Genomic DNA, 115,343 nt, shown 5'->3' on the forward strand with positions numbered 1-115,343 from the left:
TGCTGATTCCGGATCCCAACACCATCCGCATTATTCCCTGGGCAAAAGACCCGGTGGCGCAGGTGATTCATGATTGCTTTCATTTTGACGGCACGCCGGTAGAGCTATCACCCCGCTATGTGCTGCGCCGCGTGCTCAAGCTCTACGAAGACCGTGGCTGGAAGCCGGTGGTTGCACCTGAAATGGAGTTTTATCTGGTCGATATCAACCGTGATCCTGATCTGCCCTTGCAACCCCCCTTAGGCCGCACCGGCCGCCCGGAAACCGGCCGCAAAGCCTATTCTGTAGACGCGGTGAATGAATATGACGACCTGTTCGAAGATGTTTACGACTATTGCGATGCACAAGGCCTGCAGATAGACACGCTGATTCACGAAATTGGCGCTTGCCAGATGGAAATCAACTTCTTGCACGGCGATGCGCTGGAGCTGGCCGATCAGGTGTTTCTGTTTAAACGTACCGTCAGGGAAGCAGCCATCCGCCACAATATGTACGCCACTTTCATGGCCAAACCCATGGAGAACGAGCCGGGCTCAGCCATGCATATTCATATGAGCGTAGTGGATGAAGTCAGCGGCCAGAATGTGTTTTCTAATGTGGACGGCACGCCCAGCGAGGTGTTTTATCAATCAGTAGCGGGCATGCAAAAATACTTCCCTCAAGTGATTGCGCTGTTCGCCCCCTTTGTAAACAGCTACCGCCGCCTGACCCGCTACTACGCAGCGCCCATCAATGTGCAATGGGGCTTTGATAACCGCACCTGCGGCATACGCGTGCCGCACTCCGACCCCGTGGCCCGCCGCATCGAAAACCGCCTGCCCGGCGTGGATTGCAACCCCTACCTGGCCCTGGCCGCCACACTGGCCTGCGCCTGGCTGGGCATAGAAGAGCAGCTTACCCCCAGCGAGCCCCTCACCGGCGACGCCTACACCCTGCCCTTCGCTTTCCCCAGAGGGCTGGATGCCGCCACCCAAATCCTAAGCGACTGCAAACCCATAGCCGCCGTCCTGGGCGAGCCCTTTATCAAAGCCTATTGCGCAGTAAAAGAAGCCGAATACGTGGAATACGCAAGAGTCATCAGCCCATGGGAAAGAAAACATTTACTGCTGCATGTTTGATGGCTGGTTGGACCGTGAAAACCCAAACCTTTAACCACGGAGGGCACAGAGAACACGGAGAACACGGAGAACACGGAGAACACGGAGAACACGGAGAACACGGAGTTTCACGGAGGAAAAGCTTTTAGAGTTGAGCCGAGTCTTAGGTTATTAATTGTTTCAAACACTGAAAAATAAATTTATATCACGACTCACAGCAAGGGGCTTTTACCCTCCCCTGAAAACACGCCGAGCGAGGAACAAGCGGGGCGGGGTAGTCGTCAATTCGTGTTTGAGCGAAGCGAGTTGAATTGACGCCGCCTCGATTGTCCACAGCGAGGGGCCTTCGTGTTTTAGGGGTCGCCTTCTTTGGCTTCGTTTCTTGGCGACACAAGAAAGGAAGGTCCAGCGGGACGCCCGCACCAAAATACAACGTGCCGAAGGCACTTAATAGAAATACAGTTTTTGACTTGGCTTGCTTAAACGGCGGGTTACACCCGCCCTACAATGCACTCACGTGGGTACAGACCCCGCAACAAGGAGACACCCAATGAATCCGAATCCCATCAGCCCGGGCCACTCCAGCCCTGGCCGCAGCACGGCACAATACCAGGCGCTGGATGCGGCCCACCATATCCACCCCTTCTCGGATACCGCCGCGCTCAATGCCCATGGCTCGCGGGTGATTACCCATGCCGATGGGATTTATTTATATGATTCTGAAGGGCATAAAATTTTTGATGCCATGAGCGGGCTTTGGTGCGTCAATATCGGCTATGGCAGGCAGGAGCTGGCCGAAGCGGCTTACCAGCAAATGCTGCAACTGCCCTTTTACAATACTTTTTTTAAAACTACCCACCCGCCGGTGATCGAGCTGTCCAGCCTGCTGGCACAAGTGGCCCCCGAAGGCTTTAATCACGTTTTTTATACTAATTCCGGCTCCGAAGGAAACGACACCATTATTCGCATGGTGCGTCATTACTGGGCCCTGCTTGGCCAGCCGCAAAAGAAAACCATCATCGCCCGCGAAAACGGCTATCACGGCTCCACAATAGGCGGGGCCAGCCTCGGCGGCATGCACTATATGCACGAGCAAGGCGATTTACCGATTCCCGGCATTGCCCATATCGAGCAGCCCTACTGGTACGCCAATGGCGGTGAGCTTAGCCCCGGGGAATACGGACTAAAAGCTGCAAGGGCGCTGGAGCAAAAGATTCTGGAGCTGGGCGTGGAAAACGTCGCGGCTTTTATTGGCGAGCCGGTGCAAGGCGCAGGCGGAATTATTATTCCGCCCTCCACCTACTGGCCGGAAATCCAGCGCATTTGCGATCAGTACGGCATTTTGCTGATCGCTGACGAAGTGATCTGCGGTTTTGGCCGCACCGGCTCATGGTTTGGCAGCCAGCACTACGGCATACGCCCGCATCTGATGACCATCGCCAAAGGTTTAAGCTCTGGCTATATCCCGATTGGCGGTGTGTTAGTCCACGATACCGTGGCCAAAGTGCTGACAGAAGGGGGCGATTTTAACCACGGTTTTACCTATTCCGGCCACCCGGTCGCCTGCGCCGTGGCCGCCACCAATATCCGTATTTTGCAGAACGAACGCATTATCGAACGCATGAATGAAGACGTCGCCCCCTACGCCGCCCGGCTCTGGCACGATGCATTTGATGATCACCCGCTGGTGGACGATGTACGCAGCCTGGGCTTTTTCTTTGCCCTCACACTCGTGGAAGACAAAGCCAGCCGCAAGCGTTTCGAACACGGCAGCAGCATGGCCCTGCGCTGCCGCGATATCTGTCTGAAAAACCAGCTGGTCATGCGCGCCACCGGCGACAGCATGATCGCCGCCCCGCCACTGGTCATGACCCGCGCCCAAGCGGAAGAATTTGTCCGGCTGGCCAGGCAGTGTATTGATGAATATGCGCGGGAGCTGGGAATAACCCAAGGTCTGTAGACACAGAGATGTATTTCCCCTTTTGCAATGGGGAAGCCAAAATTTTTGCTCCTTTGTAACCCTCTTGCTCAGCAGGTGAATACATGGACTGGAATGATCGCCGCCTTGCCGCTACCCCACGCGGCGTAGGCATCAGCACGCAAGTTTTTATCGCCAAAGCTAAGAATGCCGAAGTTTGGGATATAGACGGGCGGCGCTATATCGACTTTGCCGCTGGCATTGCCGTACTCAATACCGGCCATTTGCATCCCAAGGTGAAGACGGCGGTCAGTGCCCAGCTGGAAGCGTTTTCGCATAGTTGCTATCAGGTCATGCCTTATACCGGCTATGTGGCGCTGGCAGAAAAACTCAATCAGCTCGCCCCCATCAGCGGCCCGTGTAAAAGCTTTTTCCTCACTACGGGGGCGGAAGCCGTAGAAAATGCCATCAAGATTGCGCGCGTGGCCACGGGCCGGGCCGGGGTAATTGCCTTTTCTGGCGGCTTTCATGGCCGCACACTCATGGGCATGGCACTCACTGGCAAAGTGGCCCCGTATAAAATCGGCTTTGGCCCCTTCCCCGCCGATGTTTACCACGCGCCTTTTCCCTGTGGCGATATCAGCAGCAGCGGGGCACTGGCCTGTTTAAAAGCGCTGTTTAAAAGCAGCGTTGACCCAAAACGCATCGCCGCGATGATCATCGAACCCGAGCAGGGCGAAGGCGGCTTTTACCCTGTACCGCGCGAATTTATGCAGGGCTTGCGGCAAATTTGCGATGAGCACGGCATTGTGCTGATCGCAGATGAAATTCAAACCGGCTTTGCCCGCACCGGCAAACTCTTTGCCATGGCGCATTTTAACGTTGAGCCAGATTTAATCACCGTGGCCAAATCCCTGGCAGGCGGCTTTCCGCTTTCCGGCGTAATTGGCCGGGCTGAGCTCATGGATGCCGCAGCCCCCGGCGGGCTTGGCGGCACTTACGGCGGCAGCCCGATCGGCATTGCCGCTGCGCTGGCGGTGCTGGAAGTTATCGAAGAAGAACAGCTCTGCACCCGTGCCAATATCATCGGCAGCAAAATCAAAGCCCGTTTGGAAGGATTAAAAGCCGGCACCCCTCAAATCCACGACATCCGCGGCCTTGGAGCCATGGTGGCGGTAGAATTCACCGAAAACGGCCAGCCATCCCCCGAATTCACTACAAAAGTAAAAACACAAGCGCAAAACTTAGGCTTGATCCTGCTCAGCTGCGGCATGTACGGTAACGTCATCCGCTTCCTCTGCCCGCTCACTATCGAAGACAGCGTGCTGGATGAAGCTTTAGGAATGCTGGAGCAGGCGATTAAGAGCGCTTAAAAAGGTCTGAAAACCCAAATCTTTAAGCACAGAGGCCACAGAGAACACGGAGAAACCGCAAAACTTGTTAACAGCGCGACTCGTTGCACGGGGCTTAAGAGTCCCCTTGAAGCACGCCGAAACGAGGAACAAGCGGGGCAGGGTTTCGGCGAGGATGTTTGAGCGAAGCGAGTCCCGCAGCAGCAGCCTCGATTGTCCGCAGTGAGGGGCCTTCGTGCTGGTCGGGGTCGCCTTCTTTGCTTACTTTCTTGGCGAAGCAAGAAAGTGAGTCCCACGCGGGGGATTCCCGCACCTAAACACCGTGCCGAAGTCACAAAATAGATATTTTTTTCTTAGTAAACACAGCGCAGTGCCATGGCGGGTTACGGCCAAAATATAGCAGCGCCCAAATGGGCATCGAGAGCGGCCTAACCCACCCTACAGTTACATTTGTTTATTTCAACTGGTGTGGATACTTTTACCCGCAAGGGCTACCGCTCTAAAAAACCCATCACGCGCTGGCACAGTGCCCAACAAAAATAAGGAAACCCCATGCTCCACCTCAACAACCCCGCCCTGTTAAAACAAGCCTGCTATATCAACGGCCAGTGGCAGGATGCCGCAGAAAAAATCGCAGTCACTAACCCCGCCACCGGGGAAATCATCGGGCATATTCCCAAAATGGGCACGGCCGAAACGGCCCAGGCCATTGCCGCCGCCAAGCTCGCCATGCCCGCATGGCAAAAGAAAACAGCCAAAGAGCGCAGCGCGATTTTGCGCCGCTGGTTTGAGCTGATGCTGGCCAATCAGGAAGACCTGGCGCAAATCTTAAGCGCTGAGCAGGGCAAACCTCTGGCCGAAGCGCGTGGCGAGATTGCCTATGGAGCCAGCTTTATCGAGTGGTTTAGCGAAGAAGCCAAACGCGTTTACGGCGATGTGATTGCCGCGCCACAAGCCGACAAACGCATGCTGGTGATCAAACAAGCCATTGGCGTGGTAGCCGCCATTACGCCCTGGAATTTCCCCAATGCCATGATCACCCGCAAAGCTGGCCCAGCGCTGGCGGCAGGCTGCGCCATGGTGCTTAAACCCGCCACACAAACGCCTTTTTCCGCGCTGGCACTGGCCGTATTGGCCGCAGAGGCAGGCATTCCCGCTGGCGTATTGAATGTGATTACCGGCACAGCCAGCCAGATTGGTGGCGAGCTAACGCGAAATCCCGATGTGGCCAAGCTCAGCTTCACCGGCTCCACCGATATCGGCAAATTGCTGATGCGCGAATGCGCCGATACAGTAAAAAAAGTCTCGCTGGAATTGGGCGGCAATGCGCCCTTTGTAGTGTTTGACGACGCCGATCTGGACGCCGCTATAGAAGGCGCCATGATCTCCAAATTTCGCAACGCCGGGCAAACCTGCGTCTGCGCCAACCGCATCTATGTACAAGAAGGCGTTTTTGATGCCTTTGCCGCCAAACTCAGCACAGCAGTAAGCCAGCTCAAAGTCGGCGTTGGCACGGAAGAAGGCGTGACCCAAGGCCCGCTGATTGATGAAAAAGCGGTGCAAAAAGTGGAGGAACATATCCAGGATGCGCTGGAGAATGGCGCAACACTGGCGCTGGGTGGCAAGCGCCACGCGCTGGGGCATAGCTTTTTTGAGCCGACCATCTTACTGAATGTCAGCGCCAAAATGAAAGTAGCCCGCGAAGAAACCTTCGGCCCGCTCGCGCCGCTATTTAGATTCAGCAGTGAAGCAGAGCTGATCCGGCTGGCCAACGACACCGAATTTGGCCTTGCCAGCTATTTTTACAGCCGCGACATCGGCCGAATCTGGCGCGTGGCCGAGGCACTGGAATACGGCATGGTGGGCATCAACACCGGCATGATCTCCAACGAGCTTGCCCCCTTTGGCGGCGTAAAACAATCGGGCCTCGGCCGGGAAGGCTCTAAATACGGGATTGATGATTATATTGCTATCAAATACCTGTGCATGGGCGGGATTGATCGCTGATTAATCTTTTGATGTGCATTTTTTCACAGGGCGGGTGCAACCCAACATTTGGCGCAAAAGAATATTGGGTTACGCGATAAAGCAGCTGACCCAAGCGGCGAATTCACCTTAAATTGATAAGTTTGAGGTGAAACCCGCCTTTTTCCGCAGCCTTTCATGCCAAACCCCACCGGGTTTCACCCGCCATACGAAAATTCAATGTTTGTGCACGCAGTAAACCCGCAGAAATTACGTCCCACCCCTCATTCTGTGCATCATTTCCCCTCTAAAGCGTAATTTATTCTCTTCGAATATCCTGGCAATTCTGTGACACTTAAAACACTGTCACCCAAATAAAGTGAAGCAAATGAATTGGATTGAAATTCTGCAAGCCCAGGCAATCAGCTATGCGCCTAAATTATTTTCTGCACTGATTACACTTTTTATAGGCTGGAAGCTGATCGGTATTGCTACGCAATTGCTCGATAAAATGCTGACTCGCAGCAATGTTGAAGCCACACTCAGGCACTTTTTAGGCAGCCTTGCTAATGTGGCATTAAAAGCGCTGTTATTAATTAGTGCTGCTTCAATGATTGGCATTGAAACCACTTCTTTTATTGCTATTTTAGGTGCTGCCAGTTTAGCCATTGGTTTGGCACTGCAAGGCAGCCTGGGCAATTTTGCAGGTGGCGTGCTGATTTTAATGTTTAAGCCATTTAAAGCAGGCGACTATATCGAGGCGCAAGGCCAGGGGGGCACGGTAGAAGGCATTCAGATTTTTACTACCCGTTTACGTACTGGCGATAATAAATTAATTGTGGTGCCTAATGGCCCATTAGCCAATGGCAATCTCATCAATTACTCTGCCCTGCCCACCCGCCGTGTTGATTTTGTATTTGGTATTGGTTATGACGATGATATCGATTACGCACGAAAAGTTATTTTATCTGTATTAAATAAAGATAGCCGCATTCACCATGACCCGGCCCCTATGGTGGTCGTTTCATCACTGGCAGAAAGCTCGGTTAATTTTACAGTACGTGTTTGGACCAATAGCGAACATTACTGGCCGGTCTTTTTTGATACCACAGAAAATATCAAAAAAGCCTTTGATGTGGCAAAGATTTCTATTCCCTTTCCGCAGCGCACTGTGCACCATATTCAGCATAATGAAACGGCTAAGCCTTTATCAAAAGCCCAGCCTGAGCATGTAAATTAACAAGATTCCCCGGCAAGGCTGGCCATTAATTCCCGTGAGTAATACGGTAAAAAGGGATAACAGCGCTGGGGAATGTTTGCCTGAACATTTATAATCTTCAGGGTCTGGTTTACCCACCCTGAAGGTTTATCCATGCCACATCTGAATATTGAATACAGCAAGAACCTGAGTACATTCAACCCACGCCTAGCTCTGCAACAATTAAACAATGCCCTGATTGAATCAGGCCACTTTGCAGAAGGTGATATTCAAAGCCGGGCGATGGGCTTTGATGATTTTTTGATTGGCAATGTGGATGAGGGCCGCGCCTTTATTCATATAAAACTGCAAATTTTGAGCGGCCGCTCACCCGAAGTTAAAAAAGCGCTTTCAGAAGCCCTGCTGCAGGCGCTGAAAACAGACACACCGCAAAACATAAAGCTGCTGATCCGTACCGAGATTATCGATATCGATCGCCCTTCTTATTGCATGCTGAATATCGGAAGCTAACCCGCTTTTAAAGCATGCAGCTTAAATTGTGAAATTAATCCTTTCATTTTAAGCGCCAGCTCATTCAGGCGTGCGGTGGTATCCACCGCGCGCTGAGTGGCCTCAACATTTTCACCCGACATCGCCACAATCTGCTCTATACCACGCGAAATCACATCACTGCCTTTATTTTGCTCCTGCATAGCCGTAGCAATATCGATCACGGATTCAATCACATCACCAGAGCCCGTGCTGCTTTGCTGCACCACTAAGGCCACCGCTTTGGCCTGCTCATTGCCATTTTTAACCCGCTGAACTCCTCTTTCCATACTTTCAATCGCATCCCGGGTACCTTGTAAAATGCCATTGATCACACTGCCAATTTCCTGAGTGGCCTGCGTGGTTCTGTGCGCCAGAGTACGCACCTCATCGGCCACCACGGCAAAACCCCGGCCCTGCTCACCCGCCCTTGCCGCCTCGATTGCGGCATTTAAAGCCAGCAGATTGGTTTGATCGGCAATTTCTTTAATCACATTCACAATCGAATTAATCTGATCAGACCGCTCGCCCAGGCCATGAATAATGCCGGATGTTTCAGAAACAGATTTTTCAACTTCTTCCATCCCGGCCAGCACACCTGCAATCATTTTTGCACCATCATTAGACAGCCCGGCCGATTCTGCAGTCAGGCTGTGCGCGCGCTGTGCACTGCTATTCACTTGCTCAATACTCACCACCATCTGGCCAATTGATTCGGCAATCGCCCCTGCCGAGGCGTTCTGATTTTCTGATGCGGTTCGGATTAAGCCAGACTGAGCTGCCAGCTCCTGCCCGTAGCAAATCACCTCTTCTGCGCTATCACTGACCTGGCGGATAATATTTTCTAAATGACTTTGCATCGCCCTGAGCGACAACAATAACTGCCCCATTTCATCTTTACGCGAAGTCTCAATATCATGGCAAAAATCGCCATGGGCAATGTTTCTGGCAATTGAGATAGCCTCGCTTAATACCGCCGAAATTTGCCTGGTTACCAGAGTAGAAACCAGTGTCATAGCAATAATCACCAGCACCAGAAACACCAGCATATGCAATTGAGACTTTTCAAAGACCTCTTCAGAGCCTTTTGACTGCTCAGCAGACTGCTTTTCAATTAAATCTGATAAGGCTGCCATTTCTTTTTCTAATACATCAAATTGCTGCTGAAAAACAGGTAAGTCTTTTTCCATTTTTTCTGGTGCATTTTTTGCGCTGGTAAACAGCTGAGTGGCTAATGCAATATATGCATCAACAACAGGCTTTACCGTGGCTATCTTATTTTTGATAAGTTCACCCTGCGCCAGTTTCTCATTGCTGGCAAACAACTCTTTAAAGTGCTTGCCATGCTCTGCTAAATCTTTTTCAGCAGAATCAACTTCTTTCATATCATTATTTTTAATAGCCAATATCGCAGATAAAACATCTCCGCGTATTGCATCATGCATCATGTCTGCTTCCATCTGATTACGCATAATGGAAAGGCCACCGAGTAAATCATCCACACTGTCACGTGATGAATTTTGGCCATTCAAACCAATAAATCCCATGATCAGGACCGCAGCAACACCTGAGAGCCCCATCAAAAACAATCTGAATTTTAATGACATTGCCGTATCCTCTGTCTGCGCATCAAACACATAAAAGATAGAACATTGGCAACAATTTGGTATTTTTATTTACTTACAAGCAATAAACTTACAAAAAAGCCCCACACAAAGGCGAAGCTTTTAATAATGAGTCAGCGACTACTTATTTTAACCATAATTTGAATATGGTTAATTGCTCAAAGAATTTCATCCCTGCTGCAAAGTAATTCGAGTTATTTCCGATGGCGCAAATAGGCGTTTAGGCGGCCCCCAATACCCTGTACCCCGGCTGGTATATACCCACACATTACCCAATAAATTCAATCCGGCGGTAAAGGGCTGCTGAAAGCGCACAAAAAAGTTCCACGGGAAAAACTGCCCGCCATGGGTGTGGCCGGATAATTGCAGATGCAGGCCTAAATCCTGTGCCTTAAATGCGCTGCGCGGCTGATGCGCAAGCAGCAATTTAAACGGCGAATCGGGCGATCCGGCCAGGGCTGCCTGTGCATCGCTTTGATGATCCGGATAAAAATGCCCGGCGCTGTAATCTGTCACCCCCGCCACCACCAGCTGATGACCGGCGTGTGAGAGTAAAACATGCTCATTAAGCAGCACTTGCAGGCCTAAACGACGCAGCTCGGCAATCCATGGCAGCGCGCCAGAATAATACTCATGATTACCCGTTACAAAAAACGTGCCGTGTGTGGATTTTAATCGCTCAAGCGGCGCGGTATGCGCGGATAAGTCAGCCACATTGCCATCGACCAGATCGCCTGTTACCGCCACCAGATCTGCACCAAGGCTGTTTACCTTATCCACAATGGCATCCAGATAAGGCTGCTTAATCGTTGGGCCAACATGAATATCGCTGATTTGGGCGATGGTAAAGCCCACTAATTCTGCAGGCAGATTCGCCACTGGCACGGCCACATCCACAATCGATGCGCTGCGCCGTGCATTGATCAGGCCCAGCAATGTAAACAGCACAGCGCCAGCCAGCACGCCAACAGCGCTTTGAAGCTGCCAGCTGCTATACGCCGCATCGCTCAATAAATAAGCAAGAGGCAGCAAGGAAACATCGCGCAACAAGCAAAGCGCAAACACCGATGAAGATAAACCCATCACCGTTAAACCCAGCCACGCAAGGCGGTCAGCCCATGGCGGCTGGCTGATAAATCTGGCCGCCAGGCCCAAAGGCAGCAACAGACTGGAAACCACAAGCGCAAGCCAGCCCAGCAACAGGCCCGGTCCCTGCAAACCCAAAGCAGGGAACAAACGCATGCCCAGGTAACTATGTGCCAGTAAAATAATGCTGAACATGACAAGCAGCGTTGAACGGGGCGGCGTGGTGTGTTTCAAGTGGGTTTTCCTATGAAGGTAAAAATACGCGCCCAGGCTAAGGGTTTCGCAGGAGCCGCTTTAACCGCCCCTGCGCTGTGCACTTAAATAGACAGGATTAAATTTCGCCCACCAGCGTATGGCCTTGCCAGGACGCAGAGAGGGTAAAACATCCCGCCCGAAATTTAATCCTTAGCCTGCGCATCCCGCATATTGCGGCCAAGCGGATTGGGCTGATTACGTTTTTTAGCCAGCTCGATCTGTTTTTGCCGCTCGCGCGCGCCGTTTCTGGTTTTTTCGCTCAGCGAATTCCAGCAGTGCGGGCAACTGATTCCGGCCACGTAATGCGGTGACTGGCGCTCTTCTGCCGAAACCGGCTGGCGGCAGGCGTGGCAGAGGTCGAAATCGCCTTCGCTTAAATCGTGGCGAACGGTCACGCGGTTATCAAATACAAAACAATCGCCTTCCCATTTGCTCTCTTCCTGCTTCACTGTTTCCAGGTATTTAAGAATGCCGCCTTTAAGGTGGAAGACTTCTTCAAAGCCCTCGCCCAGCATATAGCTGGAGGCTTTTTCGCAGCGGATGCCGCCGGTGCAAAACATAGCCACTTTCTTGTGTTTTGCAGGGTCGAAATGCTGCTTAATATAATCAGGGAATTCACGGAAGCTGGCCGTTTTTGGATCAATGGCCCCCTCAAACGTGCCGATGGCCACTTCATAATCGTTGCGCGTATCAATCAGCAGCACTTCAGGATCGCTGATCAGTGCATTCCAGTCTTCAGGCTCTACATAGGTGCCCACAGCCTGATTAGGATCCACACCCGGCACGCCCAGGGTGACGATTTCTTTCTTTAATTTAACCTTGCTGCGGTAAAACGGCTGCTCATCACAATAAGATTCTTTGTGATCCAGATCGATAAAGCGTGCGTCGCTTTTTAACCATGCCAATAAGCCATCAATACCGGCGCGGGAGCCAGCTACCGTGCCATTAATGCCTTCAAAAGCCAGCAGCAAAGTGCCTTTTACTTCGTTATCCAGCATGGATTGCAACAGCGGCTCTTTGAGCGCTTCAAAATCGGCCAGCGTTACAAACTTGTACAGGGCAGCCACAACAATGGCCTGAGCGTTATTTTGAGTCATTTTTTATATATCTCCAGGTGGTCATCCACGCAAAGGATGGACCGGATAAATGCGGGCAAAAACCAGCGAGGCCGCAGTTTACCTGAAGCAAAAATGAATAACAGCCCGCCAGTCTGCCGGCTTGTTTTCTATATATGGCCTAAACACAAAATATCAATCCTGCCTTGCTTTAAGCACAGGGTAAGGGCTAGTTTTAATGGGGTGTCTGCTCCCAAAATGCAGAGAATTGATGGCAATAATAGGCAGGCGATAGCGGGCAGCAAATACCAGGGGGTTAAAATGGCAATACCCACCATGAAAAAAATATTTATAAGCAGAGCCATTTTATTTCTGGGCTTTATAGCTGCTTTGTATGTGATTATTTTTTATAATAAAACAAATTCAGATCAGCTTTATTTGGCACAGCGTCAAGAGCACGCTGCCTTATGGATTGTAAATCAATTACATGCAGGCCATGATATTGCGGCGCAAGCACACAGCCAGATTATTTTTAATGAAATAAAAAATGAAGAAGATGTATTTAACGAAAGAACATTGCTTCTTGCCGCCGGATTTAACACCAAAGAGCAATCTTTACTGAAAGAGATCCTAAACGCCTCCCATCAGCCTTCACAAAAAACACAATTAATTAATCAATTATCTGAATCACTGGTAAAAAAGCATGCTGAAATCATTCAGCCAAAACACCAGCAACAGCAAAAATTCTTTTATATTATTTCAATTTTCACCCTGATATTGTGCATTATATGCGCCTTATTTATTTCCCAAACCTATATGGGCATTATCCATAGAATAGGCTGTGGCCCCGGCGAGGCAAGACGTCTGATCATGGAAGTTGTGGCAGGCAATTTACGCGGGGAATTTTCTGCTAATCATAAAAACAGCCTGCTTTATGCACTGCACAGCATGATTGAAAAATTGCATGAGGTATTGGCCGAAATATCCGAAGCATCACATTTACTGGCCAAAACATCACATTTAATCAGCACATCAGCAAAAAACCTCACCTACAACGCCATGGAGCAAGCCACCAGTATTGAAGAAACCAGTGCCTATTTAGAGCAGCTGACCGCCACCGTGGCGCAAAACAATGAAAATACCCGCATTACCGAAGATATCTCCGCGCATTCATCCATGAATGCCATAGAAGGTGGCGAAGCCGTTAAAAAAACAGTATTGGCCATGCGCGAAATTGCCAAAAAAATCAGCATAATTGATGATATTGCCTATCAGACTAATCTGTTAGCCCTGAACGCCGCCATTGAAGCAGCCCGCGCTGGCGAGCAAGGCAAGGGCTTTGCGGTGGTGGCTGCAGAAGTACGAAAACTGGCCGAGCGCAGCCAGACCGCCGCACAGGAAATCAGCATTCTGGCCAGCAACAGCGTAGAGCAGGCCGAGCGCGCAGGTGAATTACTGAACGAAATTGTGCCTTCCATTAAAAAAACAGCCGATTTAGTGCAGGAAATTGCCGCCGCATCGCGCGAGCAATTTATTGGCATTGAGCAAATTAATCAATCCGCCACTAAATTAAGCAATGTCACCCAGGCCACCGCCATTGCCGCAGAAGATTTATCCAATACATCGGATGAATTATCCATGCACGCGCAAAAGCTGGAAGACGTGATTGGTTTTTTCCAGATGAAATCTTAAACCGTACAGGGTGCCATTTTAACTGCAGCCCTGTCCATCAGCGGCACCGCCAGAATAGCCAGCACAGCACAGGCAAACCAAACACTATGCCCGCCAAAATGGCTGTATATCTGGCTGCTGAATACCGGTGAAATCAGCATACTGACACTCCAGCACACCCCGTAAAGCCCAAAATAATGGCCGCTTTTACGCCCCTCGGCACGCAGCATCACCAGCACGCTCATTGTGGGCATAAACAAGATTTCACCTATGGTCCAAATCGCGGTAGAAAGGCAAACATAGGCAAAGCCCCACTGCACCCCAAAAGGCAGCATACCCAGCCCAATCGCCAGCAAAACAGCACCAAGCGCAAGCTGGCCGCGCTCGCCCCAGTGCTCTGTGGCGCGGGTTAATGGAATCTGTAAAGCCACCACCAGCAGGCCATTAATCGTAAACTGCCAGCCTAAAGCCCCGGCACCCAGCTGATAAAAATCCAGCAGATAATTGCCCAGCATGCTGTTAACCGTTTCGTAAGCCAGCCCCAGCATCACCCCCACCAGCAAAAAAACCATAAAGGGCCAATCCGAATAAGGCGAGGCCAGCCCCTGCTCTGACCCGGCTGGCGCACTGCCCGCCAGCGGCACAGCACTCCAGCGCCGCAAAGCCCAGCGCAACCAGCCAGCCGCCCCAAAAGACATGCTTGCACTCACCACAAACACCCAGCGGTAATCCCAATGCGCCAATACACCGCCCAACACACCCGCAATCGCCACTGCCAAATTAACCGCCACCCGATTCAAAGCCTGTGCCCGTGGCCGCTCTGGCAGGCTGCAGTTTTCCATAATCAGGCGCTGGTTAAGAGGCCGCGCTCCCCCGTCACACACTCCGGATAAAAACAACAACAGCGCCAGCAACCATGGCGACTCAAGTAATGTAAGGCTAAGCAAGAGTACACCACTGGCAAACATCAGCCGCACAGCCAGTTTGCCTGTGGGCATATGATCACTCAGCACACCAATCGCGTAAGACCCCAGCAATAAACCCGCCCCGCTGCACGCCAGCAACCAGCCGATAGTATCAATCGAAAACCCCAGCACCTCACGCAGATACAAAGCCATAAACAGCTTCACCATCACGCCAAGGCGATTAACAAACAGCGCCCCCGCCAGGCCCCAGGCCATTTGTGGCAAATCAGACAGCTTATTTTTAAATGTATTCAGCGATGTGAGCAGCATCAGGCATCCCCATAAAGAAGCCTGAAACTCTACAGATATGCCCTGAGTATAAACAGACGCAATTTAATAAAAGTAAGGGGATACAGTTGGAATGGCCCCTTTATATGCTCAGGGCAAGTAAGCGAAACCGGAAAGAAGCAAGAGCAAAATATTTAAAAAGTATTTTGAATTTAACAGTTTCATGAAATAGATTTAACAATGCAACTGAACAAAATATTACTTTAATATTCTTTAAAGCTTACAAGCAGGCTAAATTTAAAGGAGTAAGAAATGGAAGCATACCTTGGCACTATTCTGGCATTTGGCTGTGATTATCCGCCTCCAGACTGGGCCCAATGCATGGGACAAACCTTACAAGTATCACAAAACAATGCCTTATTTGCCGTTCTCGGCAACCATTATGGAGGCACTGCTGCGCAAACCTTTATGCTGCCCAATCTTGCAGGACGCATGCCCATCGGTGTTGGCCCGGCACAGCCGAGCGTCCCCTTGCCAGCGTATAGCGTTGGTAATACCGGGGGCCACCAGGCTGTTACCCTGCTTGTAAATAATCTGCCTGCCCATAGCCATGCCATGCAAAGCCTGAGTGTTAATTTTCAAGCCGCAGGCACAGCCACCAGCCCGCTGAGCAGTCCCTCTGCCACTAACTCATTCATTGGTGCTTCTGGTGCAGGTACCGGGCTGGCCACCATCTGGTCAACCACGTTAAGTAATCCGATCAATGTCGGTGGGCTGAGTGCCAGCGGCAGCACCTCACCAACAGGGAGCGGCCAGGCCATTAATGTGGTGAATCCTTATCTTGCCCTGAATTTCTGTATTGCCATCAGCGGGTTATTCCCGGTAAGGCAATAATTTGGCCTTGAATACGCAGCCACATGATGGAGAACACTATGCTGGGAAACGTTTGTGCAGAGGATTTTCTACCGCTGCTGGGTAAAGTTTGTTATTTCCAGACAGAGCAGCTGGCGCCGGTAGCAATGCGGGTAGATGCCGTAACCATGCGCCCCGAAACAAAGTTACCCAGCTACTTAAACGTCAAACGCCTGCCATTTATGGTTGAGCTCAGCTCAGACGGCGCTGGCAATATTATTGATGCTACCGGCACCCTGGCGCTGCCTGCCGAAGAGCCCGCTGCATACAAACAGCTGCATTCTGTATGGATAGGCCGGGTAGCCCCGCTGGGGCGGGACACTTCCCTTGCCTATTTTCAACTGCTGTTCAACTGATTACACCCTTGCCCTGGCCGGGGAATGCTGCGGATACCATACCAGCTTATCTGCCATCACCCCCGGCTCTTCCACTACAAAACCCAGCTGCTGGTAAAGCAGCCTTGCCTGAGGGTTGTTATGCCAGACAACCACCGCAAGCGGCGTTTTGACTTGAACAGAAGCCTGCTGCAATCCCAGCAGCACACCCCGCCCATAGCCAAGCCCGCGCACCTCGGGCAGCAAGGCCAGAAAAATAATCCGCACCTCGTTGTGGCCAAAATCAGTCATCACCACACCCACTGCTGAGCGCGTTTTTTCCACAATGAAATGCATCGCCCCCGGGAAATGATCCCCCGTGCCTATCTGCAAAACCTGATACTGCTGCTCTGCCACCGAATTAATCAAATCAGCATCACCATCAATACACTGCAAATCCGGGCGGGCACTGCGATACAGGCTGGCAATAAAAGCCGAATCACTATCGCGCGCAGGCCGCAAAGACAAACCATCAGGCAAAGCATTAAACATAACAACCCTCTTTTTATTGAAAACAAACTGAATCTGAAAACCCTGCCCTTGCAAAACATAACGTGGCCGCAGTTGATACCAGCCAGCACATGCATTATTTATAAACCAAAGACAAGATATAGAAAGCAATTTGAAAGCAAAAAAGAAACAAGCCAATACAACGGACTGCAGCCCACGTTTAAATACAAAAAAAAATGATTATCTGCCAATGTGCAGCGCAAACCCCTGCTGATCCGGAGCGATATCTGCTTTTAGGGTTAGTGCGGGAATATCATAATCACCTGCATTTTGCGGGCGAAACGGGATGGGGGCCGTGATCCAAAGATCATCAAGGCGCTGACCCAGCGCTTCACAAGCACGGGCAAACTTTGCCTCATCAATCCGGCTGGTCTGATAAAGCACAAACGGGGGCAAAACATCAAAGCCGGGGTAATGCAAAATGCCATGCTGAATGGGGAACAACAGATCATCAATCGGCCCATTAATCCCGCGCGGGCTGTAGTGAGACTCCCATCCTCCGGCGGTGACCATCAGCATTGCCCGCTTTCCTGCCAGCGTACCTTCCCCATATCGATCGCCCCAGCGGACATCAGAATGCTCGCCAACACCATAAGCAAAACCATAGGCATAAACGCGCTCTGCCCAGCCCTTAAGAATGGCTGGCATAGAAAACCACCACAGGGGGAACTGCAAAATCAGCGCATCCGCCCACAATAATTTAGCCTGCTCCAGTGCAATATCTGCACTCTGAGTACCGCTCTCAAAGGCATGATCCAGCGCCGGATCAAAACGTATGCCCTGCCTGGCCATGCAATCGCTGGCATCCAGCGTGGCCTTCCACTGCATGGCATACAGGTCTGAAACCTGGACAAAGTGCCCTAAGCCCTCAAGGTGTTTGATAACAAAATTCTTAAGCGAGCCATTCAAGGATTGCGGCTCAGGATGGGCATAAACAAGCAGGATATTCATAGCGATGCTTTCAAGATTTAGGAATGCACAGCTTAGGTTTTTGTCAGGTATATTAAAAATGAATTCCCAAAATACCAGGTATTAGCATGAATAATCTCCGCAGGCTGGATCTCAACTTATTGCTGACGCTGGATGTGTTACTTGCCGAACACAATGTAACGCGAGCGGCGCAGCGGCTGAACCTGTCCCAGCCATCGGTCAGCGTGCATTTAGCCAAGTTAAGAGAGATATTTGCAGACCCGCTTTTGCTGCCCGGCCCAAGGGGAATGCGGCCAACCGCAAGAGCAGAAGAATTACGCGAGCCTTTGCGGCAAGCACTCAATGCCCTGGAACACGCGGTAGCCCCGGCCAGCCCGTTTAATCCGGCCGAGGCCAAGCACACATGGCGCATTGCCGCTGCCGACTACAGCGAAGCCAGCATCCTGCTGCCCGCCCTGCCCGGCTTACGCACCGCCGCGCCCAATACCCGGCTTGCCGTTCTGAACCTGGCCCCCGCACGTATTGCCAGGCAAGCAGAACAGGGGGAAATTGATCTGGCCTTCCACACCAGTGCCGGATCACCACAGGGATTGCGCCGCCGGGTACTGTTCTCGGAGCGCTATGTACTGGTCAGCCGGGCAGACCACCCCAGCCTGAAACAAAAGCCAACGCTGGCCCAGTTTTGCGAGCTGGATCACGCCATTGTTTCTGCAGACGGAGGAGGATTTTATGGGGTAACCGATGAGGCGCTACAAGACCTGCAGCGCAAAGTAGTGCTCTCTGTGCCGCACTTTCTGTTTTTAAAATCAGTATTAGAAAACACCAACCTCGTAGCCATGCTGCCTGCACGTTTAGTCAAAGGCAGTAAAACACTGCAAGTGCTGGAGCCACCACTTGATCTGCCCAACTTCGAAATGGCCATGCTCTGGCACGAACGCACCCATCGCGACCCGGCCCACCAATGGCTGCGTGAATACATTGCAAATTCAATTGAGGCGGATCAGAGGATTGGGTAACAGCAAGCTATTCGCGAAGCGGGTGAAAAACCCAAGACCTGAATCCATTTTTGTCTGCAGGCAATGAATACAGCGCTGTCTTGCAGATTAGAATCAACACAGCCTTTAACCAACATTCGCAGAGACCACAATGCAGCAAAATATCTTTCACGAAAGCAGCCCGCCAGCCACCGGCGAGCGTTTCGAGCCTTTGCACACCCAGCCCGGCCTGCTGATCGAGCGCATCATCAGCTCCCCCCGCATCGCCCACAGCGAATACATCCAGCCACAGGACGAATGGGTGCTGCTGCTTCAGGGCGAAGCCAGGCTGGATGCAGCCGGTAAAACCGTGGCCCTGCACAGCGGCGACTACCTGTTCATCCCTGCCCAAACCCCACACACCGTGCTGGAAGTGAGCGATGGGGCGGTTTGGTTGGCGGTGCATATTGGGGAGGGGGTGGGAATCCAGCCAGCAGATCAAGCTTGAGAAGCTTTTTAAGTGCCTTCGGCACGTTGATTTAGGTGCGGGTGCCCCCGCAGGGGCCTTCCTTTCTTGAACGGCCAAGAAAGGAAGCGAAAGAAGGCCGCCCCACGAAGCACGAAATCCCCTCGCTGCGGACAATCGAGGCGGCGTCAATTCAACTCGCTTCGCTCAAACACGAATTGACGACTACCCCACCCCGCTTGTTCCTCGCTCGGCGTGCTTCAAGGGGACTCTAAAGCCCCATGCAAAGAGCGCGTTTATAGTATTCCAAGCTGATTGCTGATTGCTGATTTCAAAAACTTAATTTTAATCTTCAGAAATTAAAACCAATCAAATACTTGTTAATGAAAATAAAAGCATTAACGACATAGTTTTTAAATCTATATGGCGTAATACCTTGCTTTAACTAATTCCCCGCTGCACACAAAGAAAGAATATCCATGCTGCGCTAGGTGCATAGGGCTTAAGAATCCCCTTGAAGCACGCCGAAGCGAGGAACAAGCGGGCGGGGTTTCGGCGAGGACTGTTTGAGCGAGCCTGCGAGCGAGTTCCGCAGCCGCCGCTCGATTGTCCGCAGATGAGGGGCCTTCGTGCTTCCGGGGTCGCCTTCTTTGCTTACTTTCTTGGCGAAGCAAGAAAGTAAGTCCCCAGCGGGGGACACCCGCACCTAAATCAAGGTGCCGAAGGCACTAAAAGTGAAGTAATCCCTGGCAAATAAATTGGGAATGTTTTATCTACCCAACGCGTCTCGACCAATGCAAATGTTGGGCTGATAAAGCTTTAGCCCAACCTACCGCGCTGTTTTAGCGAAGCGAGTTCCGCAGCCGCCGCTCGATTGTCCGCAGATGAGGGGCCTTCGTGCTTCGTGGGGTCGCCTTCTTTGCTTACTTTCTTGGCGAAGCAAGAAAGTGAGTCCCAGCGGGGATCCCGCACCAAAATCAACGTGCCGGAGGCACTGAAATGGCTTTAAGCCTTACCCTCAATGGCCCCACTTAAAACGCTATACATCATTTGATTAAGCAAATGACGGCAAGGAAAAAATTAGAACAAAGGAGCAAATGAGGATTGAGAGTATTAAAAAAAGTGATCCTAATATAAACGTTGCAGAATAGTTTCAACCCCAAAGTTCAATCAATGGATTTGTGTGTAATGGCATTTATTAAATAACCATCAACATATTGGGTAATTTGTTATGCTTTCACATTAGGAGCGATTATATGACCTTGTAATGATCGTCCAAATGGGGAGGATCAAACAGTAAAAGGAGATTCTTATGGGAGCTGATCAATGTATGTGGGGCTTTTGCTTTGTCCAGCTAAATAGAAATGGGCTGAAATTTTTTGGCTTCTCAGAATTTCTCGCGGGCCTCGCTCTCATGATGCTGGTTTGGACAATCGCCGACGTTCGCTACCGATTCCGAGTCCGGACTGCCCCCATTTCACTGCAAGGCATTACTTTCTCAGTTGTCGCCACTATTGGTGTACTCACGTTGCTTACGGACCTCTGGCGTGCTGAGCAGTGGCTAGTACCAAAGGGGAACCTCCTGACGCCTGCGTCGTGGCAAGCAGTCCTAGGCGGATTGTTCCTACTAACCTTCCTCACATGGACATGGTTCGCATTCATCCGACCTCCCATATACGGTAGGTATAATGCCGAGCGCTTCGCACAGACCTTGTATCGATTTATCCTCAAAGGCTCTCCGGCAGAGCTCGCCGTCATCGCTGACGAACTTGCCTACTCGGCTAGAGCCCTAGTCCACTACGCCACGGACAGAGGCAGACTAAAGAACTATCGGCTTGAGCAGGAAAACGAAAAGAAGCCGCCCCCGAAGGTGAAGGGATACGCCAACGATCTGCTTCTGCTCATTGCCGATAAAAGGTTGTGCCGTGCAATCGTCGAGTCGTCGCCAAGCACGGCGCTAGCCATTTTCCAAGCAATGGCCGACATGAATAAGCACGGCATTCAGGTAGAGACCTTCGCCAAGAACATAGTGAACGAGGCACTGGCAAACAAGGACTCGTTCCTCTACCACGAGGCTGAGGGCTATGAGTCGGGTCTAATCGGTTATCACAAGCCTCTCAGCCAAGCGATGTTCACTCACTATCAAATGGTCGAGACGATCGGGACCCTCCTTGACCCCGATATATACGGTAAGAGGGAATGGGATGCTGAACAGTGGAAGGCTTACTGCAGGGTGGTGTTGATGACTTTACGTAGCTACGTCAAAGAGGGGCAAGGAGGCCATTCGTTCGTGCTGTATCGCGCCAAGGGCTACATCGAAAACGCTGCCTCAGACCTCTACACATTAAACGAACTTACTAGCATTTGGGACAGCGACTCGTCCCGCCGTCTTGACGTCGTCGTCGAGTTCGTAAAGGACGCTGTCAAGATTCTTGACGAGAAAGGAGTTCACGACCAAGTTCGTATTCGCGTTAGAGAGAAACACGGCCACCCACGCGAGACCTTCTACGATCACATTGCCAGCATGATTTTCGAAGTCATCTTCCACGCTTCGGCGGTCAGATCGCCACAGCGGGGATGCTGGTCGATCCAGCACAACTCAGTGTGGGGCGAACTATTCAACTTCAATTGTCTCGATGGCCCTGCCGGCAAGGTGGTGAAGTTCAAGGTACGACGACTCCTGTACGACGAAATTACCTACATGAAGCGCTTCCCTAACTTCAAAGGAGCAAAGATTCTAGGCTTTTGCCTGAACGTGATGGGACTCACTATTAGGCAGGACGACAACGATAAGGACAGCCGAGCTCTTCAAAGAGCCGTGCTGGCTTGGACGAGGAAAAACTTTGTTTGGCTGCACGGCTACAACCCGCGCGTTGCAGAGGCGTGTCTGGTGGACGGCATAACCTTCGACTCAGCGAACCGGCAATTGGTGCGCACGTCTCCAGCCGAAGGACTCAGACGCGAACCAAGCTACACCTACTTCGAACTTGACCCAGCTCCGCTAGATTCTGAAGATGACGCATCCGTGTGACAAGTGCAAGTTAAAGGAAGAGGTGTTAATTCACTCTATGGATTACAGCCATGATGACTCATTGAACGGCAGATCACCTCACCATTGCAGTCTTAACCAAGTCGCCAGCTAAATTAATGACTGCAATGGTCAAGTCTCCGTTAGAATCCTATAGTAACTATTACAAATCCTACTATGTTTTTCTGTATAAATAGGGAAACTGCTCAACAAAAAAAGCCCCTTCCGGGGCTTTTTTAGCTTCAAACTGAAATCCCAAAAATCTAGAAAAAAGGGAAATATCCAGAAGTTAATGGGATCCTACACCATTGTAGGATCCCATTTCGATTGGAATACAGAGCTAGCAGAATTAAGGTCAATCTAGACGAAAATGGGACGGGTCAGAAATCTCTGTACCATTCTCATAGATTATCCTCTCCCAGGCTTTTTTCCGCTTTCGCGTCGTACCTCGAAGCTTGGCTGATTCATCTTCTGAAACAACGGCGTAGCGCTCCAAAAACCGCATCAAGACATCTGATTTAATATATACAGCCTGCCGACAAGACTCAGTACTATCCCCGCGTAAAGGATAGATATTCGTATCCGCCAACATATGCATTATTTTGCGGGGGGAGCGACCAATCCGATCTGCGATTTCAGTTCCAAAAATATGTGTCTGAAGAAAACGATCGATATCTTTCTTCTTCACTCGCGAGCCGACATGCATAAGTGTACCAAGCTTAACCGACGGAATGAAGCCGTTCTGTGTCAACCAGTAGGCAACCTGCTGTTTCACGCACAATAGTTCAGCCAGCTCAGGAATAGTAACCCAGTTGGCCCGACCATTATCCAGTGAGGTATGCCAACGCTTCAGATCCGCTCGATCAAACACCCAGCATGCAATTCCTGAAGTACCGCCCCAAACAGACAAAATATGAATTACTCCCGTCCGTATGGCTTCGATAAGGGAAACCACTTCATCTGCATTCCACTGCCAGAACTTCAGAACATGCCAGAGTGTAATGTGAGAGTCTTCAATCACCTGAATATGCGGCAATTCCTCGCCAAGATCGACCAAGTAATAAACTTCTTGCCGCGAGATGCACCATGGCAAGAAAAGCTGATCATTGACCCGCCTCGCTGATGGGAAAAGTAGCTTGAGGATTCGCCGCAACCGCACCTTGGGTAACCCAAGAACTTCCATCGCCTTAGTCATAGTAATTTCCCCTGCAAGCTTGTCTTCCAACTGAGTAAAATGGTCTTTGCGCACCATCAGTCTCCGCCGACCTGCTGCAGTAATCATTTCCTGCCCCTCTAGCTCTCCGTGCTGAATCAAAAAACGTAAACGAGCCCGAGAAATACCCAACTGATCCTGCGCAGCCTTGCCCGAGATCCATTGCATATCAGCCAATAGACTGGAGGCCAAACGACGGTTACGATGATTGGCTCCATTTGGCCAATGCTCGGCCATCCAAGCTTCGAATGCTTCCCGAACTGGTAAAAACACACTGGATCGAATCGCCCCCTTATATATATAGTCGTAAGCTTGGTCGAAAATCCCACGCAGCGTGGCTGATTCAGACTTAGCATCCTTGAGAAGCAAGGTAAACGCTTGATCAAATCCGGTTGGCCACTCAAACAGAATTTGCGCAGCCAATGTCGTGATCGGCCATGAAATTTCCAGCAAACCGGCATTACGAATTTTCAATGGTTTGGGGCCAGCCTGCGGATCTAGATAAGCACCGAGATATCGAACCAACACTTGCAATTGCAAGGGGCCTAGCCCAGCGAATGGATATGCACATGGATAGTCTGGTAATGGCTTACCTAACAAACCTTGCTCAATCACCATAGAGAGCCTCTTTACAAACCAAGGAGCCTCTTCCGCTTTTTCCTCCCGAAGATCCGAACCACATTTGCAGCGAACTAGCGAGTCTCGGTGCCAGTCCAAATGCTCACCGCATGTTGAACATTGATCAACCAGCCAAACGCCGTGATGTGGGCAGGCATCAAAAAAGAACACCTCCCAACTGGCCTGCCAAACCGGTTCGGCAATGAGGCATAACGGACAAAATCGGGCATAGCGCTGATTCCAAATTGCCGACTGCTCTGAACGCAATGTATGCATTCGAGCCATATACGCATGCAGCTCCGGAAAAAGCACCTCCTTTGGTAACAACTGATGTTGCAATAGCACTTCGGGTTGCAGCGTTATACCCATTTCGATCAAATCGCGTGGACGCATAAAATTGGTTTCAGCCAATCGGAACATGTATCCAGTTGGACCCTCGGTGGTTGTAGGGCAAGGACGAATCAATAGGTCAGGTGTAGCCATAACAAGTTCATTCATCATGCGCCCCCCTTACCAAGACTCAGGCCCAGCTTGTTAGCCACGGGAGAACCGACGATTTCCTGCCTGACATGCAGATGAAACAATTCCCCCGGCCGGTCAAGCGGACGCAGCGGCGACTCTTCATGAAAGGGGTTAAGCCGATCTGGCACATCCAGCCACACTCGGTTGCGGAAACCGGCAGCATAGACATCAAGGTCCAGCGTATCTACTTTGGCTAGGTTGGCCGCAGAGACTGCGCCTTCAAGGATTTTGATCACATAATCCAGCAAGCCATAGCTGCCGACCAAAAAACGCCGTGCCAGATTTGTTTCGTGCAAAGGGGTTGCAGGTGGAATCGGCAAGCACGCTTCAAACGCTCGTAAAATCCCTCTAAACTCCCGAAAATCGGCCTCATCCTCAAACGAAAAGGGCTCAATGCGTATCCGCTGCGAGAACCGCCGAGCCAGTTGCTCATTGCTGTCGATAACATATTCGCTTGCACGCAAACCACACGCGACCATGCCCGTTCGGTTTTCCTCCAGCAGATTTTTCAGCCAATCCGTTACATCTCGAAATGCCGTCGCATTCGGGGCGTAGAATAAGTGCTGAAACTCATCAAGCAACAACAGTTCAACACCACAGCGCTTGAAAAATGCACGGATCCGGGTGGTTTTTTCCGGAGCTGTGCCTCGGTGTGACCTTTGGTCTCCCATAGCCTCAAGAATACTGCCAGCTAGGCTGCGTACAGTTGGCGCTGATGGCACAGTTGCCTGCAATACCGGAATCCGAGTGCTATGCGTCTCAAAGTAACGTGGAAATTGTGCCGTATAGGCATCTAATATTGTGCTCTTGCCAACGCCTGACATCCCACACAACGTAATTCCCGCACCAGGGCTACCGTTGCGCTGCCGCTGATGTAGTTCAGCAATCTGAAAAATACTGCTCTTAAATCTGTGATGCACTATAGGAATAGAATTTAAGCGAAAACCTAATGACCTCCGGGGGTCTCGTCCTTCATCAGGAGCAAAGCTTGCAATGATGTCAATCGGGTCCATGATCAGATGCCCCCTTTTTTAGTTGAAGTAAACACGGGAAGGTCATCATCCAGCCCTGCAGGCATGTCCTCTGGTGGCCGTGCTGGACGTGGTTTATGTGGTTTACGTGCTTCCTCCAGTGGGTTCTTGCCTGCGAGAACGGCTTCACTGTCATGTTGCACGGTTTGAGCTGCTTTTTTACGACGCACCATTTTCTTGTGCTGAATGGATTCACGAATCAGATCTTCGACCTCTTTCTTCGCGTCCAGTAACTGATCTGCCGTGCAGTTTTCACCCAGCTTGCTCCGCGTATGCTCCCGAATCTGTCGATGCTGTTCGCGATTCAGTCCGTTGGCATACCCAGCTAGCTTGGCGGGAACGCGCAGGTATTCCTTGCGATCTGGATCCAGAACATGGATGTATCCCACATCATCTTCGTGGAATTTCAGGTCAAGTTTGATATTCTTGCCCGTTCTACGCCGGATTTCCTGTAATTGCAGACTGTTGTACTGCAAACCGTCCAGTTCGATGCCGTAATGAAACAAGGTTCGTTTGGCCGCGATCCCAACAATGACATCCAATTGCTGCGGATTAAGAGGAAGTTCAATCAATCGTTTTTGCGCGGATTCAATCCAAACATCCAGAGGACGTCGACCATTCAAGCCGCGATGTGGCGTCACGTTGTATACATCCACAATCCACTTGGTCAGAATATGTACTAACGCATTAAAGTCGATAGCAGCTTCTTTTTCGGATTGATAGTCACCGCGCTCATCCGGATTGGAAAACACCGTGCCGGGCATGCGATGCAGTAACCCAGAATTTTGAGTCCGCAAAAAACGCTCAATCGACCCTTTTTTATCGCCACTTTTAATAGGGCAAAACAGAGTATTTATTCCCAATTCCTTGCCTGCAACTTCAACAGCGATGCTTTGTAAATCAGGACCATTATCAACAGCAATCAGCTCTGGAATTCCAAATGCAGGCCATGGCTGCTTGATATCCGGAAAGCGTTTCAGGACGACATCCTTAGGCAGAATCGCCCGTTTCAAACACTGCAGAACGCTATTAGCGCTCGGATCCCGGAACGAAACATAGAAACCCACGATCAACCGAGAGTAACGATCAATGGCCATCGTTAAATAAGGCCGGCCATTGGCAATGCCCAATACGAGATCCACCACGAGAACATCAATCGGGGTATGGTCGATCTCGAAACGTTGCAGAATCGCGTTTGTTTCTACCGTACCGATGGCTGCACGGTATTTCATGCGGGCAAATTCAGCGCCTTCGCGCTTTAAATCAACTAAATCTTGTTCCAGTGCTTCTAACCACCGATAAATCGTTGTCCTGCCCGGACATTTAATTTGACTGTTTTCCGGCAAGCCATTATTGATGGCCTTAACCTGCCTCTGCATTGCCTCGACGACCGCCAGCTTTGGCAATTTCTGGTCAGTCAAATACACTGCAGCGATCACTTGTTCAAAAATCAGGAACCCAGGCTTATGCTGATGCGCGGACGATGGCTTAGAATATGGGATCAGCTTGAGAATAGATTTGGTCGCCCTAAACCGCCCCCACCATACAGCGACAGAAGATGCGCACGGTGGCTTAGCATCACCAATCAATTTAGATGCTTGAACAATCAGTTCCGACCAGACGTTGGCGTTGTACGGCGTTTTCTCTGGATCCACGATTTTCAGATAATGAAATCGGCGTTTTGCAATCGCTTGCTGTTCCGGCGGATAAGTCGACAAATCACGAGGCGTAACGACATAAATGGCGTTCCCCAATTCTGCCAGCGAAGCTTCATCAATTTGCCATTCTTGGCTCTGCCAACGCGACAGCAATTCGGCGTACTGCAAATTCAGGATTTCACCATCCTCAGCGATGAGCTGAATTTTTCCACTGGGCAACCGCCGTTCAATTAACCAAAGTTTGTTGTTTGGATCACGAAATCCGAGGCCGCGTTTAGAGGTAAATCGTTTCATCACGGCCTCCTTCGGGCAGGCCGATGCTGCTGAACCCATCCAGTGGTAATTCCAGATTGCAACTCAACCGACCAGTTGCAATCATGCGATACAAAGCACCCAAATTCCAGAACTGTTGCACCGCTGAAAGTGGTAGTTTTGTTTGCCCTTGAAATGCCATGCGCAGATCAAAATCGGTGGGTTGCTCATGCCAGGGGTGTGCATGCGCATAAGCCAACAATTGCAAATTACTAAATAGTGGCTCTCGGCGAATCTCGACCTCAGTCACAATCCGGTAGGGAGACTGGATTGACTGAAAATGGAGGGCTATCGCTTCGTATTTTTTCCGGATACTCGGCCGGGCTAATTGATCAAAGGGTTTAACCTCGATATAGCGAATGGTGCCATCCAGTAAAACAACCTTCAGGTCAGGAATGTATTCCCGAAACTGCTCGCCATCGAAGTATTCAATCACCTCAGGCTGCTCTTGGTAAGCCGCCACGCCGGGTGACAGCTCCAATAACAACAGGGCATCTTTTTCCAGCAAAGATTCCCAATGGACGGTATCTCCCATTTTTGAAGATGCGAAATAGCCGCGGAAACGTCGTCCGCGACGTGTGACTACTTTACGTACACGCATATCGTCTGCTCCCAATTACGCAAGCAATACTTCTCCCTGCGTAACCACGCATAATTAAATTAATTTGAAAATTTGGGACGAACTACTCCGCCGTTCAGCGTTTTGCTGTCCGTTTTTTCGGTTTACCGGGGATAAATGGCTTGACCACCCTGTGGCGGCAGACGATACTTGGCTTGTCTAGGGCGCTTGCATCATGCAACTGCTATAAGGGGGCAAGCCAGTGGCTTGCCTTTTTTATGTCATAGAAAAATCTCCTGCTTTCATCTGATTAGCCTCTCTCGGCCAACTAATTAAAAAAATAGCCCCCTCAAGTAGGTGCATATCACGTTTCTTAAACTCCCGGTTGCAACACCACCTAGCGATGATTCTCCAACTTTGAATCTAATGAATGTGGCATAAGTCCCTCAGAACGTAGATTCCAAAGCCATTTAGCAACCTCAAGCGTTAATGCATACCTACCCCGTCGTCCAGGCATCGTAAAAACCCTCACCTCAATTTTCCCATTTCGAATTGCCTTATCGAATCCTGCCCAAGTCTTGAAACCAAGTGCACGCCAGAGCACCGCATCACTCAGCAAGGGGCCATAGCCATCAAGCAGGCTATGATGCAATTCTTCAAATGATCCAAATGAAGCATCCATAGTTAGATGAGTTCCGATAAAAAACGATCAGGACTACGAGTAATAGCAAAATTAATGGTATTGTGAAAGAGGATATAAAATTGCCATTTTCACAATACCAATTGCGATGAAATGGGGAATTTCATGACACCAATAAAAAATCAACTCCGAGGACGCCCCTGCGCAACACCTGTGGAGCGCTTACGAGCAAGGTTCTGGTACTACTCAGTCAAGGCACGCACCTCACTCAGCGACTATCAATTAGATTTATTTTTCTTAGAAAAATTGGGGCGGCGACCAGAAGATCCTCAAAAACGAACTCGCATCTTTGAAACCATACGATTGAATGGAACACTTCCATCCAATGGAAAGCATCCCAAGCGAGATTTCGATCTGATTAAGCTAGTAGATGAAGAAGATGCCTTCGCAGGCACTGCAGAGATTTTTCATTCCCCGTACTGGCAATTACTCACTAGGGATGACGCAGATATTGCGGTTTACAACCAAATCGCTCAAAAAATGCTAAAGCGTTTAGGACTTACAAGACTGGATTCTGATGGCGAGTTTGGCTTTCACTGCCAAGCATATACTGATGTTAAAAAAAGTGGCTTAACCATATCTGTAGATGAAACGAATAGCCCATTTGCCCTCTACGAGAAGATATTAAATACAGTCATTAAAGAAAGCCCAACCTCGCTAGATCAGTTGGCGGCCTTAGGAGCTCTATTTCGGGAGGCTTATCTAGCATGCGCATTAGAAATTGCACTAATCATCAAGCATCTTTATTGCGACCTTCTAGATGAATATGTTCAACAAAAATGGCTCATGCCTATTGCAAATCCCTTGCAGGAGCTAGGCGAGGGATATTTGATTTTTCCTCATAGTTACAACTATATGTATAAGGCTACAGTTCCGCAGCCCTATGATGATGAGCCCCTCGCTGTAGTCGAACGAATTATTTGGTATGAAAAAGAGGCAAAAGAAGTCAGCAACCTTGGGGCTGAATTACGGGCCGCCAGGAAACGTTGAACCACCTTGCTTTTGTTGGTAGATTGATAAACGCCACATCAAAGTCTTGGCAATGATGCTCATATCCAAAGGAGTGGCTCAGGGATTTCTTGCATTGATTCAACAAAGCCATCGTACAGCTCGAGACTAAAAGCTTGCATACTGCCACTTAGGCGCTCGTCTCTACATCGTAATAAGCGAAATACCTTACAAAATGCAACCATGTTCATAATCACACCATACAATATTTGAAAGCAATATCGGCAATCACAAAGCTTCATGTAATATAAAAGACTTCCTGTAAGTCCTTGGTTTCTTATGACTGTTGATCTCCTTGCTTCTTTTGCCGCGGCCTTTAATCAGGATCAACGCCTTATCAGCCTGCAACTTGGCGACGGGGCGGCGTGGGTTGAGCAGCTGTTGCCGCAGCAGGTCAGCGGCAGCGAGGGGATGAATCAGGCTTATCGCTATCAGATTGATTGCTTGTCGCCCGACGGCAGCTTAGAGCTTAAATCCTTACTGGGCCTGCCCATTGTTTTATCTGTGGCCGATGCCAATGGCAGCGAGATTGAGCGCTGTGGCGTGATATCCCAAGCGCAGTTGCTGGGATCTGATGGGGGCTTTGCAAAGTACGCGCTAACGGTAGAGCCACCGTTTGCCTTACTCCGCTATCGGCGCACTTCCCGCGTGTTCCAGGATTTATCCGTGCCGGATATCGTGAAGCAGGTACTGGCCGAGCATCAGGCTAAAAACCCTGTGTTTGCATCGGTGCAAACGCTGGATTTCAAATTATCCGGCACGCACGGCCCGCGCTCTTATTGCCTGCAATACCGCGAGTCTGATTACGATTTTTTAGTACGGCTGATGCAAGAGGAAGGCTTAGCGTGGCGCTTTGCTCATCAGCCGGGTGACAATCCCCAGGTGCAGCTTGTCGTCTTTGACGATGCCTTTGCCGTACCCGAGGCGCAAGATAGCCAGGTGCGCTTTCACCGCGCCGATGCCACCGAAGAAAGCGATGCCCTTACCGAGTGGAACAGCCAGCGTCAGGTGGGCAGCAGCTCGGTATCGCTTGCCAGCTTTAATTACAAAGCCGCCAACACCAGCCACACCGCCGATCAGAGCGCGGTAGACCAGGGCGATGGCGGGCAGCAAATTCAATCCAGCTTTGAAGATTACGATGCCCAGACGCACTATTACGCCAGCGATGCCGAAGGCCTAAGCCACTACGCCAATTTGCGTCAGCAGGCCTTAGACGGGCAAAAGAAATCATTTACTGGCTCTGGCACTTTGCGCAGCCTGCAAGCCGGGCAATGGTTCAGATTAGAAGACCATCCCGCTCACGAATGGGATGCGGCCGAGCAGCGCGAATTCGCCATTACCGAGCTAAAATTCACTGCGCAGAATAATCTGCCGGCGGATCTGACCCAGCAACTACTGCAAGTTTCCCCCAGCCTGCTGGCCGCAGGCGCAGCAGATGCCAAGCCCTACCAGGCCGATTTCACCGCCCAAAGACGCGGCCAGCCGATTACCCCCGCCTTTGCCCATGAGCCACTGAGCAAACCCAAAAGCTTTGGCGTACAAACCGCCACCGTGGTTGGCCCCGCCGGATCGGAGGTGCATACCGACGAGCAAGGCCGGATTAAGGTGCAATTCCACTGGCAGCGTGCCGCAGAGCATCCGGAGTTTGGTGCAAACCTGGATGACAAATCATCCTGCTGGATACGTGTCTCCATGCCAAGTGCCGGTGCAGGCTTTGGTCACCAGTTTATTCCGCGCATCGGCCAGGAAGTTTTAGTCGACTTTATCGAAGGCGATATCGACCGCCCCATCGTCACCGCCGTGGTCTATAACGGCAGCCACCCGGTGCCGACATTCAGCGGCGCAGGCGCTTTACCCGCCAACAAAACACTATCCGGCATCAAGACCAAAGAACATGAAGGCGGCCAATACGGCGAGCTGCTGTTTGACGACACCAAAGGCGAAGTCCGCACCAAATTATCCAGCGAGCACGGTAAAACCCAGCTCAACCTTGGCTATCTGATCCACCCGCGCACAGATGGCAAAGGCGAGCCTCGCGGCGAAGGCTTTGAGCTGCGCACCGATAAACAAGGTGCCATTCGCGCCAGCGGCTTACTCATCAGCACCGAAGCCAAAGGCGGCGCCAGCGGCAAACAGCTAGACCGCAGCCCAGCCCAAAGCCAGCTGGAATCAGCCCTGGAAACCGCCAAAAACCTCGGCGAGTACGCCACCAAACAACTCGCCGACACCATCGAAACCGGCGACGATGAACAAACCATCAAGCCCGACAACAGCCCCGGCGACAAAGCCAGCCACGGCCATCTTTACCACCACGTGCACGCCAGCAAAAGCTTTGAAGCGGGCAGCAACACCGATAAAGACGGCAAAACTAAATCTAAAGAGCAGGCAGGCCAGCAAAAAATCATCCTGCTGCACGGCGAGGATGGCGTAGCCATCACCACCCCGCAAAGCCAGACCATTAGCGCAGGCAGCAACCTGGACCAGGTCGCCCAAAGAGACACCAACCAAAGCACCGGCCGCCGCTGGATTCATAACGTCGGCCAGCACATCAGCCTGTTTACCGGCGGCATTAAAGACAAAATCACCATGAAGCTGATCGCCGCCAAAGGCCAGCTGCAAATGCAGGCGCAAAGCGACGACATCGAAATCACCGCCGACAAAAACGCCAGATTCACCGCCATCAAAGGTAAGGGCCTCTTCAACGCCAAGCAAGAAATCCTGCTGACCGCAGGCGGCGCTTATATCCGCATCAAAGACGGAAAAATAGAGCTTCATGCACCGGGGAAAGTCAGTATTAAAGGTGGGAGCCATGATTGGAGCGGGCCTGCGAAGCTAAGCGTAGAACTCCCTGATTTACCTAAGAACGGGAAGTTCCAAGAGTTCTTTATTCTTAAAAATGCAAAGGGCAAGGTATTGCCAAATCATCCTTACCAAATGGCCTTGCCTGACGGAGGCGTGATCAAAAGCAAAACCGATGACAAGGGCGAAACCCAAGTCGCTCACTCGGAGCAAACTGACCCAGTACAAGCTAAAGCGCTGCCTAAAAAAGATGAATTGGACCTGTTGCAAGCTCGATATTGGGACGGCACAACGGCACATCAATTGGATTTTATTGATCTAACAAAAGCCGAAGATTCCGCAGACAATCAGGAGGAAATTTAAATGGCTAACCCTCCCAAAAAAAGCTCACAAACACCTGCCAGTGGCCGTAAAACCACGACCAAAACGCCTGCACAGGCGGGCACAACGCTGCCTGTGATGAATCCTATGGATTTGTGGTATCTCTGCCAGAAAGCAGGCTTTGCTCAGCGCTTCCCTCTGATGGCCAAAAATGGCACTCCCCGCTATCAGCGCCAGGTTTCTAAGTGGGTGTCTTTAGATTGTAAGTTTAATAAATGGAAGTGGCCTTACTACGGAGAGGTCGGCTTTGATATGGGGGCACCGGGTGGCCCTAAGCCGATTATGAGTAATGATGAGCCACATCGCCCATCAACTATGCCGATGAATTTTTATGAAATTTCTCATAAGCGTGCAGTGCTGGATATGGGGGTAGAGCTGTCTCTATTTGATGCAGTGCTTACGAAAAAAATGCTGGAAGATAACCTGTCCCCGGCTGATTTTCGTCAGATTAATATGCTGATCAACGTGGAAACTGCTGGGGTATTTGGCCTGAATAAACAAGGCAGAGTTAAGCTACCAGGCTTGTTACGCATTCCTGATGTGATCCGCTTTAAAGATTACAAAAGCCTGAGCGGTTCGGCGCTGTTTACCCCCGCAAACATTGCTTTTGTGATTGAAATGAAGTTTGGGAATGATCAACTGTGGCGCGATCAAAAAGACGATTACATAAAAATTGCTGGGGGGGTTAGAGATAAAGACAAACTTCGCTTACTCGAAACAAAACTATGCAAAATAGGTAAGCGCAAACGTCGTGCTTGGCTAACGGAAGCAAGACTGAGTGAGCCAGTGTTTCGTGATGTAGAAAATAAAGTAGATTCCCCTCTCCCGCTGCGCCAAGCGCTGGCTCCTGGCGCTTTGCTTTTGGGGGAAGTTCAGCAAGAGCTGGAGCAAGTGCGCCGCAAATTAGTCCCCGCTCAAATACCCGCAGGCACGCCGGTCTTACGTGCTTACGACCCCGCTCAAGCCGCAGCTGCAGAGCGGCAAAGAGAGCACACAAGACAAAGCCTGGAAATTACACTGGCGGCTCCTTTGGCAGGTGCAGCAGCTGGGGCAGCATGGTTTGGTGTCGCCGCGATGGCAGAAACTGCCACACTGGGCGATGGCATCGTTTTACTGGCAAGAGGGAGTAAAACCTTAATTCGCTTCCCAGCCAAACCCATTATTGCCAGCACTTTAGCCGCCAACGCTGCCATTTATGAGGCAGCGGCCAGCCCATTAAATACGCAGAATAAAGATATTTCGATGAATGTATTTTTCATCCCAGAATAAACAGGGGTAGATATGAGCTTTTTTGATGAATGGGAAGAGGCTAGCTGGCACTTTACCTATGTAGACGAAGACGAGCCAGATAAGACAACTTTACAAGGCGGCTTAGTGGCCGTGTTTTACATGGTCGGTGCTTATCTTCCTGCCCGCCGCCAAGCGATTGCCCAAGTGATGCAGGAATTTCACCTGCATTATGGTCAGCATCTTCAATGGGGTTATTGGGGTGACAGGCAGGACAGAATCCGCGCTTATTCCGCCAGCGATTATGCCAACGGCAGTGAATGGGTAAGAACCTTGCCTATGACTCATCCTGTTGAATTTACTTGGTCGTCTGGCGCTGGCTATGAGTTCGTCGGCAGCTATGCTATAGAAGCTTACTCAATGGCAGGCTGGAAAGAAAAAAATTACAAAGGAATTTCGTACCTTAATATCTATTTACCTATAGAGGAACTGCAAGGCAACGGCCTTATTATATTTGAGCAGCGCTTACGCGAATGGGCTAGCTTGCTACAACCTTTGCACGGCTATGCTGGACTAGGCTTCCAGCAGTGCAATGAATATCATCGCTATGAAAATTTAGAGCTAGAACACGCCGAGCAATTTAGATGTTTTGATGTTGGCAGCTGCCTTAGCCATGACGAATTACGTGAAGGCTTTAAAAGTATTAATTGGTACACGATTTTATCGGATAGTTATTTACCTCAATTGGGCGGCAAAGATGTGCTAGCTTCAGCGTTAGAACAAGAGGAGCTTAGCTTATTGAATTACTCTGGTGGCATCATGGTCAAAACGGGTGAATACCCGGAGCTGGGATGGGTAGAAAAAGGCCCGCTACCCGCCAGCTATATCGCTGCCAACCGCATCCTAAAACCTGCCCGTGTAGCTGAGCTATCCAATTTGCATTATGGCTCGATTGCGGGTGAGGCTCGCTTTACGCCTGACCTTACAGATCAATGGCTCAAGCGCTTTGATATTCCAGATGAGCCAGTAGCCTATGCAGTTGTTGTGCCTTTTCCTCAAAACAACGTGGCTATGCAGCGCTGCGAAGCCAACCAACCTTGCCCGCAATCAGGCTACTGGTATACCCCTGCCAAGCAAAACAGCCGTGCTTCGTTTAAACAGGGTGGATTAATGCCGGATTTTCCTGACTCTGGTTATGGTGCGACAATCTGGTATTGGGATGCAGATCAGAATTAATCATTTATAATTTCTTTAAAAAGATATTGATAAAAACAATAGACCGTATACCTTCGGTCTATTGTTTTTTTATGCCGTGCAATCAGATTTCAATGCCACCGCTGATAGTTTTGAAAGCATAATTTCATCTTAATAATTGAGATAACATGACTACTAGTTCAGATTTTGTGTTTTCTATTAGATTAGAAAGCCTGCCCGCGTGGTTCGTTCCAATCGGAGCACCTGCTTGCTGCAGAAAAGGGCATCGCTGGGAGTCGTAAGACAGCACTATATTGCGTAGAAGTCTTTGCCTAGGGTGCCATACTTTGTAAAGAGGAGGCAAAAGCATGTGTGGGACGCTGCCTAGTGTATTTTCTTTATTTGAGTCATCGCAGGTTGCGGAGTTTTACTCAACTGATCCAACTAAATTCTTCAATCATCGGCACAATGCTTGCCAATTTCGCCACCTTCAAGCGAGGGTTAATGCGTGGGGTATCTTACATGTTTAGGAATACAAAATCCGAATGCAGTAGGAAATTTTAATATCGCCCTAACACCTTGCAAAAATTTTACACCGCTAAGACCAACAATTGGCGCTTCGATGCAATAATTCCTCCAGATTTATTATCTGCAACACTTACAATTTCAGACACTAAACCAGTAATTACATCTTCTGCACTTCGACTAAAGCAGACTTTGCGGCGACAAAGAAACTCGAGACGATATAGCCCAAGACTCGCTTGACTAGTGGCCCTCCCTTGGCTTAAATGGCTTGTTGCTTGGGAGGATAACGTGATTTCTAAAGGTCAGATTGTTGATAGACGGTTTCTAGTTACGGACATCTGCAGCGAAGCAGGAGGCATGGGGTCGATCTTACATGTTATTGATCAGACCGACGCCACCGGCAAGCCCAAAGTACTGAAATACTGCAAGGACACTTCGACGGCATCGCTCCAGCGATTTAAGCGAGAAGTGCGCCTAATGCACAGCTTCAGCGGCAGTGATCACGTCGTGACGGTGCACCACTTCAACGTAGAGCACGAGCCCCCATATTTCGTAATGGACTTTTACAAGCAGGGTGATTTGTTCAATATGGCCACGCAAATTCAGTCGGATATTGCTTGCCAAGAGTGGGTTTTCCTCGCCATGTTGGACTGCATTGAAGTACTACATAATAACGGTGTTTTTCACCGCGACATCAAGCCACAAAACTTCCTGTTCAATGGGGAAAAGCTCGTTGTCTCGGACTTCGGCTTGAGCTCTCAAGTCGATTCACTGACTCAGTTCACAAGGTCCGCTGAATATGGGGGCACCCTGAGCTACTTGCCACCGGAATTCCTCAACGGCGGGTTTAAGCATCCCGATGCGCTAGGCGACATCTTCATGCTGGGAAAGTCGTTCTACACGCTGCTGACGGGCATGGATCCCATCCTTCTGCACCTTGAACACTCGCAAATTCCGCGGCAACTGCGACCAATCATAGATCGAAGCTGTCGGCCGCTGAAGGATCAACGATACCAATCTATCGATGCGCTGCGAGTGAGCTTGCGGCATGCCTACGACGCGATCAATGGCCGCGAGACGGGCCGGCCAACGACTTTTGGTCTGTGGACCACGATTGAAACGCATTATTCCAGCACCAATAACTTCTCTGACTCCATTGTGAAAGAGTTCATCGATGAGCTGCAGACCTTAGATGAGGAAGACGCAAAGCTGATTGGATTCAAGCTGTCGTATGAGATTTTTGGATTTGTTGCCAATGAGTTGTCGGAAGACTATCTAGCCGCATTACTCAAGAGCTATCGTGTGATGGTGGAGAGCGGCGACTACAGTTGGGCTTATGCCGAGACAATTGCCCGAAACATGGTGCTCGTCTTCTACACCCCGCACGCAGACCTCGCCAATCGAACAGAGGCTTTGCGTATTGCTATTATTGGTGCAGTCAATATGAACCGCTTTGCTGCCATGGACACGTGCATGTCGATGGTGACTTCGATAGACGACGATGAACTGGCCACGCATGTTCATGACTTGATCATCGAGTATGCCGATACGTTCATTGCTAGCAGTGACCAAGGAAAATGCAAGTCTATCGCCATCAAGAACGTTCTGTACAAGGTGAATCCGCCAGAGTAGATGGATAATCCCCTCACAACAAAACCAATTCGACCGTTCCTGATCTGTGTCGCCAGCAAGGTATAAGTTCCGCCCCTTTCTGCAAGTGGCGCGCTAAGTTTTGCGGCATGGACGCCTCGATGACGCAGATGAAAAAGCTGGGGGACGTAGGTGCTCACTTTGATTTACATTGTAAATGGCTGCCATGCCATTTTCTCTTCACACGAAAAATATACTTCTAAATCAACTGTAAGGACAAATGATGCACCTTTTGACGTGGAAACGTAGCACTACCCGTCAATTTTTGTGTGGGTAGGGCGATGGTACAATGGACTTGCCTTGAGCTTTTGATCCAGCGAGTTGGTTTACTACCTATTCATGCCTGCATGGAGCGTTTCTGCAGCGGATGGTACAGCAGCAGCGTGGATTTGATTAATCACTTATTGGGCATGGCAAATGTCATGTTCACAGATCATCTATCGATACTTGATCATTCCTTTACGCTGTTTAAGTCAGGAGTTTGAAATGGAATGCCCTAATCAAAATTGTTATTGGGTAAGAGCAGGACAATTGCTGGCGGGGGAATATCCACGTGATCAAGACCTCAAAACATCCCAACTAAAATTGCAGAAATATCTAAATGCTGGCGTAAGTTTTTTTGTGGATTTAACGCAAGAGGGAGAGCTTGCTCGCTATGATGATTTGCTGCCAGAGCTAGCCTTAAATGGCCTGCCTGTTGGATACATGCGCTTCGCGATTCCAGATAAATCAGTTCCTAGAAACAAACTGTTGATGCGGGCCATTCTGGATTCGATTCATCATGCAATCGGGCAGGGACATTGTGTTTATGTTCATTGCTGGGGTGGAGTTGGGCGAACAGGTACCGTGGTGGGTTGTTACTTAGTTGAAGGTGGGATGGCAGAGCAAGACGCGCTCATTCATTTACAGCAACTATGGTCGTCCGTGGATAAAATACATCGCCATCCCGTTTCTCCTGAAACACAAGAGCAACGGCAATGGGTCTTAGATTGGGCTAGCAATCAGGGGATGGATAAGGGCAAGAGCTAATCACCGCGGGTTTGATCCATAAAGCACGTGATTTCTTGTAAATCAGCATGCAAAACTTTCCAGGTTTCCGGGGTAAACAGCGCCCAATAGTTTCCACCCCGGTTGTGTAACCATCCGGTATTTCGCCGGAGAAACCTGGGGTGTTATCCATGGACATCATTGCCGAAATCCGGCGTCGCCATCTCATTAGTCACGAAAGTATCAGTTCCATTGACCGTGACCTTAAACTCTCCCGTCCTACGGCACGCAAGTACCTTAAAACCACCGCATCTCCCTCCTACCAGCGTGCCCGGCAACCCCAGCCCAAACTTAGCCGGTTTCAATCCATCCTTGAGCAATGGCTGGAAACTGAACAGCACCTGCCCAAAGCGCAGCGCAGAACCGCTCAACGACTCTTTGAAGGCTTGCACAAGCCGAGGGCTATGCCAGGGCCTATGACAGCATTCAGTGTTTCGTGAAACAGTGGAAGTCCATCGCCGCCGCACCCGGCAGCAAGCAGGCCTTTGTTCCCTTAGTCTTTGCGCTGGGCGAGGTGAGTCAGTTCGACTGGAGCCATGAACAGGTCGAAATCAATGGCGTCTTTCAAACCATTAAAGTGGCGCATTTCCGCCTGACCTACAGCCGGCAGTGCTTTGTGGTGGCCTATCCTAGGGAAACCCAGGAAATGGTCTTTGATGCGCATAACCGGGCCTTTGCCTTCTTCGGTGGCGAGCCATTGCGGATGGTGTATGACAATCTGAAGGCGGTTGTCGATGCGATTATGGCTGGCAAAGAGCGGCAATTCAACCGGCGGTTTATGGTGCTGGCCAACCATTACCTGTTTGAGCCAGTGGCCTGCACACCCGCATCAGGCAGGGAGAAGGTGCAGGTTGAAAATCAGGTGGGCAATATCCGCGAATGGCTGTTTACGCCGCTGGCCCGGTTTGCCAGCTTTGCGGCACTGAATGCCTGGGTAAGCCAGCGCTGCCGGGAATTGGGCGCACGCCAGCATCCGGTATACGAGGGCTCTATCGCCAGCCATTGGGAGTCCGAACACACTGCTTTGCGCCCAATGTCGGCGGTGTTTTATGGTTATGTCGAAGTCATGTTACGTGTTTCCAGCACTTGCCTGGTGTGTGTGGACCGAAATCGCTATAGCGCTCCCGCCATTTATGCGGGCAAAGAAGCCTGACTGGATCATTTGATTGCAGCCGAAACGGCCAATCGGGAAGTGCGCAGTTTGCGCTATCAGCTCAAGGCAGCCCGCTTCCCGATCCACCGGAATTTGATGGGCTTTGACTGGGCAGAAAGCCCCTTGGGCCCACCCCAGCTGGCACCGCTGCGTTTATGGAGCATGCGCACAACCTGATTCTGGTTGGCGGCACCGGCACGGGCAAAACCCACCTCGCCACAGCATTGGGTGTTGCTGCGATTCACAAGGGCAAACGGGTGAGATTCTTCAATGCCGTGGATCTGGTGAATTTGCTGGAGAAAGAAAAGGCGATAGGCAAAAGCGGCCATCTGGCAAGGCAGCTCAGCCAGATCGATGCGCTGATTCTGGACGAACCAGGCTATCTGCCCTTTCCTGTTTCAGGTGGCGCTTTACTGTTTCATTTACTCAGCCAGCTGTATGAAAAAACGAGCCTGATCATCACGATCAACCTGTCATTTGGCGAATGGGTCACGATATTTGGTGACGCCAAAATGACGACAGCGCTGCTGGACCGAATCACACATCACTGTGAATTTCTGGAAACGGGTAATGATTCGTTCAGGTTTGAACAGCGTAAAAAGGGGCAGAAAACGGGCTGACAAACTGGAAACTTTTGGACGCTGACGAGTGGAAAATATTAGATGCTGATTGACAATCATAGCCATCAATAATAGCTTACGCACACATCATTTTGATAACCATAGACATAACAAAAGAAACAATATAAAGTGCTTAAATAGGGCTTTCAGAGGCTGAAATGAACCATTCCGAGCAACTTACTACTTTGACACAAACCCAGCGAGATCGACTTGCATTTATCGAGTTACGCCTATGGTTTATCGGCGACATACGACGCCAGGATATCGTTGATCGGTTTGGAGTGAAGTCAGCGGCAGCATCAAGAGATCTGGCGCTTTACAAAGAGTTAACCCCCTTCAATATCGAGTACGACGCGAAGGCGAAAGCCTATGTGTATCAGCCCAGCTTCGTGGCTATTTTTGAGCATGCAACACAACGCGTAATGTCCTGGCTAACAGAAGGGTTTGGCGACGGATCTGCAGTCGCCCGACCTATTCTCTGGGCATTTGAAACACCAGCCCACCTCGGTCAACCGCACCTAGATGTACTAGCAGCAATAACTCGGGCCATCTGTGCCCAGCGTCCGATCCAAATTAAATACCACTCGATGAGCAATGGTGAAACGGAACGGGTGATTGTGCCATTTGCATTAGTCGATACTGGCCTGCGTTGGCACGCCAGGGCATTTGACCGCAAGTCCGGCGAGTTTCGCGACTTCGTCGTCACCCGCATTGAAGCGCCGACCTTGGTCGATGAAGTACCCAATGCCAACGAGCGCCCAGATAACGACATCCAGTGGACTCGGATCGTGGAACTGGATTTGGTGCCGCATCCGCGTCTCGCCCGCCCCGAAATAATCAAGATGGATTACGGAATGACTGATGGCTCGATACGGATGCGTGTTCGCGCGGCGGTGGCTGGTTACATGCTGCAGCGATGGAGCGTGGATTGCTCGCGCGATCATCGCCTTAAAGAAGAACAGTACCGTCTTTGGCTCAGTGATCCGTTGGCCCTGTACGGGGTCGAGAACGCTAAGCTTGCCCCAGGCTATCAAGCCCCGAGCAGTACAAAGAAACGATAGGAAAAAAGAAACCCAATGGCCAAGACACTTGAAGCCCACGACAAATTGATTCGGGAAATCTTCGAAGGAAGCTACCAGTTCGAGATACCTGACTACCAGCGCCCCTATGCATGGACGACCGAGCAGGCCACCGAATTGTTCGATGATCTGTATTCGGCAATGCTGGATGCGCGCACCTCAGGAGCCAGCAGTCAATATTTTCTCGGCAGCATCGTTTTAATCAAGGAAGATCGAGATCCAAAATCGTTTGTAGTTGATGGTCAGCAGCGACTATCTACACTTACAATTTTGCTTGCGGTATTGCGAGTTTTGATGCCCAACTCAGCATCTTTCCTCACCAAATACCTCTACAAGGAAGGAAATCCAGAGTGGGGTGAACTCAACGAGTATCGCCTGAAGGCGCGCGAGGAAGATGCCGATTTTTTCCGCACCTACATCCAAGAGCAAGAGGGGTTGGAACGACTCATTTCTAACACCGATAAGCTGGAAGACAGCCGTCTACGTTACCGCGAAAACGCTACGCTACTACTCAACAAGGCCAAAGCGTTGCGGCCTGACGATCTGAACTCTTTGTGGAAGTTCCTCGCCAATGACTGCTCGTTGGTTGTCATCTCCACGCCTGACCTTGAAGCGGCCTACCGCATCTTCTCAGTACTCAACAATCGTGGGCTTGACCTCGCACCAATCGACATCATCAAGGCACAGGTGCTGGGACTGATCCGCACGACTGCAGGCGAGTCCAAGAGCCGTACCTACGCCAAGGAATGGAGCCGCATTGAAAGCGCATTGGGCCGAGACGCCTTCGGCGATTTGTTTGGACACATCCGTAGCATCTATGCGAAGAAGAAGCAGAAGTTCATTCTGGTCAAGGAGTTCCAAGAGCACATCACCGAGTACAATACCCCTATTGACCTAATCGACACGGTAATCAAACCCTACGCCGAAGTTTGGGATTTTGTGCGCGACGCCGACTTCGAGGCGACCGAGCACGCGGATACAATTAACGAGCACCTATCCTGGCTCAACCGCGTCGACTTCAAAGATTGGGTTCCACCGGCGCTGGTTTATTTCAAACGATTCCGACAAAAGCCCAAACTGCTCGCGGATTTTTTCGCATCATTGGAACGTCTTACCTATTTCCTCTTGGTTACCAAAGTCGGTATCAACGAACGGATCGAAACCTATGCCGCTCTCACTAAGGAAATCGAGCCGATAGCCTTCGATGGCGATCTCGCGGCATTGAATACTTTGGCCCTGACGGAGAAACAAAAACGTGAGTTCGTGGCGGCGCTAGATGGGGATATCTACCGCAATCTGCCCAAAGCCCGCATGGCACTGGTCTTACGACTCAAATCTTTGGTACGCGCCCCTGGCGTACAGCTCCAAGATGCCTTGTCTCTGGAACACGTTCTACCGCAAACGCCGCCCGATGGGTCGGAATGGCTCCAATGGTTCCCTAATGAAGATGAACGAGAAGGCTGGACTCACCGCTTGGCCAATTTAGTTCCATTGGATAGAAGTAAGAACTCGTCTGCCAGCAACTACAACTTTGCCAAGAAGAAAGACGCTTATTTCAAAGGCAAAGGCCAGGCATCCCCCTTCGTGCTGACGCAGGAAGTCCGATCAGAAAATGAGTGGACCCCCTTGCTTCTGGCAGAGAGACAGAAACACCTTGTGGGCAAACTCAAAGATCATTGGAAACTCGCCGTAGTCACTGATAATGCTAGCGCTGCAGCGGCGAATTAAGGAAAGTATTAATGCGCAAGAAGCAACAACAAGACCAAAGCCAGATCAAGTGGATTTCCGACTTCATTTGGAACATTGCCGATGGCCGTCTGCGGGATGTCTACGTGCGCGGCAAGTACCGCGACGTGATCCTACCCTTCACCGTGCTACGGCGGCTCGATGCCGTGCTCGAGACTACCAAGGACGCGGTACTGGAGCGCAAAAGGCTTCTCGATGCTCACAATGTAGCCGCGCAAGACGGAGCGCTTCGTGATGCTGCTAAGCAGGCCTTCTACAACGTCTCTGAATTCACCTTGGTCAAACTAAAAGCCAGCGCGGCAGGCCAGCGGCTGCGCGATGACTTCATTGCGTATCTGGATGGCTTCTCGCCCAACGTGCAGGAAATCCTCACCAATTTCAACTTCCGCAACCAGATTCAGAAGCTGGTGGATTCGCATGTCCTTGGCTACCTAATCGAAGACTTTCTCGACCCTGAGGTCAATCTCGCACCGCATTCGATCAAGGATGCTGACGGCAGGGTCAAGCTACCAGAACTCGACAACCACGGCATGGGTACGGTGTTCGAGGAGTTGATTCGCCGCTTCAACGAAGAAAACAACGAAGAGGCTGGCGAGCACTTCACCCCGCGCGATGTGGTGCATCTCATGGCCAAGCTGCTGTTCCTGCCGGTGGCTGACCGGATCGAGTCCAGCACCTATTCGCTCTATGACGGCAGTTGCGGCACTGGCGGCATGCTCACCGTGGCCGAGGAATCACTGCACGAACTAGCCCAGCAGCAGGGCAAAGAAGTGTCCATCCACCTGTTCGGGCAAGAGATCAGTGATGAAACCTACGCCATCTGCAAGGCCGACTTGCTCTTGAAGGGCGAAGGCGAAGAGGCAGAGAACATCGTCGGCGGCGCAGACAAATCCACCCTGTCCGCTGACCAGTTCCGTAGCCGTGAATTCGACTTCATGATCTCCAACCCGCCCTACGGCAAGAGTTGGAAAACCGATCTGGAGAGAATGGGCGGCAAGAAGGAATTCAACGACCCGCGCTTCATCGTCAGCCACGAGGGCAACAACGAGTTCAAGCTCATCACCCGCTCCAGCGACGGGCAGCTTATGTTCCTCGTGAACAAGCTGCAAAAAATGAAGCACAACACGCCACTGGGCAGCCGCATCGCGCTGGTACATAACGGCTCGGCACTGTTCACCGGCGATGCTGGCCAGGGAGAAAGCAACATCCGCCGCTGGGTGCTGGAGAACGACTGGCTCGAAGCCATCATCGCCCTGCCGCTCAACATCTTCTACAACACTGGCATCGCCACCTACATCTGGGTACTGGCTAACAAGAAGGCCGAAGCGCGGCGTGGCAAAGTGCAGTTGATTGATGCATCGCAGTGGTTCCAACCGCTGCGACGAAATCTTGGCAAGAAAAATTGCGAACTAGCCGATGCAGATATTGTCCGTATTTTGGACATCTACCTTGGCAAAGAGCTGGAGTCAGCACAGTCTAAATGGTTTGAAACTCAGGACTTTGGCTACTGGAAAATCACTGTCGAGCGCCCACTGCGCCTGAAAAGTCAACTATCCGACGAACGTATCGAACCCCTACGTTTTGCCACTGGCGATGAGGAGCTGCGCGCCGAGATCTACGCCGCCCACGGCGAGGCGCTCTATACCGAGTTTGCCAAACGCAAACCGGCCATCGAGGCATGGCTGAAAGGCGAAGATGAAAACGATGACGACGACAACGAAGACAGCGACAGTGGCGATGATGGCGAAATCCCTGCCGCCCGTAAGGCCGTGCCCGCCAAGCGCCGCAAGAAACTGCTCGATGCATCGACATGGCAGCGTGATAAGAGCTTAATGGAGGTGGCACAACGGGCGCAAAAGGCACTAGGCAGCGCCGTATTTGACGATCACAATGAATTCCGAACCCACTTCGATGCGGCCTTGAAGTCACAGGGTAACAAACTCAGTGCACCCGAGAAAAAGGTCATCTACAAGGCCGTTAGTTGGCGCGACGAAGCCGCGCCGCCAGTCCTAGCTAAACGCACCAAATTGAAATCGAGCGATTTCTTCGAGCCTGGTTTCGACGGTGCGTACCTAGAAACCGTGGGAAAAGATCGCTTCATGGTCGAGTACGAACCCGACAGTGAGCTGCGCGACACCGAGCAGGTACCGTTGAAGGAAGCAGGTGGCATCGACGTGTTCTTCGCACGCGAAGTGCTACCGCACGCAGCGGATGCCTGGATTGCGATGGATAAGACCCAGATTGGCTACGAGATTTCGTTTGCCCGCTACTTCTACAAACCGACCCCGCTGCGCACACTGGATCAGATCCGTACCGACATCCTGAGACTGGAAGAGCAGACCGAGGGCTTGCTGCACAAAATCGTGGGAGCGCAATGATGGCTACAGCAAGCGCTTATCCGGGCTACCGCGCAGCACGAATGCGTTGGCTGCCACCCGTGCCCGAGTATTGGAACGAGCAACGCGCCAAGACCTTTTTCCGCGAAGTGGACGAGCGCTCGAAAACCGGTCAGGAAGAACTGCTGTCGGTGTCACACCTCACGGGTGTTACACCGCGCAGCCAGAAGAAAGTTACCATGTTCAAGGCTGCGAGCTATGTTGGTTCCAAGCTGTGCCAACCCGGTGACATCGTCATCAACACGCTGTGGGCATGGATGGCAGCGCTCGGTGCGAGCAGGCACGTGGGCATCGTCAGCCCCGCTTATGGCGTGTACCGCCCGCACAGTGCTGATAGCTTCAATCCGGCGTATCTTGACTACCTCCTGCGCACCCGAGCCTACGTGGCCGAGTACATCGGGCGCTCGACTGGCATCCGATCCTCTCGGTTGCGCCTGTATCCGAACCAGTTTCTCGACATTGCGCTGATCCAGCCCCCGCGCCCCGAGCAAGACCAGATCGTCGCCTACCTGCGCGCGCAGGACGCGCACATTGCCCGCCTCATCAAAACCAAGCGCGACCTCATCGCGCTGCTAACCGAGCAGAAGCTGCGCATCATCGACCACGCAGTCACCCGCGGCCTTGATTCATCAGTGACGCTGAAGCCGTCCGGCATCGAATGGCTGGACGAGATTCCTGAGCATTGGGAGGTGCAGCGGCTAAAAAACGTCGCGAATGTGGTATTGGGCAAGATGCTAACCACCGAAGCCAAAGACGCTGACGGAGAGTTCAAGCCCTATCTGCGATCCACGAATGTGCAATGGATTAAACCCGATGTGCGTGACGTTAAAGAAATGTGGATTGCCAAGTCTGAAATGGCACAGCTTCGCGTTCGCAAGGGCGATCTTCTAGTCAGCGAAGGCGGCGAAGTCGGCCGCGCATGCATGTGGAGCGATGAACTTCCGGAGTGTTACATCCAGAATTCAGTGCATCGGGTGGCGGTCAAGCCGACGATGCTGTCCGATTTCCTTTTTCATCAGTTTTTCGTTTACGGCAAGCGTGGACGTTTCAATGCCATCGTGAACCGGGTCAGCATCGCGCATTTGACACGTGAAAAGCTCGTGACTATTCCCTTCACAGTTCCACCAGTCCCCGAGCAGAAAGCCATTTGTCGCTGGATCGCCGACGAATGCCAGCCGCTCGACGAAGCGATCCAGCGCGCCAAAGACGAGATCGACCTCATCCGCGAATATCGCGACCGCCTGATCGCCGATGTGGTCACAGGTCAAGTGGACGTGCGCGGCTGGCAGCCCAGCCCAGAGGACGTGGTGGACGACGCGGTGCTAGCCGCGCTGGGCGATGAAAACGAAGATGTGACCGAAGAGGAGGATGGCGATGGCAAAGACTGACACCAGCGAGCGCTGGTTCGAGGCGCGCGTGGTACGCGGCTTGACCGGTGTGCCGCAGCCCGAGTACAGCCATGCGCTGGCTCCCACCGACTTCGCCGCCACCCACAACGGCTACGTGCAGGGCAAGCCCACCGACTACAACCGCGATATTGCGCTGGATGTCGTGCAACTGCTCGCCTTCTTGCAGGCTACCCAGCCCAAGGCGGTGGACACGCTGGAACTGGCGGCGGACGGCATCAAGCGCACCCAGTTCCTGCACCGGCTGCAGGGCGAGATCACCAAGCGCGGCGTGGTGGACGTGCTGCGCAAGGGCGTGAGCCACGGGCCGATACACGTCGATCTCTACAAGCTGCTGCCCACACCAGGCAATGCCGCCGCAGCGGATGCCTTCGGCAAGAACATCTTCAGCGTCACCCGGCAGGTGCGCTACAGCAACGATTCCGGCAACGAGCTGGACTTGGCTATCTTCATCAACGGTCTGCCGGTACTGACGTTCGAGTTGAAGAATTCGCTGACCAAGCAGACCCTGGCCGACGCCATCGTCCAGTACCAAACCACGCGCAGCCCACAGGAGCTGCTGTTCCAGTTGGGCCGTTGCGTGGCTCACATCGCAGTCGATGACGCGGAGGCCGCGTTCTGCACTGAGTTGAAGGGCAAGGCCTCTTGGTTCCTGCCGTTCAACCAGGGCTGGAACAGTGGCGCAGGCAACCCGCCCAACCCGGATGGTCTGAAGACCGATTACCTGTGGAAGCAGGTGCTGACCCGCGAGTCGCTGGCCAACATCATCGAGAGCTACGCGCAGGTGGTGGAGGAGGAAGAAGCAGACGCCAGCGGCAAGAAACGCAAGAAGCGCAAGCAGATCTTCCCGCGCTTCCATCAGTTGCGCACGGTGCGTGCGCTGCTACGCCGTGCCCATACCGATGGGGTGGGCAAACGCTATCTGATCCAGCATTCGGCAGGTAGCGGCAAGAGCAACACGATTGCCTGGCTGGCGCACCAATTGGTGGAGCTGCGCCGCAAGGACGATCCGATGACTGCGCAGTTTGACTCCATCATCGTCATCACCGACCGGCGCGCGCTGGACACGCAGATTGCCCGCACCATCAAGGGATATGACCATGTGGCGGCAATCTTCGGCCACTCCGACAACGCACAGGAACTGCGAGGCTTCTTGCAGAAGGGCAAGAAGATCATCGTGACCACGGTGCAGAAGTTCCCGTTCATCCTTGATGAGCTGGGCGACCTCTCCGGCAAGAGCTTTGCGCTGTTGATCGACGAAGCGCATTCCAGCCAAGGCGGCAAGACCACGGCGCGGATGCATGAAGCCCTCGGCGGCAAAGCCGCCGCTCCGGATGCCAGCGGCAAGGTGGCCGAGGAAGAGTTCGAGGAGGACAGCACGCAGGATGCGGTCAATGCGGAAATCGAGAAGCGCATTGCCTCCCGCAAGCTGCTGGTCAACGCCAGCTACTTTGCGTTCACCGCCACACCCAAGAACAAGACACTGGAGTTGTTCGGCGAGAAGACGCTGGTCGGTGACAAGGTGCTGTTCCGTTCGCCCGAGGAGCTGACCTACACCACGAAGCAGGCGATCCAAGAGAAGTTCATCCTCGACGTGGTGGAGAACTACACCCCTTACGACAGCTTCTACCAAGTGGCGAAGACGGTGGCGGACGACCCGGAATTCGACAAGGTGAAGGCGCTGAAGAAGATTCGCCACTACGTCGAATCACACGACAAGGCCATCCGCCGCAAGGCGGAGATCATGGTGGATCACTTCACCGCGCAGGTGGCGGGCAAGCAGAAGATTGGCGGCAAGGCGCGGGCGATGATCGTGTGCAGCGGCATTGCGCGGGCCATTGACTACTGGCGCGAGGTGTCGGACTACCTCACGCAGACCAAAAGCCCTTACAAGGCCATCGTGGCGTACTCGGGCGACTTCGAGATTGGCGGCCAGAAGAAGACCGAGGCCGATCTCAACGGGTTTCCGAGCAAGGACATTCCGGCCAATCTCAAGCAAGACCCATATCGTTTCTTGATTGTTGCGAACAAGTTCGTCACCGGCTTCGATGAGCCCTTGCTGCATTCGATGTACGTGGACAAGCCGCTGGCTGGTGTGCTGGCGGTGCAGACCCTGTCACGCTTGAACCGCGCGCACCCGCAAAAGCACGACACATTCGTGCTCGACTTCGCCGACAACGCCGAAGCAGTGAAGACAGCATTCCAGGACTACTACCGCGCCACCATTCAAACCGGCGAAACCGATGCCAACAAGCTGCACGACCTGAAGGCCGAACTCGACGGGCTGCAGGTGTATAGCTGGCAACAGGTGGAGGACTTGGTTGCGTTGTACTTGAGCGGAGCAGATCGAGACAGGCTAGACCCCATTCTTGATGCCTGCGTAGAGGAGTACACGGACAAGCTCGGCGAAGACGATCAGGTCAAGTTCAAGGGAAAAGCCAAAGCCTTCGTGCGCAGCTACGGTTTCCTCGCAGCAATCCTGAGTTACGGTCACCCAACGTGGGAGAAGCTGTCGATCTTCCTGAACTTCCTCATTCCCAAACTACCCGCACCAATAGAGGAAGATTTCTCCAAGGGAGTGCTGGAGACCATCGACATGGACAGCTACCGAGTGGAAGCCAAAGCGGCAATGAAGATTGCAATGGAAGATGCCGACTCCACGGTCGATCCCGTACCACCGGGGGGCGGTGGAGGCAAAGGCGAACCTGAAATTGACCGACTTTCAAACATTGTTAAAACCTTCAACGACCTGTTCGGGAATATTCCGTGGAAAGATGAAGACAAGATTCGAAAAGTGATTACTGTAGATATTCCTGCGCGGGTTGCCCAAGACAAAGCCTATCAAAATGCCCAAGCAAACTCTGATAAGCAAAATGCCAAGCTGGAGCATGACAAGGCATTGAACCGTGTTGTACTTGAATTACTGTCCGATCACACTGAATTGTTCAAGCAATTCAGCGACAATACCAACTTCAAACGATGGCTGACGGACACAGTGTTCGATGCAACGTATCAACCAGGGTCAGTTCTGCCAAAAAAGCAACCGCAGGGGCGCGCTTCGGCGTAAGTAAAAACTAAATGATAGATAAATTCATACCGAAAACCAGCAATGCTGACCACTTGAAAATTGCTACATTACGCCAATTCCAAGTAATACAAATTAATACTGGGGCATAAGGGGTCATTAACCGGCTCGATCGAAACTTATAGCGCCTTACAGGTACGTTGGGCGTTCTTATTTGTGTAGCTGCATTTGTACTCATGCAGCTCATAGGACCCTATACAATGCTAGGCCAGATATCTGAATTTCTTACCCAAAACCCTAAATCAAAAGCAAGGACTATTGCGTCTAGGTTAGCAGTAGATAAGAGCGAATTAAATCGTCTATTGCACGACAACAAGGATAAGTTCGAACAAGATGAAGAATTCAGATGGTCGATCATAAATTCGAGTTGTTCTATCGAATTTGGTGGTGCTACGTGGCTTACTGCCGAGCATTTTGAAAATGCGTTTTCTGACAACTCCCCATTGGACACTTCGCACACTTCTGTGATTTTCATCCTGAAAGATGGATGCAAGCCTATGTTAGATTTTATTGGGCGTTTGCTGGCATTTTGCAATCAACTCGTATCTGCAGGGAAAAAAGTCACACTCGATTTCGAGGGGCCAAAATCCGCTCTTTCATACCTTGATCGAATCGGATTCTTTGATGTATTGAATGAAAATATTGAGGTCTTACCGAAGCGCCCCAGCGGTAACCGGTCGAAGGCTTACAAAGGAAATAATGACGGCGTTATTGAATTCAGAATGATTGACCCAATTGCGCCAGATGCTGAAATACCGAAATTACTGCAGCATAGCTTTGTTTCCTGTGGAGGGCAGAGCCGCTCTCAATCCATGTTCACTGTTCTTGCTGAGCTTTATGGTAATGTCATTGAACATTCTCAAACAACTCTGCCTGGCTTTGCTGGCTTGCAATTTTATCCTAAGGCGAAAAAAATTCAGACAGTAATTTCAGACAATGGGCTTGGGATTGTTGGTACTTTGTCACAAGTAGTTCCACAAAAATATCCCCATGTAGCGCTTTTGATGGCTGCCGCAGAGCATCCAGGAGTTGCTTTACTAACTGAAATCTTTAAGGTGGGAGCACTTAGTCAGGTTAACTCTGATGGCCGAGGACTGGGTCTCAAGCTCTCAGGTCAAATTGCAGAAAAATTTAGTGCACGAATCTCTATTCGACAAAGCAACTTTGAACTTATGGTTAACTATGATCGCCATGGAGTCAATTTTGATCACCATCTTAATTTGCCATATTTGGCGGGAACACACATCTGTTTCGAATTTAAACTTGACGCCAGCTGCGATAGCCGCTTAAATTAACACCATGAACCAGAATACTCTTATCGTGAAGTTGATAGACTTCACTACTAGCGCTAGTCCCTATGGGAACATTGAGGGGAAGAGCGTCTACCATAAGCTCCTCAATTATGTTGAAGCTCATCCACGAGCATTGGTTTTGGGAGTTTCTCTAGATGGCATCGAAGCTACTGATGCATCGTTCCCTCGAGAAAGTGTTGTATCTCTAGCTAAGTTCCTTCGGGGTGAGCGTGGTATTTACTTAGTTGACCTACTGGACCGCGACCTAATCGACAACTGGACATACGCAGCTCGTGCTAAGGATCAACCAATTGTTATCTGGAATGATGATAGTTTTGAGGTGATTGGTCCGGAGCAAAACCCTTCGACCCGTAGCCTTGTTGAGTACGTACTTACAAAGCGTTCTGTGGTTACCTCTCAAGTCGCTGCAGACCTTGGTATCTCTGTTCAAAATGCCAGCACGCGCTTGAAGAATCTTGTCCAGGCTGGCTATCTCTTACGCGTCGAAGAAGTCGCCGATACCGGCGGCATCGAATTCAAGTACTGCGCCATCAAATAATCTGCTTAAACTGGTTGCTTTAACGAGAACTTAGGTTTAGACTTACACCTAAGTTCTCGGAACTCATACTGGGATCGATGTTAAACAGCTTAATTTAATCAGATTCGGAGAGTTTTACAATGAATCAATATCTACACGATTCCAGCTGCTCAGGGCAGCCCCTTCATGGTTCTTACGAAATTCTAGTGGGTGATCAGTCGCTGCAATTCGCGTCCAAGATCGTCGATGATCCGGTCGTTACTGGTAGTCAAATCCTGATCTCAGCAGGAGCATCCCCCGCAAGCGAGTTTCTGGTGTTTCAAGTTTTTTCTGATGGCGCTCTTGAAGTGCTGCGCCCAGAGGAGGCTGTAGATCTGCGCAATGTCGGGGTTGAAAAATTCATCGTATTTCAAAGTGATCGCTCATTTCGCATTTTCCTGAATGAACGAGCTATAGATTGGGGCGCTACGCGTATCTCTGGAGCAACAATCAAGAAGCTTGCTGGAGTGCAAATCGATAGTTTCGAAGTTTGGTTTGATGCTGCGGGAGGTCACGACCGTCAGATAGATGATAAAGAACTGGTTGATCTTACGACCCCTGGAGCCGAGCGCTTTATCACACGCAAAATCAGCATCACAATCAAGGTGAATTCTCGCCGCCGAGAAGTTGACCATCGCATATTGACTTACTGGGATGTGGTCAAATTAGCATACCCGGATGCGGTTCCCAGCGATCAGGTCATATACTCGATTGACTACGGTTCTGGCCCGCACCAAAACCCCAATGGCTCCATGGTAGAAGGTCAAACGGTCATTGTTAAAGAAGGGATGAAATTCTATGTCACGCCAACTGATAAGTCGTAATCCGGAACTGCAGCGCCTCATCGATGAGGGCTTTGACATCGAAATTCGATCCGGTTATCTGCTGATCCACTCGGTACCATATGTCACGTCAAGCAAGCAGGTAGCTTGTGGAGTAATTGTTTCTGAGCTGAGTATGGCCACTTCAGACATGCTTGACCGGCCCAGCACCCATCAGGTCCACTTCATCGGCGAACATCCGTGCAAAGCTGATGGCTCGGATCTCGTTCAGATACGCTGCCAAAGTGGAGAGTTCAAATTGGCGGAAGGCATCACCGCTCAGCACTGGTTCTCCAACAAGCCAAAGTGCGGCTATTACGAGAGCTACTACGAGAAAATTACGAGCTATGTGCGAGTAATTTCAAATCAAGCTAAAGCAGTAGATCCCAAAGCAGATGCGCGCACCTTTCGAGCACGTGAACCAATTGAAGAAGAGTCTGTATTCCTATATCAGGATACTGCATCAAGTCGAGCTGGTATCCAGCGGCTAGCGGCAAGATTCAATCAGCAGCGAATTGCGATTGTTGGTTTAGGAGGGACTGGCAGCTACATACTTGACCTGGTTGCAAAGACACATGTTTGTGAGATTCACCTTTTCGATGGTGATGTACTACGACCTCACAATGCATTCAGATTTCCTGGTGCAATATCTAGAGAAGTGCTCGATCGTGAAGTCACAAAGGTCGAATACCTCAGTGAACACTATGCGAACATGCGCCGTGGCGTCGTGCCACACAATGTAATGATCCACGAAGAGAACGTTAAGTTGCTTATTGAGTTCGACTACGTATTCTTGTCTGTTGACCGAGGCGAGGTACGGCAACTCATCCTGCATGCACTAGCTGACACTGATGTGAATATCATAGATGTTGGAATTGGATTAAACCTGACTGATGATCAAGAGTCTCTCTGGGGAACTTGTCGCGTGACGGCCAGTACGCCTTCAACTCGTGAAATTGCGCTCACTCGAATCCCCAAAGTTGATCGTGATGAAGAGTTGTACGCATCAAACATTCAGGTAGCAGACTTCAATTGCCTGAATGCTTCACTAGCTGTTACAAAATGGAAGCGCATGAGTAGTTTCTATCTCGATGATCATGTTGAACATGAAACTACTTTCAATGTGAACTTAAACCAACTTAGCAAGTGTACGCATTAATGAAAGCTGTACACTTTACGCATACTTTAGTCGATGAAATTCCAGAAGAACTGCAGACTGGAATCCTTTATGTGTCAAGGGATAGGGATGTGGCTGGGCACCTTTGTGCCTGTGGGTGCGGGAAAGAGGTAATCACTCCTCTATCCCCAACCGACTGGTCACTAACGTTAACCAGGCAAGGAGCCACTTTGGATCCTTCAATCGGAAACTGGGCCTTCCCCTGCAAATCTCATTACTTCATTTCAAGTGGCAACGTGATTTGGGCAAAAGACATGTCCAATAAAACAATTGCCAAAGGCCGCCAGCTTAGTCGAATGCAAAAGCAGAGCTATTACGATAATTTGAACAACCCAGCCTCGGCGATCAAGGATGTCGAACATAAAGCTCAGCCACCTAAGCAGCAACAGGGCTATCTTCAGAGGTTAGCTACTTGGTGGAAGAACTTCCTATCGCGATGAGACATGATCAAAAATGGATACTGTCCCCAATAAAAGTAGCCTAAAAAAAACCTACTATGGCTTTTGCAAATCCTACAGCAATTTTCGAGTATAAATAGGACAAAGGCTCAATAAAAAAGCCCCTTCCGGGGCTTTTTTAGCTTCAAACTGTGATCCCATAAATCTAGAAAAGTGGGAAATATCTAGAAGTTAATGGGATCCTACAACCATCAAATATCCACATTCCGCGCAATCAGCGCGTTCTGTTCGATAAATTGACGACGTGGCTCTACCTGATCACCCATCAGGGTGGTAAATACCGCATCCGCGCCCAGCGCGTCTTCCACGTTTACTTTGAGCAGGCGGCGCACGGTGACGTCCATGGTGGTTTCCCAGAGCTGTTCCGGGTTCATTTCGCCCAGCCCTTTATAGCGCTGGATGGCGATATTGCGGCGGATCAGGCCAAGCAGCCATTCGATGGCGTCTTTAAAGTTGCTCACGGCTTGCACTTGCTCGCCGCGTTTTACTTTAGCGCCGTCACCCAACAGGCCGTTCAGCATGTCGGCAGTTTTGCGCATTTGCGCGTAATCGCCAGACAGCAGGAAGGCTTCGTCCAGGTATTGCAGAGTCGATACGCCATGCTGGCGGCGCGATGCGGTGATCACAAAGCTTTCTTCTGAGCGGGTAAAGCTGAAGGTGTAGCGCGGGCTGTTTGGCGTGGCCACTTTTTCCATGGCGCTGGTCAGCAGATCCACGCTTTGCTGTGCTTCGGCTTCGTTGCTTAATGCCAGCGCAGGCATGCCAATCATGGCCTGCAGAATGGCGGCATCAATAAAGCGGCTGTGGCGGTCTACCACGGCTTCGGAGGCAAAGTACTGGCGGGCCATTTTTTCCAGCGCGTCGCCTGCAATGGCTTCTGCTTCTGCGCTTGGTAAGAGCGATGCACCATTTAAGGCCTGGCGCAGCAGGTATTGTTTAAGCTCGGCTTCGTCTTTCAGGTAAGTTTCGCTCTTGCCGTGTTTAATTTTAAACAGTGGTGGCTGGGCGATATAGATATAGCCGCGTTCCACCAGCTCTGGCAGCTGGCGGTAGAAGAAGGTGAGCAGCAGCGTACGGATGTGCGAGCCATCCACGTCCGCATCGGTCATGATAATGATGCGGTGGTAGCGCAGTTTTTCGATATTGAAATCGTCCTGCCCAATACCACAGCCCAGCGCAGTAATCAGCGTGCCAACTTCCTGGCTGGAGATCATTTTGTCAAAACGCGCACGTTCTACGTTCAGAATTTTACCTTTCAAGGGCAAAATCGCCTGAAACTTGCGATCACGGCCTTGCTTGGCCGAGCCACCCGCAGAATCACCCTCGACCAGATAAATTTCTGATTTGGACGGGTCTTTTTCCTGGCAGTCGGCCAGCTTGCCCGGCAGGCCCAGGCCATCGAGCACGCCTTTACGGCGGGTTAGTTCACGCGCACGGCGGGCGGCATCGCGGGCGCGGGCGGCATCCACAATCTTGCTGCAGATAATTTTGGCGTCATTGGGGTTTTCTAACAGAAAGTCGGCCAGTGCCTGGCTGATCACTTCGCTGACCACCGGGCCAATTTCGCTGGAAACCAGCTTGTCTTTGGTCTGGCTGCTGAATTTTGGATCAGGCATTTTTACTGATAACACGCAGGTCAGGCCTTCGCGCATATCGTCGCCGGAGGTTTCTACTTTGGCTTTTTTGGCGTGCTCGTTTTGCTCAATATATTGATTGAGGGTACGGGTCATCACCTGGCGCAGCGCCGTCATATGGCTGCCGCCATCCCTTTGCGGAATATTATTGGTAAAGCATTGCACGGATTCCTGATAGGAATCGTTCCATTGCATCGCCACTTCCACCATCATGCCGTCTTTCTCGCCATAGGCATGGAAGATATGCGGGTGCAGTACCGATTTATTGCGGTTCATGTATTCAACAAAGCCGCTTACACCGCCTACGTAGGCAAAGTTTTCTTCCTTGCCATGGCTGCGGTCCAGCAGTTGAATTTTTACGCCGTTATTCAGGAAGGAAAGCTCGCGAATCCGCTTGGCCAGAATCTCGAAGTGGTATTCAACCAGACCGAATGTTTCGGTCGAGGCCAGAAAGTGCACTTCGGTACCACGGCGCTCGGTGTCGCCAATGATTTTAAGCGGCGAAACTGCTTCGCCCTGGCGAAACTCCATGCTGTGCGCTTTGCCATTGCGGCGAATGGTCAGCTTTAGCCAGTCTGAAAGCGCATTCACCACCGACACACCCACACCGTGCAAGCCGCCAGAAACTTTGTAGCTGTTCTGGTCAAACTTACCGCCGGCGTGCAGCTCGGTCATAACGATTTCGGCGGCAGAGCGCTTGAATTCGTCGTCTTCTTTGATATCGGTTGGAATACCACGGCCATTGTCTTCTACGCTGATGGAGTTATCGGCGTGGATAATCACTTTAATCGTGTCGCAATGCCCGGCCAGCGCCTCGTCAATGGCGTTATCCAGCACTTCGAACACCATATGGTGCAGGCCGCTGCCGTCCTGTGTATCACCGATATACATGCCCGGACGTTTCCGAACGGCTTCAAGACCTTTCAGAATTCTAATGCTATCGGCGCCATATTCTTGTTGCTCAGACATTGCTAATTCCTTAAATCAACATACGAGCCTGGCCCATTTTTGGCCAGGCTAAATTTTTATAAAGATGTGCGCAGCATGTTCAAGCCCAAAAGCCTGATTCAAAGCCAATCAAAATCATAAAAACCGTGCGAATTATTCTTCGCAATAAAAATAAATCTAACATCTTACAAATGCAAAAGGCCGGGGCAACCCCGACCTTAGCCGTAAACTTAGCGTGGCTAAATACGCATTGGCATCACGATGTATTTGAAGTGCTCGTTATCCGGGATAGTTACCAGTACCGAAGAGGTCACATCGCCAAACGAGAAGTGCAGCGTTTCAACCGATGTATTGGTTAATACGTCCAGCAGATACTGGATGTTAAAGCCGATATCCAGCGGCGCGCCGCTGTAATCTACTTCTACTTCTTCCTGTGCTTCTTCCTGCTCATTGTTGTTACACATGATTTTAAGCAGGCCGTCGGTCAGCACTAAGCGTACACCACGGAATTTTTCGTTTGATAAAATCGCAGCACGCTGCATAGAGGCCAGCAACATCTGGCGCTCAATCAGCAGGCCTTTATCATTATTTTGCGGAATCACGCGGTTGTAATCGGGGAATTTACCGTCCACCACCTTGCTGTGAATCACAATATTGCCAAAGGCAAAACGCACCTGATTGCTGGCGATATCGATGGTGACTTCGTCATCCGAATCGGCCAGTAATTTATATAATTCCAGGATGGTTTTACGCGGCAGGATCACTTCGTTTTTAGCGAAATCACCCAGAATTTCTGCCGATGCAAAAGCCAGACGGTGGCCATCAGTGGCAACCAGTTTGAGCAAATTGCCTTCAGTAACCATGAATAAACCGTTTAAGTAATAACGGATATCCTGGTGTGCCATCGTAAATTGCGTACGGCCCAGCAAGGCTTTTAACTGGCCCTGGGGCATGCGTACTGTGGCGCGCAGATTGGTATCTACCGCCAGTTGCGGGAAATCAGCGGCGGGCAGCGTTTGCAGATTAAAGCGGCTTTTACCTGCTTTAATCGTCAGACGGCCGTCGGCCTCTTCCATGCTCACAACGGTTTTATCCGCAATAGCACGCAAGATATCAGACAGCTTTTTAGCCGCGACTGTAATGGCGAAATCGTCGCCAGAGAAGCCTTCGGCCTGACGGCTACTGATCTGAATTTCAAGATCGGTGCCGGTAAAGGACAGGGCGTCGCCATCCTTCTTGATCAACACGTTCGAGAGAATGGGCAGGGTATGCCTGCGCTCAACAATACCGGTGACCGTGGCCAGCGGCTTCAGGAGCGCATCGCGTTCGGCTTGCAAGAGTTGCATGGCGCCTCGTTCCGAAAAATGGGTTTAACCGCAGGATTCTAACCGATTTACAGCATGTGTAGGGAATGAATGGCGCTTCGCCACGCTAAATAAGCTAAGCAACCTTCAAACTTACAAAACCAGCCGGTGTTTTATACAAAATGCATAGTACATTTTAAAGCCACACGGCCGGCAAACGGGCAAACCAGCCGCGAATTTGAGCGCCTGATTTACCCACAAAAAATTAACTACGCAGCATTTGCAACAATACACCGTACTGATGGGCGATTTCGCTATCGCTGCCGCGCATTTCTTCGATGGTGCGGCAGGCATGCAGGACTGTAGTGTGGTCCCGCCCGCCAAACGCTTCACCAATCGCAGGCAAGGACATTTGTGTCAGCTCTTTTGTCAGCGCCATGGCAATCTGCCTTGGCCGTGCAATATCACGGGTGCGTTTTTTAGAATGCATATCTGCAATCTTGATTTTATAAAAATCCGCCACCGTTTTCTGAATATTTTCTACCGATACCTGACGGCTGCCAGACGCCAAAATATCTTTCAGGGCTTCTTTTGCAGCATCCAGTGTAATCGGCTGATTGGTAAAGCGTGAATAAGCCAATACCCGTTTCAATGCGCCTTCTAACTCCCGCACATTTGAGCGGATATGTTTGGCCACAAAAAACGCCACATTGGCATCAAGCTTGAAATTTTCACGCTCGGCTTTTTTCATCAGAATGGCCACGCGCATTTCCAGCTCTGGCGGCTCAATCGCTACTGTCAGCCCCCATGAAAAGCGCGAAGTCAGGCGCTCTTGCAGGCCGTCGATTTCTTTTGGATAGCGATCCGATGTGATAATAATTTGCTTGTGCGCTTCAACCAGGGCGTTAAAAGCATAGAAGAATTCTTCCTGCGTTTTATCTTTGCCCACAAAAAACTGAATATCATCAATCAGCAGCAAATCCAGCGAATGATAGTAGCGTTTAAACTCGTCAAACGCCTTGTGCTGGTAAGCGCGCACCACATCCTGCACGTATTTTTCGGCGTGAATATAGCGGATCTTGGCACCAGGATTACGCTGATGCACATAATTACCAATCGATTGAATCAAGTGAGTTTTACCCAGGCCTACGCCGCCATACACAAACAGCGGGTTGTAGCTTACGCCAGGGTTTTCAGCCACCTGAATCGCTGCGGCGCGTGCCAGCTGATTGGCCTTACCGGTAACCAGCGTTTCAAAGGTAAAATTTGGGTTTAAGCGTGTTGTTTCGTGATTGGCCGCAGACACACTAATCACGGCTTTGGCAGGTGCAGGCTTGCCTTCGGCAGCACCGGCATTGCTGGCCTGAGGCGCAGCAGCAGGCCTTTGCATGGAGCCAACACGCAGGGCAATCACCGGCGCATCGCCACTTGCAAAGCTGGCAGCAGCTTCTTCAATCATCCCAAGATAACGATCACGGATAAATTGTAAGAAAATCTGATTAGGTACGATCAGGTTTAAGCCTTCATCGGTCATTTCAACCGTAAGGGGTTTAATCCAGATACGAAACTGGTCCGCGCCCAAACGACGCTCCAACTCAGTAAGGCAGTGGGGCCAGCAATTTTCCAGCACAGACATAGGGGTATCCTGTCCGTCGTGATTCGCAAACACGCAAATATACCTCGTTAAAAAAGAGGCCCACGACGAAAGCGGTGATGTTATTCAAGGAGAACGAGGAGCGATTGTACCGCTTCATCCCATACTTATCCACAGCCCTATTATGCAGCGGATCAATAAAAGGTATTGACAAGACAGCCCAGTAGCTATGTAATCAACGGTTTACTTCGGTTTTGTTTGGCAGGGATCCAATATTATGAAACGTACATTCCAACCTTCAGTTATCAAACGCAAACGCACTCACGGTTTTCGTGCACGTATGAAAACCCGTGGTGGCGTAGCTGTTGTTAATGCTCGCCGCGCAAAGGGCCGCAAGGTTTTGACCGCTTAATTGCGGGCAAAAACCTTGAAGCTAAACTTTGTTGGGACACACCCAAGCTGGTTTTGCGCGCAATATGCGCCTGCTAAAAGCGGATGAATTTTCATCCGTTTTTAGTTTGCGCTGTTCTTCTTCCAATGAGTTTTTTCAAGTACTTGGCAGGCCCAATGGGCTGGATCACGCCAGACTTGGTTTAGTTGTTGGTAAAAAAACAGACAAACGGGCCGTAGGCCGCAACTACATCAAACGCACAGTGCGGGAAACATTTCGCCTGAACGCAAATAAAGTATCCGGCATCGATCTGGTGGTACGTGCACGCCGGCCATTTGGAAGAAAAGAAGGCGCCGCAGCCCGTGAAGCACTTATTTCACTGCTCGGCAAGATTCACAAATGTCGAAAATAATCGTCGCGCTACTGCAACTTTACCGGTTTACAATAAGCCCGCTCCTTGGAGCGCGTTGTCGCTTTACGCCAAGCTGCTCCCAATACGGTATTGAAGCCGTCACACGCTACGGCGTAGTGAAAGGGAGCTGGCTGACTACTCGCCGGCTGTGCCGTTGCCACCCTTGGGGTGGCTGTGGCTATGATCCGGTACCATAAATCTGCATACCCTTTCGAGCCAAGATGGATACCAAAAGACTCATCCTCTTTATCGCGTTGTCATTCGGCATTCTGTTCTTCTGGCAGAAGTGGATGGAAGAGCGTTACCCACAAATAAAAACGCCTGCAACCACTGCAAGCGCAACGAATGGTGCCTCGCCACAAGCCCAAACCACGCCCGGCCAAGCCCCGCAAGATGCAGGCAGACTGCAACGCGGCCAGCGCATCACGGTTAAGACCGACCTCTTTAATGCAGAAATCGACACAAACGGCGCTGATTTACGCCGCGTAGAATTGCTTAAACATGGCATGGTCGATAATGCTAAGAAGCCATTTGCCCTGCTGCAGGACGAAGGCGAACACGTCTATGTGGCACAAACCGGCCTGATCGGTGAAGGCCTGCCAACGCATAAAAGCATTTTTACCAGCGCACAAGCCGCTTACCAACTGGCTGAAGGCCAGAAGGAAGTTTCTGTTCGCCTGGAAGCCGCTGGCCCGGATGGTGTAAAAATCGCCAAGATCTACACATTTAAACGCGACAGCTATCTGATTGATGTGAAGTACGAGCTGGTTAACGGCTCCGCTAAACCATTAACCACATCGGCTTACTACCGTTTGCTGCGCGATGGCAAAACACCTGAAGGCAGCGGCGGCCATATGGGCGCAACTACCTTTACCGGCCCGGCTGTTTACACCGACAAGAAGAAATTCCAAAAGGTTGAATTCAGCAAGCTGGACAAGGGTGAAGCTACCTACGAGCAGGCAGCCAAAGACGGCTGGGTTGCCATGCTGCAGCACTACTTTGCCAGTGCCTGGATCGTTTCCCCTACTGGCTTGCCAGCAGTGGGCGGCACAAATGGCGTTCGCTATGAGCTGAAAAAACTGCCGGATGGCCTCTACTCTGCCGGTGTGATTGTTGATTTACCAACAATTGCCGCCAATGCAAAGTATGAAACCAGCGTTCCGTTGTTTGTTGGCCCGGAAGAAACCCGCGTACTGAACACCGTATCCGAAGGTTTTGATCTGATTAAAGATTATGGCATTTTCACCATTTTCTCTAAGCCCATCTTTGCTGTGCTGGATTTTATCCACAAGATGGTTGGCAACTGGGGCTGGTCGATTATTCTCCTGACCATGCTGATCAAAGCCATGTTCTTCCCTCTGGCTGCCGCGAGCTACCGCTCTATGGCTAAAATGCGCAAGCTTGCACCGCGCATGGAACAGCTGAAAGCGAAGCATGGCGATGACAAGATGAAGTTCCAGCAAGCCGTGATGGAAATGTATAAAACCGAGAAAGTAAACCCGCTGGGTGGTTGTCTGCCTATGCTGGTACAAATTCCGGTGTTTATTGCACTCTACTGGGCACTGCTGGCATCGGTTGAATTACGTCAGGCACCATGGATTTTCTGGATTACTGACTTATCGGTGAAAGATCCTTACTACGTACTGCCAGTGCTGATGACGATCTCGATGTATATCCAAACATCGCTGTCGCCACCACCACCGGATCCGATGCAAGCTAAGATGATGAAGATTATGCCGCTGATGTTTAGTGTGTTCTTCTTCTTCTTCCCGGCAGGCCTCGTTGTGTACTGGGTAGTGAATAACGTGATTTCTATTGCCCAGCAATGGTATATCACGCGCCAGATTGAAAAAGCAGATGACGACAAACCTGTTAAGCTAGCCAAAGCTTAATCAGTCTCTGCCAGATAACGCCGCCCTCGGGCGGCGTTTTTCATTTCAGAGCTATCGGGTGTTTGTGATGACTACACAGCAAATTCATACCGAAATTGAGCAGTTTTTTAATGCGTATTGCCTTGCTTACAATCAGCAGGACAGCCAGAGTGTTGCCAGACTGTTTGCCAGGCCTTCAGGTATTGCACAGCAAGGAAAATACACTCATTTTTCCAGCCCGGATGCCACAGCTAAGAATATGCACGAACTTTGCCAGTGGTATGCAGAGCAAGGCTTCTTACAAGCAAGCTTCAAAATTAATCACCTGTTTTTGCAAGGCAGCCAACATGCCATCGCAGATATAGACTGGCAAATAGAGCGCAAGCAGCAAGCGCCGTGGCTGTTCCATACCACGTATAATCTGATTAAAACATCGCAAGGCTGGCTTATTCTGCTTTGCACCGCTTACGAAGAAAGTTTCACTTAATCCCCATACCGAGTACGCCATGCTTTACACCCCCGACACCATCGCCGCCATTGCCACTGCCCCCGGTCGGGGTGGCGTGGGCGTTATTCGTATTTCTGGCCGCAATCTGGGCGATATCACAGAAAAGCTCATTGGCAAGCCCTTAAAGCCCCGTTACGCCCACTTTGCCCGCTTTAAAGCCGAAGATGGCACGGTGCTGGATGAAGGCATTGCACTGTATTTCCCAGGGCCCAATTCATTTACTGGCGAAGAAGTGCTGGAGCTGCAAGGCCATGGCGGGCCTGTGGTGATGCAGATGCTGCTGGCACGCTGCCTGGAGCTGGGCGCGCGCTTTGCCGAAGCGGGTGAATTCAGCAAACGCGCATTTCTTAATGGAAAAATGGATTTGGCTCAGGCCGAAGCCGTTGCCGATCTGATCGACGCCCAATCCGCCGCAGCCGCCAAATCAGCGCTTAAATCGCTGGATGGCGCATTCTCGCGAGAGATTCATGTGCTGGTCGACGAGCTGATCACCCTGCGCATGCTGGTAGAAGCCACACTCGATTTTCCCGAAGAAGATATCGACTTCCTTGAGGCCGCCAATGCACATGGCAAATTACTGGAGCTGCAAAGCCAGCTGCAACGGGTACTTGGCACTGCCACACAGGGCAAATTGCTGCGTGAGGGCATGCATGTGGTGCTTATCGGCCAGCCCAATGTAGGCAAAAGCAGCCTGATGAACGCCCTGGCCGGGGAAGAAATCGCCATCGTCACCGATATTGCCGGCACCACCCGCGACACCGTGCGCGAGCTGATTCAGCTCGATGGCGTGCCCGCGCATATTATCGATACCGCAGGCCTGCGCGACACCACCGATACTGTTGAGAAAATCGGCATTGAGCGCACTTGGGCCGCCATTGCCAAGGCCGAGCTGGCCCTGCTGCTGATCGACAGCCGCATTGGCATTACCTTGGATGACCAGGCCATTCTGGATAAACTCCCGCCCAATCTGCCCGTACTGCGTGTTTTTAATAAAATTGATCTGACTGGCGATGTGCCGGGTATTGTGGCCGACAATGAAATCCACGTTTCTGCCAAAGCAGGCATAGGGCTAGATGAGCTGCGCAGCAAGCTACTTACCTTAGTAGGCTGGCACGGCCATGATGACAGCGTATTTATCGCCAGAGAACGCCACCTGAACGCCATCCGCCGCGCCCAAAGCCATCTGGTCACAGCAGAATGTGCCTATCTGCAAATCGAAATCTTTGCAGAAGAATTACGCCTGGCACAAAACGCGCTTAGCGAAATTACCGGGCAGTTTACTTCTGATGATTTACTCGGCGTGATTTTCAGCCGTTTTTGCATCGGCAAATAACGCCGCAAACTCATTAAAAAACCCGCTTAAATGCGGGTTTTTGTTTTGAGCAAGAAGAAGCACACCGCCCCTTTCTGCCTTATATGAATCAACTTTCCCCTCACAAAACAGATGCAAAAAATCCACTGACCTGCCTATAACTTAGCAATGTGGCATCTTGCTGACAGCTTGGCTAAAGTAAGTGCCTGTGCAATCCAAGCGTATTATGATCAGGATATTATGCTTTTGATTGGCTATATCACGGTTTGATATTGCATAAATACATGATTTAACTGACGACCCCCCAGGCAGCAGCGTAGAATTTCCTTTCAATTTACTTTCATACATACCGTACTAAAAGGAGTCCACCGTGAGCACTACTGACGAAGCAGCCGTTAAGCGACTTTTAGAACTGATTAATCTGGATGACAGTGCCGCTGTAGAAGCGCAATGGGCGGCATTTGAAGAAGAGCTGGATGCACAAAGCGATGACGAATCTGATGATGAAGTGGAGCTGATCTGGATCATCAAAGACGTAATCGACTGGGAATCGGGCTTTTTTGTAGATTGGAAAGACACCGAATCCTTTATTGCCAGCGTAGAAGCACTGGCAGAGCGCGTTGATGTCAGTATCGACTGGGGCGTGGACGACCCGGACGATGATGAGTTTTTAGATAACACCAGCGTGCCGGACCTGATGGAAGCCGCATTCGAGCAACTGCGCACCCATGGCTATACGCTTTGGAACTGGGCAACCGACAGCGATTGCTACGGCGGCTGGATAGCTAAAAGCGCAGATGATGAAGAAATGCTGAGCCTTGCTGATGCGCTGGGCGTGGAATTTAGAACGGGTGATATGCCGTTTTAGGCTGCAGGGGACAATCCCGGCACAAGCTAGTTTTGCAGGGCGGGAGAAACCCGCGAGCAACGCTAAAAAGTACGTGAGATTCACCCCATATGCGCTAAGCAAAATCAAAAAGATCTTTTGAGTGCCTTCGGCACGTTGATTTTGGTGCGGGCGTCCCGCGGGACCTTCCTTTTTTGTGTGGCCAAGAAAGGAGGCGAAGCCACAACCCCAATAGCACGAAGGCCCCTGCGCTGCGGACAATCGAGCCGGCGGCGGGCGGGATTGGCTCGCTGCCTCGCTCCCTGGCCGAAACCCCGCCCCGCTTGTTCCTCGCTACGGCGTGTTTCAAGGGGACTTTAAAGCCCTATGCAGAGAGCGTGGTTATTATTTTTTTTGCTGAGCTCTAATGAAAAAACATATTGCTTAGCGTGCATGGGGTTGCACCAACCCTACAAAAAACATTTCGCTTAAGTTGATAAGATTGAGGCTTCCCCGCCACTTAAACCAACAAAGCCCCAGCCAAAGCAAACCCGGACCGGTAAGCGCCTTCTGCTTTGCCGCCTGCCAGCCAATCCCCTGCTAAGGCCAGGCCATCATCACTGAGGGCGTAGGGCTTTTCTGCTGCAGGTATAGCGCTGCTGGAATAGCGCCAGCGGTAGGCGCTCATTTGCAGCAGTTTGAAGACGGGTAAATTATCCACCGGCATATCGTGAAATAAATCGCCAAAAGCGCGGGTTAACAGGGCACAGGCTTTATCTGGCGTTAAGGCTAAGTGCTCGCGCGACCATTCTGGCGAGGCATGCGCCACCCAGTTTTCTTCGCTGCCACGGCCAGGTTTGCTGGTATTCCTGGCCAGCCAGGTAAACGGGCCTTGGTTAATAAACAAGCCATCAAAGGGCAGATCGATGGGTCTTGCCGAATGAATCAGCAGCGCCCAGCATGGCTCCATCGGGCAAGATGCAGCAACAGCGGCCAAAGCGTGGCCTGCCGGAAGCAGCGGTGCCAGCTGATCAGCGGGCATGGTCAGCACCAATTTGCCAGCTTGCCAGCTTTCCTCGCCTGCCAGCACTTGCCAGCTGCCATCCAGATTGCGGATGCCGTCGATATCAATCTCAAATAAAACTTCGATGCCTTCAACCAGCTGGTGCAATGGTGCGTCCATGCCTGGCACACCTACCCAGCGTTGTTGTGGGCCTGGCTGGCTGAAATACTGGCCATCCCATGCCAGAATTTTGCCTGCCCATTCACCCACACAGCCCGCCTGCTGCCACTTTGCAAGCTGTGCTGCAAAATCACTGTCACTGGCGGTAAAGTATTGCGCGCCGTGATCCCACACGCCTTTTGCCGTACTGCGGCAAGCCATACGCCCGCCTAAACCCGGCGCTTTTTCTAAAACTAAAACCTTCTTGCCTGCGTCCTGCAAGCGCCGCGCACAGCTTAAACCTGCCATGCCTGCGCCAAGAATAAGTACATCGTATTGGGAAGACATGTTTTCTCTCTTCAATCATTAAATAAATCTGCTGCCAGATCTTACCAGCCCGCTACCCGGCTCTGCTGACGTTTATTTCACCACTCAGCTCAGGCGAACAACAAAGAGCCTGCTTGCCGCTTATAAAGGACGGCCTGCTCTGCATTGCCGCCACTCTGTTCAGCACACCGTACATTTAATACACAAGAAGCAGGTGATGCTTGCTTTTCAGCTTACCAATTCCTAGATAAACTCTTGCGTAATATCTAAGTATTAAAATACGCGAACATACTTCGTTACTGCATCACCTCAAGCTTTCGAGATTACTCCATATGACGCTGTTTAAATTATTGGGCGACTTTGTCCGCCGCCATTGGCGTGCCTATATTTTGGCGGCGCTTATGCTGTTTGCTGTAGCCGTGCTGACGGTATGGATTCCACGTAAAGTGGGAGAGCTTATTGATGGCTTAGTTAATAAATCGCTGACGCCTGATTTATTGCTCTGGCAATTGGCAGGGCTGATTGCCATGGGTCTGACGATTTACTTTCTGCGTGTAGGCTGGCGCTTGCAGCTGTTTACCGCAGCCTATCGGCTGGGGATTGAGCTCAGGGTGCAGCTTTACCAAAAGCTGGCCGCCCAGGGCCCGGCTTTTTATCATCGCCAGCGCACCGGCGATTTAATGGCACGCGGCACCAATGATATTGATGCCGTAGAAATGGCCGCGGGTGAAGCCATGCTGGCCGGTTTTGATGGCTCGATGACACTGATCCTGGTGCTGGCCATGATGACGCTGGGTATAGACTGGCGGCTTGCTGCTGTTGCACTGCTGCCCTTCCCTTTGATGGCCTTTGGCTTTTGGCGGCTGTCACGTCAGGTGCACCAGGCTTCTACCGACTCGCTGCAACGCTTTTCAGCGCTGAACGATCATGTGCAGGAAACGCTGGCGGGCGTGCGCACGCTTCGTGCTTTGGGCTTAGAAGGCCGTAACAGCAAGGTGCTGTCTGGTCTTGCCGAAAACGCGGCCAAAGCCAGCCTGGATGCACAGCGCTGGGAGGCCGCATTTGAGCCAGTGGTGGGTATGACGCTGACTGCCGCCAACTTATTGACGATCTCCTTAGGCGGCTATCTGGTCTGGCACAATCAGCTGACCATTGGTGAGCTGACCAGCTTCAGCATGTATCTGGGCCAGCTGATCTGGCCGATGTTTGCAGCGGGCTGGGTACTTTCCTTGCTGGAGCGCGGTAAAGCTGCGTGGGAGCGGCTTGATCCGCTATTGAGCCAGCCACTGACCGTGGACGATCACGGCACGGTTGAAACCGCACCAAGTGGCTTACTCAATTTTGACGCGATTGAATTTACTTACCCTGAGCAAAACACTGCTGCACTGGCAGGCATTTCACTCAGCCTTGCAGCCGGACAAACGCTGGCTCTGGTTGGCCCGACCGGTGCGGGTAAATCAACACTGCTGCGTATGCTGCTGCGCCAATACCACCCGGAAAATGGCTCAGTACGCTGGAATGGCGTGAATGTTGAAGACTACAAATTGCAGCAGCTGCGCTCGGCCATGAGCTGGGTACCTCAGGAATCGTTTTTATTCTCGGCATCGGTCGCAGAAAATATTGCCCTGATTAAGCCAGACGCCACGCAAGCCGAGATTGAGCATGTCGCTAAGCTGGCGGCGGTGCACGACGATATTCTGCGCCTGCCGCAGGGCTATGAAACGCCGGTTGGTGAAAAAGGCGTATCGCTCTCTGGCGGACAACGCCAGCGCGTCGCCATTGCCCGTGCCCTATTGTCTGACGCACCACTGCTGCTGCTTGATGACGCGCTGTCGGCAGTGGATACGCAAACTGAAACGCAAATTCTGGAGCACTTGCGGGATGCCAAGCAGGGCCGCAGCATGATTATCGTCAGCCACCGCCTCTCTGCCGTGGTCGACGCCAACCATATCGCGGTACTGAAACACGGCAGGGTGGCAGAAAGCGGCACGCATCAGGAGCTGGTCGAAAAAGACGGCTGGTACGCCAGCCAATGGCGCTACCAGCAGCTGGAAGCAAGCCTGGAAGAGTGATTTTCACTTACACACAATGTTTAAAACCCTAAGTTCTGCAGACACAAAGCTAAGAGAGAACACAGAGCGCACTGAGAAAACCTTTAAAACGAGAACTTCGCAGAGCGGGTGAAACCCTCGACAATGAGTGAGAAATACGCTGCCTTCACCCGTCCTACAGCTTTTTACAGTTTTTCTCTGCTTTCCCGGAGTTCTCGCCTTTGTCTTTCTCCGTGTTATCTGTGTCTACAGACTTAAGGTTCGTTTTAACCAAAAAGGTTGATGTATGAGCGAACGTAAGCAAGCTATTTCGCTGCTTAATAAGGCGGCACTGCCGGAGCGCCGCCATTTATGGCTGGGTTTATTCTGGCTGATCAGTGCTGCGTTGCTGGAGGCCGCCGGGCCACTCCTTGGCAAGGCGTTTATTGATCAGCATCTCTTGCCGCGCGTTTTAAACTGGCCAGAAATTTTTATGCTTTTGGGTGGCGGGCTGGCCTGCGGCTGGGCGGCGTCTTTGATCCGCTATATGCAATTACTGCGGCTTGCCGGCGTGGCGATGCGCTCGGTTAAACGCCTGCGTGAACAGGTTTACAGCCATGTGTTAGCCCTGCCAATGGCGTATTTTGATAAAGCCATCACGGGCCAGCTGGTCAGCCGCGTGACCAACGATACCGAATCAGTTAAAGCGCTGTACGTACAAGTGCTGTTTGTGATGCTGGACAGCCTGATCGTGGTGCTTGGCACGCTGTCGGCCATGGCCTGGCTGAACTGGCGCCTCATGCTGATGGTGCTGATCCTGATTCCGGCGGTGGTTTTAATTGTGTGGCTGTATCAGCGCTGGAGCGCGCCATCGGTCACCAAAGCACGTCAGCTGCGCAGCGATATCAATGCCCAGATGGCCGAATCCATTGCCGGGATGAGCGTGGTGCAGGCAACAAACTCTGAGCAACGCTTTGCCGGCCGCTTTCAAAGCACCAACAACAGCCTGTACGCCGCACGGATGGCAGAATTGCGCGCCAATGCCTGGCTGCTGCGCCCTGCGCTCGACTTTTTAAATGTGGCGCTGCTGGCTACCGTCATCTGGGTATTTGGCAAGCAAAGCTTCAGCGGTCTGGAAATCGGTGTGCTCTACGCCTTTGTCAGCTATATCGCCCGCGTGGTAGAGCCGCTGATCCAGATCACCATGCAGTTCAGCCAAATCCAGCAAGCCGTGGTTTCGGCGGCACGGGTTAATGTGTTACTGGGTGAAAAGCAAGCCATCAATGGCGATGGCCAAGGGCAGGTCAGCCAGGGCGCCGTGCACTTTAAAGACGTGGCTTTTGGCTATGATGCCAGGCTGCCAGTGCTGCACGATCTGTCGCTGACGATTCCGGCGGGCTCTTTCTACGGCATTGTGGGCCATACCGGCAGCGGTAAATCAACGCTGCTTTCCCTGCTGCTGCGCTTTTACACGCCGCAAGCTGGGCAGATCGAAATTGATGGCTTCCCCTTGCTGGAAATTGGCGATGCCGCATTCAGAAGCGGTGTTGGCCTGGTACCACAAGACCCGTTTCTGCTGGCATCCAGCGCGCGCGACAATATCGATATGGGCCGTAAACTCAGCCAGGAAGAAATCGAAACCGCCGCCAAAGCAGCCAATGTGCATGAGCTGATTTTAAGCTTAGAAAACGGCTACGACACCGACATGGGCGAAAGCGGCACGCGGCTCTCTACAGGCCAGAAACAGCTGATCGCCATCGCCCGCGCACTGGCAGGCAAGCCGCGCATCCTGCTGCTGGATGAGGCCACCTCGCATATCGACAGCGAAACCGAGCAAATCGTCCAGCAAGCGCTCAGCCGCCTGCACGGTAAAGTCACCATGATCTCGATCGCCCACCGCCTGTCTACCATCCGCGACGCCGATCAGATCATCGTACTTAACCACGGCCATATCGCAGAAAAAGGTAATCACGACGAGCTGATGCAAATCGAACGCGGCATTTATCAGCGGCTTTATCTGTTGCAGCAGCTGGATGCGGGCGTTTAAAAAAACCAAAGCTCTGCAGACACAGAAAACACAGAGGTAAAAAGCAGCACACTGAAAAACCCTTAAGAGATTAAGGTGTGTGCTCTCCGTGATCTCGTTTAGCTCTGTGTCTGCAGAACTTCGCTTTTAAAGGTTTAACCATGTACACCCCTGCTGCTTTTGCCATCAAAGACACCGAAATCCTGCATCAGTTTATCCGGGATTACGGCTTTGCCACATTGGTTAGTCAAGTGGATGGCAAGGCCTTTGCCAGCCATTTACCACTTACTTTAATTGCAGAAGAACAAAAGCTGGTAGGCCATATCGCGCGGGCTAATCCACATTGGCAAGCGTGGCAAAACGACGCTCAAGTGCTGGGGATTTTTCAGGTGCCGCACGGCTATATCTCACACCGCTACTACCCCAGCGGGCCACAAGTGCCAACATGGAACTACAGCGCCGTGCATGTGCAAGGCAGTATTAAACTACTGGACAACCCCGCCCCGGCCTTAGCTGCCCTGCTCGCCCAATACGAGGGCGAGCCTTACGCACGGCCAGACATCATGCCCGCCGAGTTTATCCAGCGCTTGCAGGCGGCTATCGTGGGCTTTGAAATCAAAATTGAATCACTAATTGGTAAATTCAAACTAACACAAGACGACCCCCGCGCCGAGCAGAGCCGCATTATTGAGGCCTTAGCCCAAGGCTCGCCTGCCGATCAGGAGCTTGCAACTTTTATGCAAAAGCACAAACCCACGTTTTGAAACCCGGAGTTTCACAGAAAAATAGATTCCTTAAAGTTTTCTCTGTGTGCTTCGTTTTCTCATTTAGCTCTGGATCTGCAGAACTTCGCTTTTCAAAATGTGCAGGGTGAGCGCCTTTTGGCAAGGAACTGGCCAGCTTTTATGCAAAAGTGGCCAATAATCGGGCAAAATAGCGGCCTGTTGCTCCACTTTAGCCTTAAGGATTTTGCGATGACCGGCCTTACCACGACCAATTTGACCAGCCTGACTAAGATTTACTCGGGCAAAGTACGCGATCTTTACGCGATTGATGATGCGCGCATGCTAATGATCGCAACCGACCGCCTTTCTGCATTTGACGTGATTCTGGCCGAGCCGATTCCTGAAAAAGGCAAAATCCTGACCGCTATTTCCAACTTTTGGTTTGATAAGCTAAAAGATGTGGTGCCCAGCCATTTCACCGGCGAGCGTGCCGAAGACGTGGTCAGCGCAGCTGATTTGCCACAAGTTGAAGGCCGTGCCGTGGTAGTCAAACGCCTGAAGCCGGTTGCCGTAGAAGCCATTGTGCGTGGCTATATCGCAGGCTCCGGCTGGAAAGAATATCAACAAAACGGCACCATCTGTGGCATGCCTTTGCCTGCAGGTTTGCGCGAAGCAGATCAATTACCAGAGCCAATTTTCACCCCGTCCACCAAGGCAGAATTGGGCGACCACGATGAAAACATCAGCTACGCACGCTGCGAAGAAGTGATTGGCGCGGAGCTTGCCGCCAAGGTGCGCGATACCGCCATTGCACTCTATAAAGCTGCCAGCGTTTACGCAGCCACCCGCGGCATTATCATTGCCGATACTAAATTTGAATTTGGTCTGGATACCGATGGCACGCTCTGCCTGATGGATGAAGCACTGACACCGGATTCCAGCCGCTTCTGGCCTGCCGATCAATACGTGCCAGGCAGCAACCCACCGAGCTACGATAAGCAATTTGTGCGTGACTGGCTGGAAACCACCGGCTGGGATAAAACCCCGCCAGCGCCAGCGCTGCCTTTAGAAGTAGCGGAAAAAACCGCAGCTAAATATCGTGAAGCACTGGATAAGCTGACTAAGTAATCCATGCATCAATCAGGGCGGTAGATTCTTTTTGCAGAAGCCACCGCCCTTTTTCCTGGCTGAACAAAAAATACATTGACCACGCTGGCCCCTCCTGCAATCCCCCCGTCTTCTGCTAGGCTTAAGCACTCATCAGCCTGGTATTCAACGGCCATGTTCAAGTTCTTACAACAGCTTTTTTCGAAACCAGCACCACCGGCTCCCCCTGTGAACCCCGCACATCAGGGACCAGCGATTACTTTGCAGCTGCAGCACGTTAATATTATTGATAACAGCGGCAAGATCGTGGGCAGCCTGCTGCGCAGGCGGGCACAAAATAAAGAAAGCCTTGCACAGATTCTGCTTGAAGAAGGAGAACTCATCCGCCACGCCGTGCGGCTTGGCACAACGATGAGCAAAAAACGCCTGCGCCTCTTAGAAATCTCTGCCGGCAGCCTGCTGCAACCCGAGCTGGCTCAGCTGGCAGCTCAAGGCAATATGCTGCTGCTGAACACCAATACAGCCCTGCCGGACCGTGGACTTGCCGCCTTACAAAAGCTGCAGAAAGCAGGCATTGGCCTCGCCCTTCAGCTGCCCGCAACCTGGTCATCCGAAATCATCGCCCAGGCGCAATGGCTGGCTTTTTCTGTGAATGGCAAGCTGGCCCCGGATATCGAAAGACTGGCAAGGCGCATTCATGTGCAAGGCTTAGAAAAACCCATGCTGATGCTTGATCTGGCATGGCACGATGAATTTCAGCTTTGCCAGCAGCTGAATATTGCCTATGCAGCAGGCAGACTGTTTCATCAGAGCACCTGGCAAGAGGGGCCTGTCGAAGCAGGTTTTTTAAGAATTATGGATTTACTGAATTTGCTGCGGCAAGACGCCAGTAATAGCGAAATTGCAGTCTCGCTTAAAACCGATCCGCTGCTCTCATTCAGGGTGCTGGCGCAGGCAAATTCTGCAGCAGAAGCACGCAATAAAAAAATCGACACGCTGGACCAGGCCCTGGTAACCATAGGCAGAGAGCGTTTATACCGCTGGTTATCTTTGCTGCTGTTTTCTTTACCTGGCCAGGAAAAACCCAACCCAGGCTTGCTGGAATACGCCTTATTACGTGCCGAGCTGACCGAGCGTCTTGGCAGCCAGCGCTGGCCTCAGGAAAAAGATCACCTGTATTTGCTGGGCCTGTTTTCTGTGCTTGAGCAGCTGATCCACCGGCCTCTTTCACAGATTGTCGGGCTGCTTAAGCTGCCGGAGGCCGTCTGCGCGGCTTTGCTGCACGGCACGGGGCCCTACGCGCCATTTTTAAACCTCGCCATTGCCAGCGAATCTGCACAGTGCCCGGATGCCAGGCTGCTGGTTGCATGCGGCATCAATGCAAATCACTATTTCAAAGTGTATTACGAGGCACTGCTGAGTGTAGAGGCCGCCAGCGAAGAGGCTTAAAACAAGCGCTCTGCAAATAATGCAGGCTCAAACACCTTGCGCCACTCCACTTGCTGAGCGGGCACAAGCTGATCTGGCTCTCTGGCACAAAGCGCAGATAATGCCCCCCAGAATGGATCTTGCTCAGGCAGCAACTGCGCTAACTCTCCTGGCAGACAAAACATCGGCTTATCGGCCAGATTGCTTGCCATACTGGCCGCTATATCAGGCGTGCTGGCTTTGATAAACAAAGGCACTTCCGCACGTGTTCGCCATTGCTGCGGCGTTAATTTATAGGCAAAGCGAAATTTATCGTTGCGATCGCCTTTACTGCGGAAGAAGTGATCGTCAAACACGCCTTTACGATAAAACGCCGCGGTTAAAGAAGGCTTATGATCGCCAATTAATGCAATTACCAGCGGGCGTTTGCGCTTTTTAGCCTGCGCCTCAAGCTGTTTTACAAATTTTTCCAAGTGTTTGACTGCGGCATCCAGGCGCTGATTGTAATCGCCCAAACCACCGTCATAATCCCTGTCTGTGTAGTTGCCGTGTGTCATCACTGTCACTAAAGACAGCATGGTTTTGCTCTTAGCCGGGCCTTCCGCATAGGCTTTGAGCGCCGCGTCGTATAAAAGATCGTCCGTTGGCCAGGTTCTGGTTTTCCAAGACATTTCTTCTACAAAGCGTGTAGAGCTAAAACCAAAGCTGGGGTAAACATCGCGCCGCTTCCAGAAATTACCATGAAAATTATGCATACCAATCGTTCGGTAGCCCGCATCTTTGTAGCGGGAAACCAGCGTTGCTGCATCCTCACGATAGCTGCTGGCATAATTCTGATAATCAATACCCGGCAATACTGCTGACGATAAACCAGTAAGCATTTCAAACTCGGCCTCTGCCGTACCGCCGCCGTAAACGGGGCTGAGCATCATGCTGGCGCTAAAGCCCTTTTGCTTTAAACGCGCGATCGGTGTGATAAAGCGCTCATCATTCAGGCTGGTAAAACACGCCTCGCACAAAATCAGCGCCACATCCGGCTCAATGGCCTCCTGAGTTTTAAGCGAGCCCAGCTTATAAAAAGAATGCGGCCCGGCGGCGGGCAGCTTTACACTTTCAGCCGTTTGGTAAAGGTGGACTAAGAGGCCGTTCTGACGGGTATTCTGGATAAAATTATATGAAAGATAACTGGCATTAAAATGCTCGGCCAAAAGACTGCTTGTGGTTTTATTAAGCACACCATGATCAAATATACGCGTTAATAAAAGCCCGGGTAAAAGTAAGGCCAGAACCAGCCGCCACCATGCAAAACGAGGCCTTTTCCAGATACCCAAACCCACTGCACACGCCACCAGCAGTGTAAAAGCAATCATTTCCCAGTTTAAATAACTGGCTAAAGACACACCCTGTGACACTTCAAACAAATCACGGGCCAGCAGCGGCTCGCCCGTTTGACCTTCTTTCAGCCAGCTGGCCTGGCATAACAGCCCCTCTAAACTGACCGCAGCTACCGCAGCAGCCCAGCGGTTTAACAAAAGCGCCAGAAATGCAAACAACAGACCAGAAAACAAGAGCCGCTGAGTGTTCCAATTCTGATCCACAAAAAACCGGCCAAGCAGCAACAGAAGCACAGGGCCCAGAATATAGGCCAATTGCTTAGCAATTTTTTTAAATGAAGCTGTATTTACAGAAGACGACATCAGCATAAACCGGCGAGTGCACACATAATCCAAAAGGGCGGCAAATCTATCATAAAATCAACACATTAACGTAATAAAATCATAATGAAGCAAAATATTTACAGACAAGCCCCAGCAGCAAAGCAATCACTCTGCATTCCTCTGTAATAAAAACCGACCTCATTCACTTGGCATTTGTACCATGCACTCCGCCCCCATTGCCGTTATCCTCGGCCAGTGGCACACATCTAAAGGACAACTATGTATCAGGGAGAGCGCTTCAACAGCTGGAGCCACCTTATCGGGGCAGCACTCGCAATCAGCGGGCTGATTGTGCTGCTCACCTTTGCGGGCATGACGGGCGACCCGTGGAAAATCGTCAGCGTAGCCGTCTATGGCAGCACACTGGTGCTGCTATATGTGATTTCTACCCTTTACCATTCGCTCAAAGGCCAGGCTAAGGCAGTTTTTCAGCGGCTGGATCACTGCGCCATTTACCTGCTGATTGCAGGCAGCTACACGCCCTTTGCCCTCGTCACCCTGCGCGGCCCGCTGGGCTGGACCATCTTTGGCGTGAACTGGGCTCTGGCCATCTTTGGCATCGTGCAGGAAAACATCCTGGGTAAACGCACCCGCGCCTTATCACTGGGGATTTATGTCGTGATGGGCTGGCTGATTATCTTTGCCATCAAGCCCTTAATGGCAGCCCTCCCCGCTGCGGGCATGACCTGGCTGGCAGCGGGTGGCGTGGTTTATACACTGGGGATTGTGTTTTACGTACTCGACACCCGTATCCCGCATGGACATGGCATCTGGCATCTGTTCGTGCTGGGTGGCAGCCTCTGCCAATTTATCAGCATCTTGTTTTATGTGATTTAGAGTTTGGGGTGAAAGCCCTAAGATCTGCAGACACAGAGAAAACCACTCGAATCATCGCAGGGCGGATGCAACCCGCCTGTGTTATATCGCAAAGATCAGCGGGTTGCGCCGCCCTGCGTGGCTATTACAACAAACTCCACAGCATCTTGCCCGCCAGCAAAATCAGCAATGTTGCGAAGCATTTTTTCAGCACCGGCACAGGCAGGCGGTGCGCTGCAGCAGCCCCGAATTTAGCCATGGGGAAGCTGGCCAGCACAATACCCGCCAGTGCTGGCAGATAGACAAAGCCTAAAGCGCCCTGCGGCAAGCTGGCCGACCAGCCGCTGACCACATAGCCCAGCGCCCCGGCGAGCGCAATCGGTAAACCAATCGCGGCCGAAGTGCCTATGGCCTCTTTTACCGGCACATTGCACAACGTCATAAACGGCACGGATAAAGAGCCGCCACCTATACCTACCCAGCTGGAAACCAAGCCAATGGAAGTCCCCACCGCAGTCATGCCACCTTTGCCGGGCAAGGCTCTGGATGGCTTAGGCTTAAAATCCAAGAGCATCTGTACCGCAACCAGATAGGCAAACAACACAAAAAACCACTTTAAAGCCAAGCCGGGGACAAACGCGGCCAGCTGTGCGCCCGCAAAAGTACCGAGCAAAATCCCTGGCGTAATCCTTTTCACCACCGGCCAGCGCACAGCACCACGGGCATGGTGGGCTTTCAGACTGGCAATGCCGGTAAACACAATCGTCGCCATCGACGTGCCCAGGGCCAGATGCTGATGATGTTCAGGCGGCAAGCCCAGCAAGGCAAACACGTAGAGCAATGCCGGCACAATCACCAGCCCTCCCCCTACCCCAAGCAGGCCCGCTAAAAACCCGGCAATCAAACCAACACCGAGGTAAGCCAGAATTGCGGTCAGCATAGTTTGCCCAGAATAAAGGCCGCATCGGCATCAGAAACCGGGGTAATGGAAAGGCGCGAGCCTTTTTGCAATAGCACCATCTCGCAAAGTTCAGGAAAACTACGCAGCTGATTTAAGCTCAATAAGCGTGTTTTTTGCACGAAACGCACGTCAACCTGCAGCCAGCGTGGTTTGTCTGGCGTTGATTTAGCGTCAAAGTACTTAGATTTAGGGTCAAACTGCGTAGGATCGGGATAAGCCATGCGGCAGACGGTAGCAAGGCCAGCAATGCCCGGCTCTTTGCAGCTGGAATGATAAAAAAACACCTGATCCCCCAGCTGCATCTCATCACGCATAAAATTGCGCGCCTGATAATTGCGCACACCATACCAGCCTACAGTCTGATCAGGGCGCGCCGCCAGATCATCAATCGACACATCATCCGGCTCTGATTTCATCAACCAATAATTCATCCTTAGCCTCAATTAGTAAGCATTTCAGAGTGGTTTATTGAGCTACACCTTGAACCACAGAGTAAAACGAGGCCACAGAGCCCACAGAGAAAACCATTAAATCCAACGTTTCCTCTGTGAAACTCTGTGCCCTCTATGTTCTCTGTGGCTAAAGATTTAACACTGCTTCATGCGAAGCCAGCAATCACATCGCTTTAACCGTATCCCATACCAACTTAGAAATCAGCGTAACCGACAAAATCAAAAATAAACGACGAACCCAGACGTTACCGCCTTTTAGTGCCATTCTGCTTCCCACCTGAGCACCAGCAATATTGGCAACTCCCATTGGAATGGCATAGCCCCAGATCACCATTTTGGCAGGAATAAAAAATACTAAAGCCGCCAGATTCGTCGCCAGATTAACCACCTTGGCCGATGCCGAAGCGCGCAAAAAATCGAAGTGAAATAAACGCACAAACAGAAAAATCAGAAATGAGCCGGTGCCTGGCCCAAAAAAACCATCGTAAAAACCAATCACCAAGCCAATTAACAGCCCGATATAAAGATCACGGCGGGTCAGCTGCCGCTCGGTATCTTCTTGTCCGAAAGAAGGCTTAAGCCAGGTGTAAACCAGCATAATGGCAAGCAAACCGATCACCATTGGGCGTACCCAATGTAAGGGCAGGAAGTGCAAGGAACGCGCCCCCAGATAGGAGCCAACAAAGGCTGCGGCAGCAGCGGGCAGTAAGATATTCCAAGGCAACTTAACGCGCCGCGCATAGCGAACAGCAGCTGAAGCAGTGCCCATCATGGCGGATAACTTATTGGTCCCAAACAGCGCGGCCGGAACTTCACGCGGCAAAATGGCAAACAGCCCGGGAATCGTCACCAGTCCCCCTCCCCCGACTGCAGCGTCAATTAAGCCAGCGGTAAAAGCGAGAGGTAGCAGTAGAATCAAATCGGTAAGCATAGAAACTCGCAGATGCGGATAGCTGAGCATTATCGTGCAAGCTTCTGTTAAGTAACAGAGGCAGATTTCTTTAACATCTGCCATAACAGGCAAAAAAATAGAGCACTGAGGTGCTCAATTTTTTAGTGGTAGCAAAAAAATACGATTTACTAAATGTAGGGCGGAGCAGCTAAGTGAGAGCCAAGCAAAATACAAAAGACTTTTTAGTGCCTTCGGCACATTGCTTTAGGTGCGGGCGTCCCGCCGGACCTTCCTTTCTTGTGTGGCCAAGAAAGGAAGCGAAAGAAGGCCACCCCACGAAACACGAAGGCCCCTCTTCTGCGGACAATCGAGTCGGCGGCTGCGGGACTCACTCGCTTCACTCGCTCAAACATCCTCGCCGAAACCCCGCCCCGCTTGTTCCTCGCTTCGGCGTGTTTCAAGGGGATGTTTAAACCCTATGCGTAAAGCGTGGTTATTTCGTATTTTTGCGGTTTGCGAATGCAAAAAAATTGCTTAGCACTTATTAAGTGCAAGCAGCCATTAACTCGTAATCACAGTGGCTGCTTGCACCCGTCCTAACTTATATCACCCAAACAATTACCCCAACAAAATCCGCAACATACGGCGTAATGGCTCGGCAGCGCCCCAGAGCAGCTGATCACCAATCACAAATGCGCTGATGTATTCCGGGCCCATATTGAGCTTACGCACACGGCCTACGCCGATGTCCATTTTGCCGGTGATAGAAGCCGGGGTCAGCTCTTTCACTGTAACCGCACGATCATTTGGCACCCATTTCACCCACTGGTTGCCAGATTGAATCAGCGCTTCAATTTCACTTAGCGGCAGGTCTTTTTTCAGCTTAATCGTTAAGGCAAGGCTGTGGCAGCGCATTGCGCCGATACGCACACAGAGGCCATCAACCGGGATTGGCGCTGCATTACCAAGGATTTTGTTTACCTCTGCCTGGCCTTTCCATTCTTCCTTAGTCTGGCCGTTATCCAGCTGAGCATCAATCCATGGGATCAGACCGCCAGCCAGGGGGGCACCAAAGAATTCTACAGGCACATCGCTGCGGATTGTTTCTGCAACTTTACGATCGATCTCTAAAATCGCCGAAGCAGGAGTAGCCAATTCATCGGCAACCGAGCCGTACACCACGCCCATGCCCTTAATCAGCTCGCGCATATGATTTGCGCCGCCACCAGAAGCTGCCTGGTAAGTCATTGAGCTGACCCAATCCACCAAACCTGCTTTAAACAAGCCGCCCATACCCATCAGCATGATGGAATTGGTACAGTTGCCGCCGATATAGTTTTTAACGCCTTTAGCTAAGGATGAGCGAATCAGATCATCGTTAACCGGGTCCAGCACGATCACGGCGTTTTCTTCCATACGCAGGGTAGAAGCCGCGTCGATCCAGTAGCCATCCCAGCCTGCAGCGCGCAGTTTTGGGAAAATTTCTGAAGTGTAATCACCGCCCTGGCACGAAATAATCACGTCCATCGCCGACAGCTCTGCGATATCGTTGGCGTTTTTCAGTGTGCCCGCATCTTTACCAAAATTCGGGGCGGGCTGACCCGCTTGCGAAGTAGTAAAGAAAACCGGGTCAATCACGTCAAAATCTTTTTCTTCCTGCATGCGTTGCATGAGGACAGAACCCACCATGCCGCGCCAGCCAACCAGACCTACTTTTTTCATGGTTATATCCCTAGCGGTAAAATAAACCAGAATACTGAATATTCAGCCCCTTTACTAGGCTCTGTTTCTCATTTTTCAAAAAATGTAAATTAGGACTCTGCCGAACAAAAGCCAGCGCCAATAGGAATGTCAGCAGGCAATATTTGCGCTTAAGAAATTTCAAAGCCCATGTAATATCACTGCTTCCGGGGGAAAGTAATGCGTGTTTTAATTCAAAGAGTAAAGCAGGCCAGTGTGGCCGTGGAAGGCGAAATCTGCGGGCAAATATCTGCAGGATTATTGCTGCTGGTTGGCATTGAAAATAGCGACACTGAAGCCGATTTAAACTGGACCGCCAAAAAAATATGCAATTTGCGCATTTTTGAAGATGAAGCAGGGGTAATGAACCGCTCGGTGCTGGATTGCCATGGTGAAATACTCGCCGTTTCGCAATTCACGCTATTTGGCTCATACAACAAAGGCAACCGGCCATCCTGGGGCAGAGCTGCCAGGGGAGAAATCTCTCAGCCGCTGTTTGATGCCTTTGTGGCAAAGCTGGCAGAGCTGAGCGCCAAACCAATTCCTACAGGAATCTTTGGTGCAGATATGCAAGTTGCGCTGATTAATGACGGCCCGATCACGCTGATGTTAGATTCAAAAAATCCAGAGTAAAGCTGCTTGACAGCTAAGCCGCTCGCCGCCAAAATGAACTACACAGCGCCGAGTTGAATTTGCCAGCTTGCGGGCGCTTTATAAATGCAGCTAAAGCAGCGTAACCCGCGTTGCGGGTTTTTTTGTTTTACGCGCCTATTAATCGACAACTTGCGAGGCGCGCTCAGGTTGGCAGTACAAAACCTGGGGAAATATCGCTAAAGCGTTGGCCGCATCTGACTTCAAAAACCCTTGCGACCAGCTTCCCACTTTGTGAATTAGGAATGCTGCCATGTACGACTGCTTAGCCCCGGAATTAACCCGAGCCACCCGCGAACTCCACCCGGCACTGCGCTGGAAAACTCAAAGCTGGCTGCGCCTCAATGCCAAACGCAATACCTCGCCACTGGCACTATCCAAGGCCTTTGCAGCAGCCACCAGCTTAGGCTTTCGCACCGAGAATCTGGCCAATGGCAGCATTGTTATTTTGAATTTAAATTTACAAGATGCGCTGATGTTCAGCCGGCGATATCCCGATTTACTTGCAGAATACGAACCCATCAATCCATTTTGTTTGCGTAAATAGCAGTCTGTTGGACTCGATCTGCGGCAAGCAAGTAAAAAACTGTAGATCACTATGGCCACCACCCGACTCACCGATATCCGCGCCACCTGGCACCTTGCATGGCCCATTGCAATTGGGCAACTCGCCACCACAGGCACAGCCTTTATTGATGCCGTAATGGCAGGCCATGTTTCAGCAGGCGATCTGGCAGCGGTATCGGTTGGCTCGTCCATCTGGGTAACGATGATGGTGACGCTGATGGGCTTTTTGCTGGCGATCAGCCCGCTGGTGGCGCAAAAAATTGGCGCAAATGATCTCAAGCCCATCCCAAATCTAACCCAGCAAGCGCTGGTGCAAGCCCTCATCCTCGCCTTAATTGGCCTGATTTTAATTCGCTTTTTATTGCCGATTTTTAATCATCTGGGCCTTGAAGCCATCGTTGCACATAAAGCGGGTGAATTCTTAAAAGCCGTCAGCTGGGGCTTACCGGCTTTTGCCTGTTACCGCGTTTTATACAGCTATAGCGCAGCACTGAATCAAACCAAGCCCATGATGGTGATTTCCATCTTCTGCCTGCTGCTGAATATCCCCTGCAACTGGGTGCTGATCTATGGCCACTGGGGCTTTCCAGCCATGGGCGGCGTAGGCTGCGGCTGGGCCACGGCTTTTTGTGTATGGGCTAATTTTTTACTATTGGCAGCATGGATTCGCTACTCGCACGTCTATAAAAACACTCATCCATTTCGCGCATGGCAAAGCATTGACTGGCATGCTCAAAAGCAACTTATCAAGCTGGGCCTGCCCATTGGCATGATGTTTTTTGTAGAAGTCAGCGCGTTTAGCCTGATTGGCCTGCTAATTGCCAGCCTTGGCACTGTTACCGTAGCCGCACATCAGATCACGCTGAATTTCTCCTCGCTCACCTTTATGGTGCCGATGGCGCTGGGCACCGCACTCACCGTGCGGGTAGGCCATGCGATTGGTGCGGGGGATTATAAAGCGGCGCGTTTTATTGGCCAGAGCGGCATCCGCATGGGCCTGTGCATTGCCCTGTTAACCGGCACCACCATGATTTTTGCCTCGCGCTTTATCGCGGGCTTTTATACCAGCGATACCGTTGTGCTGATGCTGGCCAGCCAGTTGCTGGTGCTGGCAGGCTTCTTTCAGTTTTCCGACGCCACGCAAGTGGTAGTGGCAGGCGTATTGCGCGGCTACAAATCCACCCGCGGCCCCATGCTGATTCACCTCACCGCCTTTTGGGTGATCGGCATTCCGCTGGGCTATTTGCTCACCTTCGGCACCTCCACCCTGCCAGGCCACGGGGTGCAGGGCTACTGGATTGCGCTGGTCGCCGCCCTCACCTGCGCGGCACTATCGCTGATGGCGCTGTTTCGCAGGATAAGTTTGAAGCAGCTGGCGAGCTAAGCCTGGCTTGCGTTTAACAGCCTTGCATGCCCTGAAAAATAAGAATGACGACATGCATAGATCAAACCCTTAATCAAAATAGCGATGGAACATCGCCCGATGTTTAAAACCCCACCAGGCAGCAACAGACAGCTCCGGCGAATCGCCATAGCCATCTATAAAAACTGGACCATCTGGCAAAGAAACCCCCAGAGCATTTAACTTCGACATTACTTGCACTAAAGGTGGAAATGCTTCCATAGTTTTGTCCTGACTTTTTTATGTCATGTACGCTCTTGAATGACTGGAGGCAACAACGAAAGAACAGATACGCACTCCAGGTATCCACCAATCAAAAATTCGTAAGGTTGGTTTTCCTGATGCTGAGTGTAAAAGTCATCTCGAGTACTCTCAAGCTCCAGCCAGCCACCAGCATTTACTTTGAAAAGCCAGGTCGACGCAAGTGTTTGGCTGGCTGCGTTGACCCATACCGAAGCAAGATCAAGCTCATCAAGCATCCTTAACCCTTCAACTGACTGAAACTCGACAACAAAGCTACGACCTGTACGTTTTGAGGCCACTACAATCTGAGTGGCCTCAGTATCGCTCCAGAACAAACTTGTAACCTTTATCGTTTCATCGGCAAATGGAACAGCAATTGGTGTTAGATGTGCAGGATTCATGAAGGCCCTAAAAGCCCTGAAGGGCGAATTAGCCGCATGCATAACCCGCCATTCAAAACCTCAAAAGAATACAATTAATCAGTGGATAACTTCCATTTCAGCGCCAGGCAATACCAACAGATGCAAGTGCAGTAACTAGTTTCGGGTGAGTAAGGGCCGATTCGGAGATGAAATGCCCCTCCCCCTGCATTACAGCGCTATCAGCTTCGCCACCGCTTGCCCGCACAGCCTGCAAAAAAGCCTCTGCATCCAGCCAGGGATCGTCTTCCCCCGAAATAACAAGAAACCTTGTAGCCGCCTGGCTGGCAACAATCGGTACGGATGCGCCTGGAGCAATCGCAATATGAATGCCCGCCTGTGAACCAAGCTGAGCAAGCAATTGGCAAACCCCATCCGCACCAAGGCTGTAGCCAAGCAATGCGCTTGCCTCGTATTGTTTGCCAAGCCCGGCCATAAGATGAGCAAGGCGCTCAGCAGACCAGGCCCGCCCGGCCTCCAGCTGAGGGCAAATCACATCCGCGTTAACAGTAAGACGGCCTTCTTTAAGTGCAGCAGGAAGACCATACCTGGAGACCAAAGAAAGGTCATCCCCACGCTCCCCTATTCCATGCAGCCATACAATACAGCGCGCCGGCTTTGCGCCAGGCTTCTGAGGAAAGATTAAGAGCCTGAAGTCTTCGGGGGGCAGAACGGCGTACATTTAAGTCATACCCTTTTCAAGTAAAAGTAAGCCATAAGTAGTACAAGCACACAGGTGATTATGCTGGTTTCAGATCTGAATTGACCGCCGATAAATCGCCCAATCAACCATGGTTTATTTCAGGTTTCTCTTGCATCAAAAAACGAGGAACAATCCCGCCCGCTTCGCTGCTCTCGCACATCACCGTGCTTTGCATCGAATCGGCCGAATGTACGGCTTCGCTAAATTGCTCATTCTCAAATAGCACACAGACATTTTCACCCGCGCCCACGGCCATGCCAGTTACACTGGCCAGCAGCGGCTGACGCCAAGCTTCGCTATCCAGATGAGGGCAAAACGTAGCGGCTAACAGCCCCAGGCCACCGCGTATTCCACCACCCGGCACGCTATCCGTAATGTACTGCTCAAACCAACAATTCGCCCCCGCGCTGATCCCCGCCAATACCGTGCCCGCCGCGTAGGCTTGGCGTAGCGCTGCATCTAAGCCAAACTCGCGCCACACCGCCAACATGGCAACCGTATTGCCGCCCCCCACATAAATCAAATCTGCTTCCAGCACTTCCTGTGCATAATCACGCCGCATATCAAACGGAAAGAATGACAGGCTGGACGGCTGGCAACCCAATGATGAAAACGCCTTGTAAAACATTAATTGCGCCCGTTCGGCATCACCGGATGCCGTGCCTAAAAACAAAACGCGCGGAGCAGATTTGCGGCACAGAGAGATCAAATAAGATTCTTGCAAGAGGCGTGCATCATCCAATAAAAACCCACCACCACCGATGGCAACAATTCGGCGCGTAACAAGCGCTGGCTGTAAATTCGTCATTCAAATCCTTTTAATATTTTCTTAAAACCGAATGATTAAATACAAATATCAGGCTTTTTCAAACGCATCAGTATGCGTGCCTTGATGGAAAATCATTTTCCATTCGCCACCCGCTAAACGCCATAAAGAGCTGCGCAGGAAATAGCTGGCATCATCCGTTGCAGGCAATAATGTAATTAACCGAAAGGTAACTTGCAAAACGGAGGGAGCCAATTCAACAACAGTAAAGTTTTGCGGATAAAAAATCGGTGCTGGCCCGAATGGCAGGCGCTCAATGTCGATAACTTCCTGGAGAAATCTGATGCCGCCATAACACTTCCCACAATTGAGCCCTGATACCAGCAAAAGCATCATGTGCTTTAGAACGTGATGCGCAGCCAATAAAATTTATTTAATAATGAAAGATCAGGCATCAATAAAGACTGAAACTTCATTTACGCCAGCAAGACTCGCAACAGCAAAAAAAGATTTCAGCTCAATCGTTCTGTCATCATCTCCGGGCTGAGGCAAGTTTGCAGAATCATTTGCGATGCTAAAATCATCATCCAAAAAGCCAAGAAAGTACGCAACAAGCTTGGCATGTTGTGCTTGCAAGCTACCTACACAAAAAGCCATATGCAATATTTGACTGGAAGTAATTCGAGTCTTTTTGGAGAAGAAACTTCCCCATTTACGCTCCTCTGGCTTACTGGACTCATATAAATCCTGCCGATTGCGCACTGTATCAATAGCCAATCCATCAAAATTAAAATCCGCAATGGCTTGTTTTAAAAGAAAGCCACGGGGTGAATTTAAATCAGATGGAAGGCGCGACAATAACCAACGCTCAGCTTGCGCTGAAATAGGATAATGAATCGCCCCACCACACCCAAAATCAACAGAACGAATATTTGCAGGGCAACCTGAGCAATGATGAGCAAGCTGCTCCAACGGTGCGGCCTCTAGAAGTAAATCAGCAATTCGCATTTCCGTTTCTTCGGGGCCATCTGGCCCCAATACCACCATCTTAAAACTCCAATCAGACTCTGGTTTACTCTTATTATCAGTCTGGGGATTGTTTCTCATTATCTCCAATACGCTCAAAGCCCGATTTCGGGCCTTTTCCATTCTAAGCAAATCAGCATCAGAAACAGCTTCACGAACTTTACAAGGGAAACAGCCATAATAATCAATTCCCATATAATTCCTTTGAATACTTATAAAGATAAACAGATACCAAGCCTGATTTAATTTTTGGCCCGGAACAATAATGAGCAAACGATCTGCCAATTCATCACTATGCAGAAAGAAAACAGGAACAAGCCCGCAAGAATCTTACCCCCTGATTGCAAAGTAAAGATTTATGAATACAGTTTTGCAGCCATTCCTCAAGGCAACAACAGCCCACAGCTGGGCGCAGCCTCATCAAACACACCCAGTGCGCGAAATAGCGTGTGGGCCAGCAGGATGTGGCCGTGGGCATTGGGGTGGAATTCATCCGCCATATAGGCGGGCAGCTTTGCCTCGAGTTCATCCCACACCGCGGCGTGGTCGATCAGCGGCACGGCCAGCTCTGCAGCCAGGCTGCGCATGGCCGCATTGTATTGGGGCAGCGTCAGCGCCCGCTCCGGGGCCTGCCCCGGCAAGACCGGGGTAACCGTCTGCAAAATCACTTCCCCGCCCCAGCCCCGCACCGCGGAAATCATCGAGGCCAAATTGGCGCAAAACTCCTCCACCGGCACATATTGCCCATCGGCCAGCCTGCTGTTGCAATCATTCATTCCCGCCATCAGCAGCAGCACATCCGGCTGAAAACGCGCCACGCGCTGGGGGAAATGCTGCAGCATCTGCCGCGTGTTATGCCCGGAGCAGGCGGTATTAAGCACCACATCATCCGCCCGCCCCAGCTCAAAACGCAGCCGCTCGGTAAAGTGCTCACTAAAACAACGCGCCCCCGCTGTATGCAATACACCATGGGTAATGCTGTCGCCGTAGAACAGCCAGGTACGGGGGGAGGAGGATTGCAGCAGGCTGGGTAAAATCATGGCGATTTCCGTAAGTGCATCAGTTTTTTAGTAAATGTGCAGCGGCGGCTGCTTTGATATCAGCGATCCGGCGGGGATTGATATTTATGCAGGGCGTTTTAACAGAAGCAAGCATCACAGCGCTTTTTTGAAAAACACCACCCGCTCAGTTTCATTAAAACCGAGTGATTGATGCATGGCATGGCTCTGGGTGTTGTCTATTGCCGCATCAGAGGCAAATTCCTTGCAGCCATGCTCTTTGGCCCATTGCTCGGCGGCGGCAACCAGCTTGCCCGCGATGCCCCGCCGTCTTGCGATGGGCTCAACATAAATGCCTTCAAGAAAAGCCACCGGCGAGGACTCCGTGCCATTTACATAATCACCCCGCACGGCCAGCTCAATAAACCCAAGCGCCTTGCCTGATTGATCGTATTCCACAAATTGGGCAAAACGCTGCGGCGAAGCTAAAAACAACGCCATTTCTGCCAAGTGCTCAGCGCTTGAGCTATCAGGCCAAAGCGCTGCCCGAAGATCAAGCCAGCCCGGCTGATTAAGAGATTTACAGGGAGTGATCATTTCAATACCTGATGCAGTGTGCTGATAAGCGTTTAATCCTAGCCCTATTAGTTCATTGCAAGGATAGTGATTGCCCAATAAGTCAGTTTAAACTGATATCAGGCATTTTTTTGGTAACGCACGATGTGCATTCCATCCTTAATAAAATCAATTTTCCCGGTTTTCTTGTAGCCTAATTTTTCATATAAATAGCAGTTTCCGGCTTCTTCCAGAATAGTATCAAGCTGCCATCCATTTCTTGGCTTGTATTTGCTTTCGATAATTTCAAATACCTTCTGTGAAATGCCCTTATTTCTGTATTCTGGCAAAATAAAAACCGGAGAAATACGGCATATCTCTTCCTTAATATTCTTTTGTATTCTGATTGCACCTGCAAGGACAGTGCCAAAATAGATAAGGAAGTATGTAGAATTAGCCTGAGTCATTCTGGCTATAAATCTTTCTATAGGTTCTGCGCCAGGGCTCAATTCAAAATCTTGATACCGATCCAAAAGATCCTTAAATGATACCAATTGCATTTGATGAATTATTTGAGCATCGGCAAGTGTTGCTTCAACTATGTGAACCGTATTTTCATCCATTATGTTTCTACTCCCTCGCACAAAGGGGCGGTCTGGCAAATGCACAAGCAGCACGTAGGCTGGGCAAGCTTTATCTGCCCAACGAGTTGCGGTACGTAATTAGATTGTTGGGCTGATATAACTCTTGAACGCACCGCGCGAAATCGCAAAAAACACCACGGAAGACTCCTAACGTGGAGCTAACCAACAAGTAACGGTCAGAACAACCTTAAATCCTACTCTGACCCCAGTTATTCAAAGGTAGCATTTGGATTATTTGGATCCGCCCCTGGAAAATCAGGTGGCACATTCATTTCAATAATTTGTTCACCAGCAGCAGTCCTTGACGCTATCAATATTCCAGCCTCAGTTTTGATTACTCGTAACTGTTGCATCAATCCCAGAGAGCGGGTTTGGATGAATATGTTTATGTTAAGTCGTTGTCGCTCTGAGAGATCAAAGTGATAAGCCCCCATGACGATTTTGCTTGGATACAAACTTGCGCGTGAGAAGCGGTAACGAGTCCATAACTTTCCTTTATCTGGATCAATGGGTTCATCAAGATCAATGACTTCAGCATGAACATCAAAGACTGGATAGGTTGACTTATTTATCAGTCCCAACTCAAGCGCATTGTTGCCGGTCAGCATCGGAATGAAGTATGCAACGCTGTTTGCACCAGTGGTGTAGCCGAAGAAGTCCTGGGTGTGCTTCTCTAGTCTAGAAACCAATGTCTCAACTCGACCTTCGATGCTAATTAGGTTTCGTTCGACCTGAGCTTGCTTCTGAACACGAAAGAATTGCCCAGTTGCCCAACTAACGAGGAAGAATGTAGGAGCGAATACATTCAAGATAGTCTTGAATTCCCAAGGCGCACTGGATGTTTGGACGTTGTAAATTGTCCAGACGATAGCGATGGCAGCTGGAAACCAGAATTCCTTCAGCAAGCGGATCACAATATTCATGTGGGACCTAACGTCAAAATTAAACAGCTAGCCCTGTAGGGCGGGTTAGCCGCAGGCGTAACCAGCTTTACGGCTTAGCACGTAGGTTGGGCAAGCTTTACCTGCCCAACGAGTTGCGGTGCGTCATTAGATTGTTGGGCAGAAAAAACGTTTGCCCAACCTACCGTGCTGCCCCCGGTTATAAATTGGGGATTCTCAAGCGCCAAAATGTGAACGAATTTATTTTTCTTCTTCGCGCCACAATGTTTTTTTGCATTTAGTACACATCAGCTTTCTGCGGAAATCAGAAATTCGAATTAAACCAGTATCGAGTTGCTCTGTGTGGCCGCATTTTGAGCATGAAATCTTTTCGCCATGTTTTGCAGTTGGATTTTTAGCTAAGTATTCATCCAGCGTCGGAAGACGCTCCCAATCTTTTTGGGCAGACGGCATGTACATTGTGTAATAAAAGATCGCAGCAAATAAAAGCAGTGGCGCAATGATGTAGATGATGGTCATTATTTTATATTTCCATACATAGAGTTAAGGAAATCCTGAAAAGCGAGTTAGCCGCCGGGGTAACCCGCTTTACAAGCCGGGTGATAAAAGTAAGTTAGCTCAGCGGGATTAATAAAACTAAGCGGCTGGGCATCGCAAGAATAATACAATGCTTAAAATGCCGGCCCCTATTCAAACGAAGCTTGCACAATATTCGCACAACCCAAAACCAAGCCACCAAAACAGAATAATATCAGCAAATAGTAAGCATTATTTATTATTTCTTACGCCAAACACTAAACTCCTCGTCCTTATCAGTCGCTCTGGTGGTCTTTTTCAGCAGCGTATATTCCCCAATATTCACAGGCATAGCGCTGCCCTGGATAAGTAGCTGCGGGCATTCTTTGCCACGGCCTATTTCAAAGCGCTCTACCCGCATGCCGGTGTAGTAGTGGAAGTTGCCTCTTTCGTGCTCGCCTAGCCCAAAGCTAGCCAGGCACTGGGTTTTATCCAGTTGGCTGGCTAAATCCAGCATCATGGGTTTATAGCTTTTGCTGTAATTTAAGCCGGGCAGCAGCAGGCTGAAGACGAGACCATAGCTCATCACCAGCACCGCCAGCCAGCGCACTGCGCCCTGGTGTTTGCTCCATGCTGGCGCGCGCCAGGCCAGGTTCCACACGATGATGGTGAGTGCCAGCGCAAACAGCACAGCCAGCCAGTTTGGCTTTTCTGCAAAGCCTGGTAAGAAATGCAGCAGGCGCGCTTGCAAGGGCAGGCCGAAGTAGAGCGCGGCCCAAGCCCACCATAGCAATAGCGCACTGACGGCCACTAAGCACAGGGCGACAAGACCAAGGCGGCGCTCGAAGGCAGCGGGCACGCAGGAGGCTTGTGCGCCCATCCATACGGCAAAGGCCACCACGGCGGGCACGGCGTAAAGCTCCATCGAGGTTTTAGCCAGCGACAAAATGGTGTAAGTCAGAATACACAGCAGCGCTGCCGGGGCGGCGTTTTTAAATGCATCAAGGCGCTGCCGGAAAAGCAACACCGGCAAGTAGAGGATCAGCGGAAAAGCGTGCCAGGGCAGGATTTTCAGGTAAAAGCCACGCTCGTATTCCGGGCCAAGATTATTCTCGCCTAAGAAACGCCCAAGATTATTCACCCAAAACCAGGTATGAAATAACTCCGGCGAGGCCAGCCATAAGCGCCAGGGCCAGATTAGCCACCAAGGCAAAGCAGCCAGCAGAGCGATACTCAGCGTGAGTAAATAGGCTTTGTGACGGAAAGTGCGATCAAAAACCGGCAGCAGCAGAGCAGCCAAACCCAGGCAACCCGGGCCTAACAGGCCCTTGGTTAAGAAAGCCATGCCCCAAGCCGTACCCATCAAAATACCACTGAAGAGTGGCCGCTGCGGGAAGACAGAAAAGGCATAAAGGGCTAAGGCAAAGCTGGCAAATAAGGCGCTATCGGTGAGGATATGATGGCCGTTACCGACCAGGCCCAGCGTGCCTGCCAGCAAAATGGCGGTAAGCCATGCAGCTTGCGTGGGGTGATTACTGCGGCTGCGGGCAGCAAACTGCCCTGCTGCCATTGCAGCAAAGATCAAAGTCAGTGCGATATAAAATGCGGCAGCCAACCTTGCCGCCGCGTGCACGGGCAGAAAGGGGAGCAAATACTTGGCAAAGGCTGCGGCCGTCCAAAAAAACAGCGGCGGTTTTTCCATAAACGGCTCGCCAGACAGCAGCGGCACCAGCCAGTTATCCCGCAAGGTGTATTCATAAACCAAGCCCAGAATATAGCTTTCATCCGGCTTCCAGGGGTCGTGCGGGGCGAACGAGGGCCAGAACCACAGTGCCAGCAAAACAAAACAAGCCCACTTCCAGTCTATCTTTACATTCATCCCTTATCCCCCCAGCGCTGCATCAGCTGATGCGGAATCTGGAACTGATCTAAAATCCTTGCCACCACAAAATCAACTAAATCGGCAATGGTTTTAGGGTGGTGATAAAAGCCCGGATTAGGCGGCAGAATCACCACGCCCAGCCTGGCCAGCTTGAGCATATTCTCCAGATGCAGCACCGAAAAAGGTGCTTCACGTGGAACAACCACCAGTTTTTTGCCTTCTTTAATCATCACATCCGCAGCGCGCTCTAATAAATTATCCGAAGCACCCACCGCAATGGCCGATAAAGCGCCCATGGTGCAGGGGCAAACAATCATGCCGTCGCCGGGGTTAGAGCCCGATGCCATCGGGGCAAACCATTCCTGCTGGCCAAAAACCTGCAACTGCGCTTCGTCAGTAACGCCATAGCGCTGGCGAAAAAGCACTGCCAGATCGGCCGCGCGTGAAGGCCAGGTTTCATCCAGCTCTTGCTTAGCCACAATTTGCGCCGCCTGGGTATAGAGCACATGCACAGTACAACCCGCCGCCAGCAGGCATTCCAGCGTGCGCAAGCCATAAGGCAGGCCGGATGCGCCGGTAAAAGCCAATGTTATTGTTTTCATTTGAAGCCTATTAAAACGATGTAACACCTAAAGGTCTGTTGATACAGACTCAGAGTCAAAAACAGAAAGTGAAGAGAATTTAATCAATGGATACTTATAACACTTGAGTATTGCTGTAGGACGGGAGTAACCCGCCGTTTTCCGAATATTACAGACATAAATCTGGCGGATTTCACACCATATGTGCCAACCGCTTTTTTTTCATCAGCAAACAACGAAAAAAAATTATATCCACGCTCTTGGCACAGGGCTTTTACCCTCCCCTGAAAACACGCCGAGCGAGGAACAAGCGGGGTGGAGAAGTCGTCAATTCGTGTTTGAGCGAAGCGAGTTGACACAACGCCACTGTCCGCAGCGAGGAGATGTCGTGTTTTAGGGGCGGCCTTCTTTCGCTTCCTTTCTTGGCCGCGCAAGAAAGGAAGGTCCAGCGGGACGCCCGCACCTAAACCAACGTGCCGAAGGCACTTAAAAGATCTCTTACTTTACCTAGAGCGTAAGAGATTTAACCGCCCTAATTTCTATGAACATCTTCACTCATCCGCCAGCAACTTCGCTGCAATCACCCCATTTACCACACCAAATACCAGTGCCGCAGCTGCAAACAAGGGCACTAAATGGATGATGCCATTGTGTGGAATCAGCCACAGCCTGGCTAATAACAGCTGCCCGGCCATATGGGCAAAGGCGGCGGCAAGGGAATGCGAAACTGGCCCGAACCAGCGCCGGGGTAAATTATTTGCTGCCGCTAGGGCCAGCAGGCTGCATAAGCCACCCATCAGGCTCATGGCAAAGCCAGGGGATAAAAAACCGCCCAGCACAATACCACTGCCAAGGATTCTAAGCATGGAAATCCATGCGGCGTCTGTCCAGCCAAAGCGCCAGAGTGCAATCAGGGTAATGATATTAGCCAGCCCCGGCTTGATGCCCGGTATGGGCGAGGGAATGCCAGCCTCCAGCACCGACAGCGCAATCGCCAGCGCGGCATAGCGGGCAATACGCACATCGTCGGGGCTTGGCTTGATGCGGATTTCAGTAACTGAGGCTGTCGATTTCATAAGGGCGCGAGCCTAAAAGCTCGATGCTGATCCGGTTAGGCAGGCAAATCGCCATCTGGCCAGCCTGATCCAGCCAGCCCATGCGCACACAATACTGGCGCGGGCTGGGATCACTGCTAATCCGCACCCGGCCCGATTTCACTTCTACTGAAGTCAGCCCCAGGGGGCCTGCCACCTGCAAGGTGCGCTCTGCGTTCAGATCCAGCTCGGCAAAAACTTTGCCTGCCTGATAGATACGTACCCGCGTGGCACTATCCTGCCGCCAGCTCCAAAAGCCCAGATACACCACAAAAGCCAGCGCCACGATGGCAAACGGCCAGTCACCTGGCCGCATTACTTGATTATCCCTTCTCCCCCTGCCGTCTGAGGGGCGTGAGGGAACACCTGCGGTGCTTTTGGTTTCAGGCATGCTGCTCACGGTGTCTGAGCAAGACCTGCCTGTGTGCTGCAAAGTGTTTGGCTAATTGCTCTGCCAGATACACCGAGCGATGCTGGCCGCCGGTGCAGCCAATCGCTACCGTGATATAGCTGCGGTTATCAGCGTCAAATTCTGGCAACCATGATTCCATAAAGGTTTTGATCTGGGCGAGAAAACGCTCTACCACGGCTTGCCGCTCAAGGAAATCCATCACCGGCTGATCTTTACCTGTCAGCGGGCGCAAAGCTTTATCGTAATAGGGGTTAGGCAGGCATCGGGCATCAAATACAAAATCCGCATCCATAGGCAGGCCGTGCTTAAAGCCAAACGATTCAAAAATCACAGTAAGCCTGGAGCGATCCAGCGCTACAAACTGCCTGATCCAGCTGCGCAGCTGATTAGCCGATAAATCACTGGTATCAATGCGATGGGCAACGGCAGAGAAATCCGCCAGCATTTCACGCTCTAAAGCAATGGCCTCGCTTACCGTTAATGAATCACCAGAAAGCGGGTGGCTGCGCCTTGTTTCTGAAAAGCGCTTTACCAGCGTTTCGTTATTCGCTTCCAGAAACAGCATTTGCACTTCCAGCCCAAGCTCCATCAGGGCTTCCAGATGATTGGGGAAGCTGGCAAAGTTATGGGCGCTGCGTACATCCACTGAAATAGCGACATTGGGATAGCCATCTTCATCCAGCAAAGCCACCGTTTGCGGCAGCAAGGGTGCTGGCAGATTATCGATGCAAAAATAACCCAAGTCTTCCAAAGCTTTCAGCGCAACGCTTTTTCCGGCTCCTGATAAACCAGACAACAAAATAAGCTGCTGGTTACTCATTCGCCCATCTCCATAAACTTTTGGTGTCTTTCAATAAACTCACGCGTGGAATCTATACCGCGTAATTGCAAAATATAATTTCTAACCGCAGCTTCAACCAAAACCGCTAAATTTCGACCGGCTGCCACAGGAATCACCAGCTTGCGAATCGGCACGCCCAGAATATCCTGCGTGGCGGCCTGCATTTGCAATCTGTCCATCGGGGCAACTTTCTCGCCGCCTGCTTTAGCCAGATGCATAATCAGCTTCAGCGTTTTACGCGGCCTGACGGCGGTTTCACCGAAAATAGTACGGATATTCAGCACGCCAATCCCACGCACTTCCAGAAAATCTCGCAGCATGGGCGGGCAACGCCCTTCCAGCGTTTCGGGGTTGGTGCGATAAACCTCAACCACATCATCAGCCACAAGGCCATGACCGCGTGAAATCAGCTCCAGCGCCAGCTCGCTTTTACCCATAGAGGATTCGCCGGTCAGCAATACACCGACTTCCAGCACATCCAGAAACACCCCGTGCAGATGCGTGGAAACCGCCAGAGCCTTCGAGAGGTAATAGCGCAGTACATCCATCAGATAGGGGGATTGCTCAGGAGAGGTGAGCAGCGGTACATGAAAACGCTCGGAGGCTTCGCGCAGGCAATCGCCCACAATCTGCCCGTTGGCCACAATCACCGCCGCCATTTCATTTGAAAACAGGCGGGCAAGAGATTCTCTTTGGGCTTCAACGCTAAGCTGCAACAGATAAACCGTTTCTGCCACCCCAAGCACCTGAATGCGGTTGGGGTGAATAAAATTCAGGTGGCCAACCAGAGATAAAGTCGGTTTTTGCTCCGACGCATCATTAGATAACAGATTATTCGCACCCGATTGCCCTGCTACCCATGTGAGCCGCAGTTTTTCGGCGTTATCAATAAAAAGTTGTCTAACTGAAATCTGTGGCATAAGGCTCCCAAGTGCTGATTAACTTCCAGATCTGGCCTGGCTCTGTTGCTGCCAGCAAGCTCTCCCGCAGGACTTTATCCGAGAATAACTGAGCAAGTTCTGACAAAATTTGCAGATGTAAATCAGTAGCGTGGGCCGGCACAAGCAATACAAACACTAAAGAAACAGGCTTGCCATCAGGCGCATCATAAGGAATAGCTTCATTCAGGCGCACAAAAGCACCTGTCGCTTCTTTTAATCCTTTAATCCGGCCATGCGGAATGGCAACACCCTGGCCCAAGCCTGTGGAGCCTAGTTTCTCACGGGCAAAAAGGCTGTCAAAAATAACGCTGCGGGCAATACCGTGGCTATTTTCAAACAAAATACCGACTTGTTCGAAAATACGTTTTTTGCTGCCAACTTCCATATCAAGGAAGACATTTCCACTAGGCAGTATTTGGGCGATCAAGCTCATTGTAGACAGACCAAAACAAGGACGACACCTATTGTAGCGCCGTCGTTTAAAAACAAAAACGGGAACCTGAGTATTCCGGTTCCCGCTAAGATGAGAAATGTCGCTTTATTCAGCGGCAGGCTGGTGCTGTTTAATGGACTCGTTACGGTGATCCATCGATTTTTCTTTGTGTTTTACAACCTGTCGGTCCAGCTTATCAGCCAGTAAATCAATGGCTGCATACATATTCTCATCCGCTGCTTCTACATGGATATCGCGGCCGCGAACATGAACGGTGGCTTCAACCTGATGTTGCAGTTTCTCCACGGAGAGGATGACATTAACGTCAATCACATTATCAAAGTGCCGGATGACCCTTTCCATTTTGCTGTTTACATACTCGCGGATAGATGGGGTCACTTCAAGATGATGGCCACTGATATTCAAATTCATAGGGTTACTCCTTCCGTTGGGGCCTTACAAACTTTTGCGCTGACTTACTGGGTAAATCTGCAACGCCTCACGGTATTTGGCAACTGTACGACGCGCTACCACAATACCCTGAGCGGATAATGCTTCTGCCAATACGCTATCACTTAAAGGTTTTTTCTTATCTTCTTGCTGCACCATCTGCCTGATCAATGCTTTGATCGCTGTAGCAGAACACTCTCCTCCGGCATCCGTATCCACATGGCTGCCAAAGAAAAACTTAAATTCATACAGGCCACGCGGTGTGAGCATATATTTTTGCGTGGTGACCCTGGAAATAGTCGACTCATGCAAATCCAGCTCTTCGGCGATGTCCCTGAGCACCAGGGGGCGCATCGCTACTTCACCGTGTTCAAAAAACGCCCGCTGCCGCTCTACAATTGCTGTTGCTACCCGCAAAATAGTATCAAACCGCTGCTGCACACTTTTTACCAGCCAGCGCGCTTCTTGTAACTCGCGTGCTAAATGCCCGCCATCGCCTTTTTGTAAGATATCTGCATAAAGGCGGTTCACCCGTAATTTTGGCATCGAAGCATCGTGTAATCTGACACGCCAGATGCCTCTAACTTTTTGCACAATCACATCAGGGCTTACATATCTGGGTGATGCTGCAGACCATTGCGCACTCGGTCTGGGGTTTAAACTTACAATCAATTCTTGCGCAGCTTTTAACTCAGCATCCTCGCATTTAAAGGCTCGTTTAAGCTTAGTGTAGTCCCGTCCGGCTAATAAATCGAGCGAATTCTGGGCAATTTTTAACGCTAATTCTCTTGCGGCACTTGCAGGTTTCTGGCGTAGTTGTAAGCACAAACAATCTGCAGTATCCCTTGCCCCCACTCCTAACGGCTCTAAGTGCTGTAAGCGAATCAAAGCAATCTTTAAGTCATCAAGTTCGAGTTCATAATCCTGGATAAGTTCCTCTGGCAGCTGCGAAAAGACATCTTCTAAGGATTGAGCAAGAAAGCCTTCATCATCCAGTGCCTCAATCAGCATCATTAACAAGGATTTATCCCGGTGCGACAAGGGCAATAAGCCGGCTTGCTGCAAAAGATGCTCCCGCAAATCTAAATCACGGGCAATATTGCTGGCAGGGTCGAAATCTTCATCGTCATCCGATCCGCCATGGCCCGTGCCTTCCCAGCGCAAACCATCGTCTTCACCCATTTCCCACTGAGGCTCGGGCTGCTCTGCCTCGCCTGCGGCAGCTTCCTCGCCCCGCTCCAGCAGCGGATTTTCACTTAAATACTGTTCAAGCTCTTGCTGAAACTCAAGGGTAGAAAGTTGCAGCAGCTTAATGGCCTGCTGCAACTGAGGAGTAAGATTAAGTTGCTGGGATAACCGCAGCTGCAGGGTTTGTTTCATTTACATACGGAAATGTTCACCGAGATACACCCGACGCACACTTTCATTTTCAACAATATCTTTCGGAGCACCTGACGCCATTACCGCACCTTCGGAAATGATGTAAGCGCGATCGCAAATACCAAGGGTTTCCCGCACATTGTGGTCAGTGATCAAAACACCGATTCCTCTTTGCTTTAAAAAACCAATAATACGTTGAATATCCATCACGGCAATCGGGTCTACCCCTGCAAATGGCTCATCAAGCAAGATAAACCGCGGGTTAGCAGCCAAAGCTCTGGCAATTTCTACCCGGCGCCGCTCGCCCCCTGATAAACCCATTGCACCTGCATCGCGCAAATGTGCGATATGTAAATCATGCAAAAGCTCATCTAAGCGGGCGTTCATTTCTTCGCGGTTTTTACAATGCAGTTCAAGCACCGCAGTGATATTTTGCGCCACTGTCATTTTACGAAAGATAGACGCTTCCTGAGGCAAATACCCCAAACCACGCCGCGCCCGCTGATGAATGGGTAAATGGCCAATATCCTCACCATCCAGCGTAATTCGCCCGCCATTCATGGCCACGAGGCCAACAAGCATATAGAAACTGGTGGTTTTGCCTGCGCCGTTTGGGCCCAGCAAACCCACTACTTCACCACTGGATATCTCCATAGTGACATCACGCACTACGGTTCTTTTACCGTAACGTTTTTCCAGCTGTTCAGCACGTAAAGAGCTGGTCATGGGGCTGGTGCCTTTTTCGGTGTAATCACGATATTCACGCGCCCATTGCCTTCAGGCTTACTTTGCGCCTGATAGGCTTCATTGTTCAGATCATAGGTAATCAGATCACTATAAATTTGATCTTCACCACGTTTGACCCATGCTTTGTCCATAAGTTTAAGAATGCCAGTATGACCATCGTAATCAAAGCGTTGCGCTTCGGCATCTACCCAGTCATTACCGCCATCCATTTTCTGCCGGAAACGCACTGGTGCGCCGTTGCCTGCAACAAACTGGTTGCCCGCCTCATCCTGCCGCACAGTCAGCTTATCTGCACGGATACTGAGCGTGCCCTGAGTCAGCACCACATTTTTGGTGCAAACACTGGCCTGTGTTTTTTGATTCATTACACAATTTGCAGCTTCAATATTGATCTTTTTTTCGCGGTCTGCTTTTTCTGCATATGCAGAGCCTGCCAGCAACATGAGTAAAACAACTTTAACGGGTACGAATCGGCTCATAGCTCATCCTGACTTTAGATTTAAGTTCCAGCGTTTCAGCCTTAGAATCAGCAATAAAACCAACTGACTCAATAACATACGTGCCCATTTTTGCAATTGCAGGCGCTTCAGAGCTTGCGAGACCAGCCTGTGGCAAGACATGCATATCGCGCCCATTAATGGTGAGCTCTGCCTGTGTGCCGCTTGCCGCTCTGACCATGGTTACTACACCGGGGAACCACACATCGCTCCCCTGATTCACTGATTTAGCCCGCTCACCATGTACATCCAGGCGGGGCTGATCCGGCGCGGTATAGCGCAGCTGCGGTTTTTCCAGCCACGTAATATCACCTGCAGGTAAATGCGAAACATGAGCCGCCGTTAATAAAGACAAAGGCTGCCCGTTTTCTCCGAAACGCACAGCCGTAGCCTTATCAACCAGCATATCAGGCTGATCTGAATTAATTGCCACAGTTGAGCCGGGCAGACTTGCCGCTCTGTCCAGCAGCCAGGTCAGGCTGCCCAACAAAACAACAAGGGCCAAAGGCAGCAGGCGGGTTGTACCGGGCACTGCCATCAGGCGAGGTAAGGCGCCATGGCGGCATCAAGCGTGCCCTGAGCCTGCATCAGATACTCACACACTTCCCTGACCGCTCCACGCCCGCCCGGGCTGCCCGTAATGTAATGCGCGTGCTTGCGTACCAGCTCCGGGGAATCAGGCACGGCTACGGCAAAGGCTACCCGACGCATCACGGGGATATCAATGACATCGTCGCCCATATAACCACAGGCGTCTTTGCTCACACCCGCGGCCAGCAGCAACTCTTCGTAGCTGGCACGCTTATCGTGCGCCCCCTGATAGAGGTAATCAACGCCCAGATCTTTAGCCCGCTTTTCAACTAATTTTGAAGTACGGCCAGTAATAATGGCCAGTTTTACCCCGCTTGCGCGCAGCATTTTCAGCCCATGGCCATCTAATGAATTAAACGCCTTCAGCTCTTCACCGGCATCGGTGTAGTACAAACTGCCATCGGTCATTACGCCATCAACGTCAAAAATCATTAAACGCACTGCTTTGGCCATATCGGTCATTATTCTGTCTCTCAATATTTTTACTCGTAAGGTATTGCAAACAGTCACGGCAAAAAGCAGAAACGCGCATTTCATAAAGAGTAAATGAGGGCTTCCAGGGCTTTTTTCTATGTGCAATTAGCACAATGCCAGCCGCAACCAAAATATGCAGTCAGTTTGCAACAGCCTTCCATTTTAAACTACACGGGCACGCAGCAGGTCATGCATATTAATGGCACCAATCAGGCGGCCCGCCTCCAGCACCAGTAAGCCGTTGACCCGGCGGGCATCCATTTGCTGCACAGCTTCAGCGGCCAGCTTGCTTGCCTCTATCGTGGCAGGCTTAAGCGTCATCACCACAGAAACACTGGTATCTCTCACATCAACACCCAGATCAAGCGCGCGGCGCAAATCTCCATCGGTGAAAATGCCTGCCAATTTACCTTCAGCATCCACCACGGCGGTCATGCCCATGCCTTTTTTGCTGATTTCCAGCAGTGCATCACGCAGTAAAACATCCTGCTGCACCACGGGCAACTCATCACCGGTATGCATTAAATCACGGACCAGAACCAATAAGCGCCTGCCTAAACTGCCCCCCGGGTGCGAAAGCGCAAAATCTTCGGCCTGAAAACCACGCGCTTCCAGCAAAGCCACCGCCAGCGCATCACCCAGAGCAAGGGCTGCTGTTGTGCTGGCTGTAGGCGCCAGATTCAAGGGGCAGGCCTCCTGCGATACACCCGAATCAAGATGAACAGTCGCTTGCTTACTTAGAGTAGATTCAGCATTCCCTGTCATGGCAATCAAAGGAATAGCCAAGCGTTTCAGACTGGGTAATAAAGCAATTACTTCATCACTTTCACCCGAGTTCGACAACGCCAGCACCACATCACTGCGGGTAATCATACCCAAATCACCATGAGCGGCTTCGGAAGGATGGACAAAAAAAGCAGGTGTGCCGGTACTTGCCATGGTGGCAGCAATTTTTTTGGCAATATGCCCCGATTTGCCAATGCCAATCACGATGACCCGCCCATGGCAGGAAAGAATCAGCTCGCACGCTTTAACAAACTGATCATTAATTCGCCCGGCCAGTGCGAAAACAGCTTCAGCCTCAACCCGCAGTACGCTGCGCGCGCACCCGAGGATAAATTCAGCATTTTTCATATGCGCGAAAGTATAAGAGAAGCAGCCCCTCTCCCGCCACCTGCGTCTGCTGGCAATATGCCAATCAGGATCAATAAATACGGTGGTTTATACGTTTAAGGACAATTTTCAATAGAACTTCATAATAAAATCAGGCTAAGATCTGCAATGAGAAAACTATAAGTCACCTGCCATACTAAGAATTAATCTGTGGCAACAACACTACTCAGCTGATTTGCACTATTGCCCATACCCGCCGCTTTGGCTGGCTAAGATGTGGAAAACCACCAGTACGGGATTCCCCCTTCAGCACACGAAAACAAACAGGCTGCCCGGATGTAATCCCCAGCATTTTGTCTGCAAGCGATAAACTTACTCTGCCTATGTCCATCCATCTGTCCTCTTTATTGCTCCTGCTTGCTGCTGCCGTTTTAACGGTTGTACTGTGCCGTCGCCTGAAGCTTCCCGCCATGCTGGGCTATCTGCTGGTGGGCTTACTGATTGGCCCGCACGCACTGGGCTTTATTGCCAGCAGTAATGAGGCAACACACCTTGCAGAGTTTGGTGTGGTGTTTCTGATGTTTACACTGGGGCTGGAATTCAACCTGGCGCGCCTGAATGCAATGCGCCGCATTGTATTTGGCCTGGGGCTGATGCAAGTCAGTGCCATGCTGCTCACCGTGATGGGGATTTGCTTTTTTGCAGGCATGGATTGGAAAGTGGGGCTGGCCCTGGGGGGCGTGCTCTCTATGTCATCCACCGCCATGGCATCCAAACTGCTGGCCGACCGTAACGAGCTGCACTCTCCGCACGGGCAAAACGCGATCGGCATTTTGCTGTTTCAAGACTTAGCCGTTGTGCCCTTTCTGGTCATGATTCCGGTGCTTAGCCTGCCCGGCAGCGAGCTGCTGATGGCGCTTGGGCTGGCGGCGGTAAAGATTCTGGTCGTCTTATTGGTTTTGCTCTACTTCGGGCAAAAGCTGATGCGTCCCTGGTTTAATATTGTGGCCAGACAGCACTCCAGCGAGCTGTTTATGCTTAACCTGCTCCTTGTTACGCTGGGCATTGCCTGGATCACTGAGCTGGCCGGTTTGTCTCTTGCCCTCGGGGCATTTCTGGCAGGCATGCTGATTGCCGAAACAGATTTTCGCTATCAGGTTGAGGACGACGTACGCCCTTTCCGGGACTTGCTGCTCGGGCTGTTTTTTGTCACGGTAGGGATGAATTTAGATTACACGGTACTGCTTGCCCAATGGTGGCGGGTGCTGCTGGTGCTGTCTCTGCTGGGGCCGGGAAAAATCTTAATGATTGCCGCGCTCTCCCGCTTGTTTGGCAGCACACCCGGTGCAGCATGGCGCACGGGCTTTACGATAGGCCAGGGCGGCGAATTTGCTTTTGTTATGCTGGCTTTAGCCTCGAAAAGCGCCCTGTTGTCTGAAGATATTTTACAAACCACCATTGCCGGCATTGTTTTATCCATGCTGATTACGCCATTTTTAATTCAGCACTCGGATAAATTAGTGCTGCGTCTTGCGCGTTCAGAATGGATGAACTTAGCGGCCAATCTGCACCAGATTGCCGTACGCAGCATGCAGCAGCACGGCCATGTTATTTTGTGCGGCTATGGCCGCAGCGGCCAGTCTTTAGCCCGGGTTTTAAGCCAGGAAAACATTGGTTTTTTTGCGCTGGATTTAGACCCGGACATGGTGCGTGAAGCCTCTGCCGCCGGAGATTCCGTGGTTTATGGCGATGCAGCCAAGCGGGAAGTACTAATTGCTGCAGGCTTAATGCGGGCCAGCGCCATTGTGGTCACCTACGCCGAAACCCATTCGGCCATGCAAATTTTAGAAATCGTGCACTCAATCCGTCCGGAGCTGCCCGTTGTTATCCGTACCCAGGACGACAGCGATATCGATCAGCTCAAAAATGCCGGGGCCACCGAAGTAGTCGCCGAGATCATGGAGGGCAGCCTGATGCTGGCCTCGCACACCCTGATGCTGCTTGGCGTCCCTTTAAACAAAGTGGTCCACCGCGTACGCGAAGTACGGGAAGCACGCTACCAGCTGCTGCGAGGTTTTTATCGTGGCGTAAGCGAAGACGCTGACGACAGCGAACGCCCGCAGCCGCGCTTACACACCATCTACCTTGCCAATGATGCTGCGGCCGTGGGCCAGCATCTGGGCGAGCTGAAACTCGAAAACCTGAATATTGAAGTTCGCAGCGTACGCCGCCGCAATATGCCCCCCACACAGCCCGATGCCAGTTTTGAATTACACGCCGGGGATATTCTGGTGATTTTAGGAGAAAGCGATAATCTGGCCGCGGCCGAAATGCGTTTGCTGCAGGGTAATTAAATAATCATAAATGCTTAATATACAGCAGGTTACACCACAAAAAAATTTGACTTACACAAAAAGAAAGCTGACCATGGGCGCCCGCACTTCTGCTTTACAAAAGCAGAAATGCAAAGCCTGGTGGCGGACTAAAACACCATTTAGGCCGCTGCTGCATCCTTTCCAAGGAGGTCTGTATGCGTCGTCATCGCCTTACCCTGCTTGCCTTTCTCTCTGCCACTCTATTCAGCCAGGCCCCGGCGGCTGAAATCCCCCCAGAGCTGCAAAAAGCGGCCAGCAACGCCATGCTGCTACAGCTGCAGCCCCCTACCCAGCAGGGTGTTCTGATCGAAATCCAGAAATCACTCGCTGATCCGCGCTGGATACTTGGCAGCGCCACCCTGATCCTGCCCTCGCACCTGGATGAAGTTCCTGAAACCCGCTTCTTTATGGCGCAATTCACCGCGAATAACTGGCAGGTGGCCATTGAAGGCAGCGCAGAATATGCACAGCTTCTGGAGCAAGCGCCAGGCGCTCTTTTTGCCCCCAATGAAAGAAAAATTTTGCTGCAAGCCCACAGTGTTAATCAGCGGCTAAAACGCAATGCACCGCTGGCAGAAATACAAACAGGCCTTGGCCTGCCATGGGCAGAAGGCAGTGCATGGCGGCTGACAGGCGGGCCACACGGCGACGATCAAACCAGCCGGCCTTTCAATTCCCTGGATTTTGCAGGGGGCAACGGCCGGGTACTCGCACCCCGCGACGGGCTGATTTATCAAAGCTGCCTGCGTAATGGCAGCGGGCTGATTACCCTTGTCCACGACAACGGCTTCAGCAGCAGCTATTACCATATGGAAAACCTGACTAATCTGAGCAATGGGGCAGCAGTCAGCAAAGGCACTTATCTGGGGAAAATTGGCATGGGCCTGCCTTGCGGCGGTTCAACAACAGGGCCTCATGTCCACTTTGCCCTTAAACAAGGCAGCAATAAAACACCGGCCGATGGCAAAGTCATAGGTGGCTGGTTGTTCCGCGAAGGCAGCGCCCCCTATCAGGGCTACGCATCGCGTAATGGAAATCGCGTCAATGTTGGTGGCGAGCTGTATAACTTTGGCGGTGGTAACTCGCTGCCTTCTGGTGTGATTACGCCAAAAAGCGGTGACAGCTACGTTAATTTGCGCCAATCCCCCTCTCTAAGCGCCGCCATCACAGGAAGTTTGCAAAAAGGAGAAACGGCCTCAATTATTTGCAGCGCTCAGGGCGACTGGGTAGATGGCGTATGGGGACGCACCCGGCTCTGGAACCGCCTGACGGCAGGCAGCTGGATCAGCGATGGTTTTATTGATACCGGCAGCAATCAGGCCGTTGCACCTCCTTGCTGACAGCATAAAAAAATCCACGCCACGGCGTGGATTTTTTTCCCTGCAAAGCCTATCGACGATTATTAAACTTAGGCCTTTTGCCTAATTTCACAGGCAAGACGACAGGCTTGCCACGGCGGAATACTTCCATTTCTACCTCTTCATCAGGTTTGAATGCTGCAATCAGATTCAGCATTCCCGAGGCATTACGAACTTCTGAGCCGCCAATTTTAAGTAAAACATCGCCAGGCTTCAGGCCCGCTCTGTCGGCAGGCCCGCCACGCACTACGCCTGCAATCAGTGCACCTTTTGCTTCATCAAGGCGAAAAGATGCCGCCAGCTCTGGCGTAACTTCCTGCATCTCTACCCCCAGCCAGCCGCGTGTGACGCTGCCGTCTTTAATCAGCGCATCCATAATTTGCCGGATGGTTGATGCAGGGATAGCAAAACCAATCCCCAGGGAGCCCCCTGTTCTGGAATAAATTGCGGTATTAATCCCCACTAAATTGCCCTTGGTATCGATCAAAGCGCCGCCAGAATTACCAGGATTAATCGGTGCATCGGTCTGAATAAAGTTTTCAAAAGTATTGATACCCAGCTCGGAGCGCCCTAAAGCAGAAATAATCCCCATCGTCACGGTTTGCCCCACGCCAAAAGGGTTGCCAATGGCCAGCACAACGTCACCGATTTCTGCCTTGCTTGCATCTGCAAAAGTAATGGCAGGTAAACGATCCAGCTCAATTTTAATCACCGCCAGATCAGTATCAGGATCAGCACCAATTAATTTGGCCGTTGCCGTGCGGCCATCCGATAAAGCCACTTCAATTTCATCGGCCGACTCCACCACATGATTATTGGTGATGATATAGCCCTGCTCAGACACAATTACCCCTGATCCCAGGCTTGAAGCACGCTGCTCCTCCCCTCCCAGGCGATCGCCTAAAAAGCGCCGGAACCGCGGATCATTAAGCAAAGGCGGCAGCGGGGTCTTTACTTCCTTAGCAGTGTAGATATTTACCACCGAAGGCATCGCTCGCTTTGCGGCAGGGCTGTATGACGCCACAGCAGGCGCAGAAGCCACTTCTGTATGGCTTTGCTGCACAGTAACCACAGGCGCGGGCGCAGGGGGCTGAAGCAAATCAGGGCGAAGTAAGGACAATAGAAACCAGACAGCAAGACCTGCTGTTGTAGTTTGTGCGAAAATTAACCAAAGTTTTTTCATGTTTTCCAAGGCGCTGTTGAATATGCCCATAGCACGACAAGATCTAGAAAATTATATCGGACAACTGCTGCTCACAGACACCTGGCGTGACTACTGCCCAAATGGGCTGCAAATTGAAGGCCGTCCGGACATACAGCGTATCGTCACCGGAGTGACTGCCTCCCAGGCATTAATTGATGCAGCAATTGATTTAAATGCGGATGCCCTGCTCGTTCATCACGGCTTCTTCTGGAAAGGTGAAAACGCCTGCATAACCCGCACCAAGAAGGCCCGCATCGCCAAATTGCTGGCGAACGACGTTAATTTATTCGCCTATCATCTTCCTCTTGATGCGCATCCCACACTGGGAAATAACGCCCGGCTGGGAGAAAAATTAGGCCTTACAGGCACCCATCGTTTTGGTGATCAGAAACTGGGCTGGCTGGGCGAGCTGGAAAAACCACTCACATTGGCAGAATTTACACTCCAAATTGATGCGCAATTACAACGCTCCCCGCTGGTGATTGGCCCGGCTGAGCAATTAATCAAACGTGTTGCCTGGTGCACCGGCGGAGCTCAAAGCTTTTTTCACGAAGCGGCACAATTAGAGATTGATTGCTTTATAACGGGTGAAGCCTCTGAATTTGTCACCCATCTGGCCAGAGAAAGCGGAGTGAGCTATATCGCCGCAGGCCATCACGCCACAGAGCGCTATGGCATCGAAGCATTAGGCAAGCACCTGGCCAGCCAATACGGGCTGGAACATATTCATCTTGACCAAGCGAACCCCGTCTAATGAAACGTTTTTTACTCTCTCTGGCCACCCTGGCCCTGCTTTCCGCCTGTGCCAGCGCCCCTCAGAGTACGGGCGCCAATCAGGCCAAACCCCCTGTCACTATTCAGCAAAACCCAGTAAATACACCAGAAACAACAGACAGCCAGACCAGCATCCTGATTAAAGACAGGCCGGCACGCGCGATCTTTGACGATATTGTGGTCTATCGTAAACAAAAAGGCATGCAGCTCAAACGCAGAACGGCCCAGCGTTTAGAATTCAGCATGCAAATTCCTAATGTCACCCAGGCAACCGAGGCCAGAATGAGCTACATCCTTGCCCCGCTCGACGGAGGCTGGCAGCTTTCAGCCAGAGTCTGGCAAATTACTGCACCCGGAACGACACGCGAAAGTGTCAGTGAAATTACATCGGCTGTCGCCGATAAAATACATGAAGAATTACAGACTTACGCCCGTTCTAAGCCCTAAGCGGGGGCACGGGCAAGAAAGATTATCGAAGACATGCGCGCAAAGCTTTAAGTTCCCCTGTCGTTTCAGGTAGAATTTGGTGGTTTTAGCCGTCAATCAGGGATTGGGTTATGAGTGACCAGCAAGTAGATAACAGCAAACGGCGATTCCTGCTGATCGCCACGGGCGTTGCCGGTGCGGTAGCAGGGGCGGGTGTAGCTACGCCTTTTATCGCCAGTTTTTTTCCTTCAGAGCGGGCCAAGGCTGCGGGTGCCCCCGTAGAATTGGACATCAGTAAGCTTGAACTGGGCCAACAAGTGACCACCGAATGGCGGGGTAAGCCGGTTTGGGTTGTGAAACGCACACCCGAAATGCTGGCTAACTTACCAAAGCTCGACGGCAAACTGACAGACCCAACATCGGCTGCCAGTGAGCAACCAGAATACTGCAACAATGCAAACCGTTCGATTAAACCCGAAATCTGGGTTGCACTTGGCGTCTGTACACACTTGGGCTGTTCGCCAACCTTCCGCCCTGATCTGGCTCCGGCCGATTTAGGCCCGGAATGGCTGGGTGGCTTCTATTGCCCATGTCATGGCTCCAAATTCGACCTCGCTGGCCGCGTCTATTCTGGCGTTCCGGCACCGAAAAACCTCGTCATTCCACCGCACAAATATATTACAGAAGCGCGGTTGTTGATTGGCGACGATAAATAGAGGCTGACCCATGAGCAAAGCACAAGAGATGGGCCAGCAGGCCCTCAACTGGGTGGATGAGCGTTTTCCGCTGACCTCCACCTGGAAAGCACACATTTCCGAATACTACGCACCAAAAAACTTTAACTTCTGGTACTTCTTCGGCTCACTGGCGATGCTGGTACTGGTGATTCAGATTGTCACCGGTATTTTCCTCACCATGAACTACAAGCCGGATGGTTCTTTGATTCCGGGTACTAATATTTCGGTGGCATTTGCCTCGGTTGAATACATCATGCGTGATGTGGCAGGCGGCTGGCTGATTCGCTATATGCACTCCACTGGCGCATCGATGTTCTTCGTCGTGGTGTACCTGCATATGTTCCGGGGCCTGATTTATGGTTCTTACCAGAAGCCACGTGAGCTGATCTGGGTATTCGGCATGATGATTTACCTCTGTCTGATGGCCGAAGCCTTCCTGGGTTACCTCTTGCCTTGGGGCCAGATGTCATTCTGGGGTGCACAGGTTATTGTTAACTTGTTCAGCTCTATCCCTGTAATTGGCCCGGATTTATCTGTGCTGATTCGTGGCGACTTTGTGGTATCTGACGCTACGCTGAACCGCTTCTTTGCACTGCACGTGATTGCACTGCCGCTGGTATTACTGGCGCTGGTTGTAGCTCACTTGGTAGCCTTGCACGAAGTAGGTTCAAACAACCCGGATGGCGTAGAAATTAAGAAAAAGAAAGACCCGAAAACTGGCATTCCACTCGACGGTATTCCTTTCCACCCTTACTACACCGTGAAAGATATTTTTGGTGTTTCAGTATTCCTGGCCGTATTCAGCGCAATTATCTTCTTTGCGCCGGAAATGGGCGGTTACTTCCTTGAGCACCCGAACTTTGATCCGGCGGATGCACTGAAAACCCCTGCGCATATTGCACCGGTATGGTACTTCACTCCGTTTTACGCCATCTTGCGTGCTGTACCTTCTTTTGCTGGTACCCAAGTTTGGGGCGTTATCGCGATGGGTGTCGCCACCATGATTATTGCAGCGCTGCCTTGGCTGGATAAATCCCCAGTGAAATCGATCCGCTACCGTGGTCCGATTTACAAAACCATGCTGACTCTGTTTGTGATTGCCTTTATCGGCCTTGGTATCCTTGGCGCATTGCCTTCGACCAATGTCCGTACTGTGATCGCACAGATTCTTTCCGTGGTTTATTTTGCCTTCTTCTTTGGTATGCCTATCTATACCAAGATGGACAAAACCAAGCCGGTTCCTGACCGCGTAACGATGCACTAAGGGGAGGACAACATGAAAAAAATACTCAATACACTGCTGTTCGCCCTTTTGGCCAGCGTTAGCTTTGGCAGCCAGGCCAATACCGAAGTGCATCTGGATAAAGCGCCGATTAATCTGCGCGATACCGAAAGCCTGCAGCGTGGTGCGCAAACCTTCGCGAACTACTGCTTGTCCTGCCACGGTGCGGTAGCCATGCGCTACAACCGCCTGCAAGACATCGGCCTGACCGAAGACCAGATCAAAGCCAATCTGATGTTCCCTACTGAAAAAGTAGGTGATTTGATGAAGGTGTCGATGCAAGCCAAAGACGCCAAAGTTTGGTTTGGTGCAACACCACCTGATTTGTCGGTTATTTCACGCTCACGCGGTGCGGATTACCTCTATACCTATCTGCGCAGCTTTTACCGTGATGACACCCGCCCTACCGGCTGGAACAACCTGACTTTTGATAAAGTCGGTATGCCCAACGTATTGTGGGATTTACAAGGTCAGCAGGAATTAGAAGTTAAAAAAGAAGGTGAGCACGAACACAAAGCGCTCAAGCTTGTTAAACCAGGCAGCCTGACCAAAACTGCAGAAAATGGCGCATTCGATCAAGCCGAATTCGACCACCGCGTTGCTGATCTGGTGAACTATATGGTTTATATGGGTGAGCCGGCTCAGGTTAAACGCGAGCAAATTGGTTATGGCGTATTGCTGTTCCTATTATTCTTTTTAATTCCTATCAGCTATATGCTGAAAAAAGAATACTGGCGCGATGTTCACTAAACGCATTTAGTATTAAAGAAAAAGCGATAAGGTTTCCTTATCGCTTTTTTTATGCCCGCAATCTGCAGCAGTAAACCTCCCATTTCCAAATTTCCCCATTCCTGCCCCCCCCTCAAAGGTTTGCTGTTTAAATCAAAAACACACAATGCCTTACAAAACTCCCTCTAAAACAAATGGATGAGCGGTAGTCAAAATGCATTAAAAGCATAAAAACCTAACTAAAGTATTATTAGATTTCTTTTAATAAGCTTTTATAAAAATTACACAATTTTTATATGAAATAGAAAAACACGTAAGATAATAAAGATCACCCATTTGGGGGCTTACAGTGGCAAATATAGCTACCATCTTAAATATTTGTAGCGATCCGGTGCAATTGCGGCAAAGTTCGCAGTTGCTAAACCTTGGTGGCTACAAAGTACTTACAGCTGATAGCAAGGAAATGGCCTTACAGCTTTGTCATCATGCTATTGATGCCATAATGATCAGCGGGCTCTCCAGCACAAAAACCCCTCTGTGCTGCACGTTTCAAAGCAAACTCAATACCCAGAATATCCCCCTGCTGCTGCTGCACCAAAAGCATCCGCCCTGCCAGCTCTGCATGGCCCGCAGCCGGACTGCAGCGCTCAGCTGGCCATGTGATCTGGCCAGCCTGATGGATGCACTTGGACAGCTCATTAATCAGCAAACACCGGCAGCGGAACACACAAGCCTCCCAAGACAAGCTGCTTTTTTTGACCACAGCAACGATTTAATTTGCACACTTAACAACAAAGGACAGCTGGATTACCTGAATCAGGCAGGCTGTAAACTGCTGGGGCTCAAACCCAACGAAGCCTCTGGCAAAATGCTCAGCGACTTTATGCCTGCGGATGCACAAGCTGCTTTCGCAGAATCCACTCTCCCCCAAACCCTAAAAAAAGGTATCAGCAGCCAGGAAGGCAGCATTAACGATACTTTTGGCAATCAGTATCCCCTCTGGCAAACCCTGATCAATCAGCCTGAATATTCCCCCTTCAGCATCATGCTGTTTGCGCGGGATATCTCACATCAAAAGCACACAGAACACGAATTGCAGCAGCAAAAACTCTTTTATGCCGCACTGGAAGCACTCAGCCTGGCGATCATGATTAGCGACTCAAAAGATAAAAATCACCCTGTCGTTTACGTAAACAAGGCATTTTCAGCGATTACAGGCTACAGCGCCAAAGATTTGCTGGGGCAAAACGGCCGGATTTTACTGCGTAATAAACTGGATCAGCCCGAATTAGAAATCCTCAGGCGCACTCTGCGTAACCGGGCCTGCGGGCACTTTGTTCTGGAATGCTTTCGCAAAGATGGCGCACGCTATGCCAATGAAGTATTTGTTTCGCCACTGCTGGATCAGCAAGGTGAAGCCACCCATTACATCAGCATCTTTCATGACGTCAGTGAGCGCCAGAGGCAAGAGCTGCAACTTGCACAGCTGGCCACCCATGACCCGCTCACAGGGCTTGCTAACCGCGCCCTGCTCAACGACAGGCTGGCACGTGCAATTACCCACAGCCAGCGCTACAACAGCATTGCAGCCATTTTGCTGATTGATTTAGACCGCTTTAAAAAGGTAAACGACAGCCTTGGCCATGCCATTGGCGATATCTTGCTGAAGCTGGTTGCCAGCAGGCTGGAATCCATGATGAGGGCAGGCGACACCATCGCACGTATGGGAGGCGATGAATTTGCCATCGTCAGCGAGCTGGTCAATCAGGAAGATGCCGCTACCGTCGCCAGAAAAGTACAGCAAATGCTCTCCACGCCATTTCATATTGGTAAAACAGAGCTGTTTATTACCCCCAGCATAGGAATCAGCTTTGCCCCTATGGATGGAGCCAATGCAGATTCGCTCTTGCGCCGTGCCGATGTTGCCCTGTATCAGGTAAAAGAAAATGGCCGCAATCATTTCAGGTTTTTTTCACCGGAAATGAATCAAAGGGCCAGCCACATTCTGGAAATGGAATCGGCACTGAGAAATGCACTGCACAATAATGAATTCCAGCTTTATTATCAGCCACAAATTGATCTTTATTCGGGTGAATTAATTGGAGCAGAAGCATTAATACGCTGGCAACACCCCGAAATGGGACAAATTCAGCCCAGCCAGTTTATCCCATTTGCAGAAGAATCCGGCATTATCATTCCTATTGGGGAATGGGTACTGAACGAAGCCTGCATTCAGGCTAAAAAATGGCAAACGCAACTCTCTATTCCTGTTGCCGTCAATCTTTCTGCCCTGCAATTCCGCCAGGAGAATATTGTAGAAATCATAACTAAAGCGCTAAAAAACGCAAACCTTGAAGGAAGATGGCTGGAATTAGAATTAACCGAATCTGTGGTCGTACAGAATCTGGATGCCGCAATTATTTATTTAAAACAGCTGAAACAGCTTGGCATTTCGCTGGCAATGGATGATTTTGGCACAGGCTACTCAAGCCTTGGTTATTTAAAACAATTCCCGTTTAATACCTTAAAAATTGACAGGTCATTTATTCAGAATGTCACAACAGAACCTAATGATGCCTTAATTGCCATCGCAATTATCAGCATGGCCCACAGCCTGAGGCTGAATGTTGTAGCAGAAGGAGTAGAGACGGAAAGCCAGCTTAATTTTCTGCACAGACAAAACTGCGATCTGATTCAGGGATACTATTATTCCAAACCACTGCCTGCAGATGAATTTGATGCATTTATTGCCAATGTAAAAAAACAGCCTTTTAAGAATAAAATAAGAGAACAAAATTCACGCACATTACTTATTGTTGATGATGAGCCGGATATTCTGAATGCACTCAAGCGGCTGTTTCGCCGCAGTGGTTATCAAATCTTTACCAGCACATCGGCACTTGATGCACTTGAATTACTGGCCTTAAATTCAATTCACGTCATTATTTCTGATCAGCGCATGCCCCAGATGCATGGCTCAGAATTTCTGCGCCGTGTCCGTGAGCTTTACCCGGATACAGTAAGAATTATGCTTACCGGCTATACAGAGCTTAATGCTTTAACGAATGCCATCAATTCTGCAGGAATATATAAATTCATCACCAAACCATGGGAAGACGAAGATCTCTTAGAAGAAGTCCGTCATGCCTTTGCATATTATGAACAAACAATTAAACACAAACAGGGATCATTTTAAAAAATGGAAAATACAATAAAACTTAATCATTGGAAAAACAGAAAATGGCTATACTTAATCATTGGAAACGACTGAGTCTGCACAGCCGTTTTTATATATTATTTTTATATTGCATTGCAGCCTTTCTGCTATATGGGCATATTGCCCTTAGTGCAGCAGAAGGTACGGTTACTCTGGATGCTGTAAAACTAAGAATGACCGGCTTGTGCATTGGTATCATTATTACAGGGTTAATACTGATATCAGCACTCAGCCGCAGCGCCATTCAAGCTATGTCGGATATTTATGAAGGCTTAAACCAGATCAATGATCATCATGATTGGGAAATGCGTTTAAAAGTAAATGGCAATGATGAATTCAGCAAACTGGCAGATCAGCTGAATTATCTTTTTGAAAACATGCAGCAACTGGATCAGCGGGTCAAAGCCAAAACAATTCATCTGGAAGAAAGCAACCAACAACTTCGCGAAGAAATGGATGCCCGCCAGAAAGTAGAATCACAATTAGAAAAAAAGACTCAGGATCAGGCGCAATTAATTGATAATCTTGAAACAACAAAAATGCAGCTGGCGCAGGCTGAAAAAATGGCATCCATCGGGCAACTTGCTGCTGGAGTAGCACACGAAATAAATAACCCGCTTGGCTTTATCAGCTCAAACTTAAACACTTTAAATGAATACAGCAATAAACTAATTGCCGCTCTGGATGAATACAAAAACACAGTAACAATCAATGATGAAGTAAAAATATCAATTATTAAAAAACATGATCTTGCTTACATAACAGATGATCTGGCTGCTCTGGTAGCAGAATCAAAAGAAGGGCTGGAAAGAGTCAAAGGCATTGTAAAAGATTTAAAGGATTTTTCCCATGTAGATTCTGACGAATGGGCACCTGTGGATATTAACAAATCAATTGACAGTACCATCAACATGGCAAAGAACGAAATAAAGTATAAAGCAGAAATCATCCTTGAATACTCAGATTTGCCGAGGATAGAAATCATTGGGTCGCAATTTAATCAGGTCATTCTTAATTTACTTGTTAATGCTGCTCAGGCGATCGAAACATTTGGGAAGATATTAGTCCGCACCCGAATGGCAGATAATAATATTTATGTAGATGTTCGCGATACAGGCAGTGGGATTGCCCCTGAAAATCTCAACCGGATTTTTGAGCCATTTTTTACAACCAAGCCCGTAGGAAAAGGGACGGGCCTTGGCCTTTCCTTAGCCTTTGGTCTGATGAAAAAAATGCACGGGGAAATCAGCGTAAAAAGCATTGTAAATAAAGGCAGTTGTTTCACATTAAGAATTCCTATTAATGCAAGAGAGTTAAATAGCCTGAGTGAAGCTCAGGCCCTTTCTTAAACTAAATAGATTTTCAAAGGCCATATGATGAACGCACCTTTTTTTATCAGCAAAATTTGTGCTCATTTTCCATTTCCGGCATGGCAGAAAGATGCCTCTTTACACTATATATGGGCCAATGCCGGGTGGTCTGATTTTTCAAAAAACAAATCAGAACAATGGCTGGGCGGCACAGATTTCGATTTTTTTGATAAAGAAATTGCACAAAAAATTGAAGATGGTGATCGTTATTGCTTGCAAGCAGGAATTTCTGATGAAGAAATATCCCTGACTAACAGCAAAGGCCAGGAAAGAATTTTAAAAATACATCGCATGCACTATTACGATGAATCGAACAATCTCAGCGGCATTTCAGCGCTCGCCATCGATATTACCTATAATAAAGTACTGCTCCGGCAAATGGAAAACATTATATCTGAGGTTGAAATTCAAAGGCATGCCCTGCATAAAAATGCTTTAATCACCATT

Annotated in this window: 102 protein-coding genes and 1 pseudogene (2 of these 103 cut by a window edge); 57 read left to right on the forward strand and 46 right to left on the reverse strand. The window is 50.7% G+C overall.

Going from position 1 to position 115,343, the window contains the following annotated elements:
• From HA050_RS14285 to HA050_RS14310, 6 genes are all read left to right on the forward strand, one after another.
• Nucleotides 1-1,118 carry the 3' portion of a glutamine synthetase family protein gene (locus HA050_RS14285; RefSeq protein ID WP_166827441.1) on the forward strand. The gene continues 211 nt to the left of window position 1, outside the view, so 1,118 of the gene's 1,329 nt are visible here — the last part of the coding sequence; its start codon lies off the left edge, out of view; its stop codon occupies nt 1,116-1,118.
• 529 nt (nt 1,119-1,647) lie between these two features.
• Nucleotides 1,648-3,057 carry an aspartate aminotransferase family protein gene (locus HA050_RS14290; RefSeq protein ID WP_166827445.1) on the forward strand — a complete coding sequence of 470 codons (1,410 nt, stop codon included), beginning with the start codon at nt 1,648-1,650 and terminating at the stop codon, nt 3,055-3,057.
• Nucleotides 3,058-3,140: 83 nt separating this feature from the next.
• The gene (gene gabT, locus HA050_RS14295; protein ID WP_166827448.1) at nt 3,141-4,388 is read left to right on the forward strand and encodes a 4-aminobutyrate--2-oxoglutarate transaminase; all 1,248 of its coding nucleotides are present in this window, start codon (nt 3,141-3,143) and stop codon (nt 4,386-4,388) included.
• 531 nt (nt 4,389-4,919) lie between these two features.
• Nucleotides 4,920-6,374, forward strand: coding sequence for an NADP-dependent succinate-semialdehyde dehydrogenase (gene gabD, locus HA050_RS14300; RefSeq protein ID WP_166827451.1), 1,455 nt, complete (start codon nt 4,920-4,922; stop codon nt 6,372-6,374).
• Nucleotides 6,375-6,720: 346 nt separating this feature from the next.
• Nucleotides 6,721-7,572: a mechanosensitive ion channel family protein gene (locus tag HA050_RS14305; protein WP_166827454.1), complete on the forward strand. Its 852-nt coding sequence runs from the start codon at nt 6,721-6,723 to the stop codon at nt 7,570-7,572.
• A gap of 132 nt (nt 7,573-7,704) precedes the next feature.
• A complete protein-coding gene (locus HA050_RS14310) occupies nt 7,705-8,061 on the forward strand; it encodes a 5-carboxymethyl-2-hydroxymuconate Delta-isomerase (protein WP_166827457.1) in 357 nt (118 codons plus the stop codon).
• Here the strand turns inward: HA050_RS14310 and HA050_RS14315 are convergent.
• From HA050_RS14315 to trhO, 3 genes are all read right to left on the reverse strand, one after another.
• Complete coding sequence (locus HA050_RS14315; RefSeq protein ID WP_166827459.1) at nt 8,058-9,686, reverse strand: methyl-accepting chemotaxis protein; 1,629 nt, start codon at nt 9,684-9,686, stop codon at nt 8,058-8,060. The two genes, HA050_RS14310 and HA050_RS14315, sit on opposite strands and share 4 nt — an antisense overlap.
• A gap of 186 nt (nt 9,687-9,872) precedes the next feature.
• The gene (locus HA050_RS14320) at nt 9,873-10,985 is read right to left on the reverse strand and encodes a metallophosphoesterase (protein WP_166827462.1); all 1,113 of its coding nucleotides are present in this window, start codon (nt 10,983-10,985) and stop codon (nt 9,873-9,875) included.
• A gap of 203 nt (nt 10,986-11,188) precedes the next feature.
• Nucleotides 11,189-12,142: an oxygen-dependent tRNA uridine(34) hydroxylase TrhO gene (trhO, locus tag HA050_RS14325; RefSeq protein ID WP_099398014.1), complete on the reverse strand. Its 954-nt coding sequence runs from the start codon at nt 12,140-12,142 to the stop codon at nt 11,189-11,191.
• A gap of 279 nt (nt 12,143-12,421) precedes the next feature.
• Between trhO and HA050_RS14330 the strand changes: the two genes are divergently transcribed.
• On the forward strand, nt 12,422-13,792 hold the full coding sequence (locus HA050_RS14330; RefSeq protein ID WP_166827465.1) for a methyl-accepting chemotaxis protein: 1,371 nt from the start codon (nt 12,422-12,424) through the stop codon (nt 13,790-13,792).
• Here HA050_RS14330 and HA050_RS14335 read toward each other — a convergent pair.
• A complete protein-coding gene (locus HA050_RS14335) occupies nt 13,789-15,006 on the reverse strand; it encodes an MFS transporter (RefSeq protein WP_205836442.1) in 1,218 nt (405 codons plus the stop codon). The genes HA050_RS14330 and HA050_RS14335 overlap by 4 nt on opposite strands.
• Before the next feature lie 270 nt (nt 15,007-15,276).
• On the opposite strand from HA050_RS14335, the gene HA050_RS14340 reads away from it, so the two are divergent.
• Together HA050_RS14340 and HA050_RS14345 are read left to right on the forward strand one after the other, a co-directional pair.
• Nucleotides 15,277-15,858, forward strand: a complete 582-nt coding sequence (locus HA050_RS14340; protein WP_166827468.1) for a phage tail protein — start codon at nt 15,277-15,279, stop codon at nt 15,856-15,858.
• Nucleotides 15,859-15,896: 38 nt separating this feature from the next.
• Nucleotides 15,897-16,232, forward strand: a complete 336-nt coding sequence (locus HA050_RS14345; RefSeq protein ID WP_166827471.1) for a hypothetical protein — start codon at nt 15,897-15,899, stop codon at nt 16,230-16,232.
• Here the strand turns inward: HA050_RS14345 and HA050_RS14350 are convergent, their stop codons facing one another.
• Nucleotides 16,233-16,742 (reverse strand): GNAT family N-acetyltransferase, encoded by a 510-nt coding sequence (locus HA050_RS14350; RefSeq protein WP_166827474.1) that lies wholly within the window; start codon nt 16,740-16,742, stop codon nt 16,233-16,235.
• A gap of 198 nt (nt 16,743-16,940) precedes the next feature.
• Nucleotides 16,941-17,711: an NAD(P)H-dependent oxidoreductase gene (locus HA050_RS14355; protein ID WP_166827476.1), complete on the reverse strand. Its 771-nt coding sequence runs from the start codon at nt 17,709-17,711 to the stop codon at nt 16,941-16,943.
• 86 nt (nt 17,712-17,797) lie between these two features.
• On the opposite strand from HA050_RS14355, the gene HA050_RS14360 reads away from it, so the two are divergent.
• From HA050_RS14360 to HA050_RS14375, 3 genes are all read left to right on the forward strand, one after another.
• Nucleotides 17,798-18,706 (forward strand): LysR family transcriptional regulator, encoded by a 909-nt coding sequence (locus HA050_RS14360; RefSeq protein ID WP_166827479.1) that lies wholly within the window; start codon nt 17,798-17,800, stop codon nt 18,704-18,706.
• Between the two features lie 130 nt (nt 18,707-18,836).
• Entirely contained in the window at nt 18,837-19,172 is a 336-nt protein-coding gene (locus HA050_RS14365) for a cupin domain-containing protein (RefSeq protein ID WP_166827482.1), read from the forward strand.
• Nucleotides 19,173-20,442: 1,270 nt separating this feature from the next.
• Nucleotides 20,443-22,161, forward strand: coding sequence for a hypothetical protein (locus tag HA050_RS14375; protein WP_205836443.1), 1,719 nt, complete (start codon nt 20,443-20,445; stop codon nt 22,159-22,161).
• A 352-nt stretch (nt 22,162-22,513) separates the two neighbouring features.
• Here the strand turns inward: HA050_RS14375 and HA050_RS14380 are convergent, their stop codons facing one another.
• Genes HA050_RS14380 through HA050_RS14395 form a run of 4 tightly spaced genes read right to left on the reverse strand, consistent with a single transcriptional unit; the run spans nt 22,514 to nt 28,113 of the window.
• On the reverse strand, nt 22,514-24,490 hold the full coding sequence (locus tag HA050_RS14380) for a TniQ family protein (RefSeq protein ID WP_166827485.1): 1,977 nt from the start codon (nt 24,488-24,490) through the stop codon (nt 22,514-22,516).
• On the reverse strand, nt 24,487-25,524 hold the full coding sequence (locus tag HA050_RS14385) for a TniB family NTP-binding protein (RefSeq protein WP_166827488.1): 1,038 nt from the start codon (nt 25,522-25,524) through the stop codon (nt 24,487-24,489). The genes HA050_RS14380 and HA050_RS14385 overlap by 4 nt, the downstream gene beginning before the upstream one ends.
• A gap of 2 nt (nt 25,525-25,526) precedes the next feature.
• On the reverse strand, nt 25,527-27,494 hold the full coding sequence (locus tag HA050_RS14390) for a TnsB C-terminal domain-containing protein (protein ID WP_166827491.1): 1,968 nt from the start codon (nt 27,492-27,494) through the stop codon (nt 25,527-25,529).
• On the reverse strand, nt 27,475-28,113 hold the full coding sequence (locus HA050_RS14395) for a TnsA endonuclease N-terminal domain-containing protein (protein WP_166827494.1): 639 nt from the start codon (nt 28,111-28,113) through the stop codon (nt 27,475-27,477). The genes HA050_RS14390 and HA050_RS14395 overlap by 20 nt, the downstream gene beginning before the upstream one ends.
• 763 nt (nt 28,114-28,876) lie before the next feature.
• Here HA050_RS14395 and HA050_RS14400 point away from each other — a divergent pair.
• The 19 genes and pseudogenes from HA050_RS14400 to HA050_RS22180 all read left to right on the forward strand — a co-directional run bounded on the left by HA050_RS14400 (nt 28,877) and on the right by HA050_RS22180 (nt 54,394).
• Nucleotides 28,877-29,761, forward strand: a complete 885-nt coding sequence (locus HA050_RS14400; RefSeq protein WP_166827506.1) for a hypothetical protein — start codon at nt 28,877-28,879, stop codon at nt 29,759-29,761.
• Between the two features lie 297 nt (nt 29,762-30,058).
• The gene (locus HA050_RS14405) at nt 30,059-32,941 is read left to right on the forward strand and encodes a type VI secretion system Vgr family protein (protein WP_166827516.1); all 2,883 of its coding nucleotides are present in this window, start codon (nt 30,059-30,061) and stop codon (nt 32,939-32,941) included.
• Nucleotides 32,942-34,228 carry a hypothetical protein gene (locus HA050_RS14410; RefSeq protein ID WP_166827518.1) on the forward strand — a complete coding sequence of 429 codons (1,287 nt, stop codon included), beginning with the start codon at nt 32,942-32,944 and terminating at the stop codon, nt 34,226-34,228.
• Between the two features lie 12 nt (nt 34,229-34,240).
• Complete coding sequence (locus HA050_RS14415; protein WP_166827520.1) at nt 34,241-35,422, forward strand: type VI immunity family protein; 1,182 nt, start codon at nt 34,241-34,243, stop codon at nt 35,420-35,422.
• An 840-nt stretch (nt 35,423-36,262) separates the two neighbouring features.
• Nucleotides 36,263-37,537, forward strand: a complete 1,275-nt coding sequence (locus HA050_RS14420) for a serine/threonine-protein kinase (RefSeq protein ID WP_166827523.1) — start codon at nt 36,263-36,265, stop codon at nt 37,535-37,537.
• Nucleotides 37,538-38,041: 504 nt separating this feature from the next.
• Nucleotides 38,042-38,584, forward strand: coding sequence for a protein-tyrosine phosphatase family protein (locus HA050_RS14425; protein WP_166827526.1), 543 nt, complete (start codon nt 38,042-38,044; stop codon nt 38,582-38,584).
• 149 nt (nt 38,585-38,733) lie between these two features.
• Nucleotides 38,734-39,042 (forward strand): hypothetical protein, encoded by a 309-nt coding sequence (locus tag HA050_RS14430; RefSeq protein ID WP_166827529.1) that lies wholly within the window; start codon nt 38,734-38,736, stop codon nt 39,040-39,042.
• Nucleotides 39,039-39,755: an IS21 family transposase gene (istA, locus tag HA050_RS14435; protein WP_308418905.1), complete on the forward strand. Its 717-nt coding sequence runs from the start codon at nt 39,039-39,041 to the stop codon at nt 39,753-39,755. The genes HA050_RS14430 and istA overlap by 4 nt, the downstream gene beginning before the upstream one ends.
• Nucleotides 39,756-40,375 (forward strand): annotated as a pseudogene (istB, locus tag HA050_RS14440) (IS21-like element helper ATPase IstB); the annotation flags it as partial.
• A gap of 158 nt (nt 40,376-40,533) precedes the next feature.
• Nucleotides 40,534-41,436: a WYL domain-containing protein gene (locus HA050_RS14445; protein WP_166827532.1), complete on the forward strand. Its 903-nt coding sequence runs from the start codon at nt 40,534-40,536 to the stop codon at nt 41,434-41,436.
• A gap of 15 nt (nt 41,437-41,451) precedes the next feature.
• Nucleotides 41,452-43,182, forward strand: a complete 1,731-nt coding sequence (locus tag HA050_RS14450) for a DUF262 domain-containing protein (protein ID WP_166827535.1) — start codon at nt 41,452-41,454, stop codon at nt 43,180-43,182.
• An 11-nt stretch (nt 43,183-43,193) separates the two neighbouring features.
• The gene (locus HA050_RS14455; protein WP_166827538.1) at nt 43,194-45,578 is read left to right on the forward strand and encodes a type I restriction-modification system subunit M; all 2,385 of its coding nucleotides are present in this window, start codon (nt 43,194-43,196) and stop codon (nt 45,576-45,578) included.
• Nucleotides 45,575-46,984, forward strand: coding sequence for a restriction endonuclease subunit S (locus tag HA050_RS14460; protein WP_205836444.1), 1,410 nt, complete (start codon nt 45,575-45,577; stop codon nt 46,982-46,984). Before HA050_RS14455 ends, HA050_RS14460 begins: the two co-directional genes overlap by 4 nt.
• The gene (locus HA050_RS14465; protein ID WP_166827543.1) at nt 46,971-50,069 is read left to right on the forward strand and encodes a type I restriction endonuclease subunit R; all 3,099 of its coding nucleotides are present in this window, start codon (nt 46,971-46,973) and stop codon (nt 50,067-50,069) included. The genes HA050_RS14460 and HA050_RS14465 overlap by 14 nt, the downstream gene beginning before the upstream one ends.
• A 218-nt stretch (nt 50,070-50,287) precedes the next feature.
• Complete coding sequence (locus tag HA050_RS14470) at nt 50,288-51,382, forward strand: ATP-binding protein (RefSeq protein WP_166827545.1); 1,095 nt, start codon at nt 50,288-50,290, stop codon at nt 51,380-51,382.
• 4 nt (nt 51,383-51,386) lie between these two features.
• The gene (locus HA050_RS14475; protein WP_166827548.1) at nt 51,387-51,938 is read left to right on the forward strand and encodes a winged helix-turn-helix domain-containing protein; all 552 of its coding nucleotides are present in this window, start codon (nt 51,387-51,389) and stop codon (nt 51,936-51,938) included.
• 119 nt (nt 51,939-52,057) lie between these two features.
• A complete protein-coding gene (locus HA050_RS14480; RefSeq protein WP_166827551.1) occupies nt 52,058-52,780 on the forward strand; it encodes a multiubiquitin domain-containing protein in 723 nt (240 codons plus the stop codon).
• Nucleotides 52,755-53,936 (forward strand): ThiF family adenylyltransferase, encoded by a 1,182-nt coding sequence (locus HA050_RS14485; protein ID WP_166827553.1) that lies wholly within the window; start codon nt 52,755-52,757, stop codon nt 53,934-53,936. The genes HA050_RS14480 and HA050_RS14485 overlap by 26 nt, the downstream gene beginning before the upstream one ends.
• Nucleotides 53,936-54,394 carry a ubiquitination-like system serine protease family protein gene (locus tag HA050_RS22180; RefSeq protein WP_240929080.1) on the forward strand — a complete coding sequence of 153 codons (459 nt, stop codon included), beginning with the start codon at nt 53,936-53,938 and terminating at the stop codon, nt 54,392-54,394. The genes HA050_RS14485 and HA050_RS22180 overlap by 1 nt, the downstream gene beginning before the upstream one ends.
• Nucleotides 54,395-54,603: 209 nt before the next feature.
• Here the strand turns inward: HA050_RS22180 and gyrB are convergent, their stop codons facing one another.
• The 3 genes from gyrB to dnaA all read right to left on the reverse strand — a co-directional run bounded on the left by gyrB (nt 54,604) and on the right by dnaA (nt 59,934).
• Nucleotides 54,604-57,015, reverse strand: a complete 2,412-nt coding sequence (gene gyrB, locus HA050_RS14495; protein ID WP_166827558.1) for a DNA topoisomerase (ATP-hydrolyzing) subunit B — start codon at nt 57,013-57,015, stop codon at nt 54,604-54,606.
• 218 nt (nt 57,016-57,233) lie between these two features.
• Entirely contained in the window at nt 57,234-58,340 is a 1,107-nt protein-coding gene (dnaN, locus tag HA050_RS14500) for a DNA polymerase III subunit beta (protein WP_046351797.1), read from the reverse strand.
• A 223-nt stretch (nt 58,341-58,563) separates the two neighbouring features.
• Entirely contained in the window at nt 58,564-59,934 is a 1,371-nt protein-coding gene (dnaA, locus tag HA050_RS14505; protein ID WP_115228760.1) for a chromosomal replication initiator protein DnaA, read from the reverse strand.
• 235 nt (nt 59,935-60,169) lie between these two features.
• Here dnaA and rpmH point away from each other — a divergent pair, with 235 nt between their 5' ends.
• From rpmH to HA050_RS14540, 7 genes are all read left to right on the forward strand, one after another.
• A complete protein-coding gene (rpmH, locus tag HA050_RS14510; RefSeq protein WP_099399737.1) occupies nt 60,170-60,304 on the forward strand; it encodes a 50S ribosomal protein L34 in 135 nt (44 codons plus the stop codon).
• A 64-nt stretch (nt 60,305-60,368) separates the two neighbouring features.
• Nucleotides 60,369-60,695 (forward strand): ribonuclease P protein component, encoded by a 327-nt coding sequence (gene rnpA / locus HA050_RS14515; protein WP_166827561.1) that lies wholly within the window; start codon nt 60,369-60,371, stop codon nt 60,693-60,695.
• Nucleotides 60,683-60,892 (forward strand): membrane protein insertion efficiency factor YidD, encoded by a 210-nt coding sequence (yidD, locus tag HA050_RS14520; RefSeq protein ID WP_115228759.1) that lies wholly within the window; start codon nt 60,683-60,685, stop codon nt 60,890-60,892. The genes rnpA and yidD overlap by 13 nt, the downstream gene beginning before the upstream one ends.
• Nucleotides 60,893-60,916: 24 nt before the next feature.
• Complete coding sequence (gene yidC, locus HA050_RS14525; RefSeq protein WP_166827563.1) at nt 60,917-62,587, forward strand: membrane protein insertase YidC; 1,671 nt, start codon at nt 60,917-60,919, stop codon at nt 62,585-62,587.
• Between the two features lie 67 nt (nt 62,588-62,654).
• Nucleotides 62,655-63,053, forward strand: coding sequence for a DUF6841 family protein (locus HA050_RS14530; protein WP_166827566.1), 399 nt, complete (start codon nt 62,655-62,657; stop codon nt 63,051-63,053).
• A gap of 19 nt (nt 63,054-63,072) precedes the next feature.
• Nucleotides 63,073-64,407: a tRNA uridine-5-carboxymethylaminomethyl(34) synthesis GTPase MnmE gene (mnmE, locus tag HA050_RS14535; protein WP_166827568.1), complete on the forward strand. Its 1,335-nt coding sequence runs from the start codon at nt 63,073-63,075 to the stop codon at nt 64,405-64,407.
• Between the two features lie 349 nt (nt 64,408-64,756).
• A complete protein-coding gene (locus HA050_RS14540) occupies nt 64,757-65,254 on the forward strand; it encodes a DUF6630 family protein (RefSeq protein WP_166827570.1) in 498 nt (165 codons plus the stop codon).
• 478 nt (nt 65,255-65,732) lie between these two features.
• On the opposite strand, the gene HA050_RS14545 is transcribed toward HA050_RS14540, so the two are convergent.
• Entirely contained in the window at nt 65,733-66,722 is a 990-nt protein-coding gene (locus HA050_RS14545) for an NAD(P)/FAD-dependent oxidoreductase (RefSeq protein ID WP_166827572.1), read from the reverse strand.
• A gap of 311 nt (nt 66,723-67,033) precedes the next feature.
• Here HA050_RS14545 and HA050_RS14550 point away from each other — a divergent pair, with 311 nt between their 5' ends.
• The 4 genes from HA050_RS14550 to HA050_RS14565 all read left to right on the forward strand — a co-directional run bounded on the left by HA050_RS14550 (nt 67,034) and on the right by HA050_RS14565 (nt 72,610).
• Entirely contained in the window at nt 67,034-68,773 is a 1,740-nt protein-coding gene (locus tag HA050_RS14550; protein ID WP_166827575.1) for an ATP-binding cassette domain-containing protein, read from the forward strand.
• A 265-nt stretch (nt 68,774-69,038) separates the two neighbouring features.
• Nucleotides 69,039-70,778 (forward strand): ABC transporter ATP-binding protein, encoded by a 1,740-nt coding sequence (locus tag HA050_RS14555; RefSeq protein ID WP_166827577.1) that lies wholly within the window; start codon nt 69,039-69,041, stop codon nt 70,776-70,778.
• Between the two features lie 140 nt (nt 70,779-70,918).
• Nucleotides 70,919-71,521 carry an FMN-binding negative transcriptional regulator gene (locus HA050_RS14560; protein ID WP_166827579.1) on the forward strand — a complete coding sequence of 201 codons (603 nt, stop codon included), beginning with the start codon at nt 70,919-70,921 and terminating at the stop codon, nt 71,519-71,521.
• 210 nt (nt 71,522-71,731) lie between these two features.
• On the forward strand, nt 71,732-72,610 hold the full coding sequence (locus HA050_RS14565; RefSeq protein WP_166827581.1) for a phosphoribosylaminoimidazolesuccinocarboxamide synthase: 879 nt from the start codon (nt 71,732-71,734) through the stop codon (nt 72,608-72,610).
• Between the two features lie 8 nt (nt 72,611-72,618).
• Here the strand turns inward: HA050_RS14565 and HA050_RS14570 are convergent, their stop codons facing one another.
• A complete protein-coding gene (locus HA050_RS14570; protein WP_166827583.1) occupies nt 72,619-72,765 on the reverse strand; it encodes a hypothetical protein in 147 nt (48 codons plus the stop codon).
• A 52-nt stretch (nt 72,766-72,817) separates the two neighbouring features.
• Between HA050_RS14570 and HA050_RS22485 the strand changes: the two genes are divergently transcribed.
• Complete coding sequence (locus tag HA050_RS22485) at nt 72,818-74,038, forward strand: EAL and HDOD domain-containing protein (RefSeq protein ID WP_166827585.1); 1,221 nt, start codon at nt 72,818-72,820, stop codon at nt 74,036-74,038.
• On the opposite strand, the gene HA050_RS14580 is transcribed toward HA050_RS22485, so the two are convergent.
• Complete coding sequence (locus tag HA050_RS14580) at nt 74,035-75,714, reverse strand: LTA synthase family protein (protein WP_166827587.1); 1,680 nt, start codon at nt 75,712-75,714, stop codon at nt 74,035-74,037. The two genes, HA050_RS22485 and HA050_RS14580, sit on opposite strands and share 4 nt — an antisense overlap.
• A gap of 240 nt (nt 75,715-75,954) precedes the next feature.
• On the opposite strand from HA050_RS14580, the gene trhA reads away from it, so the two are divergent.
• On the forward strand, nt 75,955-76,572 hold the full coding sequence (gene trhA, locus HA050_RS14585) for a PAQR family membrane homeostasis protein TrhA (protein ID WP_166827590.1): 618 nt from the start codon (nt 75,955-75,957) through the stop codon (nt 76,570-76,572).
• Between the two features lie 124 nt (nt 76,573-76,696).
• Here trhA and HA050_RS14590 read toward each other — a convergent pair whose 3' ends face one another.
• The 4 genes from HA050_RS14590 to asd form a co-directional block, all read right to left on the reverse strand.
• Nucleotides 76,697-77,491 (reverse strand): sulfite exporter TauE/SafE family protein, encoded by a 795-nt coding sequence (locus HA050_RS14590; protein WP_166827593.1) that lies wholly within the window; start codon nt 77,489-77,491, stop codon nt 76,697-76,699.
• Entirely contained in the window at nt 77,485-77,943 is a 459-nt protein-coding gene (locus HA050_RS14595) for an EVE domain-containing protein (RefSeq protein WP_166827596.1), read from the reverse strand. Before HA050_RS14595 ends, HA050_RS14590 begins: the two co-directional genes overlap by 7 nt.
• 184 nt (nt 77,944-78,127) lie before the next feature.
• Nucleotides 78,128-78,925 (reverse strand): sulfite exporter TauE/SafE family protein, encoded by a 798-nt coding sequence (locus HA050_RS14600; RefSeq protein ID WP_240929081.1) that lies wholly within the window; start codon nt 78,923-78,925, stop codon nt 78,128-78,130.
• 549 nt (nt 78,926-79,474) lie between these two features.
• Complete coding sequence (asd, locus tag HA050_RS14605; protein ID WP_205836445.1) at nt 79,475-80,578, reverse strand: aspartate-semialdehyde dehydrogenase; 1,104 nt, start codon at nt 80,576-80,578, stop codon at nt 79,475-79,477.
• Nucleotides 80,579-80,776: 198 nt separating this feature from the next.
• On the opposite strand from asd, the gene dtd reads away from it, so the two are divergent.
• The 3 genes from dtd to HA050_RS14620 all read left to right on the forward strand — a co-directional run bounded on the left by dtd (nt 80,777) and on the right by HA050_RS14620 (nt 83,198).
• Entirely contained in the window at nt 80,777-81,229 is a 453-nt protein-coding gene (dtd, locus tag HA050_RS14610; protein WP_166827599.1) for a D-aminoacyl-tRNA deacylase, read from the forward strand.
• Between the two features lie 271 nt (nt 81,230-81,500).
• Entirely contained in the window at nt 81,501-81,794 is a 294-nt protein-coding gene (locus HA050_RS14615) for a hypothetical protein (protein WP_115228741.1), read from the forward strand.
• 51 nt (nt 81,795-81,845) lie between these two features.
• Nucleotides 81,846-83,198 carry an MATE family efflux transporter gene (locus tag HA050_RS14620; protein WP_166827602.1) on the forward strand — a complete coding sequence of 451 codons (1,353 nt, stop codon included), beginning with the start codon at nt 81,846-81,848 and terminating at the stop codon, nt 83,196-83,198.
• A 69-nt stretch (nt 83,199-83,267) separates the two neighbouring features.
• Here the strand turns inward: HA050_RS14620 and HA050_RS14625 are convergent, their stop codons facing one another.
• The 25 genes from HA050_RS14625 to HA050_RS14745 all read right to left on the reverse strand — a co-directional run bounded on the left by HA050_RS14625 (nt 83,268) and on the right by HA050_RS14745 (nt 101,445).
• Nucleotides 83,268-83,438, reverse strand: coding sequence for a hypothetical protein (locus HA050_RS14625; RefSeq protein WP_166827606.1), 171 nt, complete (start codon nt 83,436-83,438; stop codon nt 83,268-83,270).
• 23 nt (nt 83,439-83,461) lie between these two features.
• The gene (locus HA050_RS14630; RefSeq protein ID WP_166827609.1) at nt 83,462-83,860 is read right to left on the reverse strand and encodes a hypothetical protein; all 399 of its coding nucleotides are present in this window, start codon (nt 83,858-83,860) and stop codon (nt 83,462-83,464) included.
• 97 nt (nt 83,861-83,957) lie between these two features.
• Nucleotides 83,958-84,560: an alpha/beta hydrolase gene (locus HA050_RS14635; protein WP_166827612.1), complete on the reverse strand. Its 603-nt coding sequence runs from the start codon at nt 84,558-84,560 to the stop codon at nt 83,958-83,960.
• Between the two features lie 103 nt (nt 84,561-84,663).
• Complete coding sequence (locus tag HA050_RS14640; RefSeq protein WP_166827615.1) at nt 84,664-85,389, reverse strand: Type 1 glutamine amidotransferase-like domain-containing protein; 726 nt, start codon at nt 85,387-85,389, stop codon at nt 84,664-84,666.
• 48 nt (nt 85,390-85,437) lie between these two features.
• Nucleotides 85,438-85,743: a hypothetical protein gene (locus HA050_RS14645; RefSeq protein WP_166827618.1), complete on the reverse strand. Its 306-nt coding sequence runs from the start codon at nt 85,741-85,743 to the stop codon at nt 85,438-85,440.
• A gap of 51 nt (nt 85,744-85,794) precedes the next feature.
• Nucleotides 85,795-86,658 (reverse strand): hypothetical protein, encoded by an 864-nt coding sequence (locus HA050_RS14650; RefSeq protein ID WP_166827621.1) that lies wholly within the window; start codon nt 86,656-86,658, stop codon nt 85,795-85,797.
• Between the two features lie 98 nt (nt 86,659-86,756).
• Nucleotides 86,757-87,413 (reverse strand): SGNH/GDSL hydrolase family protein, encoded by a 657-nt coding sequence (locus tag HA050_RS14655; protein WP_166827624.1) that lies wholly within the window; start codon nt 87,411-87,413, stop codon nt 86,757-86,759.
• 114 nt (nt 87,414-87,527) lie between these two features.
• Nucleotides 87,528-87,968 (reverse strand): aminoglycoside 6'-N-acetyltransferase, encoded by a 441-nt coding sequence (gene aac(6') / locus HA050_RS14660; RefSeq protein ID WP_205836446.1) that lies wholly within the window; start codon nt 87,966-87,968, stop codon nt 87,528-87,530.
• A 98-nt stretch (nt 87,969-88,066) separates the two neighbouring features.
• Nucleotides 88,067-88,549: a GNAT family N-acetyltransferase gene (locus HA050_RS14665; RefSeq protein WP_166827627.1), complete on the reverse strand. Its 483-nt coding sequence runs from the start codon at nt 88,547-88,549 to the stop codon at nt 88,067-88,069.
• A gap of 230 nt (nt 88,550-88,779) precedes the next feature.
• Nucleotides 88,780-89,493, reverse strand: coding sequence for a hypothetical protein (locus tag HA050_RS14670; protein WP_166827630.1), 714 nt, complete (start codon nt 89,491-89,493; stop codon nt 88,780-88,782).
• 219 nt (nt 89,494-89,712) lie between these two features.
• Nucleotides 89,713-89,991, reverse strand: coding sequence for a hypothetical protein (locus tag HA050_RS14675; RefSeq protein ID WP_205836447.1), 279 nt, complete (start codon nt 89,989-89,991; stop codon nt 89,713-89,715).
• 256 nt (nt 89,992-90,247) lie between these two features.
• Nucleotides 90,248-91,867 (reverse strand): ArnT family glycosyltransferase, encoded by a 1,620-nt coding sequence (locus HA050_RS14680; RefSeq protein WP_166827633.1) that lies wholly within the window; start codon nt 91,865-91,867, stop codon nt 90,248-90,250.
• Nucleotides 91,864-92,472, reverse strand: a complete 609-nt coding sequence (locus HA050_RS14685) for a flavin prenyltransferase UbiX (protein WP_166827636.1) — start codon at nt 92,470-92,472, stop codon at nt 91,864-91,866. The genes HA050_RS14680 and HA050_RS14685 overlap by 4 nt, the downstream gene beginning before the upstream one ends.
• Before the next feature lie 530 nt (nt 92,473-93,002).
• Complete coding sequence (locus tag HA050_RS14690; protein WP_166827639.1) at nt 93,003-93,527, reverse strand: Gx transporter family protein; 525 nt, start codon at nt 93,525-93,527, stop codon at nt 93,003-93,005.
• Complete coding sequence (locus HA050_RS14695; protein ID WP_166827642.1) at nt 93,502-93,861, reverse strand: NusG domain II-containing protein; 360 nt, start codon at nt 93,859-93,861, stop codon at nt 93,502-93,504. The genes HA050_RS14690 and HA050_RS14695 overlap by 26 nt, the downstream gene beginning before the upstream one ends.
• 67 nt (nt 93,862-93,928) lie before the next feature.
• Nucleotides 93,929-94,777: an RNase adapter RapZ gene (gene rapZ, locus HA050_RS14700; protein WP_166827645.1), complete on the reverse strand. Its 849-nt coding sequence runs from the start codon at nt 94,775-94,777 to the stop codon at nt 93,929-93,931.
• On the reverse strand, nt 94,774-95,718 hold the full coding sequence (hprK, locus tag HA050_RS14705) for an HPr(Ser) kinase/phosphatase (protein WP_099399307.1): 945 nt from the start codon (nt 95,716-95,718) through the stop codon (nt 94,774-94,776). Before hprK ends, rapZ begins: the two co-directional genes overlap by 4 nt.
• Nucleotides 95,699-96,172: a PTS sugar transporter subunit IIA gene (locus tag HA050_RS14710; protein ID WP_099399308.1), complete on the reverse strand. Its 474-nt coding sequence runs from the start codon at nt 96,170-96,172 to the stop codon at nt 95,699-95,701. Before HA050_RS14710 ends, hprK begins: the two co-directional genes overlap by 20 nt.
• Before the next feature lie 105 nt (nt 96,173-96,277).
• On the reverse strand, nt 96,278-96,604 hold the full coding sequence (gene hpf, locus HA050_RS14715) for a ribosome hibernation-promoting factor, HPF/YfiA family (protein ID WP_099399309.1): 327 nt from the start codon (nt 96,602-96,604) through the stop codon (nt 96,278-96,280).
• A gap of 24 nt (nt 96,605-96,628) precedes the next feature.
• Nucleotides 96,629-98,002: an RNA polymerase factor sigma-54 gene (locus HA050_RS14720; RefSeq protein WP_166827648.1), complete on the reverse strand. Its 1,374-nt coding sequence runs from the start codon at nt 98,000-98,002 to the stop codon at nt 96,629-96,631.
• Nucleotides 98,003-98,728 carry an LPS export ABC transporter ATP-binding protein gene (lptB, locus tag HA050_RS14725; protein ID WP_099399311.1) on the reverse strand — a complete coding sequence of 242 codons (726 nt, stop codon included), beginning with the start codon at nt 98,726-98,728 and terminating at the stop codon, nt 98,003-98,005.
• Nucleotides 98,725-99,228: a lipopolysaccharide transport periplasmic protein LptA gene (gene lptA / locus HA050_RS14730; RefSeq protein WP_166827650.1), complete on the reverse strand. Its 504-nt coding sequence runs from the start codon at nt 99,226-99,228 to the stop codon at nt 98,725-98,727. Before lptA ends, lptB begins: the two co-directional genes overlap by 4 nt.
• Nucleotides 99,206-99,778 (reverse strand): LPS export ABC transporter periplasmic protein LptC, encoded by a 573-nt coding sequence (gene lptC / locus HA050_RS14735; protein ID WP_166827653.1) that lies wholly within the window; start codon nt 99,776-99,778, stop codon nt 99,206-99,208. Before lptC ends, lptA begins: the two co-directional genes overlap by 23 nt.
• A 5-nt stretch (nt 99,779-99,783) precedes the next feature.
• A complete protein-coding gene (locus HA050_RS14740) occupies nt 99,784-100,299 on the reverse strand; it encodes a KdsC family phosphatase (protein WP_166827655.1) in 516 nt (171 codons plus the stop codon).
• A gap of 174 nt (nt 100,300-100,473) precedes the next feature.
• Nucleotides 100,474-101,445, reverse strand: a complete 972-nt coding sequence (locus HA050_RS14745) for a KpsF/GutQ family sugar-phosphate isomerase (RefSeq protein ID WP_166827658.1) — start codon at nt 101,443-101,445, stop codon at nt 100,474-100,476.
• Between the two features lie 362 nt (nt 101,446-101,807).
• Between HA050_RS14745 and HA050_RS14750 the strand changes: the two genes are divergently transcribed.
• The gene (locus tag HA050_RS14750; RefSeq protein ID WP_166827661.1) at nt 101,808-103,778 is read left to right on the forward strand and encodes a monovalent cation:proton antiporter family protein; all 1,971 of its coding nucleotides are present in this window, start codon (nt 101,808-101,810) and stop codon (nt 103,776-103,778) included.
• A 176-nt stretch (nt 103,779-103,954) separates the two neighbouring features.
• Nucleotides 103,955-105,139, forward strand: coding sequence for a M23 family metallopeptidase (locus HA050_RS14755; protein WP_166827664.1), 1,185 nt, complete (start codon nt 103,955-103,957; stop codon nt 105,137-105,139).
• Nucleotides 105,140-105,188: 49 nt separating this feature from the next.
• Here the strand turns inward: HA050_RS14755 and HA050_RS14760 are convergent, their stop codons facing one another.
• A complete protein-coding gene (locus HA050_RS14760; protein WP_099399324.1) occupies nt 105,189-106,340 on the reverse strand; it encodes a Do family serine endopeptidase in 1,152 nt (383 codons plus the stop codon).
• 22 nt (nt 106,341-106,362) lie between these two features.
• Between HA050_RS14760 and HA050_RS14765 the strand changes: the two genes are divergently transcribed.
• The 8 genes from HA050_RS14765 to HA050_RS14800 form a co-directional block, all read left to right on the forward strand.
• On the forward strand, nt 106,363-107,115 hold the full coding sequence (locus HA050_RS14765; RefSeq protein ID WP_166827667.1) for a Nif3-like dinuclear metal center hexameric protein: 753 nt from the start codon (nt 106,363-106,365) through the stop codon (nt 107,113-107,115).
• Nucleotides 107,115-107,582 carry a hypothetical protein gene (locus HA050_RS14770; protein ID WP_166827670.1) on the forward strand — a complete coding sequence of 156 codons (468 nt, stop codon included), beginning with the start codon at nt 107,115-107,117 and terminating at the stop codon, nt 107,580-107,582. Before HA050_RS14765 ends, HA050_RS14770 begins: the two co-directional genes overlap by 1 nt.
• Nucleotides 107,583-107,692: 110 nt before the next feature.
• Nucleotides 107,693-108,277, forward strand: coding sequence for a ubiquinol-cytochrome c reductase iron-sulfur subunit (gene petA / locus HA050_RS14775; RefSeq protein ID WP_115228716.1), 585 nt, complete (start codon nt 107,693-107,695; stop codon nt 108,275-108,277).
• Nucleotides 108,278-108,287: 10 nt separating this feature from the next.
• Entirely contained in the window at nt 108,288-109,562 is a 1,275-nt protein-coding gene (locus tag HA050_RS14780) for a cytochrome b (RefSeq protein ID WP_166827673.1), read from the forward strand.
• A gap of 12 nt (nt 109,563-109,574) precedes the next feature.
• Entirely contained in the window at nt 109,575-110,330 is a 756-nt protein-coding gene (locus HA050_RS14785; RefSeq protein WP_099399322.1) for a cytochrome c1, read from the forward strand.
• Nucleotides 110,331-110,658: 328 nt separating this feature from the next.
• Entirely contained in the window at nt 110,659-113,505 is a 2,847-nt protein-coding gene (locus tag HA050_RS14790) for an EAL domain-containing protein (RefSeq protein ID WP_166827675.1), read from the forward strand.
• A 44-nt stretch (nt 113,506-113,549) separates the two neighbouring features.
• Complete coding sequence (locus tag HA050_RS14795) at nt 113,550-114,875, forward strand: ATP-binding protein (protein WP_166827678.1); 1,326 nt, start codon at nt 113,550-113,552, stop codon at nt 114,873-114,875.
• 27 nt (nt 114,876-114,902) lie between these two features.
• Nucleotides 114,903-115,343, forward strand: the beginning of a protein-coding gene (locus HA050_RS14800; protein ID WP_166827681.1) for a PAS domain-containing sensor histidine kinase. Its footprint extends 1,200 nt past the window's final position; only the first 441 of its 1,641 coding nucleotides appear in the window; the start codon lies at nt 114,903-114,905; its stop codon lies beyond the right edge, outside the window.

The sequence above is a fragment of the Iodobacter violaceini genome, assembly GCF_011601265.1.
In the GTDB taxonomy this organism is placed as follows: Bacteria; Pseudomonadota; Gammaproteobacteria; order Burkholderiales; family Chitinibacteraceae; genus Iodobacter; species Iodobacter violaceini.

What these genes read in the sequence shown, in the direction of transcription:
- HA050_RS14290 (WP_166827445.1), top strand. Translation starts at nt 1,648, where the DNA reads ATGAATCCGAATCCCATCAGCCCGGGCCACTCCAGCCCTGGCCGCAGC.
- HA050_RS14580 (WP_166827587.1), bottom strand. Translation starts at nt 75,714, where the DNA reads ATGTCGTCTTCTGTAAATACAGCTTCATTTAAAAAAATTGCTAAGCAA.
- HA050_RS14690 (WP_166827639.1), bottom strand. Translation starts at nt 93,527, where the DNA reads ATGAAATCGACAGCCTCAGTTACTGAAATCCGCATCAAGCCAAGCCCC.
- HA050_RS14685 (WP_166827636.1), bottom strand. Translation starts at nt 92,472, where the DNA reads ATGAAAACAATAACATTGGCTTTTACCGGCGCATCCGGCCTGCCTTAT.
- hpf (WP_099399309.1), bottom strand. Translation starts at nt 96,604, where the DNA reads ATGAATTTGAATATCAGTGGCCATCATCTTGAAGTGACCCCATCTATC.
- HA050_RS14455 (WP_166827538.1), top strand. Translation starts at nt 43,194, where the DNA reads ATGCGCAAGAAGCAACAACAAGACCAAAGCCAGATCAAGTGGATTTCC.
- HA050_RS14670 (WP_166827630.1), bottom strand. Translation starts at nt 89,493, where the DNA reads ATGAATATTGTGATCCGCTTGCTGAAGGAATTCTGGTTTCCAGCTGCC.
- gabT (WP_166827448.1), top strand. Translation starts at nt 3,141, where the DNA reads ATGGACTGGAATGATCGCCGCCTTGCCGCTACCCCACGCGGCGTAGGC.
- HA050_RS14350 (WP_166827474.1), bottom strand. Translation starts at nt 16,742, where the DNA reads ATGTTTAATGCTTTGCCTGATGGTTTGTCTTTGCGGCCTGCGCGCGAT.
- asd (WP_205836445.1), bottom strand. Translation starts at nt 80,578, where the DNA reads ATGAAAAAAGTAGGTCTGGTTGGCTGGCGCGGCATGGTGGGTTCTGTC.
- HA050_RS14740 (WP_166827655.1), bottom strand. Translation starts at nt 100,299, where the DNA reads ATGACCGATATGGCCAAAGCAGTGCGTTTAATGATTTTTGACGTTGAT.
- lptA (WP_166827650.1), bottom strand. Translation starts at nt 99,228, where the DNA reads ATGAGCCGATTCGTACCCGTTAAAGTTGTTTTACTCATGTTGCTGGCA.
- HA050_RS14565 (WP_166827581.1), top strand. Translation starts at nt 71,732, where the DNA reads ATGACCGGCCTTACCACGACCAATTTGACCAGCCTGACTAAGATTTAC.
- HA050_RS14315 (WP_166827459.1), bottom strand. Translation starts at nt 9,686, where the DNA reads ATGTCATTAAAATTCAGATTGTTTTTGATGGGGCTCTCAGGTGTTGCT.
- HA050_RS14310 (WP_166827457.1), top strand. Translation starts at nt 7,705, where the DNA reads ATGCCACATCTGAATATTGAATACAGCAAGAACCTGAGTACATTCAAC.
- HA050_RS14635 (WP_166827612.1), bottom strand. Translation starts at nt 84,560, where the DNA reads ATGTACGCCGTTCTGCCCCCCGAAGACTTCAGGCTCTTAATCTTTCCT.
- HA050_RS14445 (WP_166827532.1), top strand. Translation starts at nt 40,534, where the DNA reads ATGAACCATTCCGAGCAACTTACTACTTTGACACAAACCCAGCGAGAT.
- HA050_RS14410 (WP_166827518.1), top strand. Translation starts at nt 32,942, where the DNA reads ATGGCTAACCCTCCCAAAAAAAGCTCACAAACACCTGCCAGTGGCCGT.
- HA050_RS14750 (WP_166827661.1), top strand. Translation starts at nt 101,808, where the DNA reads ATGTCCATCCATCTGTCCTCTTTATTGCTCCTGCTTGCTGCTGCCGTT.
- HA050_RS14380 (WP_166827485.1), bottom strand. Translation starts at nt 24,490, where the DNA reads ATGATGAATGAACTTGTTATGGCTACACCTGACCTATTGATTCGTCCT.
- gyrB (WP_166827558.1), bottom strand. Translation starts at nt 57,015, where the DNA reads ATGTCTGAGCAACAAGAATATGGCGCCGATAGCATTAGAATTCTGAAA.
- HA050_RS14430 (WP_166827529.1), top strand. Translation starts at nt 38,734, where the DNA reads ATGGACATCATTGCCGAAATCCGGCGTCGCCATCTCATTAGTCACGAA.
- HA050_RS14755 (WP_166827664.1), top strand. Translation starts at nt 103,955, where the DNA reads ATGCGTCGTCATCGCCTTACCCTGCTTGCCTTTCTCTCTGCCACTCTA.
- HA050_RS14465 (WP_166827543.1), top strand. Translation starts at nt 46,971, where the DNA reads ATGGCAAAGACTGACACCAGCGAGCGCTGGTTCGAGGCGCGCGTGGTA.
- rnpA (WP_166827561.1), top strand. Translation starts at nt 60,369, where the DNA reads ATGCGCCTGCTAAAAGCGGATGAATTTTCATCCGTTTTTAGTTTGCGC.
- HA050_RS14530 (WP_166827566.1), top strand. Translation starts at nt 62,655, where the DNA reads ATGACTACACAGCAAATTCATACCGAAATTGAGCAGTTTTTTAATGCG.
- HA050_RS22180 (WP_240929080.1), top strand. Translation starts at nt 53,936, where the DNA reads ATGAAAGCTGTACACTTTACGCATACTTTAGTCGATGAAATTCCAGAA.
- HA050_RS14305 (WP_166827454.1), top strand. Translation starts at nt 6,721, where the DNA reads ATGAATTGGATTGAAATTCTGCAAGCCCAGGCAATCAGCTATGCGCCT.
- rapZ (WP_166827645.1), bottom strand. Translation starts at nt 94,777, where the DNA reads ATGAGTAACCAGCAGCTTATTTTGTTGTCTGGTTTATCAGGAGCCGGA.
- trhA (WP_166827590.1), top strand. Translation starts at nt 75,955, where the DNA reads ATGTATCAGGGAGAGCGCTTCAACAGCTGGAGCCACCTTATCGGGGCA.
- HA050_RS14745 (WP_166827658.1), bottom strand. Translation starts at nt 101,445, where the DNA reads ATGAAAAATGCTGAATTTATCCTCGGGTGCGCGCGCAGCGTACTGCGG.
- hprK (WP_099399307.1), bottom strand. Translation starts at nt 95,718, where the DNA reads ATGCCACAGATTTCAGTTAGACAACTTTTTATTGATAACGCCGAAAAA.
- dnaN (WP_046351797.1), bottom strand. Translation starts at nt 58,340, where the DNA reads ATGCAACTCTTGCAAGCCGAACGCGATGCGCTCCTGAAGCCGCTGGCC.
- HA050_RS14680 (WP_166827633.1), bottom strand. Translation starts at nt 91,867, where the DNA reads ATGAATGTAAAGATAGACTGGAAGTGGGCTTGTTTTGTTTTGCTGGCA.
- HA050_RS14545 (WP_166827572.1), bottom strand. Translation starts at nt 66,722, where the DNA reads ATGTCTTCCCAATACGATGTACTTATTCTTGGCGCAGGCATGGCAGGT.
- HA050_RS14335 (WP_205836442.1), bottom strand. Translation starts at nt 15,006, where the DNA reads ATGCTGCTCACATCGCTGAATACATTTAAAAATAAGCTGTCTGATTTG.
- lptB (WP_099399311.1), bottom strand. Translation starts at nt 98,728, where the DNA reads ATGACCAGCTCTTTACGTGCTGAACAGCTGGAAAAACGTTACGGTAAA.
- petA (WP_115228716.1), top strand. Translation starts at nt 107,693, where the DNA reads ATGAGTGACCAGCAAGTAGATAACAGCAAACGGCGATTCCTGCTGATC.
- HA050_RS14420 (WP_166827523.1), top strand. Translation starts at nt 36,263, where the DNA reads ATGGGGTCGATCTTACATGTTATTGATCAGACCGACGCCACCGGCAAG.
- HA050_RS14355 (WP_166827476.1), bottom strand. Translation starts at nt 17,711, where the DNA reads ATGAATATCCTGCTTGTTTATGCCCATCCTGAGCCGCAATCCTTGAAT.
- HA050_RS14560 (WP_166827579.1), top strand. Translation starts at nt 70,919, where the DNA reads ATGTACACCCCTGCTGCTTTTGCCATCAAAGACACCGAAATCCTGCAT.
- HA050_RS14645 (WP_166827618.1), bottom strand. Translation starts at nt 85,743, where the DNA reads ATGATGCTTTTGCTGGTATCAGGGCTCAATTGTGGGAAGTGTTATGGC.
- HA050_RS14590 (WP_166827593.1), bottom strand. Translation starts at nt 77,491, where the DNA reads ATGCTGACCGCAATTCTGGCTTACCTCGGTGTTGGTTTGATTGCCGGG.
- HA050_RS14450 (WP_166827535.1), top strand. Translation starts at nt 41,452, where the DNA reads ATGGCCAAGACACTTGAAGCCCACGACAAATTGATTCGGGAAATCTTC.
- HA050_RS14795 (WP_166827678.1), top strand. Translation starts at nt 113,550, where the DNA reads ATGGCTATACTTAATCATTGGAAACGACTGAGTCTGCACAGCCGTTTT.
- HA050_RS14785 (WP_099399322.1), top strand. Translation starts at nt 109,575, where the DNA reads ATGAAAAAAATACTCAATACACTGCTGTTCGCCCTTTTGGCCAGCGTT.
- HA050_RS14385 (WP_166827488.1), bottom strand. Translation starts at nt 25,524, where the DNA reads ATGGACCCGATTGACATCATTGCAAGCTTTGCTCCTGATGAAGGACGA.
- HA050_RS14480 (WP_166827551.1), top strand. Translation starts at nt 52,058, where the DNA reads ATGAATCAATATCTACACGATTCCAGCTGCTCAGGGCAGCCCCTTCAT.
- HA050_RS14425 (WP_166827526.1), top strand. Translation starts at nt 38,042, where the DNA reads ATGGAATGCCCTAATCAAAATTGTTATTGGGTAAGAGCAGGACAATTG.
- HA050_RS14770 (WP_166827670.1), top strand. Translation starts at nt 107,115, where the DNA reads ATGAAACGTTTTTTACTCTCTCTGGCCACCCTGGCCCTGCTTTCCGCC.
- HA050_RS14665 (WP_166827627.1), bottom strand. Translation starts at nt 88,549, where the DNA reads ATGGATGAAAATACGGTTCACATAGTTGAAGCAACACTTGCCGATGCT.
- HA050_RS14640 (WP_166827615.1), bottom strand. Translation starts at nt 85,389, where the DNA reads ATGACGAATTTACAGCCAGCGCTTGTTACGCGCCGAATTGTTGCCATC.
- HA050_RS14320 (WP_166827462.1), bottom strand. Translation starts at nt 10,985, where the DNA reads ATGTTCAGCATTATTTTACTGGCACATAGTTACCTGGGCATGCGTTTG.
- dtd (WP_166827599.1), top strand. Translation starts at nt 80,777, where the DNA reads ATGCGTGTTTTAATTCAAAGAGTAAAGCAGGCCAGTGTGGCCGTGGAA.
- HA050_RS14485 (WP_166827553.1), top strand. Translation starts at nt 52,755, where the DNA reads ATGTCACGCCAACTGATAAGTCGTAATCCGGAACTGCAGCGCCTCATC.
- HA050_RS14720 (WP_166827648.1), bottom strand. Translation starts at nt 98,002, where the DNA reads ATGAAACAAACCCTGCAGCTGCGGTTATCCCAGCAACTTAATCTTACT.
- HA050_RS14625 (WP_166827606.1), bottom strand. Translation starts at nt 83,438, where the DNA reads ATGGAAGCATTTCCACCTTTAGTGCAAGTAATGTCGAAGTTAAATGCT.
- HA050_RS14375 (WP_205836443.1), top strand. Translation starts at nt 20,443, where the DNA reads ATGGGAGCTGATCAATGTATGTGGGGCTTTTGCTTTGTCCAGCTAAAT.
- HA050_RS14570 (WP_166827583.1), bottom strand. Translation starts at nt 72,765, where the DNA reads ATGGCCGTTGAATACCAGGCTGATGAGTGCTTAAGCCTAGCAGAAGAC.
- HA050_RS14475 (WP_166827548.1), top strand. Translation starts at nt 51,387, where the DNA reads ATGAACCAGAATACTCTTATCGTGAAGTTGATAGACTTCACTACTAGC.
- HA050_RS14395 (WP_166827494.1), bottom strand. Translation starts at nt 28,113, where the DNA reads ATGCGTGTACGTAAAGTAGTCACACGTCGCGGACGACGTTTCCGCGGC.
- HA050_RS14630 (WP_166827609.1), bottom strand. Translation starts at nt 83,860, where the DNA reads ATGAATCCTGCACATCTAACACCAATTGCTGTTCCATTTGCCGATGAA.
- trhO (WP_099398014.1), bottom strand. Translation starts at nt 12,142, where the DNA reads ATGACTCAAAATAACGCTCAGGCCATTGTTGTGGCTGCCCTGTACAAG.
- HA050_RS14655 (WP_166827624.1), bottom strand. Translation starts at nt 87,413, where the DNA reads ATGATTTTACCCAGCCTGCTGCAATCCTCCTCCCCCCGTACCTGGCTG.
- HA050_RS14600 (WP_240929081.1), bottom strand. Translation starts at nt 78,925, where the DNA reads ATGCTCAGCTATCCGCATCTGCGAGTTTCTATGCTTACCGATTTGATT.
- yidC (WP_166827563.1), top strand. Translation starts at nt 60,917, where the DNA reads ATGGATACCAAAAGACTCATCCTCTTTATCGCGTTGTCATTCGGCATT.
- HA050_RS14460 (WP_205836444.1), top strand. Translation starts at nt 45,575, where the DNA reads ATGATGGCTACAGCAAGCGCTTATCCGGGCTACCGCGCAGCACGAATG.
- dnaA (WP_115228760.1), bottom strand. Translation starts at nt 59,934, where the DNA reads ATGTCTGTGCTGGAAAATTGCTGGCCCCACTGCCTTACTGAGTTGGAG.
- HA050_RS14760 (WP_099399324.1), bottom strand. Translation starts at nt 106,340, where the DNA reads ATGAAAAAACTTTGGTTAATTTTCGCACAAACTACAACAGCAGGTCTT.
- HA050_RS14330 (WP_166827465.1), top strand. Translation starts at nt 12,422, where the DNA reads ATGGCAATACCCACCATGAAAAAAATATTTATAAGCAGAGCCATTTTA.
- HA050_RS14550 (WP_166827575.1), top strand. Translation starts at nt 67,034, where the DNA reads ATGACGCTGTTTAAATTATTGGGCGACTTTGTCCGCCGCCATTGGCGT.
- HA050_RS14365 (WP_166827482.1), top strand. Translation starts at nt 18,837, where the DNA reads ATGCAGCAAAATATCTTTCACGAAAGCAGCCCGCCAGCCACCGGCGAG.
- HA050_RS14620 (WP_166827602.1), top strand. Translation starts at nt 81,846, where the DNA reads ATGGCCACCACCCGACTCACCGATATCCGCGCCACCTGGCACCTTGCA.
- HA050_RS14470 (WP_166827545.1), top strand. Translation starts at nt 50,288, where the DNA reads ATGCTAGGCCAGATATCTGAATTTCTTACCCAAAACCCTAAATCAAAA.
- HA050_RS14345 (WP_166827471.1), top strand. Translation starts at nt 15,897, where the DNA reads ATGCTGGGAAACGTTTGTGCAGAGGATTTTCTACCGCTGCTGGGTAAA.
- yidD (WP_115228759.1), top strand. Translation starts at nt 60,683, where the DNA reads ATGTCGAAAATAATCGTCGCGCTACTGCAACTTTACCGGTTTACAATA.
- HA050_RS14405 (WP_166827516.1), top strand. Translation starts at nt 30,059, where the DNA reads ATGACTGTTGATCTCCTTGCTTCTTTTGCCGCGGCCTTTAATCAGGAT.
- HA050_RS14615 (WP_115228741.1), top strand. Translation starts at nt 81,501, where the DNA reads ATGTACGACTGCTTAGCCCCGGAATTAACCCGAGCCACCCGCGAACTC.
- HA050_RS14595 (WP_166827596.1), bottom strand. Translation starts at nt 77,943, where the DNA reads ATGAATTATTGGTTGATGAAATCAGAGCCGGATGATGTGTCGATTGAT.
- HA050_RS14340 (WP_166827468.1), top strand. Translation starts at nt 15,277, where the DNA reads ATGGAAGCATACCTTGGCACTATTCTGGCATTTGGCTGTGATTATCCG.
- HA050_RS14555 (WP_166827577.1), top strand. Translation starts at nt 69,039, where the DNA reads ATGAGCGAACGTAAGCAAGCTATTTCGCTGCTTAATAAGGCGGCACTG.
- HA050_RS14780 (WP_166827673.1), top strand. Translation starts at nt 108,288, where the DNA reads ATGAGCAAAGCACAAGAGATGGGCCAGCAGGCCCTCAACTGGGTGGAT.
- HA050_RS14415 (WP_166827520.1), top strand. Translation starts at nt 34,241, where the DNA reads ATGAGCTTTTTTGATGAATGGGAAGAGGCTAGCTGGCACTTTACCTAT.
- HA050_RS14765 (WP_166827667.1), top strand. Translation starts at nt 106,363, where the DNA reads ATGCCCATAGCACGACAAGATCTAGAAAATTATATCGGACAACTGCTG.
- HA050_RS14400 (WP_166827506.1), top strand. Translation starts at nt 28,877, where the DNA reads ATGACACCAATAAAAAATCAACTCCGAGGACGCCCCTGCGCAACACCT.
- gabD (WP_166827451.1), top strand. Translation starts at nt 4,920, where the DNA reads ATGCTCCACCTCAACAACCCCGCCCTGTTAAAACAAGCCTGCTATATC.
- HA050_RS14390 (WP_166827491.1), bottom strand. Translation starts at nt 27,494, where the DNA reads ATGAAACGATTTACCTCTAAACGCGGCCTCGGATTTCGTGATCCAAAC.
- HA050_RS14360 (WP_166827479.1), top strand. Translation starts at nt 17,798, where the DNA reads ATGAATAATCTCCGCAGGCTGGATCTCAACTTATTGCTGACGCTGGAT.
- HA050_RS14675 (WP_205836447.1), bottom strand. Translation starts at nt 89,991, where the DNA reads ATGACCATCATCTACATCATTGCGCCACTGCTTTTATTTGCTGCGATC.
- mnmE (WP_166827568.1), top strand. Translation starts at nt 63,073, where the DNA reads ATGCTTTACACCCCCGACACCATCGCCGCCATTGCCACTGCCCCCGGT.
- rpmH (WP_099399737.1), top strand. Translation starts at nt 60,170, where the DNA reads ATGAAACGTACATTCCAACCTTCAGTTATCAAACGCAAACGCACTCAC.
- HA050_RS14695 (WP_166827642.1), bottom strand. Translation starts at nt 93,861, where the DNA reads ATGCGGCCAGGTGACTGGCCGTTTGCCATCGTGGCGCTGGCTTTTGTG.
- HA050_RS14710 (WP_099399308.1), bottom strand. Translation starts at nt 96,172, where the DNA reads ATGAGCTTGATCGCCCAAATACTGCCTAGTGGAAATGTCTTCCTTGAT.